Source organism: Arthrobacter sp. BL-252-APC-1A, assembly GCF_009696625.1.
Lineage (GTDB): Bacteria > Actinomycetota > Actinomycetes > Actinomycetales > Micrococcaceae > Arthrobacter_B.
Window position 1 is genome coordinate 228,449 of sequence record NZ_VULS01000004.1, and the last position, 84,655, is coordinate 313,103.

87 protein-coding genes (1 of these 87 only partly in view) are annotated in these 84,655 nt (G+C 65.6%); 67 read left to right on the forward strand and 20 right to left on the reverse strand.

Features of this window, described 5'->3' with window-relative positions; genetic code table 11:
- A protein-coding gene (locus tag FYJ28_RS08445; RefSeq protein WP_154578980.1) for an aminoglycoside phosphotransferase family protein crosses the window boundary here: on the reverse strand, positions 1–58 show its 5' end (the start). Its footprint begins 926 nt before the window's first position; the window shows 58 of its 984 coding nt (coding positions 1–58); its start codon is at positions 56–58; its stop codon lies beyond the left edge, outside the window.
- A 130-nt stretch (positions 59–188) separates the two neighbouring features.
- Complete coding sequence (locus FYJ28_RS08450) at positions 189–1,259, reverse strand: DUF4439 domain-containing protein (protein WP_154578981.1); 1,071 nt, start codon at positions 1,257–1,259, stop codon at positions 189–191.
- Positions 1,260–1,364: 105 nt separating this feature from the next.
- Between FYJ28_RS08450 and rimP the strand changes: the two genes are divergently transcribed.
- The 5 genes from rimP to rbfA all read left to right on the forward strand — a co-directional run bounded on the left by rimP (position 1,365) and on the right by rbfA (position 7,037).
- Positions 1,365–1,991 carry a ribosome maturation factor RimP gene (gene rimP, locus FYJ28_RS08455; protein WP_055240436.1) on the forward strand — a complete coding sequence of 209 codons (627 nt, stop codon included), beginning with the start codon at positions 1,365–1,367 and terminating at the stop codon, positions 1,989–1,991.
- Positions 1,992–2,963: a transcription termination factor NusA gene (gene nusA / locus FYJ28_RS08460; RefSeq protein WP_055240437.1), complete on the forward strand. Its 972-nt coding sequence runs from the start codon at positions 1,992–1,994 to the stop codon at positions 2,961–2,963. It abuts the gene before it with no gap.
- Between the two features lie 189 nt (positions 2,964–3,152).
- Positions 3,153–3,392 carry a YlxR family protein gene (locus FYJ28_RS17335; protein WP_229780366.1) on the forward strand — a complete coding sequence of 80 codons (240 nt, stop codon included), beginning with the start codon at positions 3,153–3,155 and terminating at the stop codon, positions 3,390–3,392.
- A 151-nt stretch (positions 3,393–3,543) separates the two neighbouring features.
- Positions 3,544–6,387, forward strand: a complete 2,844-nt coding sequence (infB, locus tag FYJ28_RS08470; RefSeq protein WP_326831603.1) for a translation initiation factor IF-2 — start codon at positions 3,544–3,546, stop codon at positions 6,385–6,387.
- Positions 6,388–6,560: 173 nt separating this feature from the next.
- Complete coding sequence (gene rbfA, locus FYJ28_RS08475) at positions 6,561–7,037, forward strand: 30S ribosome-binding factor RbfA (RefSeq protein ID WP_055240439.1); 477 nt, start codon at positions 6,561–6,563, stop codon at positions 7,035–7,037.
- Positions 7,038–7,123: 86 nt separating this feature from the next.
- On the opposite strand, the gene FYJ28_RS08480 is transcribed toward rbfA, so the two are convergent.
- Entirely contained in the window at positions 7,124–8,272 is a 1,149-nt protein-coding gene (locus FYJ28_RS08480; RefSeq protein WP_154578983.1) for a pyridoxal phosphate-dependent aminotransferase, read from the reverse strand.
- A gap of 107 nt (positions 8,273–8,379) precedes the next feature.
- On the opposite strand from FYJ28_RS08480, the gene truB reads away from it, so the two are divergent.
- The 8 genes from truB (at position 8,380) to FYJ28_RS08520 (ending at position 16,299) form a co-directional block, all read left to right on the forward strand.
- A complete protein-coding gene (gene truB, locus FYJ28_RS08485) occupies positions 8,380–9,300 on the forward strand; it encodes a tRNA pseudouridine(55) synthase TruB (RefSeq protein WP_082413436.1) in 921 nt (306 codons plus the stop codon).
- A 6-nt stretch (positions 9,301–9,306) separates the two neighbouring features.
- The gene (locus FYJ28_RS08490; RefSeq protein WP_404322180.1) at positions 9,307–9,675 is read left to right on the forward strand and encodes a hypothetical protein; all 369 of its coding nucleotides are present in this window, start codon (positions 9,307–9,309) and stop codon (positions 9,673–9,675) included.
- Positions 9,672–10,115 (forward strand): hypothetical protein, encoded by a 444-nt coding sequence (locus FYJ28_RS08495; protein WP_055240441.1) that lies wholly within the window; start codon positions 9,672–9,674, stop codon positions 10,113–10,115. The genes FYJ28_RS08490 and FYJ28_RS08495 overlap by 4 nt, the downstream gene beginning before the upstream one ends.
- A 94-nt stretch (positions 10,116–10,209) precedes the next feature.
- Positions 10,210–10,866 (forward strand): DUF4345 domain-containing protein, encoded by a 657-nt coding sequence (locus tag FYJ28_RS08500; RefSeq protein WP_055240442.1) that lies wholly within the window; start codon positions 10,210–10,212, stop codon positions 10,864–10,866.
- A gap of 97 nt (positions 10,867–10,963) precedes the next feature.
- On the forward strand, positions 10,964–11,953 hold the full coding sequence (locus FYJ28_RS08505) for a bifunctional riboflavin kinase/FAD synthetase (RefSeq protein ID WP_326831605.1): 990 nt from the start codon (positions 10,964–10,966) through the stop codon (positions 11,951–11,953).
- 133 nt (positions 11,954–12,086) lie between these two features.
- Positions 12,087–12,356 (forward strand): 30S ribosomal protein S15, encoded by a 270-nt coding sequence (gene rpsO, locus FYJ28_RS08510; RefSeq protein ID WP_055240444.1) that lies wholly within the window; start codon positions 12,087–12,089, stop codon positions 12,354–12,356.
- A 325-nt stretch (positions 12,357–12,681) separates the two neighbouring features.
- A complete protein-coding gene (locus FYJ28_RS08515; protein ID WP_154578985.1) occupies positions 12,682–14,904 on the forward strand; it encodes a polyribonucleotide nucleotidyltransferase in 2,223 nt (740 codons plus the stop codon).
- A complete protein-coding gene (locus tag FYJ28_RS08520) occupies positions 14,905–16,299 on the forward strand; it encodes a M16 family metallopeptidase (RefSeq protein WP_154578986.1) in 1,395 nt (464 codons plus the stop codon).
- A gap of 100 nt (positions 16,300–16,399) precedes the next feature.
- Here the strand turns inward: FYJ28_RS08520 and FYJ28_RS08525 are convergent, their stop codons facing one another.
- Together FYJ28_RS08525 and moaA are read right to left on the reverse strand one after the other, a co-directional pair.
- Positions 16,400–16,660, reverse strand: a complete 261-nt coding sequence (locus FYJ28_RS08525; protein WP_326831606.1) for a MoaD/ThiS family protein — start codon at positions 16,658–16,660, stop codon at positions 16,400–16,402.
- Positions 16,661–17,779, reverse strand: a complete 1,119-nt coding sequence (moaA, locus tag FYJ28_RS08530; RefSeq protein WP_229780340.1) for a GTP 3',8-cyclase MoaA — start codon at positions 17,777–17,779, stop codon at positions 16,661–16,663.
- A 144-nt stretch (positions 17,780–17,923) separates the two neighbouring features.
- Here moaA and FYJ28_RS08535 point away from each other — a divergent pair, with 144 nt between their 5' ends.
- Genes FYJ28_RS08535 through FYJ28_RS08570 form a run of 8 tightly spaced genes read left to right on the forward strand, consistent with a single transcriptional unit; the run spans position 17,924 to position 24,260 of the window.
- Complete coding sequence (locus FYJ28_RS08535) at positions 17,924–19,450, forward strand: molybdopterin-dependent oxidoreductase (protein WP_154578987.1); 1,527 nt, start codon at positions 17,924–17,926, stop codon at positions 19,448–19,450.
- A 7-nt stretch (positions 19,451–19,457) separates the two neighbouring features.
- A complete protein-coding gene (locus tag FYJ28_RS17340; protein ID WP_154578988.1) occupies positions 19,458–20,408 on the forward strand; it encodes a tyrosine-protein phosphatase in 951 nt (316 codons plus the stop codon).
- Entirely contained in the window at positions 20,299–21,546 is a 1,248-nt protein-coding gene (locus tag FYJ28_RS08545) for a molybdopterin molybdotransferase MoeA (RefSeq protein WP_326831607.1), read from the forward strand. The genes FYJ28_RS17340 and FYJ28_RS08545 overlap by 110 nt, the downstream gene beginning before the upstream one ends.
- Before the next feature lie 24 nt (positions 21,547–21,570).
- Positions 21,571–22,065 carry a cyclic pyranopterin monophosphate synthase MoaC gene (moaC, locus tag FYJ28_RS08550; protein WP_055240450.1) on the forward strand — a complete coding sequence of 165 codons (495 nt, stop codon included), beginning with the start codon at positions 21,571–21,573 and terminating at the stop codon, positions 22,063–22,065.
- A complete protein-coding gene (locus tag FYJ28_RS08555; protein ID WP_326831608.1) occupies positions 22,062–22,559 on the forward strand; it encodes a MogA/MoaB family molybdenum cofactor biosynthesis protein in 498 nt (165 codons plus the stop codon). The genes moaC and FYJ28_RS08555 overlap by 4 nt, the downstream gene beginning before the upstream one ends.
- A complete protein-coding gene (locus tag FYJ28_RS08560) occupies positions 22,549–22,989 on the forward strand; it encodes a molybdenum cofactor biosynthesis protein MoaE (protein WP_055240452.1) in 441 nt (146 codons plus the stop codon). Before FYJ28_RS08555 ends, FYJ28_RS08560 begins: the two co-directional genes overlap by 11 nt.
- 16 nt (positions 22,990–23,005) lie before the next feature.
- Positions 23,006–23,764, forward strand: coding sequence for a 4-hydroxy-tetrahydrodipicolinate reductase (gene dapB, locus FYJ28_RS08565; protein ID WP_154578991.1), 759 nt, complete (start codon positions 23,006–23,008; stop codon positions 23,762–23,764).
- Positions 23,765–23,774: 10 nt separating this feature from the next.
- A complete protein-coding gene (locus FYJ28_RS08570; RefSeq protein WP_055240454.1) occupies positions 23,775–24,260 on the forward strand; it encodes a hypothetical protein in 486 nt (161 codons plus the stop codon).
- Positions 24,261–24,273: 13 nt separating this feature from the next.
- Here FYJ28_RS08570 and FYJ28_RS08575 read toward each other — a convergent pair whose 3' ends face one another.
- Positions 24,274–25,446 carry a heparan-alpha-glucosaminide N-acetyltransferase domain-containing protein gene (locus FYJ28_RS08575; protein WP_154578992.1) on the reverse strand — a complete coding sequence of 391 codons (1,173 nt, stop codon included), beginning with the start codon at positions 25,444–25,446 and terminating at the stop codon, positions 24,274–24,276.
- An 89-nt stretch (positions 25,447–25,535) separates the two neighbouring features.
- Between FYJ28_RS08575 and dapA the strand changes: the two genes are divergently transcribed.
- The 6 genes from dapA (at position 25,536) to FYJ28_RS08605 (ending at position 32,798) form a co-directional block, all read left to right on the forward strand.
- A complete protein-coding gene (gene dapA, locus FYJ28_RS08580) occupies positions 25,536–26,456 on the forward strand; it encodes a 4-hydroxy-tetrahydrodipicolinate synthase (RefSeq protein ID WP_055240456.1) in 921 nt (306 codons plus the stop codon).
- A 6-nt stretch (positions 26,457–26,462) separates the two neighbouring features.
- On the forward strand, positions 26,463–28,154 hold the full coding sequence (locus FYJ28_RS08585) for a ribonuclease J (RefSeq protein WP_055240457.1): 1,692 nt from the start codon (positions 26,463–26,465) through the stop codon (positions 28,152–28,154).
- 111 nt (positions 28,155–28,265) lie between these two features.
- Positions 28,266–31,118: an FtsK/SpoIIIE family DNA translocase gene (locus FYJ28_RS08590; protein WP_154578993.1), complete on the forward strand. Its 2,853-nt coding sequence runs from the start codon at positions 28,266–28,268 to the stop codon at positions 31,116–31,118.
- A gap of 19 nt (positions 31,119–31,137) precedes the next feature.
- Positions 31,138–31,737 (forward strand): CDP-diacylglycerol--glycerol-3-phosphate 3-phosphatidyltransferase, encoded by a 600-nt coding sequence (gene pgsA, locus FYJ28_RS08595; protein ID WP_326831609.1) that lies wholly within the window; start codon positions 31,138–31,140, stop codon positions 31,735–31,737.
- Positions 31,734–32,207, forward strand: a complete 474-nt coding sequence (locus tag FYJ28_RS08600) for a CinA family protein (RefSeq protein ID WP_154578994.1) — start codon at positions 31,734–31,736, stop codon at positions 32,205–32,207. Before pgsA ends, FYJ28_RS08600 begins: the two co-directional genes overlap by 4 nt.
- A 165-nt stretch (positions 32,208–32,372) precedes the next feature.
- Positions 32,373–32,798, forward strand: coding sequence for a helix-turn-helix domain-containing protein (locus FYJ28_RS08605; protein ID WP_055240461.1), 426 nt, complete (start codon positions 32,373–32,375; stop codon positions 32,796–32,798).
- Positions 32,799–32,892: 94 nt separating this feature from the next.
- On the opposite strand, the gene FYJ28_RS08610 is transcribed toward FYJ28_RS08605, so the two are convergent.
- Complete coding sequence (locus tag FYJ28_RS08610; protein WP_055240462.1) at positions 32,893–33,375, reverse strand: MarR family winged helix-turn-helix transcriptional regulator; 483 nt, start codon at positions 33,373–33,375, stop codon at positions 32,893–32,895.
- Positions 33,376–33,477: 102 nt separating this feature from the next.
- Between FYJ28_RS08610 and FYJ28_RS08615 the strand changes: the two genes are divergently transcribed.
- From FYJ28_RS08615 to dapF, 8 genes are all read left to right on the forward strand, one after another.
- Positions 33,478–33,702 carry a DUF3046 domain-containing protein gene (locus FYJ28_RS08615; RefSeq protein WP_055240463.1) on the forward strand — a complete coding sequence of 75 codons (225 nt, stop codon included), beginning with the start codon at positions 33,478–33,480 and terminating at the stop codon, positions 33,700–33,702.
- Positions 33,703–33,913: 211 nt separating this feature from the next.
- Entirely contained in the window at positions 33,914–34,963 is a 1,050-nt protein-coding gene (gene recA, locus FYJ28_RS08620; RefSeq protein ID WP_055240464.1) for a recombinase RecA, read from the forward strand.
- Between the two features lie 8 nt (positions 34,964–34,971).
- Entirely contained in the window at positions 34,972–35,547 is a 576-nt protein-coding gene (locus tag FYJ28_RS08625) for a regulatory protein RecX (protein ID WP_154578995.1), read from the forward strand.
- Positions 35,548–35,637: 90 nt separating this feature from the next.
- On the forward strand, positions 35,638–36,960 hold the full coding sequence (locus FYJ28_RS08630) for a coiled-coil domain-containing protein (RefSeq protein WP_154578996.1): 1,323 nt from the start codon (positions 35,638–35,640) through the stop codon (positions 36,958–36,960).
- An 81-nt stretch (positions 36,961–37,041) separates the two neighbouring features.
- Positions 37,042–37,848 carry a hypothetical protein gene (locus FYJ28_RS08635; RefSeq protein WP_154578997.1) on the forward strand — a complete coding sequence of 269 codons (807 nt, stop codon included), beginning with the start codon at positions 37,042–37,044 and terminating at the stop codon, positions 37,846–37,848.
- A 118-nt stretch (positions 37,849–37,966) separates the two neighbouring features.
- Positions 37,967–39,496, forward strand: a complete 1,530-nt coding sequence (gene miaB / locus FYJ28_RS08640) for a tRNA (N6-isopentenyl adenosine(37)-C2)-methylthiotransferase MiaB (protein WP_268235004.1) — start codon at positions 37,967–37,969, stop codon at positions 39,494–39,496.
- A complete protein-coding gene (gene miaA / locus FYJ28_RS08645) occupies positions 39,493–40,401 on the forward strand; it encodes a tRNA (adenosine(37)-N6)-dimethylallyltransferase MiaA (protein WP_326831610.1) in 909 nt (302 codons plus the stop codon). The genes miaB and miaA overlap by 4 nt, the downstream gene beginning before the upstream one ends.
- Positions 40,398–41,348 carry a diaminopimelate epimerase gene (dapF, locus tag FYJ28_RS08650; RefSeq protein WP_326831611.1) on the forward strand — a complete coding sequence of 317 codons (951 nt, stop codon included), beginning with the start codon at positions 40,398–40,400 and terminating at the stop codon, positions 41,346–41,348. Before miaA ends, dapF begins: the two co-directional genes overlap by 4 nt.
- A 24-nt stretch (positions 41,349–41,372) precedes the next feature.
- Here dapF and FYJ28_RS08655 read toward each other — a convergent pair whose 3' ends face one another.
- Entirely contained in the window at positions 41,373–41,984 is a 612-nt protein-coding gene (locus tag FYJ28_RS08655) for a class I SAM-dependent methyltransferase (protein ID WP_055240469.1), read from the reverse strand.
- 146 nt (positions 41,985–42,130) lie between these two features.
- On the opposite strand from FYJ28_RS08655, the gene hflX reads away from it, so the two are divergent.
- Complete coding sequence (hflX, locus tag FYJ28_RS08660; RefSeq protein ID WP_154578999.1) at positions 42,131–43,699, forward strand: GTPase HflX; 1,569 nt, start codon at positions 42,131–42,133, stop codon at positions 43,697–43,699.
- Positions 43,692–45,728, forward strand: a complete 2,037-nt coding sequence (locus FYJ28_RS08665; protein ID WP_154579000.1) for an ATP-dependent DNA helicase — start codon at positions 43,692–43,694, stop codon at positions 45,726–45,728. Before hflX ends, FYJ28_RS08665 begins: the two co-directional genes overlap by 8 nt.
- A 56-nt stretch (positions 45,729–45,784) precedes the next feature.
- Here FYJ28_RS08665 and lexA read toward each other — a convergent pair whose 3' ends face one another.
- The gene (gene lexA / locus FYJ28_RS08670; RefSeq protein ID WP_152969985.1) at positions 45,785–46,453 is read right to left on the reverse strand and encodes a transcriptional repressor LexA; all 669 of its coding nucleotides are present in this window, start codon (positions 46,451–46,453) and stop codon (positions 45,785–45,787) included.
- A 431-nt stretch (positions 46,454–46,884) separates the two neighbouring features.
- Here lexA and FYJ28_RS08675 point away from each other — a divergent pair, with 431 nt between their 5' ends.
- The 8 genes from FYJ28_RS08675 to FYJ28_RS08705 all read left to right on the forward strand — a co-directional run bounded on the left by FYJ28_RS08675 (position 46,885) and on the right by FYJ28_RS08705 (position 52,979).
- Positions 46,885–47,328 carry a LysM peptidoglycan-binding domain-containing protein gene (locus FYJ28_RS08675; protein ID WP_082413440.1) on the forward strand — a complete coding sequence of 148 codons (444 nt, stop codon included), beginning with the start codon at positions 46,885–46,887 and terminating at the stop codon, positions 47,326–47,328.
- A 74-nt stretch (positions 47,329–47,402) separates the two neighbouring features.
- Positions 47,403–48,503, forward strand: coding sequence for a histidinol-phosphate transaminase (locus tag FYJ28_RS08680; protein WP_326831612.1), 1,101 nt, complete (start codon positions 47,403–47,405; stop codon positions 48,501–48,503).
- Positions 48,504–48,595: 92 nt separating this feature from the next.
- On the forward strand, positions 48,596–49,213 hold the full coding sequence (gene hisB / locus FYJ28_RS08685) for an imidazoleglycerol-phosphate dehydratase HisB (protein WP_055240474.1): 618 nt from the start codon (positions 48,596–48,598) through the stop codon (positions 49,211–49,213).
- The gene (gene hisH / locus FYJ28_RS08690; protein WP_055240475.1) at positions 49,210–49,845 is read left to right on the forward strand and encodes an imidazole glycerol phosphate synthase subunit HisH; all 636 of its coding nucleotides are present in this window, start codon (positions 49,210–49,212) and stop codon (positions 49,843–49,845) included. The genes hisB and hisH overlap by 4 nt, the downstream gene beginning before the upstream one ends.
- A 4-nt stretch (positions 49,846–49,849) precedes the next feature.
- Positions 49,850–50,005: a hypothetical protein gene (locus tag FYJ28_RS17115; protein ID WP_195840634.1), complete on the forward strand. Its 156-nt coding sequence runs from the start codon at positions 49,850–49,852 to the stop codon at positions 50,003–50,005.
- A gap of 26 nt (positions 50,006–50,031) precedes the next feature.
- Positions 50,032–50,781 (forward strand): bifunctional 1-(5-phosphoribosyl)-5-((5-phosphoribosylamino)methylideneamino)imidazole-4-carboxamide isomerase/phosphoribosylanthranilate isomerase PriA, encoded by a 750-nt coding sequence (gene priA / locus FYJ28_RS08695; protein WP_055240476.1) that lies wholly within the window; start codon positions 50,032–50,034, stop codon positions 50,779–50,781.
- Positions 50,782–50,786: 5 nt separating this feature from the next.
- On the forward strand, positions 50,787–51,635 hold the full coding sequence (locus tag FYJ28_RS08700; RefSeq protein ID WP_154579001.1) for an SseB family protein: 849 nt from the start codon (positions 50,787–50,789) through the stop codon (positions 51,633–51,635).
- A 30-nt stretch (positions 51,636–51,665) separates the two neighbouring features.
- A complete protein-coding gene (locus FYJ28_RS08705) occupies positions 51,666–52,979 on the forward strand; it encodes an MFS transporter (protein WP_326831613.1) in 1,314 nt (437 codons plus the stop codon).
- A gap of 59 nt (positions 52,980–53,038) precedes the next feature.
- Here FYJ28_RS08705 and FYJ28_RS08710 read toward each other — a convergent pair whose 3' ends face one another.
- Entirely contained in the window at positions 53,039–53,461 is a 423-nt protein-coding gene (locus FYJ28_RS08710) for a DUF1844 domain-containing protein (protein WP_152969920.1), read from the reverse strand.
- A gap of 382 nt (positions 53,462–53,843) precedes the next feature.
- Between FYJ28_RS08710 and infC the strand changes: the two genes are divergently transcribed.
- The 4 genes from infC (at position 53,844) to FYJ28_RS08730 (ending at position 56,847) form a co-directional block, all read left to right on the forward strand.
- The gene (infC, locus tag FYJ28_RS08715) at positions 53,844–54,839 is read left to right on the forward strand and encodes a translation initiation factor IF-3 (RefSeq protein ID WP_055240479.1); all 996 of its coding nucleotides are present in this window, start codon (positions 53,844–53,846) and stop codon (positions 54,837–54,839) included.
- A gap of 116 nt (positions 54,840–54,955) precedes the next feature.
- Positions 54,956–55,150, forward strand: coding sequence for a 50S ribosomal protein L35 (gene rpmI, locus FYJ28_RS08720; RefSeq protein ID WP_055240480.1), 195 nt, complete (start codon positions 54,956–54,958; stop codon positions 55,148–55,150).
- Positions 55,151–55,269: 119 nt separating this feature from the next.
- Positions 55,270–55,926 carry a 50S ribosomal protein L20, sunset domain variant gene (gene rplT, locus FYJ28_RS08725; protein ID WP_055240481.1) on the forward strand — a complete coding sequence of 219 codons (657 nt, stop codon included), beginning with the start codon at positions 55,270–55,272 and terminating at the stop codon, positions 55,924–55,926.
- A gap of 18 nt (positions 55,927–55,944) precedes the next feature.
- Positions 55,945–56,847 carry a TrmH family RNA methyltransferase gene (locus tag FYJ28_RS08730; protein ID WP_154579003.1) on the forward strand — a complete coding sequence of 301 codons (903 nt, stop codon included), beginning with the start codon at positions 55,945–55,947 and terminating at the stop codon, positions 56,845–56,847.
- 42 nt (positions 56,848–56,889) lie between these two features.
- On the opposite strand, the gene FYJ28_RS08735 is transcribed toward FYJ28_RS08730, so the two are convergent.
- Complete coding sequence (locus FYJ28_RS08735; RefSeq protein ID WP_154579004.1) at positions 56,890–58,131, reverse strand: MFS transporter; 1,242 nt, start codon at positions 58,129–58,131, stop codon at positions 56,890–56,892.
- Between the two features lie 173 nt (positions 58,132–58,304).
- Between FYJ28_RS08735 and FYJ28_RS08740 the strand changes: the two genes are divergently transcribed.
- Positions 58,305–58,751 (forward strand): (deoxy)nucleoside triphosphate pyrophosphohydrolase, encoded by a 447-nt coding sequence (locus FYJ28_RS08740; protein WP_326831614.1) that lies wholly within the window; start codon positions 58,305–58,307, stop codon positions 58,749–58,751.
- Between the two features lie 28 nt (positions 58,752–58,779).
- Here FYJ28_RS08740 and FYJ28_RS08745 read toward each other — a convergent pair whose 3' ends face one another.
- The 4 genes from FYJ28_RS08745 to FYJ28_RS08760 form a co-directional block, all read right to left on the reverse strand.
- Positions 58,780–59,265 (reverse strand): SRPBCC family protein, encoded by a 486-nt coding sequence (locus FYJ28_RS08745; RefSeq protein ID WP_154579005.1) that lies wholly within the window; start codon positions 59,263–59,265, stop codon positions 58,780–58,782.
- On the reverse strand, positions 59,234–59,632 hold the full coding sequence (locus FYJ28_RS08750) for an ArsR/SmtB family transcription factor (protein ID WP_154579006.1): 399 nt from the start codon (positions 59,630–59,632) through the stop codon (positions 59,234–59,236). The genes FYJ28_RS08745 and FYJ28_RS08750 overlap by 32 nt, the downstream gene beginning before the upstream one ends.
- Positions 59,633–59,684: 52 nt before the next feature.
- On the reverse strand, positions 59,685–60,716 hold the full coding sequence (locus FYJ28_RS08755) for an Rv2578c family radical SAM protein (RefSeq protein ID WP_154579007.1): 1,032 nt from the start codon (positions 60,714–60,716) through the stop codon (positions 59,685–59,687).
- Between the two features lie 71 nt (positions 60,717–60,787).
- Positions 60,788–61,225 carry a hypothetical protein gene (locus tag FYJ28_RS08760; RefSeq protein ID WP_229780343.1) on the reverse strand — a complete coding sequence of 146 codons (438 nt, stop codon included), beginning with the start codon at positions 61,223–61,225 and terminating at the stop codon, positions 60,788–60,790.
- A gap of 193 nt (positions 61,226–61,418) precedes the next feature.
- Here FYJ28_RS08760 and pheS point away from each other — a divergent pair, with 193 nt between their 5' ends.
- The 3 genes from pheS to FYJ28_RS08775 all read left to right on the forward strand — a co-directional run bounded on the left by pheS (position 61,419) and on the right by FYJ28_RS08775 (position 65,735).
- Positions 61,419–62,495, forward strand: a complete 1,077-nt coding sequence (pheS, locus tag FYJ28_RS08765; protein ID WP_154579008.1) for a phenylalanine--tRNA ligase subunit alpha — start codon at positions 61,419–61,421, stop codon at positions 62,493–62,495.
- Positions 62,496–65,039, forward strand: coding sequence for a phenylalanine--tRNA ligase subunit beta (gene pheT / locus FYJ28_RS08770; protein WP_326831615.1), 2,544 nt, complete (start codon positions 62,496–62,498; stop codon positions 65,037–65,039).
- Positions 65,040–65,114: 75 nt separating this feature from the next.
- Positions 65,115–65,735, forward strand: coding sequence for an HAD family hydrolase (locus FYJ28_RS08775; RefSeq protein ID WP_326831616.1), 621 nt, complete (start codon positions 65,115–65,117; stop codon positions 65,733–65,735).
- On the opposite strand, the gene FYJ28_RS08780 is transcribed toward FYJ28_RS08775, so the two are convergent.
- The 5 genes from FYJ28_RS08780 to FYJ28_RS08800 all read right to left on the reverse strand — a co-directional run bounded on the left by FYJ28_RS08780 (position 65,732) and on the right by FYJ28_RS08800 (position 68,583).
- On the reverse strand, positions 65,732–66,064 hold the full coding sequence (locus tag FYJ28_RS08780; protein WP_154579009.1) for a TfoX/Sxy family protein: 333 nt from the start codon (positions 66,062–66,064) through the stop codon (positions 65,732–65,734). The genes FYJ28_RS08775 and FYJ28_RS08780 overlap by 4 nt on opposite strands.
- Before the next feature lie 37 nt (positions 66,065–66,101).
- Positions 66,102–66,488, reverse strand: coding sequence for a hypothetical protein (locus tag FYJ28_RS08785; RefSeq protein WP_154579010.1), 387 nt, complete (start codon positions 66,486–66,488; stop codon positions 66,102–66,104).
- 35 nt (positions 66,489–66,523) lie between these two features.
- Positions 66,524–66,730, reverse strand: a complete 207-nt coding sequence (locus FYJ28_RS08790; RefSeq protein ID WP_326831621.1) for a helix-turn-helix domain-containing protein — start codon at positions 66,728–66,730, stop codon at positions 66,524–66,526.
- A gap of 46 nt (positions 66,731–66,776) precedes the next feature.
- On the reverse strand, positions 66,777–67,400 hold the full coding sequence (locus FYJ28_RS08795; RefSeq protein WP_195840635.1) for a DUF2975 domain-containing protein: 624 nt from the start codon (positions 67,398–67,400) through the stop codon (positions 66,777–66,779).
- Positions 67,401–67,617: 217 nt separating this feature from the next.
- Positions 67,618–68,583 (reverse strand): quinone oxidoreductase family protein, encoded by a 966-nt coding sequence (locus FYJ28_RS08800; protein ID WP_154579012.1) that lies wholly within the window; start codon positions 68,581–68,583, stop codon positions 67,618–67,620.
- Positions 68,584–68,741: 158 nt separating this feature from the next.
- On the opposite strand from FYJ28_RS08800, the gene argC reads away from it, so the two are divergent.
- The 14 genes from argC (at position 68,742) to tyrS (ending at position 84,058) form a co-directional block, all read left to right on the forward strand.
- Positions 68,742–69,773 carry an N-acetyl-gamma-glutamyl-phosphate reductase gene (argC, locus tag FYJ28_RS08805; RefSeq protein WP_154579013.1) on the forward strand — a complete coding sequence of 344 codons (1,032 nt, stop codon included), beginning with the start codon at positions 68,742–68,744 and terminating at the stop codon, positions 69,771–69,773.
- The gene (gene argJ, locus FYJ28_RS08810) at positions 69,773–70,942 is read left to right on the forward strand and encodes a bifunctional glutamate N-acetyltransferase/amino-acid acetyltransferase ArgJ (RefSeq protein WP_154579014.1); all 1,170 of its coding nucleotides are present in this window, start codon (positions 69,773–69,775) and stop codon (positions 70,940–70,942) included. The genes argC and argJ overlap by 1 nt, the downstream gene beginning before the upstream one ends.
- A gap of 16 nt (positions 70,943–70,958) precedes the next feature.
- Positions 70,959–71,882, forward strand: a complete 924-nt coding sequence (gene argB, locus FYJ28_RS08815) for an acetylglutamate kinase (protein WP_055240497.1) — start codon at positions 70,959–70,961, stop codon at positions 71,880–71,882.
- The gene (locus FYJ28_RS08820; RefSeq protein WP_154579015.1) at positions 71,879–73,135 is read left to right on the forward strand and encodes an acetylornithine transaminase; all 1,257 of its coding nucleotides are present in this window, start codon (positions 71,879–71,881) and stop codon (positions 73,133–73,135) included. Before argB ends, FYJ28_RS08820 begins: the two co-directional genes overlap by 4 nt.
- A complete protein-coding gene (argF, locus tag FYJ28_RS08825) occupies positions 73,132–74,097 on the forward strand; it encodes an ornithine carbamoyltransferase (protein WP_154579016.1) in 966 nt (321 codons plus the stop codon). The genes FYJ28_RS08820 and argF overlap by 4 nt, the downstream gene beginning before the upstream one ends.
- On the forward strand, positions 74,094–74,630 hold the full coding sequence (locus FYJ28_RS08830; RefSeq protein WP_055240500.1) for an arginine repressor: 537 nt from the start codon (positions 74,094–74,096) through the stop codon (positions 74,628–74,630). Before argF ends, FYJ28_RS08830 begins: the two co-directional genes overlap by 4 nt.
- A gap of 96 nt (positions 74,631–74,726) precedes the next feature.
- The gene (locus FYJ28_RS08835; RefSeq protein ID WP_055240501.1) at positions 74,727–75,935 is read left to right on the forward strand and encodes an argininosuccinate synthase; all 1,209 of its coding nucleotides are present in this window, start codon (positions 74,727–74,729) and stop codon (positions 75,933–75,935) included.
- A 5-nt stretch (positions 75,936–75,940) separates the two neighbouring features.
- On the forward strand, positions 75,941–77,404 hold the full coding sequence (argH, locus tag FYJ28_RS08840; protein ID WP_229780344.1) for an argininosuccinate lyase: 1,464 nt from the start codon (positions 75,941–75,943) through the stop codon (positions 77,402–77,404).
- Positions 77,405–77,501: 97 nt separating this feature from the next.
- Positions 77,502–78,023 (forward strand): pyridoxine/pyridoxamine 5'-phosphate oxidase, encoded by a 522-nt coding sequence (locus FYJ28_RS08845; RefSeq protein ID WP_154579017.1) that lies wholly within the window; start codon positions 77,502–77,504, stop codon positions 78,021–78,023.
- A gap of 105 nt (positions 78,024–78,128) precedes the next feature.
- Complete coding sequence (locus FYJ28_RS08850; protein WP_195840636.1) at positions 78,129–78,998, forward strand: SRPBCC domain-containing protein; 870 nt, start codon at positions 78,129–78,131, stop codon at positions 78,996–78,998.
- Positions 78,999–79,038: 40 nt separating this feature from the next.
- Complete coding sequence (locus tag FYJ28_RS08855; RefSeq protein ID WP_055240505.1) at positions 79,039–79,692, forward strand: DNA-3-methyladenine glycosylase; 654 nt, start codon at positions 79,039–79,041, stop codon at positions 79,690–79,692.
- A 91-nt stretch (positions 79,693–79,783) separates the two neighbouring features.
- The gene (locus FYJ28_RS08860; RefSeq protein ID WP_326831617.1) at positions 79,784–80,341 is read left to right on the forward strand and encodes an adenine phosphoribosyltransferase; all 558 of its coding nucleotides are present in this window, start codon (positions 79,784–79,786) and stop codon (positions 80,339–80,341) included.
- A gap of 110 nt (positions 80,342–80,451) precedes the next feature.
- Entirely contained in the window at positions 80,452–82,719 is a 2,268-nt protein-coding gene (locus FYJ28_RS08865) for a UvrD-helicase domain-containing protein (RefSeq protein WP_154579019.1), read from the forward strand.
- A 13-nt stretch (positions 82,720–82,732) separates the two neighbouring features.
- Entirely contained in the window at positions 82,733–84,058 is a 1,326-nt protein-coding gene (tyrS, locus tag FYJ28_RS08870; RefSeq protein ID WP_326831618.1) for a tyrosine--tRNA ligase, read from the forward strand.
- Positions 84,059–84,655 lie beyond the last annotated feature (597 nt).

Consider the following 84,655-nt stretch of genomic DNA (forward strand, 5'->3'; position numbering starts at 1 on the left):
CACGCGAGCGCCCGTAGCGCCGGCGCAGTGCCTCGGGTACAACGACGGTTGAAGCCATGGGGGCGCCTCCTGCAGGCTGGATTGCGTGGCCGCGGGTGTTGCCTGCGGGGCAGGCTCATGACTGGTGCGGCCACCAACCCAGCCTAGGGGGCCGTCCCCAACCGTGCCAGTGCAGGTCTGGGCGGCTCCTAGCCCTGGGCAGCCCAGGGAAGCGCAGCAGGTTCAGCATCCAGCCCGGGGGCCGGTGGTATCTCGGCTGCGCCGGCGTAGAGGAACAGTGAGCTGGCAACCAGCCGGTCGATCGCCCAGGCCCGCACAGCGCCGTCGCTCGTGCCGGTCAGCTCGGCATAGAGAGTGGGCATTGCTTCTTCCAGCTCCGCCAGGGAGGCAGCCGGATTCGCCAGGAAACCAGGGGACAGCGCATACGCCGGAACAGGCGTGATTTCCGGCAGGCACAGCGAGGGCAGGCGCTCTGCTCCCTCAAGCCCGGCTTCCAGATGGGCTTCCCTGAGTTTGGCGGGTGTGCTGCCCAGTACCGTAAAGGCGCTCCCGGCCTGGGCCTGCGCAACCTCGTAGGCGTACGCCGCGCCGAATTCAGCATCGAGGACCGCCTGCAGCGACTCTGCCGCACCGGGCCGTTCCCGGATTTCAGCGCGGTCGGACCCCGCGCCGTCGTTGGTGCATTTGGTTTGCCCGTCTTCGTTGAGCACGGGGGTCCATCCGCTTTCCTGGACGGGTTCCGGGGTTTCGCCCAGGGCCTCGGCGAGGTTCTGTGAGAGCAGCAGCTGCCCGGTCCCGGTCGAGGCAAGCAGCCGAGCCGTTCCATAGTCTGCCCGGCCAGCGGCGGCCAGGTTCGTCCGTGCCGAATCCTGAAGTGCCTTCGTGAAGGACTGCTCCTCCACACCCTCTGATTCCCGCAGCGCTGCAGCTCCGCCGGGACTGGTCAGCAGCAGCGACTGCCGGCTGAGCGTGTCCGCCGCATCCAGCAGTGCAGCAGCCCGGGGACCCTGGGCGGCGGCTGCCCGTGACTCCGCCTCGGCAGCTAAAACCCGGGAAGTGGCGAACGCCTCATTCAGCGCCTGCTCTGAAAAGCTGCGCGGACGTTCCGGCTCTGCTCCGGATCCTGCGGTCAGCCCCAATCCGGCAATCACGCAGGCCAGCAGGCCCAGCGCGAGGGTACGCCGCAGAAAGCCGGCAGCGGCGGCAGCCCGTGACGGGCGCGCAGCAGACGGCCGCGGGGCGGTACGGGGCTTGTTCACAACACTCGATCATGCCACGAACGCGTCCCCACCTGCGGCGGTGACCCGGCGGCCGCGGAAAGTCGGTAGGCTAGGAGCTACAACAACATCTAGTGGGAGGCAGTAATGGCGGGTCGCCCCAGCCCTAAAAAAGACACGTCGTCTAACTACCGCAAGAACGCACAGCGTGCAGAGGTCGCAGCAGAGACGCAAAGGCTGAAGGACTATCTGGCTCCCACAGTTGCCGGTGAGAACCTCTTCCTTGAGGACATCGAAATCAGGATCGCCGGTGCCCACCGCACCGTTCACGTCATTGTGGACCTTCCGGAGACGGAGAGCGGCGGTGTGAGCCTTGACCGCATCGCAGACGTTTCCCGCGTTCTTTCGGATGCCATGGACCAGGACCCGAACGATGACGGACGCCCCTACAGCCTGGAAGTCTCCTCGCCCGGCGTTTCCCGTCCCCTGACGGAGCCCCGGCACTGGAGGCGCAATGCCGGCCGCATGGTCTCGGTGACCCCTGTTCGCGGCGACGGCATTACCGGACGCCTGATTGAGGTCGACGACAAGGGAATCACGCTGATACCCGAAATCGCGGTCAAAAAGGGAATGAAGGCGAAGCAGGGCGAGAAGACGCACCTGGCATTTGACCAGATAGCCAAGGGACGGGTGGAGATTGAATTCGCCCACCTTGAGGACGAACCGGCTGGCGAGGACGCCGACGGAATGAAAAGCACAGCCGAGGAGGCCTAAATGGATATTGATATGAGTGCGCTGAGGCTGCTGGAAGCGGAACGCGAAATTCCGCTGGACAAGCTGATCCCCACGATTGAACAGGCACTGCTGGTCGCCTACCACAAGACCACCGGCTCACAGGAGAATGCCCGCGCCGAACTGGACCGCAAGTCCGGCCACGTGACCATCTGGGCCACAGAGCTCGACGACGACGGCGAGGCCGTGGGCGAGTTCGATGACACGCCTGCCGGATTTGGCCGAATCGCAGCGAGCACGGCCCGGCAGATCATCCTGCAGCGGCTGCGCGACGTCGAAGACGACAACATCCTTGGTGAGTTCAAGGGCCGTGAAGGAGAACTGGTTTCCGGTCAGATCCAGCAGGGCAACAACCCGCACATGGTCCAGGTAAACCTCGGTTCCGTTGAAGCGCTGCTGCCGCCGACCGAGCAGGTACCGGGGGAGAAGTACCTGCACGGATCGCGCGTGCGTGCTTTCGTCGTCGACGTTCGCCGCGGCTTCAAGGGGCCGTCGATCACGCTTTCCCGCTCCCACCCGGGCCTGGTACGGAAGCTCTTCGAGCTGGAAGTTCCGGAGATCGCGGACGGGTCCGTGGAAATCGTCGCCCTGGCACGCGAGGCGGGCCACCGCACCAAGATCGCTGTGAAGGCCAACGTTCCGGGCATCAACGCCAAGGGCGCCTGCATCGGTGAAATGGGTTCGCGTGTGCGTGCCGTCATGACGGAACTGCACGACGAGAAAATCGACATTGTTGACTTCAGCGAAGACCCGGCAACATTTATTGCCAACGCTCTCTCGCCTTCACGCGTGAACTCCGTGACGATCACCGATGCCGACACCCGTTCGGCGCGCGTGGTGGTCCCTGATTACCAGCTTTCGCTGGCGATCGGCAAGGAAGGGCAGAACGCACGTCTCGCTGCCAAGCTCACGGGCTGGCGCATCGACATCGTCTCCGACGCAAAGTCCGCCTAACTTCTTCCTTCCGCAGGCAGGATGAAGGCAAGAGAAAAGAAACGCGGTAGAATGTTCATGGCCGGGTCACCGTCCGCCTTCCAGCAACCGCAGGAGCCCGTGAATTCGGTGCGGCCTGCGGCAGGATCAGGGCACGTTCCGCAGAGAACGTGCATTGGCTGCAGGAAGAAGGATGACCAGGCTGCACTGATGCGGCTGGCACTGGATTCTGGGGATGGCATGAATGCCGTCCTTGTTGATGAGAGCCGCCGTATGTCTGGCCGGGGCGCCTGGTTGCACCCCGACGCAGCATGCTTTGCAACCGCTGTGAAACGCCGGGCCTTTGGCCGTGCCTTCCGGGCACAGGCTGATCCCTCGGCAGTGGCACAGTGGTTTGAAGCTCAAGAGGCGGGTCCGGCCCGGAACCCCCCTCGAAACCGTCCAACCTGAAAGCGGGTCAGAAATCTGATGGAAACCCGATGAGTACCCAGCGATGAGTACTTTGTTGTGCTCTGTGATGGGCCCTGCTGCATCCGCAGTGGAAGCCCGCAGCAAATAGACGGTTCGTGCCTGGCTCGGTGCGGACCGAGACAGGAGAAATGTGGCCAAGGTCCGCGTACACGAGCTCGCCAAAGAGCTCGGCATTACTTCGAAGGACGCAGTTGCAAAACTGCAGGAACTGGGCGAATTCGTCCGTTCCGCGTCCTCGACCATTGAAGCGCCCGTAGTCAAGAAGCTGCGCGGTGCATTCCCCGACGCAGCATCCAAGCCGGCATCCAAGCCGGCCAGCTCAGGCCCCCGTCCGGCAGCACCCGCTCCGGCCGCCCCTGCCGCTGAAGCACCGGCGGAAGCTTCGGCTCCCGCCGCTGAAAAGCCGGCTGCTCCCGCCCCTAAGGCAGAGAGCAAGCCTGCAGCACCGGCCCCCGCTCCGGCAGCACCGGCAGCTCCGGCTCCGAAGGCTGCAGAAAAGCCTGCTGCTCCGGCAGCACCGGCAGCGGATTCCTCTTCCGCACCCCGCCCGGGTGCCCCGCGGCCCGGAGCTTCCGGCCCGCGTCCGGGCAACAACCCGTTTGCACCTTCCCAGGGCATGCCCCGTCCCCGCGGACGCGGCGACGGCGAGCGTGGCCAGGGCGGTCCCCGTCCCGGCAACAACCCGTTTGCAACATCCCAGGGAATGCCCCGTCCCGGCCAGCGCCGCGATGATTCCGAGCGCACCGGCACTCCCGGCGCAGCAGGACCGCGTCCGGCAGCCGGCTCCGGCGGTCCCCGTCCGGGCGCTCCGCGTCCGGGTGCACCCCGTCCCGGCGCACCGCGTCCGGGTGCTCCGCGTCCCGGCGGTGCCGGTGGAAACCGTCCTACTCCGGGCATGATGCCCAACCGCACTGAGCGGCCCGCAGCCCCGGCACGTCCGGGTGCAGGCGGACCCCGCCGCGGACCCGGCGGAGCTCCGGGCACCGGCGGCGGTCCCGTTGGCGGCGGCTTCGGCAAGGGCGGCCGCGGACGCGGCGGCACTGCCGGTGCTTTCGGCAAGGGCGGCGCAGGACGCGGCAAGCAGCGCAAGTCGAAGCGGGCAAAGCGGCAGGAACTGGAGCAGATGTCAGCTCCGTCGCTGGGCGGCGTTTCGGTACCCCGCGGCGACGGCAACACGGTTGTCCGGCTGCGCCGCGGCGCGTCCATCACGGACTTCGCTGACAAGATTGAGGCAAACCCCGCAGCGCTGGTGACTGTGCTGTTCCACCTCGGTGAAATGGCCACGGCCACCCAGTCCCTGGACGAAGAGACGTTCGGCGTTCTCGGCGATGAACTGGGTTACAAGATCCAGGTTGTCTCACCCGAAGACGAAGAGCGCGAACTGCTTTCCAGCTTCGACATCGACTTCGAAGCAGAGCTGGAAGCCGAAGGCGACGACGAACTCGAGGCACGTCCTCCGGTAGTCACCGTCATGGGTCACGTTGACCACGGTAAGACCCGCCTGCTGGATGCCATCCGCAACACCAAGGTGGTTGAAGGCGAAGCCGGCGGCATTACCCAGCACATCGGTGCCTACCAGATCGCCTTCGACCACGAAGGCACTGAGCGGGCCATCACCTTCATCGATACCCCGGGCCACGAGGCGTTCACCGCCATGCGTGCCCGTGGTGCGAAGGTCACCGACATTGCTGTTCTGGTTGTGGCAGCGGACGACGGCGTTATGCCGCAGACCGTTGAAGCCCTCAACCACGCACAGGCAGCAAATGTGCCGATCGTGGTTGCCGTGAACAAGATCGATAAGGAAGGCGCCAACCCGGAGAAGGTCCGCGGCCAGCTGACCGAATACGGCCTGGTTCCGGAAGAATACGGTGGCGACACCATGTTCGTTGAGGTCTCGGCACGCCAGAACCTGAACATCGACGCCCTGCTCGAGGCCGTGCTGCTCACCGCAGATGCTGCCCTGGACATGCGTGCCAACCCGGACAAGGACGCTCGAGGCATTGCCATCGAAGCGAACCTGGACAAGGGCCGCGGCGCCGTCGCGACCGTCCTGGTCCAGTCCGGTACGCTGCGTGTCGGCGACACGATCGTGGCGGGCACCGCACACGGCCGCGTTCGTGCCATGTTCGATGAGAACGGCGACACCGTTACCGAAGCCGGGCCTTCGCGTCCGGTCCAGGTCCTCGGCCTGTCCAACGTTCCGCGTGCAGGCGACACCTTCTTCGTGACCGACGACGAGCGTACTGCCCGCCAGATCGCTGAGAAGCGTGAAGCTGCAGACCGCAACGCCGCACTGGCCAAGCGCCGCAAGCGCATCAGCCTTGAGGACTTCGACCAGGCCGTTGCTGACGGCAAGGTTGACACCCTTAACCTCATCCTCAAGGGTGACGTGTCCGGTGCCGTGGAAGCCCTGGAAGACTCCCTGCTCAAGATCGACGTTGGGGACGGCGTGCAGCTGCGCGTCATCCACCGCGGCGTCGGTGCCATCACGCAGAACGACGTCAACCTGGCGACCGTGGACAACGCGATCATCATCGGCTTCAACGTCAAGCCTGCCGAGCGTGTGGCCGACCTGGCCGAGCGCGAAGGCGTGGACATGCGCTTCTACTCCGTCATCTACGCAGCAATCGATGACATTGAGCTGGCCCTCAAGGGCATGCTCAAGCCGGAGTACGAGGAAGTGCAGCTCGGCACCGCCGAGGTCCGCGAAGTCTTCCGTTCCTCCAAGTTCGGCAACATTGCCGGCTCGATCGTGCGCTCCGGTGTTATCCGGCGCAACGCCAAGGCGCGGGTTACCCGCGACGGCAAGGTCATTGGCGAGAACCTCACCGTTGATTCGCTCAAGCGGTTCAAGGACGACGCAACCGAGGTCCGCACGGACTTCGAGTGTGGTATCGGTCTGGGGTCGTTCAACGACGTCAAGGAAGGCGACATCATCGAGACCTTCGAGATGCGCGAGAAGCCGCGGGTCTAGTATCCCGGCCAGGGGCCGCCGTTCGCGGCGGCCCCTGCCTGCGGGCCCTCCGGCCCGCGTCGCCCCGTCCGGCCACGGCAGTCACCTGCCGGGCCAAGGGGCATTTCAGCGCGCGACGGCGGCCCTACCGGTCCCCGTTGCCGCGAACCCACATCTTTATTGAAGGAGAGGTAATGGCAGATCCAGCACGCGCTGCGAAACTCGCTGACCGCATCAAGGTGGTAGTTGCCCAGGCGCTCGAGCGGCGGATCAAGGATCCCCGGCTGGGATTCGTGACCATCACCGATGCCCGCGTTACGAATGACCTGCAGCACGCGACCGTCTACTACACGGTTTTCGGTGACGAGGCCCAGCAGGCTGACACGAAGGCTGCCCTGGATTCCGCCCGCGGAGTCCTGCGTTCGGAGGTGGGCAAGAACATCACTGTCCGCCTCACTCCGACCCTGGAGTTCGTCGCTGACGAGATCCCGGTGAACGCCAGCCACCTGGAGGAACTGATCCGGGAAGCCAAGAAGCGCGACGAAGAACTCGCCGCGCTGAAGCAGGGTGCAGCTTACGCCGGCGACGCCGATCCCTACCGCAGGGACGAAGACGACGACGAAGAGGACCTGCAGGACGCACCGGCAGAGGACTCCGACGCGCGCAGCTAGCGCGAACAGGTTTCAGGAAAAGGAGCGGCACCCCGGATGGGGTTCCGCTCCTTTTGCATGCCGTATGAATCGTGGAAGAGCCGGGATCAGCCAACGCCGGGCAGCCGGGTGACCCCGGCGACCAGTTCATCCCGCCGGCCGCACAGGGCAATCCGGACCCACCCTTCGCCGATGGAACCGAATGCGGTTCCGGGAGCTACGGCAACTCCTTCTTCCGCCAGGAACTGTCTGGTCCATGTGCGGATGTCGCCTCCGGAAACGTGCGAGAGATCTGCCCAAAGGTAAAAGGCGCCCTGAGCGGCAAGGAACGGTATTCCCTTGGCTTCCAGGATTGCCGACGCCGCATCCCTGTTGCCTCGGTAATGCGCGGCAGCTTCGCGCACATAGTCCTGGGGGCCGGTCAGTGCCGCCAGCGCGGCGTACTGCGAGGGTGAGGCCACACAGGAGACGATCGACTCCATCACCGTGCTCAGCTGCGCTTCCAGTCCCGCAGGCGTCACAAGCGCCCCGACGCGCAGCCCGGTCAGCCCATAGGTCTTGGACAGCGTGTAGGAAGCTATGACACGTCCGCCGTTGGCTCCGTCGTAAGCCAGCGGGGAAACATGCGGCACATCGTAGGTGAATGCCTCGTAGCACTCGTCAGAGAGAATCCAGAGTCCCCGGCGGCGTGCCAGCTCAACCAGCTCGCGGGTCAGGTCCGGGCTGAAGACCGCGCCCAGCGGATTAGAGGGCGAATTCAGCAGCAGCACCCGGGTGCGGGGAGTGATTCTCGCCTCAATCTCCTCGATCTGCGGCTGGAAGCCATTGGCCGGATGAAGCGGGTACTCCACGGGCACGGCATGCAGCAGCCTGGCGGTCATGGCGAAGGTGGGGTAGCCGGGATTGGGGATGAGGATCTCATCCCCGGCATCCAGCAGCATGCTCATCGCCAGGTGCAGTCCCTGCTGCGCCCCCGAGGTGACGAAGATCCGGGACGGGTCAGTGTCCTGCCCGGTCTGCGCAGATACCCGTTCCGCGAACGCTGCCCGCAGCGGGGCAATGCCGGCATTCGGTGTGTATCCCGTCTCGTCCCGGGCGAGGGTTTCCTGTGCAGCCTGCAGCACATGCACCGGAGTGGGGAACCCCGGCTCTCCGATGCTGAGCACTACCGCGTTGGGGGTCGCCCATGCTGCCTGCGTTATTTCGCGGATCTGGTTCGGGTCAACGGAACGCACGTGGGCAGCGAGCTGAGACATAACCGCATGCTACAGCCGGCACGCTCCGCAGTCCCGGAGGCCGGGCCGCTGCCCGGAGCCAGGCCAGCAGGAGAACCAGTACCTGCGCCGCGCATATACTGAAAGGCGTGAATTCCGGGCAGGTCCGTTCAGGACTAATTATTGTGGACAAACCGCAGGGATGGACCAGCCATGACGTGGTGGGCCGTCTGCGCAGGCTCGCCGGGACCAGGAAAGTCGGCCATGCCGGAACCCTGGACCCCATGGCAACAGGTGTGCTGGTGGTGGGCATTAACAAGGCCACCCGGCTGCTGACCTACATTGTGGGAACCTCTAAGACCTACGACGCCACCATCCGGCTGGGCCAGTCCACCATCACTGACGACGCCGAGGGAGAGGTTATCGCCGAGACGATCGCCGCTGCCGTCACTGACGAGGAAATCCGCGCAGCGGTCGCCGACCTGACGGGGGATATCCAGCAGGTTCCCAGCAGCGTCAGCGCCATCAAAGTCGGCGGGGAACGCTCCTATGCCAAAGTCCGCGCCGGCGGAGAAGTGAATCTCCCGGCCAGGCCCGTTACCGTCTCGAGGTTCGAGATCCATGACATCCGCCGGGAGCACGGCGGAAAACTGCGCGACGTCGACGTCACGGTTGAGTGCTCCTCCGGAACCTATATCCGTGCATTGGCCAGGGACCTCGGAGCCGCCCTCGGCGTTGGGGGCCACCTGACCGCCCTGCGGCGAACCTCAGTCGGTCCCTACACGGAGGAGCGGGCCTCGACGCTGGAACAGCTGGCCGAGGACCTGTCCCTGCTTGAGCTCAACGACGCTGCCCGCGCGCTGTTCCCGGTGCGGGAACTGACTTCCGAGGAAGCCGACAACATTTCCCACGGCCGCCGCATCAGCGCCTCCGGTGTTCCCCTGGCGGACGGCGAACCGGTGCCGGTCGCAGCCTTCGCACCGGACGGCGAACTGATCGGCCTGCTGGCGGACAAAGCTGACACTGCCCGGGCGCTGCTGGTCTTCGCTCCGGGAAACGAAAGGTCCTAAGTGGTCATCGACCCCCTGTTCATTGTCGGGACGATTGTCTGTCTCGTATCCACCGTGCTGTGCGTGGGTGCTGCTGTGCTGCGCCACGGCCCCAATGACCTGACAATTCTCTCCGCGGCCGCCGTCGAGCTGTTCCTGATCGTCTACGCGATTGCCGCCGTCATCCGCCAGACCGGCGGAGAGACGCTGAACGGCCCCGCGTGGGAGTTCTGGGGATACCTGTTCACCGCCGCGGTGATTCCGATCGGAGCTGTCTGGTGGTCCCTCATGGACCGGTCACGGTGGAGCAACTTCGTGCTCGGTGCAGTGGGAATCACGGTGTTCGTAATGTTGTTCCGGATGGAACAGATTTGGGATGGAGTGCCGCTGGCATGAAGAAACTGATCAAGCCCAGGCCCGACGCCGATGCCGCCGCTCCGGCGGCACGCAACGCCGGACCGGGCAGGCTAATCGTGGCCGTCTACGGGGTTTTCGCGCTTGCCGCTACGGCACGTGCCGCCTTCCAGATTGCAACCAAGTTCGAAGAGGCGCCGCTGGCCTACCTGCTCTCCGCGTTTGCCGCCGTCGTCTACATTGTGGCAACGGTGTCCCTGGCCAAGTCGGGGGAGACCTCCTATAAGGTCTCCGTCGCTGCCGTCAGCATCGAAATGGCGGGCGTCGTGGCGGTAGGACTCTTCGGGCTCCTGGACGCGGCCGCACTGCCGGATGACACCGTCTGGTCCGGTTTCGGAATGGGCTACGGGTTTGTGCCGCTGGTCCTGCCGATCGTGGGCCTGCTCTGGCTTTACAAGCACCGGAACCGCCAACACGCCTAGCCGCACCGGGGTTCTTGTGGGCTTCCGGTCGTGAGACGATGTGGAAAACTGCGCTGTGACAGGCGCGCCGCGAATCCCGTCAGGGGGCAGGACAATGACAATCCCAGCATCGGGACCGGAAGAAAACCCGCGCAGGGCCGCAGCTACGCCGCGGCAGCAGACGGAACATTCCCGCCCGGACGCGGCAACAGCACCGGGCACCGGTCCGGCAGCTGACAGCCGGGGCGGAAAAGTGGGTGCGCGCCCGCCGAAAAGGGGACCGAAGGCTGCCGCAGCGGGCAGCAAGACCTGGAAGAGCAGCGACGACTGGGGTGTTTTCCGGGCCGTCGTAGTCGGCGTCGGCGTCGTGATCGCCGCGATCGGCGCTTATTACCTCATTACCGGCACCGCCGGCGTGGCCGAAACCAGCGGAGGAGCGGTCAACGCGTCCCTGGAGAGCCAGTTCCGTTTCTTCTCCGCGATGATGATTGGCGTCGGCGCCGCGTTCATAGCCATCGCCATCAAGTTCCAGTGGGCAAACATGCTGTGGCTGGTCTGCCTGATGGTCTTCCTGGGCGGTATAGGCCGGGTGCTGTCGTGGGCATTTTCGGGCACCCCGCACTTCACGTTGATCATCCTCATGATCGTGGAGCTGGCCTTTCCTCCGGCCCTGCTGGTCTGGCACCGGTTTATCGCCAAGACCAGTGAACTGCGGCGGGAAATCCACCACGGTTCAGAAGGCGGCAGCGCCCCGGCTGGAACCGGTGCGTAACCGGGAGCCCTTTTCCGCCATAATGGATGAAGCCTTCCGCGCAGCCAGCGCTGTCCGGAGGCATTCATGGATGACTGTCCGCTGGTAAGGAGCTCGGGTGTATTACTGGAATGACCTTGCGGAGGTGCCGTCCGACCTTGGTCCGACAGTAGTTACGATCGGCAATTTCGACGGCGTCCACCTCGGCCACCAGCACGTTCTTTCGCGCCTGGTTAAGACCGCACGCGACCGCGGTTCAGCCGCCGTCGCACTTTCCTTTGACCCGCACCCCGCCGCCGTCCACCGTCCGGAGAGCGCCCCGGTGCTCATTATGGGGCCGGCAGACCGGACCGAAGCCCTGGCGGAGACCGGGCTCGACGGCCTGCTGATGGTCCACTACGACTTGGACCTGGCAGCGCTGAGCGCTGAGGAGTTTGTCCGAAGGTTCCTTGCTGACGGGCTGCACGCCGTGGCCGTGGTGCTGGGCCATGACGCCAGGTTTGGACGCGGCAACACCGGAGACCTGGACACCATGCGCGAGCTCGGTGCCGAGCTGGGTTTTGATGTTGTGGCGGTCGACGACTTCGACGCCCTTCCGGAAGGACCCGGGGACATCCAGGGGCGCCGCTGCTCCTCAACGTGGATCCGTGAAGCACTGGCTGCCGGGGACGTGCGCACGGCAACACGCCTGCTGGGCCGCACCCACCGTATGCGGGGCACTGTGGTTCACGGCGCCGCCCGCGGACGCGAACTCGGCTTCCCCACGGCGAACCTGGCGCCGGAATCCACCGGGCTTATTCCGGCCGACGGCATTTACGCCGGCTGGCTCGTGGATTCTGCCGGAACCCGCTGGCCTGCGGCCATCTCAGTGGGTTCAAACCCCACCTTCGACGGCGTCAGCCGCCAGGTGGAGGCTCACGTCATCGACCGCCCGCAGGAAGCAGTGGAGGATTTCGACCTGTACGGCCAGACCGTGGGGGTTGAATTCGTGGACCGGCTTCGGGGGATGGTCGCGTACACGGGCCCGGAGGCACTAATCGAGCAGATGCGCCTTGACGTGGCGCGCACCCGCGAGGTCCTTTCGACAGAAGGCCCCGTCGCCGGGTAAACTGGAGCAAAATTCGGCTGCGGTCCGTGGCGGCTGAATTTCTTTGTGTCTGCCGCGTTTATGCGCTGCCGGCACAGGGTTCCCGGCAGCGAAGTGCTGATTCGGGCCTCACGGCACAACTGTAGGAGTTACATTGGCACTCGATCCCGCCGTCAAGCAGGCAATCATCAAGGAATTCGCTCTCACCGAAGGTGACACCGGATCCCCCGAGGTTCAGGTTGCTGTTCTGTCCCGTCGTATTTCGGACCTGACCGAGCACCTGAAGACCCACAAGCACGACCACCACACCCGCCGCGGCCTGATGGCCCTGGTTGGCCGTCGTCGCCGCATGCTGGGTTACCTGCGCGAGACCGACATCACGCGTTACCGTGCGCTCATCGAGCGTCTCGGCCTGCGCCGCTAGTTCTGCTTTGAGGGCGGTTCCTGCGTAACTGCGCAGGGCCGCCCTTTAGCGCAGGGTACAGCCAGGCAGACATGGACACCGGGTTAGTCCGGAAGCGCACCTGCCCCAAGCTGTACCGGCACTACCGAAGTAAAAGAAAAAACAAATACAGGAGTCAGCCAGCATCGCAGCATTCGCGGTCCTCGGTAGTGGTCTCCGGGAGCAACAGCCCGTGGACCTCGATCGAAGACCGGGTGTTGAATCCCCAGCCCCGCATCCGCGGAGGGAAGGGAATCATGGGACGGTGCTGGGTGCCTCCGCATCAAAGAAACGGAGGTGACTCTCTATGGAGGGTCCCGAAATCCAGTATTCAGAAGCCGTAATTGACAACGGCCGTTTCGGCAAGCGCGTTATCCGCTTCGAAACCGGCCGCCTCGCAGCCCAGGCCGCAGGTTCCGCGATGGTCTACATCGACGAAGACACCGCACTGCTCTCGGCAACCTCTGCCGGCAAGTCCCCGCGTGAAGGCTTTGACTTCTTCCCGCTGACCGTGGACGTCGAAGAGCGTATGTACGCCGCCGGCCGCATCCCGGGCTCGTTCTTCCGCCGTGAAGGACGCCCGTCCACCGAAGCCATCCTGGCCTGCCGCCTGATGGACCGCCCGCTGCGCCCGGCATTCGTCAAGGGCCTGCGCAACGAAGTCCAGGTTGTTGTCACCGTTATGGCGATCAACCCGGACGTGCTCTACGACGTGGTTGCCATCAACGCATCCTCCATGTCCACCCAGCTTTCCGGCCTGCCGTTCTCCGGCCCGATCGGCGGCGTCCGCGTTGCCCTGGTCGAAGGCCAGTGGGTCGCGTTCCCGAAGCACTCCGAGCTGGAGCGCGCTGTGTTCTCCATGGTGGTTGCCGGCCGCATTGCCGGTGACGACGTCGCCATCATGATGGTTGAAGCCGAAGCCACGGACAACGCCTGGAACCTCATCAAGGAAGAGGGCGCCACCGCCCCGACCGAAGAGGTTGTTGCTGAAGGCCTCGAAGCCGCCAAGCCGTTCATCAAGGTTCTGTGCGACGCACAGTCCGACCTGGCTGCACGCGCCGCCAAGCCGACTGTAGAGTTCCCGATCTTCCTGGATTACCAGGACGACGTTTACGAAGCTGTTGAAGCTGCTGCCGCCGCCAAGCTGGCAGAGGTCTTCACCATCGCTGACAAGCAGGAGCGCGACGCCGCTTCCGACGCCCTGAAGGACGAAGTCAAGACTTCCCTGGCCGAGCGCTTCGAAGGCCGTGAGAACGAAGTTTCCGCAGCGTTCCGCTCGGTCACCAAGCAGGTTGTCCGCCAGCGCATCCTCAAGGACCAGATCCGCATCGACGGCCGTGGCCTGACGGATATCCGCCAGCTCACCGCCGAGGTTGAGGTTCTGCCCCGCGTTCACGGTTCGGCAATCTTCGAGCGCGGCGAAACCCAGATCCTGGGCGTCACCACGCTGAACATGCTCAAGATGGAACAGCAGATTGACTCGCTGTCGCCGGTAACGCGCAAGCGCTACATGCACAACTACAACTTCCCGCCGTACTCGACCGGTGAGACCGGCCGCGTGGGCTCGCCCAAGCGCCGCGAAATCGGCCACGGTGCCCTGGCAGAGCGTGCGCTCATGCCGGTGCTGCCGTCGCGTGAAGAGTTCCCGTACGCCATCCGCCAGGTCTCCGAGGCACTGTCCTCCAACGGCTCCACCTCAATGGGTTCGGTCTGCGCCTCGACGCTGTCCATGCTCAACGCCGGTGTGCCGCTGAAGGCTCCGGTTGCCGGCATCGCCATGGGCCTGGTCTCCGACCAGGTTGACGGCGAGACCCGCTACGCAGCCCTGACCGATATCCTCGGCGCCGAAGATGCCTTCGGTGACATGGACTTCAAGGTTGCCGGTACCTCCGAGTTCGTTACCGCCATCCAGCTCGATACCAAGCTCGACGGCATCCCCGCCTCGGTCCTGGCCGCAGCCCTGAAGCAGGCCCGCGAAGCCCGCCTGCACATCCTCGGTGTCATGGACGCCGCGATCGATACCCCGGATGAGCTCTCCGAGTTCGCTCCGCGGATCATCTCGGTGAAGATCCCCGTGGACAAGATCGGCGAGGTCATTGGCCCGAAGGGCAAGATGATCAACCAGATCCAGGAAGACACCGGCGCTGACATCTCCATCGAAGATGACGGCACGGTCCTGATCGGCGCCACGGACGGCACGTCCGCCGAGGCTGCCCGGGCTGCGATCAACGCGATTGCCAACCCGATGGTTCCCGAACTGGGCGAGCGTTACCTGGGCACCGTTGTGAAGACCACCACCTTTGGTGCCTTCATCTCCCTGACCCCGGGCAAGGACGGCCTGCTGCACATCTCCGAGCTGCGCAAGCTCTCGGGCGGCAAGCGCGTTGACAACGTGGATGACGTTGTCTCCGTCGGCCAGAAGATCCAGGTTGAAATCACCAAGATTGACGACCGCGGCAAGCTGTCGCTCTCGCCGGTTGTTGCTGAAGACGACGCCGAGGGCGAAGCGGCTGCTGAGACAGCAGAGTAGATGCCTGAAAACACTGCAGACAGCCGTTCCGGCGCGGGTTTTTCCCGCACCGGGACGGTTGTCCCATTTCCCCTGACATCCCGGGCGGGCGATCCGGCACTGGAAATCGGTGACCCGGCCGGCGCCGTCGTGCGCCGTTCCGTCCTTCCCGGCGGCGTACGTGTGCTCACCGAGTCAATGCCCGGCCAGCGCAGCGCGACCATCGGCTTCTGGGTTGGCGTCGGTTCGCGTGACGAGGCCGAAGGCCGGCACGGTTCCACGCACTTCCTGGAACACCTGCTGTTCAAGGGCACTGCCCGGCGCAGCGCCATGGACATCGCCTCTGCGTTCGACGAGGTAGGAGGAGAATCCAACGCCGCGACGGCGAAGGAAACCACCTGCTACTACGCCCGCGTGCTGGACACCGACCTGCCAATGGCCATTGACGTCATTGCGGACATGGTGACCTCAGCCGTGCTCGATGCCGAGGAGCTGGAGCAGGAACGCGACGTCATCCTCGAGGAAATCGCGATGGACGCCGATGACCCCGCGGATCTCTGCCACGAGAAGTTCGCCGAAGCCGTGCTGGGCGACCACCCGCTGGGCCGGCCCATCGGCGGCACCCCGGAAGCGATCAAGGCGGTGCCGCGCGAGGCAGTGCTGGAGCACTACCGGCGCCACTACCGGCCCGAGACCCTGGTGGTCACGGCAGCCGGAGGACTTGAGCACGAGATTGTGGTGTCCCTGGTCCTGGACGCGCTTAAGCGTGCCGGCTGGGAACTGGACGAGACGGCCGAACCTGCCCCGCGCAGGGACACCACCCCGGCGCAGATCACCGGCGGGGGCGGCATCCATGTCATCAACCGCCCGGTGGAACAGGCCAACATTGTGCTCGGCTGCCCCTCGCTGACGGCCACGGACAGCCGCCGGTTCGCCATGAGCGTGCTGAACACCATCCTGGGCGGCGGCATGTCTTCCCGTCTGTTCCAGGAGATCCGCGAGAAGCGGGGACTGGTCTACTCGACGTACTCCTTCTCCGCGGCCTACACCGATGCCGGATACTTCGGCATGTATGCGGGCTGCTCTCCGGCCAAGACCCGGCAGGTCATCGACCTGCTGCAGTCAGAACTCGAGCGCCTGGCAGCGGACGGCGTCGAACCCGGGGAACTGGCCCGCGCACTGGGTCAGATTTCCGGCGGACTGGTGCTGGGCATGGAGGACACCGGTTCGCGGATGTCCCGCCTGGGCAGCGCCGAGCTTGTCCGCGGCGAATACGTGGACATCGAAGAATCCCTGGCACGGATCCGTGCCGTCACGGCCGAACAGGTCCAGGAGCTCGCCGCCGAACTTGCAGCAGCCCCGCGGACCATCACCGTGGTGGGTCCCTTCAACTCTCCGGCGGACCTGGGCTTCTAGCCTCTTCCCCTCATCGAGATGACAGAAACTGCCCGTATGAACGCTCATTCGGGCAGTTTCTGCTATCTCGATTGTTTTGTTGGGTGGAGGGGCTGAGGGTCTAACCGCCGGCAAAGGGCGGAAGGATGTCCACGGTGTCCCCGGGACCCAGCAGCAGAGTGCGGTTCCGGGCCGCAACCTCATTGACCAGAAACGTGCTGCGCCCGATCACGGTCTGCAGGACGGGAGTTCCTTCCGGGGCATCGGGATGCAGCGCGGCCAGCTTTTCCAGCAGTTCACCGAGCTGCAGGGGACCGGCCTCCAGGGTTTCCTCTTCGATTCCCGCGGCTGCCTTCGCAGCGCCAAAATAGCGGATCAGCACTTAGCCACCTATCGCACTCATAGTTCTTTCGGGCTGCACGTAATCCGGTGCGCCCAGTCCGGCATGGTCCATTCCATGCGCCTTTGGCTTGCCCCACATGGCTTCCTGCCAGCGGCGCGCGACGGCGGTGTCGTCACCGGTGCTCCTGAGCAGTTCCAGCAGGTCTGTCTCTTCGTGGGAGAACAGGCAGCTGCGCACCTTTCCCTCCGCGGTAATGCGCGTGCGGCGGCAGTCGGCGCAGAACGGTTCGGTCACCGAGGCAATGATCCCGACGACGCCGGCAACCTCAGCGGGGGAGGAACGGTGCCGCACTTCCCATCGTTCGGCCGGAGCGCCGTCGCGGTTGCGCGGGTCGGGGGTGAGGACAAAGCGTTCCTCCAGCAGGGCGCGGATTTCAGCAGCGGTGATCATTCCCTCGCGGGTCCAGCCATGGTCCGCGTCCAGGGGCATCTGTTCGATGAACCGCAGCTCGAATCCGTGCTGTACGGCCCAGTCCAGGAGCGCGGGTGCCTCAACGTCATTGATGCCGCGCATCAGTACGGCATTGATCTTGATGAGCCCCAGGCCCACGCGGGCTGCTTCCTCGACGCCCGTCAGGACCCGGTCCAGGAAGGGGCGCCGGGTGAGCTGGGCGAAGGTACCCGGATGCAGTGAGTCCAGGGAAACGTTGATGCGGGTCAGTCCCGCCTCTTTGAGCGCTGACGCCTTTTTGTCCAAACCCAGTCCGTTAGTGGTCAGGGAAACCGGAAGGTCCGGATGGTTGGCCCGGATTCCGCCGACTATTTCCACCAGGTCTGCCCGCACGAGCGGCTCCCCGCCTGTCAGCCGCAGCTCCCGGACGCCCAGGCCGTTGACGCCGATTCCCACCAGCCGGATGATTTCCGCGGCGGTCAGCACCTTGTCCTTGGGCAGCCAGTCAAGGCCTGAGGCGGGCATGCAGTAGGTGCAGCGCAGGTTGCACTTATCCGTCAGGGACAGCCGCATGTCCGTAGCCCGGCGTCCATAGCGGTCAACAAGTCCGTCCAGCTGCTCCGGAACGCCTGCGCCCGCCGGAGCGCCTGCTCCTCCCGCGGGGGGCCGCGGCGGTGTGAAGGCGGGCATGCCGAGCTCAATTCCCATCCCCCGAGTGTAGGCGGTTTCACATCACGTCTCTAGGACGGCACAGCGGCTCACACAAACTCATCAGGTACCGCTGCCATAATCGGGCGGGATAGGCGTGCCTGCGGTGCGCGGAACAGGCTGCGGCCGAAGGGAGAGCGGCACATGCCAGGGAAGCGGGGATGGGCAGCGGCAGCCGGTATAGTGGCGGCCGGGATTGCCGTGGCGGCGGGAGAGCTTGCTGCGGCTGCCCTCAGCCCGTCGCTCTCACCGGTTACCGCCGTCGGCTCGGTGGTCATCGACGCAGTTCCCGGCCCGGTCAAGGACTGGGCGATTGCGGTATTCGGGACCTCGGACAAGATTGCACTGCTGGCCTCAATGCTGGTCCTGATACTGCTGATCGGTGCCGCCTGCGGTGTCCTTGAGAAAGCCCGCCCGCCTGCGGGGTCTGCCGTCCTTGGCGCGTTTGGTGTCCTGGGCGCCGCTGCCGTGCTGTCCCGCGCGCAGTTCAGCCCGCTCGCGCTGCTGCCGCCGCTGGCCGCAGGGCTTGCGGGTGTGCTGGTGCTGCGGGCGCTGGCGGCAAGGATCCGCAGGTATGAGGCGGCACCGCCAGGCGATGCCGGTGCCAGTCGGCGGGACGTGCTGCGGGCAGTGGGCGGGGGAGCAGCGGTTGCGGCTGTCGGCGGCGGGCTGGCCGTAGCTTCACGCAGCTCCCAGGTGGCCGTGGAAGACCTGCGGGCCAACCTGCAGCTGCCGGCGCCGGTCCAGCCAGCTCAGGCGATTCCTGCCGGTGCGGACCTGGGGGTCCCGGGGGCGGAGCCGCTGGTGACCCCGAACGGGGATTTCTACCGCATAGATACCGCTCTGCGGGTGCCCCTGGTCAATCCGGATACGTGGACCCTGCGGGTCACCGGGATGGTGGACCGCGAGGTTGAGATCAGCTACGCGGAGCTGATGGCGAAGCCACTGCAGGAAAGCTGGATCACGCTTGCCTGCGTGTCCAACGAGGTGGGCGGCTCCCTGATTGGCAACGCAAAATGGCTGGGCTGGCCGGTGCGAACCCTCCTCGCTGAAGCGGGGGTGCAGCCGGGCGCGGACACAGTGCTTTCCAGAAGCGCGGACGGCTGGACGGCCACGACGCCCCTGGAAGCACTGACGGATGCACGGGACTCGCTGCTGGCCGTGGCAATGAACGGCGAGCCGCTGCCGCCCGAGCACGGCTTTCCGGTGCGAATGGTTGTGCCTGGTCTGTATGGCTACGTTTCCGCGACCAAATGGGTCACCGAGCTGAAAGTCTCACGCTTCGCCGACGAGGCTGCCTATTGGACGGACCGGGGATGGTCAGAACGCGGGCCGGTCAAGCTGTCCTCGCGGATCGATACACCCGGCCGGGGCGAAAACATCAACGCCGGGAAGACCACGGTTGCCGGGGTTGCCTGGGCCCAGCACACCGGGATCAGCGCTGTGCAGGTGAAGGTCGACGACGGCGAATGGCTGGACGCCCGCCTCGCCGCGGGCATTTCGGCAGATACCTGGCGCCAGTTCGCGGCCGAGGTAGATCTTCCGGAGGGAGAGCACACCCTGAGCGTCCGGGCGCTCGACGCCAACGGCAACGTCCAGGATGCAGCTGAACGCCCCGTAGTGCCCGACGGCGCCACCGGCCTGCATACGGTGCGCGTCCAGGCTGCCTAGGGCCTGCATGTCCGCTAGGGTCGACGGATGGCAGTCAGCAACCTCGAAGGTACCTACATACTTCCGGGACACGGGAGGAATGCCGCTGGCCGGCGGCGGCAGAACGAAGCCAGGCGTCCTCTACCGGTCGGATGCACTCAGTAACCTGACCCCGCAGGGACTCCAGCAGCTCTCCGGCTCTGGGATCAGCGTGATCGTCGACTACCGGACACCGGCGGAAGCGCAGATGGCACCGGACCGGCTGCCTGTCTCCGTGGAGTTCACCAAGGTCAATCTGCCGCTGCTTGAGGGGGCCTTCACCGGCACAGCACAGGAAGCAATGCAGCGGGCGGGTCTGCACCCTGAAGCCGCCGCCCGGGCAGTCCAGGCCGCGCTGGACCGGCTGCCGGACCTGGGCGAGGTTTACACCGGCATGCTCCAGCACGGAGCGCCCGAGTTCGCAGCCACAGCCCGGGCCATAACGTCCGCACAAGGTTCCACGCTGGTCCACTGCACCGCAGGCAAGGACCGCGCGGGAGTGTCCATTGCCCTGGTTCTTGACGCCGTAGGTGTTGAACAGGACGCCGTCATTGCCGACTATGAGCAGAGCGAACGCAGCCTGGCGGGGGAATGGTCCGAGCGGATGCTGGGCATGGTTGCCTCTATGGGTGTCCCCGTGAACGAGCAGATCGTGGCCCTGGTAACCCGGGCTCCGGCTGACGCTGTCCGCACCGCCCTGGCCTGGGTGCAGGAACACCACGGCTCTTCGGCCGGCTACCTCCGTTCCGGTGGGCTTACGGGCGCAGGATCATCCGGCGGCATAGACTTTTGCGCAGACCATGACGGGGACGAGGTTCCACAGGAGGAACGTGAGCAGCACAGGCAGCCGGGCACGTCCGGTGGAAGAACACCGCGAAGCCGTCCGCGCCCTGCTCTCGGATCACCTGAGGCGGCGGGCGGAGACGCTTTCCCTTGCTGAAGCCTCCGGCAGGATCCTGGCCGAAACAATCAGGGCCCCGCGCAGCCTCCCGCCGTTCGCAAACTCCCAGATGGACGGATACGCGGTCCGTTCCGCTGACCTGGCGCACGCCCCGGCAGTGGGCTTGGTTCAGCTGCCGGTCTCCCAGCCCATCCCGGCCGGCGTCCCCGCCCCGGAGCTGGATCCCGGCTCCGCCGCCCCGATCATGACGGGCGCAATGCTCCCGGCCGGAGCGGACGCCGTCGTGCCGATTGAAAAAGCGGTTCCGGACGCCTTCTATGCGCCCGGGGAGCGTGCCGGTGCCGTCGTCGGGCTGCCCTCAGGCGTCCCCGCCGGACAGTACGTCCGTGCCGCGGGCAGTGACATCCCCGCCGGTGCCGCAGCGCTGCAGGAAGGATCCCGCCTGGGGCCGGCGCAGCTGGGACTGCTGGCCGCGCTGGGCATCGCAGAAGTTCCGGTCTACGCGCCGGTCCGGGTGCTGCTGCTGAGCACCGGAGACGAGGTAGTGGAGCCGGGCATGGAACTGGCTCCCGGCCAGATCCATGACGCGAATACCACCCTGCTGGCTGCCAGCCTCGCCGGTGCCGGAGCGGAGGTTGTCCGGTCGAGGATCCTGGCGGACTCACCGGAGGACTTCCTCGCTGCCCTGCGCCAAGAGCTCGGCCGCGGCCAGGCGGATCTGGTGCTGACCTCCGGGGGCATCAGCAAGGGTGCCTATGAAGTGGTCCGGCTCGCGCTGGCCGCCGAAGGCGTGACGTTCTGCTCTGTTGCCATGCAGCCGGGCGGTCCGCAGGGAATCGGTTCCGTGGACGGCGTCCCGTTTCTGGGGTTCCCGGGAAATCCGGTCAGTGCCCTGGTTTCCTTTGAAGTTTTCCTGCGCCCGGCGCTCACGGCGGTGACGGGCATTCCGTCCCCCCGGAGAACGCTCAGCGCTGTCCTGGCCGGCGACGCCTCCAGTCCGAAGGGAAAGCTCCAGGTGCGGCGGGGAACCTACGCCGGCGGAAGAGTGGAACTCGTTGGCGGTCCCGGGTCCCACCTGGTGCATGCCCTGGCCGCTTCCAACGCGCTGGTCCTGATACCTGCCGACACCGAACAGGTGAAGGCCGGGTCAGAAGTGACAGTATGGCTGTTGGACTAACCGCTCCACTGAAAGGACCCGAGAATGTCCGGGGAAGAACTGTCCGGGGACTCACCGGCGCTCACGCACGTCCGTGCCGACGGAACCGCCCACATGGTGGATGTCTCGGCAAAGACTGAGACATCCCGCGAAGCCACCGCTCAGGCGGTGCTGAAGACCACTGCGGAGGTGGTCCGCCTGCTCACCGACGGCGGTCTGCCCAAGGGCGACGCCTTCGCGGTTTCCCGTGTGGCAGGCATCATGGCCGCCAAACAGACCTCAAACCTCATCCCGCTGTGCCATCCGCTGCCCATCACCAAGGTCACCGTCGACTTTGAACCGGGGGAGAGCGCCGTGGTCATGAAGGCAACTGTAAAGACCAAAGCCCTGACCGGCGTCGAAATGGAAGCACTGACCGCTGTGTCCGTTACGGCCCTGACGTTGTACGACATGGTCAAGGCAGCGGATAAGCATGCGGTGATTTCGGACATCATGGTGCTCGCCAAGTCCGGCGGCAAGAGCGGAGACTGGAGCCTGTGAGAAGAAATGAGACGGTTCCGCGGCGGACAGCGGCCATCCTGGTAGCTTCCACCCGTGCCGCAGCCGGTGTGTACGAAGACCAGGCAGGACCCCTGCTGCAGGACTGGCTCTACACACACGGCTACGATGTTGTGCTGGCAGAAGTCGTGCCCGACGGCGAAGAGGTGAGCAAGGCGCTGCAGCGCATGCTTGCCCTGCAACCGTCAGTACTCTTCACCAGCGGCGGGACCGGCGTCAGCCCTACTGATGCCACCCCGGAACAGACGCTGCCGCTGCTTGACCGGCAGATGCCCGGGGTCATGGAGGCCCTCCGCGCGGACGGGCTTACGAAGACGCCAATGGCGGCGCTGACCCGCGGCTACGCCGGAACGGCCGGAAAGACGTTCGTCCTGAACCTGCCCGGATCCCCGTCCGGCGTGACGGACGGACTTGCCGTTCTGGAACCAATTCTTGGACACATCTGCGGCCAGCTGGAGGGCATCAATGAGCACTAGCGAAGTAGTCGCAGCAGCGGTTGGGACAGAGGTCCTGGACACCGAGAGCGCGTATGCCCAGGCCTGGACACCACAGGCAGGTGCAGTCGTCACCTTCAGCGGGATTGTCCGCAACCACGACGGCGGACGGGACGTCCGTTCCCTTGGCTACAGTGCCCATCCCAGCGCCTCAGCAGTGATCGCGGATGTAGCAGCACGGATTGCGGCCAAATATGACGGAGTGCGCATTTGGGCGGCACACCGGACCGGGCCGCTTGAAATCGGCGACGCCGCGCTCGTGGCTGCTGTTGCCTCGGCGCACCGGGGAACCGCCTTCGCCGCCTGCTCCGAACTGGTGGACACCATCAAAGCCGAGGTGCCCATCTGGAAGGAACAGGTTTTCGCCGACGGAACGGTGGAATGGGTGGGCGTCAGCGACGCCCCGGCCTGACCGGTAATCTGGAACCATGAGCAATAAACTGCCCGTCGCGGTGCTTGGAGCCACCGGGCGCATGGGCTCCGAAGCCGTTAAAGCCGTCGAAGCGGCACCGGACATGGAATTAGTGGCTGCCCTGGGGCGCCGGGATTCCCTGCAGACCCTGGTCTCCGCCGGCGCCCAGTATGTGGTGGACCTGACCGTCCCGGACAGCACCGAAGCCAACGTCCGCTTCGCCGTGGAACACGGCATGCATGCGGTGGTCGGCACCACCGGCTGGAGCGCGGACCGGCTGCAGCGGCTGGAGGACCTGCTCTCTGAGCATCCCGAAACCGGTGTGCTGATTGCGCCGAACTTCGCACTCGGATCAGTGCTCGCCTCAGCATTCGCAGCGAAGGCAGCGCCCTACTTCCAATCTGTTGAGATCGTGGAGCTGCACCACCCCAACAAGGTGGATGCGCCGTCGGGCACCGCCGTGCGTACCGCCGAACTGATGGCAGCTTCGCGCGCCGAAGCCGGAACTCCCGCGTCTCCCGATGCAACCGCCAAGGAGCTCCCCGGAGCCCGGGGCGCCGACGTCGACGGCATCCGGGTGCATTCCGTCCGCCTGCGCGGCCTGGTTGCCCACCAGGAAGTCCTGCTGGGCGGTGAGGGCGAACAGCTCACGATCCGCCACGATTCCTACGACCGGGCGTCATTTATGCCCGGTGTCCTCCTGGGGCTGCGCGAAGTTGCCGCGCACCCGGGCCTTACCGTCGGACTCGACGGCTACCTCAACCTGAACGCCTAAGGAAACACTGTTGTCCACCTTCTTCTCCGGACTGTTCCATAACAAGGCCAAGATCGGCGTCCTGCTGGTCACCGTACTCCTGGTTTTCTACATCCTGGTGGTGGCCCAGCGGGGCTGGCTCCTCATGACCTCTGACGGACTGGTGGCCAAGGCCATGGGAACCGCCTACTTTGTGCTGCCCGCCGTTGGTGTCTGGGCGCTGGTTCGTGAACTGCTCTTTGGCGTACAGACCGAAAAGATGGCACGGATCCTCGCTGATGAGGGCGGCCTTCCCGTGGATGACCTCCCGCGCACTCCGGGAGGGCGGATCGTCCGTGAAGCAGCCGACGCCGAGTTCCCCAAGTACCAGGCCGAGGTCGAAGCCGCACCTGAACAGTGGCGCGCCTGGTTCCGCCTCTCCTGCGCCTATGACGCCGCCGGCGACCGCAAGCGCGCCCGCGCGTCCATGCGCCAGGCAGGCAAGCTCTTCAGCGGTTCGGGACAGCCCGCCGCCTGAGAAGCCGGCTTCCTCAGCGGCGGTTCTCCGCCAGCGTTCCGTCCCGGGCAAGCCGTGAAGCGCCCGAAGCGACGGTCTCCAGCGGACCGCGGGAGCCCAGTTTGGCAAAGGCGATGCCGATCAGGACTGCGGCCGCCGCCTGCGGCCAAAAGACCCAGACAGGTTCCGGAGCCGGCTCCTGGGCATCAACAAGCGCCATCACCCAGATATGCATGCTGTACAGAGTCAGCGTCATGGCTCCCGCAGCGGAGAGCGGCAGGAGCAGGTTCGGCCGCGCCCTGGTCAGCAGCAGACAGACCCCAACGACGGCGGCAGCCGTGCCGCACGTGTGGAGCAGGTCCAGTGTGGTGCCCGAATGCGGGGCGCTGACCGCCAGCCACCACCAGGACCCGGACTGGTCAACCCCGGTCAGGTTCACTTCCATCATGCGGCCGATGGGCCAGCGCTGGCCGGATTCGGTCCCCAGCAGTTCGGCGAAACCGCCGGCGTCGACGAGCAGGTACGCGCTCACGAACTTGGCAGCGACCGCTGCGAAGATTCCGCCGATGACCAGTCCCGCCTGTACTCCGAGGGCACCCAGGTTCAGCCGGCCGATCACCATTCCCACCAGCAGGTAGCTCAGCCACTGGACCGTTGGATACACCCCGGTGAAAAAGACGTCCGCAAAGAGCGTTGCCGGTTCCAGGAAATGCTCCCAGGTGATGTTCCCGCCAACCTCAGGCGGGCTGACATTCTCATTCAGCCAGGGCCGGACCAGATAGGCCAGGACGGGGGAGAGGCAGATCCATGCACCGGCCCAGGCTGCCAGCCTGCCCAGCGGCATTGAAGTGAACGGGAGCACCATCAGGAACAGCACCGCGTAATGGAAGAGGATGATGGCGATCGACGTGTCCATGCCACCCAGCAGCAGCCCGATCAGCGCGATCACCAGCGCACGGGCGGCAATGCCCCGGCGGTTCTGTCCGGGGGAACGGCCGGCGCCGGGGTTCTGGCCTCCGGTCAGGAGCGCGATCCCGATTCCTGCCACCACAGCAAAGAGCGCCGAGGCCCGTCCGGAGAAAACGAGCGCCACGAACGTGGGGGAGCCCGTTTCGGGGTCATACAGCGGGAAGATGTGGGTGGACATCATTCCCAGCAGTGCCACCCCGCGGGCCGCATCGATGCCCGTCAGACGCGTTCTGCTCATCGAAGAATCGTCTCACGCCCCGCAGCGCCGCCGGGCTCCGGAGGTGTCCGTTTGTCCCATTCGCTGCTCCAACAGGTAACGTTTTACCCATGGCAGACTCTGATATTCGTTCCCGTCCGTTTGGAACCCTGGTGACCGCCATGGTTACCCCTTTCACCGCCGATGGTGAAGTTGACTTTGACGCCACTGCGTTCCTTGCCAACAAGCTGGTCGAGGACGGCTGCGACGGTCTGGTTATCTCAGGTACCACCGGTGAAACCTCCACCCTGGAGGACAGCGAAAAGGAAGACCTTTTCCGGGTTGTAGCCCAGACGGTCGGCGGCCGCGCGAAGGTCATCGCCGGAACCGGCACCAACCACACCTCACACTCCGTGGAGATGGCACGGCGCGCCGAGCGCGCCGGAGCCGACGGCCAGCTGGTCGTGACGCCGTATTACAACAAGCCGACGCAGGCAGGCGTGATTGCGCACTTCGATGCCGTTTCCCAGGCCACGGATCTGCCCATCATGATTTACGACATCCCGGGCCGCGCCGGGATTCCCATCGCCACTGAGACGATGTTCCGTCTCGCGGAGAACCCCAAGGTCCTGGCTCTCAAGGATGCCAAGGCCGATTTTGCCGCCGTGACCCGGGTCCTGGCCAACACAAGCCTGGATGTCTACGCCGGCGACGACGGACTGACGCTGCCGTGGATGGTGGCCGGAGCGGTCGGCGTAGTGAGCGTCAGCGCCCACGTTGCCACCGGTGCGTTCCGTGCCCTCGTGGACGCGGCCGCCGCAGGAGATTTCGACAAGGCCCGCAGGATCCACTTTGAACTGGATCCGGTAGTGCGAGCCGTAATGACACACATACCAGGTGCCATTTCCGCCAAGCAGATCCTGAAGATGCAGGGAGTGATTCCCGACGCCGCAGTACGCCTGCCGCTGGTGGCTCCCGATGCCATTGAAATGGAAGCTGTCCTGGCGGACCTGGCCGAAGCAGGATGGGACTTTTCCCAGGACAAGGCGTAATAAAACATGATTGAAACTGCGGGCAACGCTCTGCAAACCCCTCCCCGCCTCAAAGACGGAACCCTACGAATTGTTCCGCTGGGAGGACTCGGAGAAATCGGCCGCAACATGGCCGTCTTCGAGATCGACGGCAAACTGCTCATCGTTGACTGCGGCGTGCTCTTCCCGGAAGAGACACAGCCCGGCGTCGACCTGATCCTGCCGGACTTCTCCTACATCGAGGACCGGCTGGACGACGTCGTGGGCGTTGTGCTCACCCACGGCCACGAGGACCACATCGGCGCGGTTCCCTACCTGCTGCGCCTGAAGAAGGACATTCCGCTGATCGGTTCGCAGCTGACGCTGGCACTGATCGAGGCGAAGCTGCAGGAACACCGCATCAAGCCGTTCACCCTCACGGTGAAGGAAGGACAGGTTGAGCAGTTCGGCCCGTTCGAATGCGAATTCGTGGCCGTCAACCACTCCATCCCGGATGCCCTGGCAGTCTTCATCCGCACCCGCGCAGGCAATGTGCTGCACACCGGCGACTTCAAGATGGACCAGCTGCCGCTGGACGGACGCATCACTGATCTGCGCGCCTTCGCCCGCCTGGGCGAAGAAGGCGTGGACCTGTACATGGCCGACTCCACCAACGCGGACGTTCCGGGCTTCACCTCCCCGGAAGGCGCGATTGGGCCGGTGCTCGAAGAGCTCTTCGGCAAGGTCAAGAAGCGCATCATCGTCGCGTCCTTCTCCTCCCACATCCACCGGGTGCAGCAGGTGCTCGACGCCGCTGCAGCCCACGGGCGCAAGGTCTGCTTCGTGGGGCGCTCCATGGTCCGCAACATGGCCATCGCGGAAAAGCTGGGTTACCTGCACGTCCCCGAGGGCATCCTGGTGGACCTGAAAAACGTGGACAACATGCCGGACCACAAGCTGGTCCTCATGTCCACCGGTTCGCAGGGCGAGCCAATGGCAGCCCTGTCCCGCATGGCCAACGGCGACCACCGGATCAGCATCGGCAAGGGTGACACCGTCATCCTGGCATCTTCGCTGATCCCGGGGAACGAGAACGCCGTGTTCCGCGTGATCAACGGCCTGATGAAGCTCGGCGCGGACGTGGTGCACAAGGGCACCGCCAAGATCCACGTTTCCGGCCACGCCTCGGCCGGCGAGCTGCTCTACACTTACAACATCCTCAAGCCGAAGAACGCGATGCCGGTGCACGGCGAGACCCGGCACCTGATTGCCAACGGCAAGCTGGCAGTCCAGACCGGCGTCCCGGAGCAGAACATCATCCTGGCCGACGACGGCACCGTGGTTGACCTGGTGGACGGCAAGGCGAAGGTTGTCGGCGCCATCGAGTGCGGCTTCGTCTACGTAGACGGCTCCAGCGTCGGCGAAATCACTGACACCGACCTCAAGGACCGCAGGATCCTGGGCGAGGAAGGCTTCATCTCCGTCATCACCGTGGTGAACCGGAGCACCGGCACCATCGTGTCCGGTCCGGAGATCCACGCCCGCGGCTTCGCCGAAGACGATGCAGTATTCGACGAGATCAAGCCCAAGATCAGCAAGGCCCTGGAAGAGGCTGTGACGTCCAACCGTGACCACACGGCCTACCAGCTGCAGCAGGTTGTCCGCCGCGTGGTGGGAACCTGGGTCAACCGCAGGCTGCGCCGCCGGCCGATGATCGTTCCGGTAGTCCTCGAAGCGTAGGCAGCCGGCGCCTTCCTTCCCCGTATTCCTCAGTGAATCCGGGGAAGGAAGAGCGCCCTCAAGGCGCGTATATTCGGCGGTTTGTCCCCGCCGTCCGGTAGCGTGGCAGGTATGGCGACTCGTACTTCCCCTGCCGCACGCGGCAGTTCCTCCAGCCGGACTCCAGCCCGCAGCAGCGGGAAGTCTCCGCAGCGCGGGAAGTCCTCCAGCCGCCCTTCCGCCGCCAAGGCCCAGCCCGAAGAGACACTCCCGCTTCCGCTGCGGGTGGTCCAGAGCGCCTGGATGGGCATTGCGCGCATTGTTGGTGCCGGCGTCCGCAAGCTGGGCACCGACGTCGTTCCGGACCGGGAAATCCGCCGCGACGGAACCGGCTTTTTCCTGATCCTCACCGCACTGCTCGTCGCCACCGTCGAATGGTGGGCCCTGCGCGGTCCGGTGGCGGACATCATCCACGCAGCCGCCGCCGGTACCTTTGGCTGGATGGCCGTGGTTCTTCCCTTTATGCTCCTGACGGCCTCCGTGCGCCTCTTCCGCTATCCGGAGCGGCACCGCGCCAACGGCCGGATCAGCATCGGACTGACCATCATGCTGTGCTCCGGTGCCGGCATCACCCACATCATTGGCGGGGCACCGGCCCTGTCCGACGGTTTCGACCGGCTGTGGGTATCCGGGGGAATCGTCGGATTCCTGGTAGCCGGCCCGCTCTCAACCGCCATTACCCAGTGGCCGGTCATCATCCTGCTTTCCCTGCTGGTCTTCATCTCGATCCTCATCGTCACGGCCACGCCCTTCCGGCACATTCCGCTGCGGCTGCGCGCCCTCTACGAACACCTCATGGGCCAGGACCTGGCGCAGGACGATCCCGAGGCCCACGACCAGAGCTACCTCTATGAGTCCGACCGGGCCGCCAAACCCAAGAAGGAACGCCGGTTCGGCCGGGGCCGAAAGGAAGCGGAACCGGAGCACAGCGACGGCTACGCCGGCGACGAAGCGTTCGAAGCAGCCCTGCTGCGGGACGAAGAGGAACGCAAGGAAGCGGAAGCCGCTGCCGAGCCGGCCGTTCCGCCGGGCGTGCGCCGGCCCACGAAGTCCGAGCTGGCCACCCAGAAGCTGCGCCGCCAGCAGGGACTCGAGGACACCGAGCCTCCCACTGAAGCCATTTCCCTGGTCCCGGAGGCGGCTGCCTCGCTCGTGGCAGCCCCGCCCGTTCCTCCGGTGCCGTCCCGTCCGGTGGCCCACGTGCCGCCGTCGACCCCCATTCCCCAGCGCACCGAGCAGCTGCAGCTCTCCGGGGACGTCACCTACACGCTGCCGCCCTCGGATTTCCTGCCCTCCGGCCCGCCCGCCAAGGAACGCTCGGAAGCCAACGACGCCGTCGTCGCGGCCCTGACCCGCACCCTCGAGCAGTTCAACGTGGACGCCAAGGTCACCGGCTTCTCCCGCGGACCGACGGTTACCCGCTACGAGATCGAACTCGGCGAAGGCACCAAGGTTGAGCGCGTGACGGCGCTGTCCAAGAACATTTCCTACGCTGTCGCCAGCTCTGACGTACGCATCCTCTCGCCCATCCCGGGCAAGTCCGCCATCGGCATCGAGATTCCCAACGCGGACAAGGAAGTTGTGGTCCTGGGCGATGTGCTGCGGTCAAACGCTGCCCGCAAGACCGAGCACCCGATGGTCATGGGCGTCGGCAAGGATGTTGAAGGCGGATTCGTCGTCGCCAACCTGGCCAAGATGCCGCACCTCCTGGTTGCCGGCGCCACCGGTGCAGGCAAGTCATCCTTCGTGAACTCGATGATTACGTCGATCCTGATGCGCTCCACCCCGGACGAGGTCCGCATGGTGATGGTGGACCCCAAGCGCGTGGAACTGACCGCCTATGAAGGCGTGCCGCACCTGATCACCCCGATCATCACCAACCCGAAGAAGGCCGCCGAAGCCCTGCAGTGGGTGGTCCGGGAAATGGACACCCGCTACGACGACCTCGCGAACTTCGGGTACAAGCACATCGACGACTTCAACAAGGCTGTCCGCAACGGCAAGGTTGTGCCGCCGGCCGGCTCGAAGCGCGTGCTGAAGCCCTACCCCTACCTGCTGGTAATCGTGGACGAGCTCGCCGACCTGATGATGGTCGCCCCGCGGGACGTCGAAGACTCGATCGTGCGCATCACCCAGCTGGCCCGTGCCGCCGGCATCCACCTGGTCCTCGCCACCCAGCGTCCCTCGGTGGACGTCGTCACCGGCCTGATCAAGGCCAACGTGCCGTCCCGGATGGCCTTCGCGACATCCTCCGTCACCGACTCGAGGGTGGTTCTGGACCAACCCGGTGCAGAGAAGCTCCTGGGACAGGGTGACGCCCTGTTCCTGCCCATGGGGTCCAACAAGCCGATCCGTGTGCAGGGCGCATGGGTCACTGAATCCGAGATCCACCGCGTAGTTGAACATGTGAAGTCCCAGCTGCAGGCAACCTACCGCGAGGACGTCACCGTCACTGCGCCGAAGAAGCAGATCGACGACGACATCGGAGACGACCTCGACGTGCTGCTGCAGGCCACCGAACTGGTCGTGACCACGCAGTTCGGGTCAACGTCCATGCTCCAGCGCAAGCTGCGCGTCGGCTTCGCCAAGGCCGGGCGCCTGATGGACCTGCTCGAATCACGCGGAGTCGTTGGCCCGTCCGAGGGCTCAAAGGCCCGCGACGTGCTGGTGAAGCCGGACGACCTCGCTGCCACCCTGGCTGCTATCCAGGGCGGCGAACCGCTGGGCGGTCCGGATGCCGCCGAGACCGCTGCCCTGGCGGAGAACGCCAACGTCAACCACGGTTTCGAGACCGACGGACCAGTGGACCTGGTGGCCCAGGACCTTGAATCGCGGCCGCAGGCCACGGAGTATTACGACGGCGCTGAGGAATCGGGCGAGGACGGCGAGGGTTCAGAGGACGCATGGAACCTCACCGGCCGGTGAATCCGGTTAGGCTGGTTCCGTGAGCAATTCTGGAACCGAACGGGTACCCACCCTCAACATCGCCAACGTCCTGACGGTCATCCGCATCGTCATGGTTCCCCTGTTTATCTGGTTCCTTGTGGCCGACGACGGCAGGGACGGCCTCTTCCGCTGGCTGGCGGTGGCAACCTTCGCCGTTGCCATCTACACGGACAAGCTGGACGGCGATCTTGCCCGAAGCCGCGGCCTCATCACGGACTTCGGAAAGATCGCCGATCCCATCGCGGACAAGCTGCTGATCGGTTCGGCGCTGGTGATGCTCTCGGTCCTCGGCGAGCTGTGGTGGTGGGTCACCATCCTGATCCTCGTGCGGGAAATCGGCATCACCGTGATGCGGTTCGTAGTCATCCGCTACGGCGTCATGGCGGCCTCCCGGGGCGGCAAGCTCAAGACCGTGATCCAGACCTTTGCCATCTTCCTGTTCCTGCTGCCGCTCACCACGTGGCTGGGGGACTGGGCCTGGTGGATCAGCGCGGCCGTCATGGCAGCCGCCGTGATCGTCACCGTCGTGACCGGAATCGACTACGTTGTGCAGGCGGTCAAGCTGCGTGCCGGCGCACGGGGGAAGACCGGGGCATGACGGCCGCCGCCGCGCAGGTGATCGCAGCAGCGGCTGCCGCCGGAAGCCGGATCGCTGCAGCGGAGTCGCTGACAGCCGGGATGGTGGCAGCTGAGCTCGGTTCCGTTGCGGGCGCTTCGGCAGTCCTGCAGGGCGGTGTTGTCGCCTACCAGAACTCGGTCAAGGCGGCAGTGCTGTCCGTCGACCGGAACCTGCTTGCGGAAGCCGGATCGGTGGATGCCCGGGTTGCCGAGGAAATGGCGGCCGGCGTGCGCGCCCTTCTCGGCGCGGACATCGGAGTCTCCACCACCGGCGCCGCAGGACCGGAACCGCATGACGGCAAGCCCGTGGGAACGGTCTTCATTGGCATCTCAGGCCCCTCAGGAACACGGTCCCGCGAGTACCTCTTTGCCGGAGACCGTTCTTCGATCCGCAGCCAGGCATGCTCTGCGGCGCTCGAACAGTTGGCTCAGGAGCTGGGTGCCGCGTAGACTCCGGCAGGTATCCGGCGCCGCAATGCCCCATCTGTACCCGGGAACAAATCCGGAAGCACGTCAGTTGTTAGTATCAGGAACCACCAAGGTTTCCGGTTTAGGATCGTAGACATTCCGCGGTTTCTACCGCGGACGGATCGATAAAGGGAGCAGGACATACACATGGTGAAGCAACCCGTGTCCGTGAACGGCGTCATTCGCTGGCGGGATGTAGGGTTGGCGGAAGATGCACACCGGGAGCCTAAGGAGCGCAAAATGGTAGTTCTACGCCACGAGATTGGTGATGTACTCCGCGACGTCCGTCAGCGCCAGGGCCGTACCCTGCGTGAGGTGTCGCACAGTGCCCGGGTCTCGCTCGGTTACCTGAGCGAAGTTGAACGGGGCCAGAAGGAAGCTTCTTCTGAACTCCTGTCTTCAATCTGCAGTGCTCTCGATGTACCTCTGTCCCTGATGCTTCGTGAGGTCAGTGACCGTGTGGCCAGCGCCGAAGGCGTTTCCATTCCCGATACGGTTCCAACGGAATTCTCGCGCGAATTTGCCCGTGATTTCCCGGAGGACCTGGCTCGGGACCTGGCCCGCACACCGTAACAACCTCGGGCAGCTTCTGCTGCCCGTCCCAAGACATACCGAAAGACCCTGCCTCCCGGCGGGGTCTTTTCGTTTGTCCTGCGGGAATCGATTGTCAGGAAGAGGGCACGGTGCCGGGCACCTCGGAGGCGTTGAGTTTGTGAAGCAGCACGCCAAGCGTCTGCAGTTCCTCCTCATCCCAGGAAGAAAGGAGGGCGCGGAAGTGCTTCTCGCGGGCGCGCTGGGCCTTCATCAGCTGCTCACTGCCGGAGTCAGTCAAACTGATCGTCTGTGCCCTGCCGTCCTCAGGGTCCGCCTGCTTGCGGACCAGCCCCAGGGACTCGAGCATCACGATCTGCCGGCTCACGGATGGTTTGCCGACGCCTATCGCTGCGGCAACATCAGTCAGCCGCAGCGGGCCCCGCCTCTGCAGCAGTACCAGCAGGCCGTAGGCTGCCGGCTCAAGATCCGGATGTACTGCCTTGGCGACCCGGTGCGAGACAGCACGGGCGCGGCGCCACAGGACACTGAGCTCCTGTTCAAGGGTCTCGACTGCCCTGCTCGGAGCGGACTGTATTGCCGGCGGCTTTTCGGTCATGGACCCTATTCTAGTTGGCGCCCGTCCCACACCAGCCGAGCACTCCGCTGCCTGCCGGGAAGACCGGGCCCGGGCGGCCGCACGGCGTGAGAGGATTAATTGATGCGTATCAGCGATTTCTGGCGGCTTATGGACGACGAATTCGGCCCAGCCTATTCACGAGTGCTGGCCGGGGACCTCGTTCTGACCGGTCTCGGCGGCATGACGGCGCAGCAGGCCCTGGAGAGGGGAACCGAGCCAAAACGCGTTTGGCTGGCGGTGTGCGACATGCAGGAAGTGCCGCAGGACCGCCGTCTTGGACGGGACATCAAGCCCAAGCAGGTCTAGACACGCGGGAGGATCTATTCGAATATCTGTTCGGATCCCGATATGCTCCTACACAGGGGCACGCCACTGGTCCGCCCCGCTCCGGCTGTCCACACCGGCACCTGCCAGCCACGGCAATGTCAGTGCCGTCGCATACGGTTTTCAGTGAGCAACCGACAGCAGGCCCACGGGCCGGGAACATCAGCAACAGCCACAACAACAGAGGTGAAGAATGGCCGCTCCAGACCGCGCCAAAGCACTCGAAGCAGCACTGGCCCAGATCGACAAGCAGTTCGGCAAGGGTTCGATCATGCGGCTGGGCGACGAGACCCGCGCCCCAATCGAAACAATCTCCACCAGCTCCATTGCGCTTGATATCGCGCTGGGCATTGGCGGACTGCCCCGCGGCCGTGTCGTAGAGATCTACGGTCCCGAGTCCTCGGGTAAGACCACCGTGGCGCTTCACGCCGTAGCCAACGCGCAGAAGAACGGCGGCATCGCCGCGTTCATCGACGCCGAGCACGCGCTGGACCCCGAGTACGCCAAGAAGCTGGGCGTGGACACAGACGCCCTGCTGGTTTCCCAGCCGGACACCGGTGAGCAGGCCCTGGAAATCATGGACATGCTGGTCGGTTCCGGCTCTCTGGACATCGTCGTTATCGACTCCGTTGCCGCACTGGTGCCCCGTGCCGAAATCGAAGGCGAAATGGGCGACAGCCACGTCGGCCTGCAGGCACGCCTCATGAGCCAGGCGCTGCGAAAGATCACCGGCCGCCTGAGCCAGACAAAAACCACCGCGATCTTCATCAACCAGCTCCGCGAGAAGATCGGTGTGTTCTTCGGCAGCCCTGAAACCACCACCGGTGGCAAGGCGCTCAAGTTCTACGCCTCCGTACGCATCGACGTACGCCGGATCGAGACGCTCAAGGAAGGTACCAACCCGGTTGGTAACCGCACCCGCGCCAAGATCGTCAAGAACAAGATGGCCCCGCCCTTCAAGCAGGCCGAGTTCGACATCATTTACGGCCAGGGTATTTCCCGTGAAGGCGGCCTGATCGACATGGGCGTTGAGCACGGAATCGTCAAGAAGTCGGGTGCCTGGTTCACCTACGACGGGGATCAGCTTGGCCAGGGCAAGGAAAATTCCCGGCGGTTCCTGCGGGATAACCCGGAGCTGGCAGATGAGATCGAACGGCGCCTGCGCGTGAAGCTCGGTGTTGATGCACAGCCCGAAGAGCAGGTTGCCGACGACAAGGCCAAAGCAGCAGCACCCGGAGCCTAGTCCCCGCAATGCAGCAGCACCGCCGACGCAAGCCGGGAGTGGACAGCCAGAAAGGGCCCACTCCCGGTTCACCGGCCGATTCAACTCCTGAGGTAGATCCCTACTCAGTTGCCAGGGCGATCGTTCTCCGCCAGCTGACCAGTTCCGCCAAGAGCCGGAAGCAGCTTGCCGACAAACTGGCCGAGAGGGATGTCCCGGAAGAAGTCGCCGAAGCTGTGCTGGACCGGTTCGAAGAGGTCCAGCTCATAGACGACGCAGAGTTTGCCCGCATGTGGGTTCGAAGCAGGTCCCAGACCCGTTCCCTGGCACGCTCCGCCATTCGGCGCGAGCTGTCGGAGAAGGGGATCGACCCGGAACTGGCTGAGGATGCACTGGAACAGATCAGCTCAGACGATGAGGCTGAGGCCGCCAGGGCCCTGGTCGAACGTAAGCTCAGCCGGGCCGCCGTGCCGCAGGATCCTAAGGAGAGGGATAAGCAGGTGCGCCGGCTGGTTTCAATGCTTGCCCGCAAGGGTTATTCGCCGGGTTTGGGATTCTCTGTGGTGAACGACATTCTCGCCGCGCAGGAAAGCGGCGAGTTGTAGGCCAGAGCAGGCTTGGCCCGCGCACATACGTCCGGCACACGCGCGCAAAGCGTGCCGTATGCTGTCATCACTATGTTTACCGTGAGGTTATTGGGGCCAGAGTTGCGCCGTCCTGCCCTGACCGCAGCTGCGCCTGCCCTGACCGCGGCAGCGGTGTCGTGTCTGATGGCAGCGGCCCTGCTTGTCGGTGCCACTCCGGCGGCGGCGGGGGAGTACCCGACGTGGGACGAGGTCGCCGCAGCGAGGGCAGACACCGCCGCTACCGAAGAACAGGTTCGCGAGCTTGAGGGGCATCTGGACCGGCTCCACGCCGAAGCCGGAAGCCTGGGCAACGCCGCAGTCACTGCGTCGAGCCATTATGAGAGCCTTCGGTCAGAGCTGGTAGCCAGCGATGCGAGGCTGGCCGATCTCGCTGCCCGGCGCAGCGCCGCTTCGGCGCGTGCATCCGAACTGCGCAGCCAGGTCGGTGCCCTGGCTGCCCAGACCTACAAGACCGGCGGAATGGACAGCACCGTCCTGTTTATTCTTGACGCCGACGAAGGTGCCGCGCACTTCGACCGGCTCAGCACGCTGTCCCTCGTCACCGAAAGGACTTCGCGTCTTTTCGAAGAAGCCGCAGCGGCAGAGCAGACGGCCGAGTCCCTGGAAGAGACTGAGCAGTCAGCCCGCGAGGCAAGGGAGAAGCTGACCGAATCCGCCGAGGCACAGTACCGGGACGCGGAAGCTGCGACGGCAGCGGCCGAGAAAGCCGTTCGCGAGCAGGAGGAACGCACCGCCGTTCTGGCTGCCCAGCTGGCCGAGCTGCGCAATACCACTGCCGAAGCAGAGATGAGCAGGCTGCAGGCGGCCCGGCTTGAAGAGTCTGTCCGCCAGCAGGCGGAGCAGGCAGGCAAGGAAGCCGGGAAAACTCCGCCGCGGGAAGCCGGGACAGTGATTAATCCCACACGTCCCACAAGCCCCGCAGTGCCGGAGAACCCCGTTGCTCCGGCTCCCGCGCCTGCGCCGGCGCCGTCGAACCCGCCTGTAGCGGCGCCCCAGCCCCCGGCTCCGGCGCCGGTTCCAGCACCCCAGCCTCCGCCGCCCCCACCTCCCGCTGCCCCGGTCAATGACCCGGCAGGCGCGCAGGCATACGCGTCGTCACTCATGCCGGGCTACGGGTGGAGCAGCGGCGAGTTCCGGTGCCTGGTCGATCTGTGGAACCGCGAATCAAACTGGCTGACCAGCGCCATGAATCCGTACAGCGGAGCCTATGGAATTCCGCAGTCCCTTCCCGGCGACAAAATGGCCGCCTCGGGCAGTGACTGGCGCACCAACTACCGTACCCAGATCCACTGGGGACTCAGCTACATCAGCTGGCGTTATTCCACCCCGTGCGTAGCATGGGCACACTCGGAGCGCGTGGGCTGGTATTAAAGCGGGTTCGTTACCATTCCGCAACACGGCCGTTACCGTTTCGCGATCTGTCCCAGAAACTGTGTGTACAGTCCCGGTCTTATGAATAACTCTCAGGGACGTCGTGAACAAAGACGCCGGCGCGTGGTCCAGCGCCGCCGGGACCGGATGAAGGCCGGGGCAGCAGTAGTGGCTCTGGGCGGTCTGGTTGTCCTGGGTACGGCCGGTGCTGCTGCAGGGGACGAGGATCTCCGCGCCACCGCCGGCATTCAGCTGGCCAGCATAGCCCTTCCGCTGTTTGCCGAGGACCGCGCATCAGAGCCAACACCGTCTGCCGTTCCTGACAGCGCCGAAAGTGACGCTTCTCCTGCCCCGGAGAGCACCCCCGCAGCCGGGGGCGGCGAGGAAGAGGCTAAGCAGGACGCCGCTGCCGCTGACGCCGCTGCCGCCGACGTCGTTGCCGCCGAGGAGGCTGCGCAGGCAGCTGCCGCCCGCCAGGCCGAGGAAGCCGCCGCATCAGCTGCAGCCGAACAGGCCCAGGCTGCCGAGCGGGCAGCCGCTGAGGAAGCCGCCCGGATCGCCGCCGCGTCTGTACCCGTGGATGACCCGGCCGGGGCGAAAGCCTACGCATCGTCCGTACTGGGATCCCACGGCTGGGATGCCTCGCAGATGACCTGCCTGGACACACTTTGGAACAAGGAATCGGAGTGGCTGACCAGCGCAACCAACGCAAGCTCTGGTGCCTACGGTATTCCCCAGGCGCTTCCGGGTATCAAGCTGGCCACGGCCGGCGGTGACTGGCAGACCAGCTACCGTACCCAGGTCGACTGGGGACTGACCTACATCGAATCCCGCTATGGCAGCCCCTGCTCGGCGCTGAACTTCCACTACGCCAACAACTGGTACTAGTCCCTTCCTCCGCCGAGGAGACCGAAGAAGGCCTTTCCACGCCGGGAAGGCCTTCTTTTTGTCCTCCCGGCCGGATTGGGGAGCCGGTTGCGCGGGGACGTACCCTTGTATGGTGAGCCTGTCAGTATCGCGCCCCGCCCCTGTTCAGCTAAACGGCCTGGACACCGAAGAGCATCCCCGTACCTATCAGGTGCGGACCTTCGGCTGCCAGATGAACGTCCATGATTCCGAGCGCATCTCCGGACTCCTCGAAGACGCCGGCTACGTCCCGGCAGAGGAGGGGGACGCCGACGTCGTTGTGTTCAATACCTGCGCCGTGCGCGAGAACGCCGACAACAAGCTCTACGGCAACCTGGGCCAGCTTGCCCACGTCAAGGAAACCCGTCCCGGCATGCAAATTGCGGTGGGCGGATGCCTGGCCCAGAAGGACAGGGACACCATCCTTGCCAAGGCCCCCTTTGTGGACGCAGTCTTCGGTACGCATAACATCGGCTCCCTGCCTGCACTGCTGGAGCGTGCCCGGCACAACGACGCAGCCCAGCTGGAGATCCTGGAATCCCTCGAAGTCTTCCCGTCCACGCTGCCCACCAAACGGGACTCGGTCTACTCCGGCTGGGTCTCCATCTCAGTCGGCTGCAACAACACCTGCACGTTCTGCATCGTGCCCTCTCTTCGCGGCAAGGAACGCGACCGGCGTCCCGGAGAAATCCTTGCCGAAGTCCAGGCTCTGGTAGACGACGGCGCCATTGAAGTCACGCTGCTTGGCCAGAACGTGAATTCCTACGGTGTGGAGTTCGGCGACCGGGGAGCGTTCGCGAAGCTGCTGCGCGCGTGCGGCTCAATCGAAGGACTTGAGCGGGTGCGCTTCACCAGCCCGCATCCGGCCGCATTCACTGATGACGTCATTGACGCCATGGCAGAAACCCACAACGTGATGCCGCAGCTGCACATGCCGCTGCAGTCAGGATCGGACAAGGTCCTCAAGGACATGCGCCGTTCCTACCGTTCCAAGAAGTTCCTCGGGATCCTGGAGAAGGTCCGCCGGCAGATGCCGCACGCGGCGATTTCCACTGACATCATCGTCGGTTTCCCGGGGGAGACGGAGGAAGACTTCCAGGCAACCCTCGACGTCGTCGAGCAGGCCCGGTTCGCCACCGCCTTTACCTTCCAGTACTCCAAGCGTCCCGGCACCCCGGCGGCTGATCTGCCGGACCAGCTGCCCAAGGCAGTGGTGCAGGAACGCTTCGAGCGGCTCACGGCACTGCAGGACCGCATCGCAGCGGAAGAAAACGCCAAGCAGGTCGGCACCACCGTCGAGGTCATGGTCACCGCAGCTGCCGGCCGCAAGTCGGAGGAAACCGGACGGCTCTCCGGACGTTCCCGCGACCAGCGCCTGGTGCACTTCTCCGTGCCCGAAGGAGCGCCTGTTCCCCGACCCGGAGACCTCGTAACGGTTCCGGTGACCTCCGCGGCTGCCTTCCACCTGGTCGCCGATCCGGCCTCCGCTGCCGACTACTCCGTGCGCCGGTCCCGCGCCGGTGATGCCTGGGACCGGTCCCAGGCAGAGTCCTGCGGCGTTCCGGCCGCCGACGGCGCCGCGCGCGCCGGTGTCTCACTCGGCATGCCTGCCCTGCCGCCGCGCCTGTGACGGCAGGCACGCTGCCGGTCATCGCCGTCGTCGGACCCACCGGCTCCGGCAAGTCCGATCTGGGTGTTGCGCTGGCTCAACGCCTCGGCGGGGAAATCATCAACGCCGATTCAATGCAGTTCTACCGCGGCATGGATATTGGCACAGCCAAGCTCCCGGAGGACGAACGCGGCGGCATACCGCACCATCTCCTGGACATCCTGGATGTCACCGAAGAGGCCAGCGTCTCCGATTTCCAGGCCCAGGCCAGGGAGACCATCGACCGGATCCGCTCGCGGGGCAACTACCCGATCCTGGTCGGCGGATCCGGGCTTTATGTCCGGGCAGCACTGGATGTGCTTGAATTCCCCGGAACCGATCCCCAGCTGCGGCGCAGGATCGAAGACGAGCTCGAATCCGTTGGATTTGAAGCACTGCGCGCAAAACTGCGGGACGTCGATCCGGTCTCCGCAGACCGTCTTGGTGATGCCCGGAGAGTAGTGCGTGCGCTGGAAGTGCACGCACTGACCGGCCGGCCCTTCAGCTCGTTTATGCCGGAGCGCACCTACTATCAGCCGGCCGTCCAGCTGGGCCTTGCCGTGGAACGTCCCGTGCTCCATGTTCGGCTGGCACGGCGCGTGGACCAGATGGTGCAGCAGGGGCTGCTTGACGAAGTCAGGGTACTGGACGCCGCAGGCCTGCGCAGCGGCAGGACAGCCTCGCGGGCACTGGGGTACGCACAGTTCCTGAAAGTTCTGGACGGCCACTGGAACACTGGGCAGGCGGTGGAGGACACCGTGATTGCCACCCGGAAGTTCGCCCGCCGCCAGCTGACCTGGTTCCGGGCAGACCCCCGGGTCACCTGGCTGGACTTCGATAATCCCGAACTGCTGAAGGCTGCGACCACCGCTATTCTTGAGGGGTGAGCACAACTTCCCCCGCCGCCCTGTCCGCTTCCGGCCTGCCGTCCGGCCTCGCCGGCCTCGCTTTGGCGAAAGGACACGGCACCGGCAACGACTTTGTCCTGGTCGCTGATCCCGACGGACTGCGGGACTACGACGCCGCCGACGTGGCCGCCGTCTGCGACCGCCACAACGGAATCGGCGCGGACGGATTCATCCGTGCTGTCCATTCCGTCCACGTACCGGAGGGCCAGGCGCTGCTGCAGTCCAACCCCGAAGCGCAGTGGTTTATGGACTACCGCAACGGCGACGGCAGCGTTTCTGAAATGTGCGGCAACGGGGTGCGGGTCTTCGTCCACTTCCTGATCGAAGAGGGACTTGCCGAGCTTGCTGAAGGTGAAGTGCTGGCAATCGGCACCCGGGCGGGGCTGAAGACTGTCACCCGCACCGGTACCGGCTATGCCGTGGACATGGGGCCGTGGGAGTTCATCTTCCCGGACCACGCTGCCGCCAAGGCGATGGATACCGTGGTTAACGCCGGGGGACTGGAAGTTCCGCGCCCCGGGCTCTCGGTGAGCATGGGCAACCCCCACACGGTCGTTGCGCTGGCTGAACTCTCCGAGCTGGCCGCAACGGACCTGGTGAATGCACCCAGTGTGGAACCGGTCCCTGAAGACGGAACCAACGTTGAATTCGTGGTCCCTGCCGAGCCGCTGGTGGTCGACGGCGTGGGCCAGCTGACCATGCGGGTGCACGAACGCGGCGTCGGGGAAACCCTTTCCTGCGGCACCGGGGCGTGCGCCGCCGCCGTCGCCACGCGTTTCTGGGCCGGAGCCGGCGCACCAAATGCCTGGAGCGTCGCAGTGCCCGGGGGAGTTCTGGGTATCCGCTTCCTCACCGGGCCGGACGGGCGCGAGCACGTGGAACTCAGCGGGCCCGCTGTGCTGGTGGCCCGCGGAACCCTGCTCTAGGAGGCGGGTCCGGGAAAGGGCCGGTCAGGCGCTGCGCTGGACCTTGATAATGCGGAAGGACTTCGCGGTGCTGTACCGGCTCACGCTGAAGTCCGCGCCCAGGTTCTCCGCCAGCCAGCGCTGAAGCGAATCCGACCCAAGGTTCTTCTGGACCACCAGCCAGGCGGTTCCGTCCGGTGCCAGCCGCGGCAGCCACAGCAGCAGCAGGGCATGCAGCTCATCCTTGCCGACCCGGATGGGCGGGTTGGACCAGATGGTCTCGAACCGAAGGGACGGGTCGACGTCGGCGGGCAGGCTGGCGTGGACATTGGAGAGTCCCAGCGTGGCGGCATTGTCACGTGTGAGGCCCAGGGAGCGCTCGTTCACGTCCACCGCGTACACCTGCGCTGCGGGCGATTTCAGGGCCATGGTCAGCGCGATCGGGCCCCAGCCGCAACCAATGTCCAGCAGGTTGCCTTCGGCAGCCGGATCGGGAATACCGGAGAGCAGTACCTGCGTTCCCTTATCAACACCGTCAGGAGAGAAGATCCCGCCGGAAGTGGCGAGGGTGACCTCGCGTCCTGCCAAGGTGACAGACAGCGGCCTGCGGACCTCCGGCGTCGCCGGCTGTGAACTGAAGTAATGCTCTGAACCCATAACTATCAAGGTTAGTGGCTGGACGGCCGCCGGATGCACGCAGAGGTCCTCCAGCCCTCCCTTACCTCTGTTGCACAACCTCGCGGACTCCCGCCACAATGTGGGTCCACTGGCCTACCATGGTTAACACCGCTTCTAAGGAGATTATGACCATCAACAATTCCCGTCCCGCCGCCGGCTCGACGCCCACGGACTTGAAGCCCGAAGAAATCCAGGGTGTCATCGACCGGATCCTGGCAAAGGACGACGCTGCTGCTGCCAAGCAGAGCGTTACGCCGGCCGGCGGATTCCGCGGCCAGGCACAGGCGCTGTCGGCCCAGGAAGCGGAGCACTCTGACTTCGACGGGGATCAGCAGGACCTTCAGGACCGCCGCGCCCTCAGGCGTGTTGCCGGTCTCTCCACAGAGCTTGAAGACGTCACCGAGGTTGAGTACCGGCAGCTTCGGCTGGAACGGGTTGTCCTGGCCGGACTGTGGACCGAGGGTACGGCCGCCGACGCCGAGAACTCGCTGCGTGAACTGGCCGCACTGGCCGAAACAGCCGGTTCCGAAGTGCTGGACGGGATGATCCAGCGCCGGCTGAAGCCGGACCCCGGAACCTTCCTGGGGTCAGGCAAGGCGCAGGAACTCAAGGACGTTGTGATGGCTACCGGCGCGGACACCGTCATTGTGGACAGCGAACTTTCGCCCTCCCAGCGACGCGGGCTGGAAGACATTGTCAAGGTGAAGGTCATTGACCGCACCGCGCTGATCCTGGACATCTTCGCCCAGCACGCCAAGTCCCGCGAGGGCAAGGCCCAGGTTGAGCTGGCCCAGCTTGAATACCTCCTTCCGCGTCTGCGCGGCTGGGGCGAATCGATGTCCCGCCAGGCCGGTGGACAGGTCGGCAGTGCCGGAGCAGGTATGGGATCGCGCGGCCCCGGTGAAACCAAGATCGAACTTGACCGCCGGAAGATCCGCACCCGCATGGCCAAGCTGCGCCGCGAGATTGCCGGCATGAAGCCCGCCCGGGAAACCAAGCGTGCAAACCGCCAGCGGAACCAGATCCCGTCCGTGGCGATTGCCGGCTACACGAACGCAGGAAAATCCTCGCTGCTGAACAGGCTCACGGATGCAGGGGTCCTGGTGGAGAACGCACTGTTCGCCACCCTGGATCCGACCATCCGCCGAGCCGAAACCCCGGACGGACTGGGTTACACGCTGGCTGACACCGTGGGATTTGTGCGCTCCCTGCCAACCCAGCTGGTGGAAGCCTTCCGGTCCACCCTGGAAGAAGTTGCCGACGCCGACCTGATCCTGCACGTAGTGGATGCCTCCCACCCGGATCCTGAAGGACAGATCGCGGCCGTGCGTTCCGTCCTGGCCGATGTTGACGCCCGCCGGATCCCCGAGATCATCGTGCTGAACAAGGCTGACGCCGCCGACCCGTTCGTCATCGAACGGCTGCGCCAGCGGGAACCGCGGACCGTGGTGGTCTCGGCCCGCACCGGAGAGGGCATTGAGGAACTCCTCCAGGCCATCTCCGAAGGAATTCCCCGGCCCGGCGTGGAACTGGACCTGATGGTTCCCTACGAACGCGGCGACGTCGTTTCCCGCCTGCACAGTCAGGACGCCGAAATTCTTTCGCTTGAACATGAGGAAAGCGGTACCCGGATGAGGGTCAAGGTCCGCGATTCGCTGGCTCCGGAGCTGGAGCCGTTCCTCAACCATGCCTAAGAAAGACATCGCTGCGGAGGTCCTGGACCTGCTGGAGACCGCCATTGCAGCCATGGGCGGACAGCAGCGTCCGGGACAGCAGCAAATGGCCCGGGAAGTTGCTGAATCGATTGAGTCGGGTCAGCACCTCCTGGTTCAGGCAGGAACCGGCACCGGCAAGTCACTTGCCTACCTGGTGCCCCTGATCCACCATGCGCTGCAAAGCAGTAAACCGGCTCTTGTCTCCACGGCTACCCTGGCGCTGCAGGCACAGATCGTCGGCCGCGACGTACCGCGCCTGCTGACTGCCCTGAAGCCCAAGCTGCCCCGGGATGTGGACGTTGCCCTGCTGAAGGGGCGCAGCAACTACGTCTGCGTGCATAAGACCGGAGGCGGCTTCCCCGACGACGACGACCCCGGAGCGCTGTTCTCCCTGAGTGAGGAAAAGGCCGTCCCGCATCCTGCCCCGGCGCCCGGAGCCACCTCGGCGCTCGGGCGTGAGGTTGTCCGGCTGCGTGAATGGGCAGAGGAAACCGAGACGGGCGACCGCGACGAACTCCTCCCTGGAGTCAGCGACCGCGCCTGGCGGCAGGTCTCCGTCACCGCCATGGAATGCCTGGGCGCCCAGCGCTGCCCCGTCGCAGAACACTGCTTCAGCGAACAGGCCAGGGCGAAGGCTGCCGTCGCCGACCTGGTGATCACCAACCACGCAATGCTCGCCATCAGCGCCTTCGAAGGACTTGCCGTCCTGCCGGATTACGACGTTGTGGTGATTGACGAGGCCCATGAGCTCCAGGACCGGGTCACGGGCGCAGTCACCGGTCAGCTCTCCGGCACGGTCATCAGCGCAGCCGTGACGGCCGCCCGCAAGCACACATCGGCGTCGGTCGAGGAGCTGGCCGCCGCGGGCCGGGCGTTCGATCTTTCGGTTGAGGGCATTCCCGCCGGCCTGCTGCCCACCGGGCTCAACGAGGAACAGCAGCTGGCAGTGGCCCGGGTACGCGAGGCGTGCCGGGTTGCATTATCGGACTCCAAGCCGGAAGGCGGCGACGCCGGCGACGGCGGGCGCCAGATGGCGCGGTCCCGCCTCCTCGCGGTACTTGAACTCTGTGAGCGCGTGCTCGAAGCTCCGGAATCCGGTGAGGTCCTGTGGGCTTCACGTCCCAGCACTTTCTCGCCGGGGGAGGGCTATTCGCCGCCGGACGAGTCGGCACCTGCAACGCTCAACGTGGCACCGATTTCGGTGGCCGGCCGGCTGAGGGACGGACTGTTTGACGGGCACACTGTTGTGCTCACCTCGGCCACGCTCGCTATTGGCTCGGAGTTTGGGCCCGTGGCCGGCGGGCTGGGCCTGAGCGGTGCCGGCGCTCCCGCTTGGACGGGCACCGACGTCGGAAGTCCGTTCGACTACCCGCGCCAGGGTGTGCTGTACGTCGCGCGTGACCTGCCCAAGCCCGACCGCGGCACGTCGCCGGCACAGCTGGCCGAACTTGAAGCGCTGCTGAAGGCTTCCGGAGGCGCGGCACTGGGACTCTTCTCCTCGCGCCGTGCGGCGGAGGATGCTGCTGCTGCGCTCCGGGACAAAGTGGATTTCCCGATTCTCTGCCAGGGTGAGTCCTCAATGTCCGCCCTCGTGAAGCAGTTCGCGGAGGAGGATTCGACGTGTCTGTTTGGAACAATGTCCCTCTGGCAGGGAGTCGACGTGCCCGGTGACGCCTGCCGGCTGGTGGTCATTGACCGGATCCCGTTCCCCCGGCCGGATGACCCGCTGATGACAGCCCGCACCCGTGCGGTGGCCAAGGCAGGCGGAAACGGGTTTATGACCGTCTCTGCGACCCATGCCGCAGTCCGGCTTGCCCAGGGCGCCGGCCGGCTTATCCGCGCCGCGGGGGACCGGGGCATGGTCGCTGTGCTTGATTCACGGCTGGCAACGGCCAGGTATGGAGGGTTCCTGCGTGCGGCTCTGCCGCCGTTCTGGTCCACTACCGACAGGACCGTCGCCCTGGGCATTCTGGAGCGGCTGAACACCGGACAGCGCGCGGACGCCTAGCCGCGCCGGGGCCGGCTTGTGCCGCCGCCCTGAACCCCCGGAGGAACCTGGAATCCCTAGAGGGACCGCATCACTGAAACGACCTTGCCCATGATGGTCGCGTGGTCGCCCATGATCGGCTCGTAGCGGGTGTTCTGCGGCAGGAGCCAGGTGTGGCCGTTGCGCTGCCGGAAGGTCTTGACCGTGGCTTCGTCGTCCAGGAGAGCGGCAACAATGTCCCCGTTTTCCGCCGTCTGCTGCCTGCGCACCACTACCCAGTCCCCGTCGCAGATGGCGGCGTCGACCATGGAGTCTCCGGAGACACGGAGCATAAACAGTTCGCCGTGCCCGACCAGCTGGCGGGGAAGCGGAACCATTTCCTCCACCACCTGCTCGGCCAGGATGGGCCCGCCGGCGGCGATCCGCCCAACAAGCGGGACCATTGCCGTGTCCACGGCTGTAGTGAGCTCAGTGACAGACGCAGCGGCGGTGCCGTCCGGTGCCGATGATTCGGTGCCCTGCGGCTCTTTGTGCATCAGCAGCGGGACCAGGATTTCCATGGCGCGGGGGCGCTTGGGATCGCGGCGGATGTAACCCATCTTCTCCAGCTGGCTCAGCTGATGCGTCACGCTGGAGAGGCTCGCCAGTCCCACGGTGTCGCCGATTTCGCGCATCGACGGCGGGTAGCCGTTGGTGCTTACCGACGCCTGGATGGTTTCGAGGATCTTCTTCTGCCGCGGGGTCAGCGCCCGGGGGCGCGAAGAATCAGCCGCAGCAGCGGCAGCCGGGCTGCCATCGGAGTTAGTCCTACGGGGCACTTCGGCTTCCCTTCGAGCGTTCCGGGCTAACCGGATTGGCGGCAATGTCAGTGGCGGGTGTTTCTCTTTACTCCGAACGGAACTGCCGGACTGGACACAAACACCCGCGGGCGGATGCAACTGTCCTGACCGGCAGCCAAACCGAAGGTTTCCTGCCGATACCCACGCTAGGGGAGCGGCAGGTCATTTTCAAACATTTGTTCGAGTGAGTCTCGACATCGTTCGTAGATAGATGCTAGAAAAGGAAACAGCAGGAATCGAATACATGTTCGATTCACGTACGCCAACTGTTCGAATCCAGTTTCGAAGCCGCGAGAATGCCGGCCGGGGGAACGGACTCGAGCCGGAAAGGTTTTGCCATGTCAGTTCAGTTCGCGGCACCCCGTGCTTCCCTGGGCCACATCCGCTCCGCCCGCTCCACCCCCGCGTCCTCCAACGCTGTCCGTCACCAGGATTCCACCAGGACTGCAGCGCCGCGCCGCGCAGCTGACTCCGGTCCGCTGCGGCTCACCCGCCGCGGCCGGCTCCTGCTCATCGGTGCTCCCGTCCTGCTGGGTGGGGCCGCGCTGCTCACCTTTATTGGCTTCTTCACCGCGCCTGCCCTGGCAGCGAGCGGCAGCGGGGAACTGACCCGGACCCAGCAGGTCAGCGTCAGCACCGGGGACAGCCTGTGGAGCCTCGCCACGGAATACGCTCCCGAACGGGACCCCCGGGCAGTGGTGGCAGACATCATGGAACTGAATAACCTCTCCGACGCGGTGGTTCCGGCCGGCGTGCAGCTCTACATCCCCGTCGCCGGCTAGTTTTCGGGGACAATACCGGCCGTCACGTTACTGCGGATTCTGCAGCCCGCCGGGCAGCGCCTTAAGCTGTACGGGTGACTGAACAGCTGGAAAAACTGAACCGACTTCCCCTGCGCGACGACCTGAGGGGCCAGACCCCCTACGGTGCGCCGCAGCTGGAAGTGCCGATCCTGCTGAACGTCAACGAGAACACCCACGGGCTGCCGCAGGAGGTCGCTGAGGCTATTGCGGACTCGGTACGCGACGCCGTAGCCGGGCTCAACCGCTACCCCGACCGGGAGTTCACCGAACTGCGCAAACGCCTCGCCGCCTATCTTGGCCACGGCCTGGCGATCGAAAACATCTGGGCAGGCAACGGGTCCAACGAAGTCCTCCAGCACATTCTGCAGGCATTCGGCGGGCCGGGCCGGACAGCAATGAGCTTTCCGCCCACCTACTCCATGTATCCGCTGCTTTCCAGCGGAACCGGCACCGCCTACCTGACCGGCGTCCGGGCAGTAGATTTCACCCTCAGCCCTGAATCAGCGGCAGAGCAGGTGCGGGTAGCCAAGCCGAACATTGTCTTCCTCTGCACCCCGAACAACCCCACGGGCACGGCCCTGGGCCTCGATGTGGTGGAAGCCGTCTATGAGGCAGGGAAGGCCAGCAATGCGATTGTCATCGTTGACGAGGCCTACGCCGAGTTCTCGCATGCCGGAACGCCCAGTGCCCTGCAGCTCCTGCCGGGCCGGGAACGACTGATCGTCTCCCGGACCATGAGCAAGGCGTTCGCGCTGGCAGGTGCACGCCTTGGCTACATGGCCGCGGCGCCGGAAGTTACCGATGCGCTCCGGCTGGTCCGCCTCCCGTACCACCTGTCCGCAGTCACCCAGGCAACAGCCAACGCTGCGCTGGCCCACGCCGGCTCGTTGCTTGCCAACGTTGAAGACATCAAGGGCCAGCGTGACCGGATCGTCGCAGAGCTGACCGAAATGGGCCTGCAGCCGGCGGAGTCGGATGCCAACTTCGTGCTCTTCGGCGGACTGGAGAACCCCCGGAAGGTCTGGCAGGGACTGCTCGACGCCGGTGTCCTCATCCGCGACGTAGGCATCCCCGGACACCTGCGCGTCACTGCCGGCACCGAAGCGGAAACCACTGCCTTCCTCTCCGCCCTGCGCAGCCTGCTCTCTGCGTAGCACCATGACGGCCCGGGCCAGGTGCGGCGTGAGTTCCCGGCGCCGCAAACACTAGACTGGTAACCAGACCGACTTCTTCCTAAGGAACCTTTATGACCGTGGAGACCGCCACCGGCCGCACGGCCCGCCTCGAGCGGACCACCAGCGAATCATCCGTGCTTGTAGAACTGGATCTGGACGGCACCGGCCGTTCGGATATCAGCACCTCGGTGCCGTTCTACGACCACATGCTGACGGCACTCTCGAAGCACTCCCTGATTGACCTGACCGTCAAGGCCACCGGGGACACCCACATCGACGCCCACCACACCGTGGAGGACGTCGCGATCAGCATCGGTGAGGCGCTGAAAACCGCGCTGGGCAACAAGGCCGGCATCCGCCGGTTCGGCGAAGCTACCGTGCCGCTGGATGAAGCCCTTGCCAACGCCGTCGTGGACATTTCCGGACGCCCCTACCTGGTGCACTCCGGTGAACCGGCCGGCCAGGAATACCACCTGATCGGCGGGCACTTCACTGGCTCCCTGACCCGCCACGTTTTCGAAGCGATCACGCTGCACGCCCAGATCTGCCTGCACATGAACGTGCTGGGCGGGCGCGATCCGCACCACATCGTCGAGGCACAGTTCAAGGCGTTTGCCCGTGCCCTCCGCGCCGCCGTCGAACCCGATCCCCGCGTCGAGGGCATCCCCTCCACGAAGGGCGCGCTGTGAGCCGCAACGTCACCGTCCTGGACTATGGCTCCGGGAACATCCACTCGGCCGTCCGGGCACTGGAGCGGGCAGGCGCCAGCGTCACGCTCAGTTCCAAGTCTGCTGACGTGCTCGAGGCCGACGGACTGGTCGTCCCGGGAGTCGGTGCCTTCGCAGCGGTGATGAAGGGACTCAGGGACGTAGACGCCCTGCGGATGATCGGACGCCGCGTCGCCGGCGGCCGGCCCGTGCTGGGCATTTGCGTTGGCCTGCAGGTCCTCTTTGATGAGGGAGTCGAGCACGGTGTGCGGACTCAGGGCATGGGCGAGTGGCCGGGCGTCGTGGAGCGCCTGGCAGCAGACGTCGTTCCGCACATGGGATGGAACACTGTCCAGGCTCCCGAAGGGTCCCGCCTGTTCGCCGGCATAGAGGATGAGCGGTTCTACTTTGTACACAGCTACGGCGTGCAGAAATGGGACTTCGACGTCACCCAGCCGGCCATGCAGCCGCCGCTGGTGACCTGGTCCAACCATGGCGGACCTTTTGTCGCCGCAGTGGAGAACGGTCCGCTCAGCGCCACTCAGTTCCACCCGGAAAAATCCGGTGACGCCGGCGCTGCCCTCCTCGAAAACTGGTTGAAGGGTCTGGGCTAAAGCCATGTGGAGTGTTGTTCTTATGGGCCTGGCCGGTCTGCTCATCGGCGGAGCCATCTCCTTCCGCCGGCAGGGCCTGCCGCGTTTCGTCACCATCAGTTTTTGGGTGCTCGCAGGAATGTCCCTGCTCGGCGCCTATGTCCTTACCCTCGGCCTCTGAGCCGGTACGTCACCGAAAGCAGGACCATGTCCCTCACAGAAACGCCCATCCTCGAACTGCTCCCCGCCGTGGACGTTGCCGACGGCCAGGCCGTCCGCCTGGTCCAGGGCGAGGCAGGTTCGGAGACCAGCTACGGCGACCCGCTGGACGCCGCCATGGCATGGCAGAACGACGGCGCGGAGTGGGTGCACCTGGTGGACCTGGACGCAGCCTTCGGCCGCGGCAGCAACCTGCCCCTGCTCAAGCGTGTTGTCGAAGCACTGGACATCAAGGTGGAGCTCTCCGGCGGCATCCGTGACGACGAGTCGCTGGACAAGGCCCTGGAGCTCGGTGCCCGCCGCGTCAACCTCGGCACCGCGGCCCTTGAAAATCCGGAGTGGACCGCCAGCGCCATTGCCCGCTACGGAGACGCGATCGCCGTCGGGCTTGATGTCCGCGGCACCACCCTGGCAGCCCGCGGCTGGACCAAGGAAGGCGGCGATCTCTGGGAGGTCCTGGCCCGCCTCGAAGATGCCGGCTGCCCCCGCTACGTAGTCACCGACGTCACGAAGGACGGCACCCTGCGCGGGCCGAACGTGGACCTGCTCCGCGACGTGCTCGCCCGGACCGACCGCCCGGTTGTTGCCTCCGGCGGCATCTCCAGCCTCGACGACCTGGCTGCCCTGCGTGAACTCGTGCCGCTGGGCCTGGAGGGAACGATCGTGGGCAAGGCGCTGTATGCCGGTGCCTTCACGCTTCCCCAGGCGTTCGACGTCGCGGGCCACCCGGAACGCTAGAAGCCATGGCCAAGCGCGAACTGCCCGGGCATATTGCGGCCGCCCTGGCTGCGGCCGGGGGACCGGCGGATTCAGCCGGTGTCCCCTGGGCCGGCCGAAGCCTCGAGGGCGAAGGCAACCCGCTGCACCGGTTCGACAAGGACGACGGCCAGCCCGACGCCGGCTACACCAGTGCTGTAGCGGCTCTCACGGCAGGAACCGGTTCGGAAGCCGACGTGGTCAGGTCGCTGGCCACGGCGCGGGTGTATGTGGCGATTATCGCGACGCTGGGGGAGGACGCCGAGTCCGCACACGGGCTGGCGGCGGACAAGGAAGCCGACCTTGCCCTTGTGACCCTTACCGCACCGGACGGACGCAAGGCACTGCCGGTTTTTTCCTCCGTTGATGCGCTGGCTCACTGGCACCCCGAGGCACGCCCGGTGGCGGTCTATGCGCCCCGGGCAGCGCTTTCGGCTGTCTCCGAGGAAGCCCAGCTGCTGGTGATTGATCCGGGCGGCGACATCACCTTCGTGGTGCGCCGGCCGGCCATGTGGGCACTGGCGCAGCAGCGCGAATGGGTGCCGTCCTATGAGGACGGGTCCCTGGCCGGAATAGTGTCCGATGCAGCGGCGCAGGAGTCGGCGGTACGCCAGGTCCGGCTCAGTGCCGGCACCGGCGTAACCTCCCGTACCGCAGGAGGTACGCTGGTTTCCGGCGGCGGCGCCGGGCCGGAACTGAGGATCACCCTCCAGTTGGCCCCAGGGCTTGACGCGGCTGGCGTCCAGTCCCTTGCAGCAGCCCTGCAGCAGCGCCTAGCCAGCCATCCAGAATTCGTTGAGCGCGTCGACTCCCTTGAAATGAAGATCACGCGCTGACCGGCCCAGGCGGGCCAGAAGAGAAGTGCAGTGAACTTTAGTGTTTACCGGGACCTGCTGGCCATTGTCCCGGTCCGCAGGGTGCTCCTTGTTGGTATGCTCGCCCGCTTCCCGCACGCAGCAGCGGGTGTGCTGCTGACCCTCCATGTGGTGCTGACCCTGGAGAAGGGCTACGCCGCAGCAGGTGCCGTGGCCGCACTTGTGACAATCGGCATTGCTGTTGGCGCACCGTGGCGCGGACGCCGCGTGGACAACGTTGGCTTGCGCAAGGCCCTGATTCCCTCCGTGATTTCCGAAGCTGTCATCTGGTCGGTTGCGCCGCACGTGAGCTACGAATGGCTGCTTGTCCTGGCGCTGATCGGCGGCCTGTTTACGCTGCCCGTCTTCAGCGTGGTCCGCCAGTCGCTCGGCGTTCTCGCCAAAGGAGACAAGCGGCGGACGGCGTTCACCCTGGACTCGATCGCCACGGAAGTCGTGTATATGGGCGGTCCCGCCGTTGGTGCCGTCCTGGCGACCTCCGTCTCCACCGCCGTCGGCCTTACCCTGGTGGGAATCTGTACGGCAGGCGCCGGCTTGTTCCTTATGTGGTTCAACCCGCCCACCCGTTCCGAGACGCTGGAGCTGCCGGACCACGACGTCGAAGCGGCCGCTGCCGCAGTGGTCAGTTCGGCCCCGGCGCACCTAAGCGAGCCGGCTGCCGAACTTACCCAGGCGGCCGGTGCAGCCGCTGAGGAAGAGGATCCAAACCTGCGCCGAGGCCTGCTGGCCCGGGTCGCCGCCGGCTTCTCCTGGATGACCCTCAGCGTTGCAGTGGTGTTCGCGGTAGCCGCCGGTGCCGGCCTGCTGCTGGCGGGCAGCGACGTCGGCATCGTGGCATCGGTGGAAGCCTCCGGAAATCCCGGACAGCTGGGGATCGTCTTCGCCGTGTGGTGCTTCGCCTCGCTGATTGGAGGCCTCGTTTACGGAGCGATGAAGCGGCGTATTTCGCCGATGCTCCTGCTGCTGGCCATGGCAGTGCTGACCCTGCCCATGTCCCTGGCCACGGATACGATCAGCCTTGCCCTGCTCTCAATTCCCGGCGGCCTGCTGTGTGCACCGGTGCTGTCCGCGGCCTCGGAACGCGTGGCTGACCTGGTCCCGGAGGAGCGCCGCGGAGAAGCCATGGGCTGGTACGGCTCGGCCCTCACCACGGGCACCGCGATTGGTGCGCCGCTGGTGGGTATGGCGATCGACTTTGTGGGCCCGTGGGCCGGATTCGCCTTCGCGGGCACGGCCGCTGCCCTCCTGGTACTGATTACCCTTGGGACCCGTGCCGTGGTGAACTCGCGGCGCGTCCGCGTCTAGCTGCCGCAGACACAAAAGAGCCCGAAGAGCATGCTCTTCGGGCTCTTTGGGTATCTGAATCAGTTGACGGGGCCGGTGAACTTCTCGCCCGGTCCCTGGCCCGGGGCGTCCGGAACCATGGAAGCCTCACGGAAGGCCAGCTGCAGGGAGCGCAGGCCGTCGCGCAACGGACCGGCGTGCTGGCTGCCGATCTCCGGTGCGGCAGCGGTGACGAACCCTGCGAGTGCGGTGATCAGCTTGCGGGCCTCGTCCAGGTCCTTCAGGTCTTCAGCGTCGGCGCCTTCGGCCAGCCCGCACTTAACGGCAGCTGCGCTCATCAGGTGGACGGCTGCGGTGGTGATAACTTCCACGGCGGGCACCTCGGCGATGTCACGGACCTGCGCGGAGACGGGTGCCTCTGCGTGGCTGTGTGCTTCTTCGGTGGTTCCGGGGAAGGAATGGCGGGCAGAATCGCCAGCCGGATTGCTCTGTGGGGTACTCATACTGGTAAGCTTGTCACAGACCGACCGGTAGACGTTATTTACGGCAGCTCGCGGCAGCTGGGGAAACTCAGCAAAGTGGGCTGCTTTTGTAAGTAACAGGACCGGTATGCAAGCGGAGACTCTCCCACCCGCGTCAGCCTGATTAATCCAGCCTAACGGCAGGATCAGAGTTGCCGGGTTCTGGTCGGCCCTTCCAGGGCAGCACCTTCGGGTGGCTGCGAAGGAAAGTGCGCAGCGAAAGCCGTGCCGGCCGATCCCCGAGGCCTCCGATTGCGCGTGCAATTGGGGGCCTTCTTCAGTTGCAGGCGGTAGCCGTTTTGAGTCAAACAGGAGCTGCAACATTAGCGAGCCAAGAATCAATGATCGGATCCGTGTCCCTGAGGTGCGGTTGGTAGGACCTGCCGGGGAACAGGTAGGTGTGGTCCGGATCGAGGACGCCCTGCGACTGGCTGCGGAGTCCGACCTGGATCTTGTTGAGGTAGCACCGCAGGCGAAGCCCCCGGTGTGCAAACTAATGGACTTCGGCAAGTACAAGTACGAAGCCGCAGTCAAGGCACGTGAGGCACGCAAGAACCAGACCAACACGGTCCTCAAGGAAATCCGTTTCCGCCTCAAGATCGACACCCACGACTACGAGACCAAGCGCGGGCACGCCCTCCGCTTCCTCGGCGCGGGTGACAAGGTCAAGGCCATGATCCAGTTCCGCGGACGTGAGCAGCAGCGCCCTGAAATGGGCATCCGCCTGCTGCAGAAGTTCGCCGAAGACGTCGCCGAGGTCGGTGTGGTTGAATCCAGCCCCCGCATCGACGGCCGGAACATGGTCATGGTGATCGGCCCCCTGAAGAACAAGGCAGAAGCCAAGGCTGAAGCCCGCCGCGCCTCACAGCGCGCCGAGGCAAAGGCCGCCAACGAAGCCGCCAAGAAGGGCGAAGCCCCGGCACGGGTTGATACCAGTGCCGAAAAGGCCCCGATGACGCAGAGCCTGGCAGACCTCCTGCCGGACGGCCTGCGTCTTGGCTCCTCCGCAGCAGAGGCCGACAAGGCCCGTGCTGAGAAGGAAAAGGCCGAGAAGGAAAAGGCAGCCCAGGCAGCCAAGGCTGCAGCAGACAAGTCTGCCGCAGATGCCCGCCGTGCGGAGGAAGCAGCCAAGGCTGCAGCCGCCAAGCCGGCACAGGCTGCCAAGCCGGCAGCAGCAGCTCCTGCTGCAGCCAAGCCGGCTGAAGCGCCGAAGCCGATGGCAGTGCCCAAGCCGACGGCCGTCAAGCCGTCCGCGCCGAAGCCTGCTGCCCGGCCGAAGCCGGCCGCCGCGCCCAAGCCTGCTGGCAAGGCACCCTCACAGGGAGCCTCCGGCCAGAAGAAGCCTGGTACTGCGGAGTAAGCCACCGCGCAAACCGCTAAGAACGCCCAGGCGTCCCTAGGAAACCCTGGCACCCGTTACAGGTGCCCATATCCCCGCGGGTTCGTACCGCGGAAACTATAAGGAGATCGGTTCCCATGCCGAAGATGAAGACCCACAGTGGCGCCAAGAAGCGCTTCAAGCTGACCGGCACCGGCAAGCTCAAGCGCCAGCAGGCCAACCGCCGCCACTACCTGGAGCACAAGTCCTCCCGCCTGACCCGCCGTCTCGCCGGTGACAAGATCGTCACCCCGGGCGAGGCCAAGGTCATCAAGAAGATGCTCGGCAAGTAACCATCTTTTTCGGGCGGTCCGGCATAGGGACTGCTCCACCAATCAACTAACTTTCCCGCGGCCCAGGACGGGCCGCAGCACCGGTAGTGTGCGCGGGACTATTTCTAAGGAGTACGCACGTGGCACGTGTGAAGCGGGCGATTAACGCCCATAAGAAGCGTCGGGTAATCCTCGAGCGCGCAAAGGGCTACCGCGGACAGCGTTCGCGCCTGGTCCGCAAGGCCAAAGAGCAGCTGCTGCACTCGTATGTGTACAGCTACGGCGACCGCCGCAAGCGCAAGGGTGACTTCCGCCGCCTGTGGATCCAGCGCATCAACGCTGCTTCCCGCGCCAACGGCCTCACCTACAACCGCCTGATCCAGGGCCTGAAGGCTGCTGAGATCGAGGTTGACCGCCGTATGCTCGCCGAGCTGGCCGTGAACGACGCCAACGCGTTCGCCACCCTGGTTCAGGTTGCCAAGGATGCCCTGCCGTCCGACACCTCCGCTCCGGCTGCCGCTGCAGCTCCGGTTGCGAAGAAGCCTGCTGCCAAGGCTGCTGCAAAGAGCGCTCCGGCTGCGACTGCCACTGTTGTTGACGGCGGCTTCAAGGCCTCCGAAGGCGAAGCTCCTGAGGGCTACGTCATCAAGGGTGCCGCAACCGGCAAGTACCACGTTCCGGGTTCCACCTGGTACGAGCAGACCGAAGCTGAGTACTGGTTCAACTCCGTGGAAGCAGCCAAGGCTGCCGGCCTGGAGCCTGCTGGCGGCGAAAACCGCCAGAAGTTCCAGGGCTAATTTCGGTACCTGCTGAATATGTTTGACGCCGGACGCTCCCCAGCGCCGCTGATGTCCAATCCCCGAGCTGATCGGGTGAAGGAAGCAGCGAAGCTGGCGGGGCGTCCGGCGCGTTTAAAGACCGGCCGTTTCCTGGCCGAAGGTCCGCAGGCCGTCCGTGAGGCGCTCGTTGCCCACCGCGACGCGCTGGCAGCAGGCCGTCCCGGCGTCGTCGTCGAGGCCTACGCGACCCAGGCGTGTCTCGAGCGTCTCCCGGAGCTTGAAGAACTCGCTGAGGGCGCGGCACTGCGCCTGGCCACGGATGAAGTGCTGGCGGCCATGGCGGATACGGTCTCACCGCAGGGAATTGTGGCCGTCTGCCGCATCCCGTCGCCTACCCTGCAGGATGTCCTTGGCACCCGGCCGAAGCTGCTGGCGGTTATGTGCGAGGTGCGTGATCCGGGCAACGCGGGGACCATCCTGCGTGCCGCAGACTCTGCCGGAGCGGATGCCGTTGTGCTGACTGCCTCCAGCGTGGATATCTACAACCCCAAAGCCGTGCGCTCCACCGTAGGCTCCCTGTTCCATTTGCCGGTTGTCACCGGCGTCGAGTTCGAGGAACTGGCTGAAGCCGTGAAGGAAGCCGGGATTACCGTTCTTGCTGCCGACGGCTATGGCAGCGAGGACCTCGACGCGCTGCAGGACGCCTCTGCGCTGCGTCGCCTGGCGCCGGAGGCCGCGGACCCTGCGGCTGCCGGACCCCGCCTCGAAAACCCGACAGCCTGGCTGTTCGGCAACGAAGCCCAGGGACTCTCCGATACTGAACTCTCGTCCGCTGATTTCCGTGTGGCGGTCCCCGTCTACGGGCAGGCCGAAAGCCTCAACGTGGGCACGGCAGCCACCGTCTGCCTTTACGCCTCAGCCCGGGCCCAGAACCGCTGACACGAACCTGCAGGCACCCGCGGCCAGCACGGGCGGAGCCCGCTAGTGCGACGTAGACGGTGCGGGCTCAGCAGGCTCATCCTGGAGCGGTGCGGTCACCGAACGGCGACGGTCCAGGGCCCCGCTGAGCAGCGCCACTCCGAGTCCCAGCAGGGCCAGAACGGCCCCAACGATTGCAGGGGAGCGGAAGCCCCAGCCCCAGGCGATAACCAGGCCGCCGGCCATGGCGCCCAGCGCGTTGGCCATGTTCAGGGCGGCGTGATTCAGTGACGACGCCAGCGATGCCGCTCCGGGCGAAACGTCCAGAAGCCGGGTCTGCAGGGCCGGTGTCAGTGCGGAACCAATAGCGCCCACCAGGAAGACCAGCACGATCGCTCCTGCCTTGTACTGCACACCCCAGGCGTACAAGGCCAGGATCAGGACGGTGCCGGCCAGGACGGCGTAGATGCTGCCCATCACGGAGCGGTCGGCGATCCGGCCGCCCACAATGTTGCCCACTACCTGGCCCACACCGTAAAGCCCAACGATTAGCGGCAGCACTCCCATGGAGAAACCCGCAACTTCGGTCATGGTGGGGGAGATGTAGGTGTAGACCGCGAAGAATCCGCCGAAACCGACGGTGCCCACAAGGAGGGCCAGCCACATCTGCATGCGGCGCAGGGCGCTCAGCTCACGTTTGATGCTGGCATCCGGGTGCGCGGCCTGGAACGGCACGAACCATGCCACCAGAGCGACAGTCAGCAGGGCAATGGCGCCCACCAGGACGAACATCCAGCGCCAGCCGGCCAGTTGTCCCAGCCAGGTGGCGAAGGGCACTCCGATCACGTTGGCGATGCTCAGCCCGAGCATGACCATCGAGATTGCCCAGCCGCGTTTTGTGGGTGCCACCAGGGAGGCCGCGATGACGGCCGCGACGCCGAAGAAGGCACCGTGCGGCAGCCCCGAGAGGAACCGGGTGACCAGCAGCCACCCGTAGTCCGGGGCAATGAAGGAAGAGAGATTGGCTACGGCGAAGAATGCCATCAGTCCCAGGGCCAGCCACTTGCGGGGCATCTTGGCACCGGCGGCTGCAAGAAGAGGCGCACCAACAACGACGCCGAGGGCGTAAGCGGAGATGACGTGCCCGCCTTCGGGGACGGAGACACCCAGTTCGGCGACCATCTCCTGGAGCAGTCCCATAATGGCGAACTCGGTGGTGCCGATGGCAAAGCCGCCGGCGGCAAGGGCGGTGATGGCCAGGGAAACGTTGCGGGTTTTGGGCGTCGCTACGCGCAGGGAAGGCATAAGTGCGGGGGGGCTTTCAGATCAGCGGTTGCCGCGGAGCCGTGAAAAGGCACGGTCGCGTTTGGCGGGCCCGTGGCCAGGGCGAAGACTGAACGCTGCCGTGGACCGGGGGCCAAACGGCCACGATGCCGTTCCTTCCAATTCTAGGACAGCGGGCACCGTAGACTCGATCTGTGTCGAATTCAGAACTGAAGCAGGTAGTCGGAGCCGCCATCGTCGATGATCTGGCGCAGCCACGGAGCCTGCTGGCCGCCCGCCGGACCGCGCCCGAAGCCTATGCCGGGATGTGGGAGTTTCCCGGGGGCAAGGTTGAGCCGGGGGAGTCCTGCGAAGCTGCCCTGCACCGTGAGCTCACCGAAGAACTGGGCATTGAGGTGGTTCTGGGCGCCGAGGTAGCCGGACCGCTGCACCAGGGCTGGCCCCTGAACGCCAAAGCCGCGATGCGGGTATGGCTGGTTGAGGTTTCCGCCGGAAAGCCTGAGCCGCTCGAGGACCATGATGAGCTGCGCTGGGTCCGCCTTGATTCCCCGGAACTGGCGCACCTGGCCTGGATTCCCGCTGACCTTCCCATCGTTTCCGCGGTGCTCCGGGCGGCCGGAGTAGAGAACCCTTCCCTGTAGCTGAGGCGTCCGGCGGGAACCGCCTGCGTCATCCTGCCAGGACGCTGTCCATTTGCGCCATGGCCGATGCCGCGCCTTCCACGGCACCCATGCTGATCTGTTCCTCCATCTGGTTCCGGTCCGCAAAGGACGTCACCATCTCCATCACGGTGCCTGCGCCGCTGCCGGAGAACGTGACCGAGGCCGTGGAAACCGGCATGTCCAGCCGCCGCGTTCCGTCTTTGTCCGCAAAACCGTCCCGGAACTGCAGATGTGTCACCGGGTCTACAGACGTCATGTCCCACCAGCCGTGATATGTCTCGCCGTCGGGGCCTGTCATGAAATACGTGACTGCTCCGCCCGGAAAGAAATCGTGCTGCTGGACCGTGGCGGGGTGGGTTGGCGGACCCCACCAGCGTTCGAGCTTCCGGGGATCCGCCCACAGCTCCCAGACCTGTTCAGGCGAGGCGTCAAAGTCTGCCAGTGCAGTGATGGTCAGCGCGTCATAGTCCTTGTCGATGCTTCTCAGGCTCATGATGGTTCGTCCCTTCAGGGTTTTTCCTGGCGCCGGAGTGCTGTGCCAGCAGTTCCGACATCCGGTTCAGCCGTCCTTCCCAGGCTTCTGCCAGCGCATCCAGTGCCAGGCGGGCCTGCTCAACGGCATCCGGCGTGGTGCACACGAGCTGTTCCCGCCCGCGGCGCTCCTTGGTGACCAGGCCCGCCGCCTCAAGGACCGCAACGTGTTTCTGCACTGCCGCGAAACTCATGGGGTAGGCCTCGGCCAGCCGGGAAACCGACAACTCCCCGGCTACAGCACGCCGCAGTATGTCGCGGCGGGTGCTGTCGGCCAAAGCGTGGAACAGTCGGTCCACGGCTTCTTCAGGCAACGTATCTACAACCATTTGGTTGTAACTTAGGACTCGCCGCGGCACCGGGTCAAGACCTCCGGAGAAATTAGAAGAGAGTGCCGGCTGCCACGGGCAGGCCCGCCGCAGTTTTCGGGGCTGGCCGGGCTGCACCCCGTGTGGCGAGGAACTGGTTCTTGCCGGCGAACCCGTGACGCTTTTTGAAATGGGTGATTCGTCCCGCGAGCCACTGGCGGTATTCCTTCGATGCGTACGTGCCGCCGTCGTACAGCTGGTCGTAGCGTGCCGAAAGCTGGGGATAGTCGCGCGCGAGCCATTCCCTGTACCATTCGCGCGCTCCCGGGCGAAGGTGCAGGGCGCCGGCCGTGACCGACGTGGCGCCGGCGTCCGCCAGTGCGGAAAAGAGTGCGTCCAGCGACTCGTCCCCGTCGGTCAGCCACGGCAGGATCGGCATGGCCATCACATTGCAGTCCATGCCGGCATCCCGGATGCGCCGGATCAGGTCCAGCCGCGCTTTGGGTGACGGGGTTCCGGGCTCTACCTGGTGGGCCAGGTCCGGATCCAGCAGGGCGAGGGAGATTCCCATGCTGATGCTGGTCTGTTGTGCCGCCTCCGCCAGGAGCGGCAGATCGCGGGCGAGGAGGGTTCCCTTGGTCAAGATGGAGAAGGGAGTTCCGCTGTCCGCCAGCGCCCGGATGATGTCCGGCATGAGCTTGTAGCGGCCCTCGGCCCGCTGGTACGGATCGGTGTTGGTGCCCATGGCCACGTGTTCGTACTGCCAGGACGGCTTGGCGAGTTCCTTCCGCAGAACCTCGCCGGCGTTGGTTTTGACTACGAGCTGGCTGTCAAAGTCGGCACCGGTATCCAGGTCCAGGTAGCTGTGTGTCTTCCGGGCGAAGCAGTAAACGCAGGCGTGGCTGCAGCCCCGGTAGGGATTCACCGTCCAGCCGAACGGCATGGAGGAAGTCTTCGGAACCTTGTTCAGGACGGATTTCGCGAGGACCTCGTGAAAAGTCACGCCCGCGAATCCCGGTGTCTGTACTGACCGGACCAGCCCCTGCAGGGGGAGCAGCGCGTCAGCGGACGGCGCTGCTTTTGGTTCCTGTTCCTGCCATCTCATGCGACCAATTAGAACATACGTTCGAATTATGGCCTACCCCTCACCCTCATCGAGATAGCAGAAACTGCACGTTAGGCACCCCTATTCGGGCACTTTCTGCCATCTCGATGAGGGGAAGAAGGAGGGGGCCGGTAGCCGCCGTCGGCCAGCCCGGCCAGGACTTCAAAAATGTTCGACGACGCCGGGTCCCCGGTCCGCAGCCGGGAGTAGCCCGCAGCAGCAAAGTAGAGCGGCAGGAACGCGAGTCCAAGCACGGCGTACTGGGAGCTGTGCCCGGCCTCGTGGCGCAGCAGCGTGGAGGCGGGCGCGGCGTCGAACGCCTGGGCAACGCGGGAACGGTAGAGGATCACGTTCCCGACGGTGAACGCCGCTGCGTGCGGAAGGCCCAGCTTCCAGCCCCCGGCCAGCAGCAGCCCGCCAGGGCCGCGATGCACCGGCACCCCGCCGATTCGGGCAACCAGGAGGCCGGCCGCCGTCGTGCCGTTGACCAGATTCAGTGCGCGGCGCATTGCCTGTCTACGGGACAAACACTGCCGGGCAAGGCTCATGCTGCCCATGGTAAGTGAGCGGACGGTCTTCACACTGCCCGGGCGGACGGCGTTAGTTGGTTAGACTGGTAGCCGCAGGCTGCGTACCTTTGCCTGCAGCATCCCTTTTGCTTTCACCCACATCAACACGGCCGGAAACAGGTAAGAACGGTACATGTCGAATTCCATACCGGGGACGGACTCCCCAGACAACGCGGCACCCAATCCGCTTGATGAGACAGCGATAGCCGCTGCCGTTGAATCAGCGCTCGCCGCGATCAGCTCCGCAGCCGACCTGGATGCCCTCAAGGACGTCCGCATCGCCGTGACCGGCGAGAAGTCCCCGCTGTCCCTGGCCAACCGCCAGATCGGATCGCTGCCCAAGGACCAGAAAGCCGCCGCCGGCAAGGTTGTTGGCCCGGCCCGCGGACGAATCAACCAGGCGCTCGCCGCCCGCACCGTTGAGCTTGAAGCTGAGCGTGATGCCCGGATCCTCGTCGAGGAAGCCGTAGACGTCACCGCAGCTCCGCGCCGCCGCCGCATGGGCGGACGCCACCCGCTCTCCACCCTGCAGGACCGCGTCAGCGACATCTTCGTGGGCATGGGCTGGGAAATCGCCGAGGGTCCCGAGGTTGAATCCGAATGGTTCAACTTCGACGCCCTGAACTTCAAGCCGGACCACCCTGCCCGCGAAATGCAGGACACCTTCTTTGTGGAGCCCCCCGAAGCGCACCTGGTGATGCGCACGCACACCTCCCCGGTGCAGGTCCGTTCAATGCTCGAGCGCGACCTGCCGATCTACGTGCTGTGTCCCGGCAAGGTGTTCCGCACCGATGAACTCGACGCCACGCACACCCCGGTGTTTCACCAGTTCGAGGGCCTCGCGATCGACAAGGGCCTCACCATGGCAGACCTGGTCGGCACCCTGGAGCACTTCACCCGTGTGCTCTTCGGCGACGAAGCCAAGGTACGGCTGCGCCCGAACTACTTCCCGTTCACCGAGCCCAGCGCCGAGCTGGACATCTGGCACCCCGGCGCCAAGGGCGGTCCGCGCTGGATCGAGTGGGGCGGCTGCGGCATGGTCAACCCCAACGTGCTGCGCGCCGCGGGAATCGACCCCGAGGTCTATTCAGGTTTTGCCTTTGGCATGGGCATTGAGCGTGCCCTCATGTTCCGCAACGAAGTATCCGACATGCGGGACATGATCGAAGGCGACGTACGTTTCAGCGAACACTTCGGGATGGAGATCTAAGTGAGAATCCCACTTTCCTGGCTGCGCGAGTACGCCCAGGTGCCGGCGGATGCAACCGCCGAAGACGTGATGGCAGAGCTGGTCAAGGTTGGCCTGGAGGAAGAGGACGTCCACCGTCCCACCGACGAACTGCAGGGCCCGATCGTGGTCGGCCAGGTGCTCTCCAAGGAGCCCGAGCCGCAGAAGAACGGCAAGACCATCAACTGGTGCTCCGTCCGGGTGGTGCCGGAGGGCGCTGAGCAGACGCTGACCGGTGACGGCATTGACCCGTCCGGCGTGCAGGGCATCGTCTGCGGCGCGCACAACTTCGAGGTGGGGGACAAGGTTGTTGTCACCCTGCCCGGCGCCGTGCTGCCCGGTGATTTCCGGATCAGCCCGCGCAAGACCTACGGCCACGTTTCCGCCGGCATGATCGCCTCCGTGCGTGAACTCGGCATCGGCGAAGACCACGACGGCATCCTGGTGCTCTCCACCCTGGGACTTGATCCCGAGGTCGGCACCGACGCGATGGAGCTGCTGGGCCTCTACGACCAGGCGGCGGAAATCAACGTCACCCCGGACCGCGGCTACGTCTTCTCCATCCGCGGCGCTGCCCGCGAGTACGCCCACGCCACCGGCACCAAGTTCACCGACCCCGCCGCCACGGTGGAGGTTCCGGAAGCCGACGGCGCCGGGTACCCGGTGCGCCTGGCCGACGAAGCCCCGATCTACGGCAAGGCCGGCTGCGACCGCTTCGTGGCCCGCACCGTCCGCGGCGTCGACCCGTCCCGCCCGACCCCTCCGTGGATGTCATCGCGCCTGCGCCTGGCTGGAATGCGCTCCATTTCGCTGGTGGTGGACATCTCCAACTACGTGATGCTCGAGCTCGGCCAGCCGCTGCACTTCTACGACCTGGACAAGCTCACGGGCGAGATCGTGGTCCGCCGCGCCAACCCGGGCGAGACCCTGAAGACCCTCGATGACAAGGTCCGCACGCTGGACCCCGAGGACCTGCTGATCACTGACGGCTCCGGTGCCATTGGCATCGCCGGCGTGATGGGCGGCAATGCCACCGAGGTCTCCGACGCCACACAGAACGTCCTGATTGAGGCCGCCCACTTCGAGGAAGTCTCGATTGGCCGTTCGCGCCGCCGCCACAAGCTCCCGTCCGAGGCGTCCAAGCGCTTCGAGCGCGGCGTTGACTGGTACGTCGCGGACATCGCTGCCCAGCGCGCCGTCGACCTCCTGGTGGAACTGGCCGGCGGCACCGCCGACGAATCCATCACCGACGCCGGAACCGCACCGGAAACCCGCAGCATCTTCCTGCCGGCGGACTTCCCGGCCAGGCTGATCGGCCTGGAGTTCACCGAGGACCAGATCACCGGCACGCTCACCGATTTGGGCGCAGACGTTGAAAAGGCCGACGGCGGCTTCCGGGTAGTTCCCCCGAGCTGGCGGACCGACCTGGAAACCTGTGAGGACCTCACCGAGGAAATCATCCGGCTGGTGGGCTACGACAAGATTCCCTCCACCCTTCCGGTTGCTCCTCCCGGCCGCGGCTTGACCCGCGTCCAGCAGCAGCGCCGCCGGCTGCAGCAGTCCCTCGCGGCGTCGGGCCTCACCGAAGTGCTGTCCTACCCCTTCGTCACCGAAGCGGACAACAACACCTTCGGCACCCCGGTGACCGGCGAAGAACGCCCGGCCGTGAAGCTTGCCAACCCGCTCTCCGCCGAGTTCGGCTACCTGCGCACCTCGGTGCTGCCGGGCCTGTTCGACGTCGCCAAGCGGAACCTCTCGCGCGGCTTCCGGGACCTGGCGCTCTTCGAATCCGCACTGGTGTTCCTTCCCGGTGAGCAGAACGGCACCGAGTCGATTCCGCCGCTGGGTGTCAAGCCCTCCGAAGAGGTCCTCGACGGCCTCTACAACGGAATCCCGGACCAGCCGCTGCATATCGGCGTGCTTTTCACCGGCCACGAATCACCCGCCAGCGCCGGCCACACCCCGCGTGCCTGGGACTGGGCCGACGCCGTCGACACCGCCCGGCTCATGGGCGACGTGCTCGGCGTCGAACTGGTGATCAGCCAGGGTGAACACCAGGCCTTCCACCCGGGACGCACCGCCAAGATCTCGCTGCGCAGCGGCGAAACCGTGGGCTACGCGGGCGAACTGCACCCGAAGCTGCTCGCGGCCCGGGACATGCCGGCCCGCACCGTGGCGCTGGAGCTCGACGCCGATGCACTGTTCGATGCTGCTCCGGACGTCATCGTGGCGAAGGAAATCTCCACATACCCGGCCACCACGCAGGATGTCGCGCTCATTGTGGGCGAAGACATCCCAGCAGAGTACGTGCTGGAAACCCTGCGTGAAGGTGCCGGCGACCTGCTGGAAGACATCGCGCTGTTCGACGTCTACACCGGCAAGGGCATCGAGCCGGGGCACAAGTCCCTCGCCTTTGCCCTGCGGTTCCGCGCCGATGACCGCACGCTGACCGCCGACGAGGCCTCCGAATCCCGGGCCGCCGCCGTCGCGCTGGCTGCCGAGCGTTTTGGTGCCGTGCAGCGGTAGTTCCACCTGAAAAAGCGCAGAGCCCCGCCGGAATCTTCCGGCGGGGCTCTGCGTTTTTTTGCTAGCTTGTAGGGGGTGAATACTCTTTCCCGCCCCGGCACCTGGTACCTCTTCGACTACGGCATGGTGATCTCTGCCGCGCCGCTCCCGGAAGACTGGGATGCGCTCCGGAACGCCACCGGCATGGATCTGCAGCCTGCGTCGAGTCCTTATTGGGCCACCCGGCTGGAGTACGACGGCGGTGAGCTAAGTCCCGCGGATTACTGGGCTTCGGTGCTCGGCCGGCGTGTGGACGAAGAGGAGCTGGCGCGGCTCGAAGAATTGGACGCCCGGCAGTGGTCCCGGCTCAATCCGCACACCCTGAAAGTGCTGGAGTTCCTGGCGGGGGAGGGCGCGCAGCTGGCGCTGCTCTCAAACATGCCGGCGGAGATGTCTTACCGGTACGAGTCGGAGTCGTCCTGGCCGGCGTTCTTTGCTGCCCGCTACTTCAGCGGCCGGCTGGGCATGGTCAAACCGGATGAGCGGATCTACCGGCACGTCCTTGACGGCCTGGGTGCAGCCCCCGAAGACGTGGTCTTCATTGACGACAATCCGGCGAATATCGAAGCTGCCAAGGCGTTGGGCATGCAAGTGGTGCTGCACACGGAGGGCACGGACCTGCGTCAGGAACTGGCTCTGCTCGCCGATCCGGCCTAGCCGCTCCTCGAAGTGCACCCGACGGCGAGCCACCAGGCCAGCGCTTCGTCGTCAGCGATGACGTTCATGGGTACGTTCATCCATCCTTCGCCCATCGGCCGGCCCACGCCCATGTAGGCGGGCTGTCCGCCTGCGCTCAGCAGTTTCCGGTACTGGGACGGGTCAACGCGCACCAGCAGGTCTCCGTCCCTGCCCGCCGAGACAGCCAGCTGCCCGTCCACCATAAAAGCCACGCCGCCGAACATTCGTTTCTCCCGGACGTCTGGGAGAGAGGACAGGTTATGCCGGATGCGCTGTGCCAGCGCGTCTCGTGCGGTGTCCGTCTCCATGGCAGGCAGCCTCTCCGTGCGGGGTGTCCTAGCGGGGCTAGCGGGGCAGCTTCCTGTCCGCTACCAGGAACTGGGCGCTTGCCCCAGATCCGACCAGCAAAAGCCCGGCTGCTATCCAACCGTGCCCCGGAATCAGGCTGACGTAAACAGCCATGGCCACGATAAATGCCATAAACGCGCAGGCAGCTGCCATGTGCCGGCGCGCGGGCTGAAGGGTACGAACCTTGTCCTGCCTGCTGGTGGCACGCCTGTCCCGGAGAACCAGGATTACCGTGTTCAGTCCGAAAACGATCAACACCAGCTGGGCGAACTGGGCGTCCGGCGGGAGACCGATGAGGTTGCCGCACAGAACACCCGCAACGGCGAGTGTGATGCTGCCGACGTCCAGCATCGTGACGCTGTCCCGGTCCTCAGCGCTCATCATGGGGCCAAGTCTCGCACATTCCAGCAGGGCTCGCGCTACGGGGCCTCCGGCGGGTCGATGCTGAAGAGTTCACCCGGTGTAGTCCGGAGCGCATCGCAGACAGCCGTCAGGGTGGTGAAGCGAATGGCCTTGGCCTTGTTCGTTTTGAGGATGGACAGGTTTGCCAAGGTTATGCCGGTGAGCCTGGAAAGTTCAGTCAGGGTCATTCCCCGCTGGAGCAGTACGCGGTCCAAATGGCACACGACCCTGTGTTCGCTGCCTGGCGCGGGATCGGATGGGGTCTGAGTCTCAGACAAGTCCGTCGTTCTCTTCCTGCAGTCTGCCGCCGGCTTTGAAAGCGCTGGAAAGCGCCAGTCCAACGACCCCGCTCGTGATAATGAAATACGGCCACCGGGGAGCGTCGGTGCTGATCACGGCGTAGTCTGCGCCGAGGGGGAAATCTCCGGTGCTGAAGTCGCTCGCTACCTCAAAGACGGCCCGGTTTGCCGTAGCGTCGAGCGTGCCGTACAGAAGCCCAGCTCCAATCAGGAGAAAGCTAAGGGCCAGTAGATTCTTCCGTGCCCGTGCTGTGAACGGCCGTCCGGCAGAGATTTCCCGCAGGACTCTCGCTATGAGGAACGCGGCCACCAGTGCCAGGACAATGTAAAGCAGCGCAGGGGTCGCACACAGCACGCGCAGCCACAGCGGAATATCCACCAGATAGCCAACTGCACCCTCACGGAGTTCCGCCTGATTGATTTGGGGGAGCATAACGAGCTGCACCCGCGGATCAGCACCCCCGAAGGCCAACGGAGTCCGGCCGGAGAGCGTAACGAATGACTCAACAGCACTCCCGAGTACTGCGAGCCCGGCAACGAGCCAAACCGAGATCACCGCCAACTGGACGGACTTCGGTTTTCTGGTGTGCGTCACGTTCGCCATCATTCCCCATATCGATTGTCAATAATATTGATAAACGATATGACGGGTTCGTGCGGATGGCAACACTGTCAACAGAATCGGGATCGCTCCGGTTTGTGCAGATCCCTCCGCCGCGAACCGGAGCGTTTGGGACAAAGCGGAGCGAAACCAAGAAAACGGCCAGCGGGGACGCTGACGAAGCCTGCCCACCAACAAAGGGTCGGCCGGCCTACGGAACCAGCAGCACCTTGCCGGTCGTCTTCCGGCCCTCAAGGTCCTCATGCGCACGGGCAGCGTCGGCCAGAGGATAGGTGGCACCAATCCGGACATCCAGGGTTCCGGCCTCCACCATTTCGAACAGCTCGCGCGCACGCCACTGCCGCTCCTCGGCGCTGAGCAGGTAATCCCTTATGGTCGGCCGGGTCAGGTAGAGCGAGCCCAGGGCGTTCAGCCGCTGGATGTCGAACGGAGGCACCTGGCCCGACGCTCCGCCGAACAGCACCATCATTCCGCGCGGACGAAGGCTGGCCAGGGAACCGTCGAACGTGGCCTCGCCGACGCCGTCGAACACCACGTCCACGCCGCGCCCGTCCGTCAGCTCGCGGACCCGGTCAGCGAAACCGTCGTAGCGCAGAACGTGGTCCGCGCCGGCCGCCGAGGCCAGCGCTTCCTTCTCGTCCGTGGAAACCGTGGTGATTACCGTGGCGCCCTTAGCCTTCAGGAGCTGGGTCAGCAGAAGGCCGACTCCGCCGGCACCGGCATGGGTCAGGACGGTTTCCCCGGACTGGACCGGATAGGTGGAGTTGCACAGGTAATGCGCCGTCATACCCTGCAGCGGAAGAGCGGCAGCCACTTCGCTGCTCACGTTGCGGGGCACGGGCAGTGCCTTGGAAGCATCCAGCAGCATGTATTCCGAATAGGCGCCGCCGCCTTCCGCCGTCGCCACCCTGTCTCCATCGCTGAAAGCGGCGACGTCCATACCCGTCTGGACCACGGTTCCCGCAGCCTCCGAACCGGGGATGAAGGGGTAGTTCATCTTGTAGACGCCGCTGCGCTGGTACGTGTCGATGAAGTTCACGCCGGCGGCAGCGACCTTCACCAGCAGTTCGTTGGGGCCGGGAACCGGAAGATCCACGTCTTCATAGCGCAGGATTTCGGGTCCGCCCGCTTTCGGGACGACAATGGCCTTATGCATGGAATGCCTCTTCCGATGGTTTGGCGGCTGTAACCGGGTTCACGACCTTCGAACCCATCGTAGGGCGGCAGCCGCCGGGAGGCACGGATCCAGGCCCGCCGGAGTCACATTGCATAATTATGAAGCCTCATGCATAAAACTGCTGTAGGGTGGATGCCATGACGATTTCCGTAGCTGTTTCAGGTGCCAGCGGCTATGCCGGCGGCGAGGTCCTGCGCCTGCTCGCCGGCCACCCCGGCGTCAAAATTGGAGCCATCACCGCCCACAGCAACGCCGGTTCCCGGCTTGGCGAACTCCAGCCGCACCTGCACGCCCTGGCTGACCGTGTGCTCGTGGACACCACGGTGGAAAACCTGGCCGGCCACGACGTCGTTTTCCTGGCCCTGCCGCACGGAGCCAGTGCAGAGATCGCCGCCCAGCTGTCCGAAGACACCCTGGTGATCGACGCCGGCGCTGACCACCGGCTTACCGATCCCGCAGCCTGGCAGAAGTTCTACGGCTCCCCGCACGCCGGGTCCTGGCCGTACGGCCTGCCCGAGCTGCCCGGCCACCGCGAAATGCTGCGCGGCGCACGCCGGATTGCCGTTCCCGGCTGCTACCCCACCTCCTCGCTGCTGGCGCTCACCCCCGGTTTCGCAGCAGGACTGCTGGAGCCCGACGACGTCGTTATCGTCGCTGCCTCCGGCACCTCCGGCGCGGGCAAGGCAGCGAAGCCGCACCTGCTCGGCTCCGAAGTGATGGGCGGCATGAGCCCTTACGGCGTAGGCGGCGGGCACCGGCATACCCCGGAAATCGAACAGGGCCTCTCCGCCGCAGCGGGGGAGCAGGTCTCCATTTCCTTCACCCCGACGCTGGCCCCCATGGCCCGCGGCATCCTCACCACCGCAACGGCGAAGGTCCGCCCCGGAATCGACGCGGCCGCTCTGCGGAACGCCTGGGAAAAGGCCTACGCCGACGAACCATTCGTCCGGGTACTGCCCGAAGGCCAGTGGCCGGCAACCAAGATGGTCGTTGGGTCCAACTACGCGGCACTGCAGCTCGCCTTCGATCCGCACGCAGGCCGAGTGATTGTCTCCGCCGTGATCGATAACCTCACCAAGGGCACTGCCGGCGGAGCCGTTCAATCCATGAATATCGCCCTGGGCCTCAATGAGGACACCGGGCTTACCTTGCAGGGAGTAGCACCGTAATGACCACCACCGCAGCAACCGGCATCACCGCGCCGGCCGGATTCCGTGCCGCAGGCGTCACCGCCGGACTCAAAGCTTCCGGCGGACGCGACGTCGCACTGGTGGTCAACGACGGTCCCGCCAAGGCAGCAGCCGCAGTGTTCACCCGCAACCGGGTGGCTGCAGCTCCCGTGCATTGGTCCCGCCAGGTGATGTCCGACGGCCGGGCCGACGCCGTGTTCCTGAACTCCGGCGGCGCCAACGCCTGCACCGGCCCGCAGGGTTTCCAGAACACCCACGCCACCGCCGAAAAAGTCGCCGACCTGCTCGGCATCTCCGCCGGCGATGTGCTGGTCTGCTCCACCGGCCTGATCGGCGAGCAGCTGCCCATGGACAAGATCCTCCCGGGTGCCGAAGCTGCCGCAGCGGCGCTGGATGCCGACGGCGGTGCCCTGGCAGCCGAAGCGATCATGACCACGGACTCCGTCTCCAAACAGGCAGTCTTTACCGGCAGCGGCTACAGCATCGGCGGCATGGCCAAGGGCGCCGGCATGCTGGCACCGGGCCTGGCCACCATGCTGGTGGTCCTGACCACGGACGCGGACCTCGACGCCGCTGCCCTGGATGCGGCCCTGCGCGCCGCCACCGCCGTCACCTTCGACCGCACCGACTCCGACGGCTGCATGTCCACTAACGACACCGTGATCCTCATGGCCTCCGGCGCATCCGGCACCACCCCGGACACTGATGAGTTCACCCGCGGACTCACCGAGGTGTGCCACTCCCTGGCCCAGCAACTCATCACCGACGCCGAAGGCGCCAGCCACGACATCGCGATCACTACGGTCCACGCGGCCACGGTGGCCGACGCCGAGAACGCCTCCCGCGCCGTCGCCCGTTCCAACCTCTTCAAGACCGCCATCTTCGGCAACGACCCGAACTGGGGCCGGGTGCTCTCAGCCGTCGGCACCACCGACGCCGCGTTCGAACCTGACCAGATCAACGTCACCATCAACGGCGTTCAGGTCTGCCGCAACGGAGGCATCGGGGAACCGCGCGACGGTGTGGACCTCACCGGACGGGCCGTCAGCGTTGAAATCGACCTCGCTGCCGGCACCGAGTCCGCGACCATCTGGACGAACGACCTGACCACGGACTACGTCCACGAAAACTCGGCGTACAGCAGCTAGGCGGGAAAAGAACAGCATGAGTACAGCCACCCAGCAGGACCAGGCAGCGGCACAGGACAAGGCCGCCACCCTGATTGAAGCCCTGCCCTGGATCCAGCGCTTCGCGGGCAGCACCATCGTGATCAAGTACGGCGGCAACGCCATGATCAACGACGAACTGCGCCAGGCCTTCGCCGAAGACATCGTCTTCCTCCACCACGTGGGCGTGCACCCCGTAGTGGTCCACGGCGGCGGGCCGCAGATCAGTGCTCTGCTGGACCGGCTCGGCATCGAATCCGAGTTCAAGGGCGGGCTGCGCGTCACCACCCCCGAAGCCATGGACGCCGTCCGCATGGTGCTCACCGGGCAGGTCGGCCGCGAACTGGTTGGCCTCGTGAACTCCCACGGCCCCTACGCCGTTGGCCTCTCCGGAGAAGACGGTGGACTCCTGCAGGCCGTCCGCACCGGAACCGTCATCGACGGGGAAGAAGTGGACCTGGGCCTGGTGGGCGAAGTCGTGGGCGTGAACCCCGGCGCCATCCTGGACCTCATCGAAGCCGGCCGCATCCCGGTCATCTCCACGGTCGCCCCGGAGATCGGCGCCGACGGCAGCCCCACGGGTCAGGTGCTCAACGTCAACGCCGACACCGCCGCCGCTGCCCTTGCCGTGGCACTGGGCGCCTGCCGCCTGGTGGTCCTGACCGACGTCGAAGGCCTCTACGCCAACTGGCCGGACAAATCCTCGCTGATTTCTGCCCTCACTGCCGGCGAACTGCGGGATATGCTGCCCACCCTTGAATCCGGCATGATCCCCAAGATGGAAGCCTGCCTGGCTGCCGTGGACGGGGGAGTGGACCGCGCCGCAGTCGTCGACGGGCGCATGGCCCACTCGATGCTGCTGGAAGTCTTCACCACCGCCGGCATCGGCACCCAGATCATTCCGGACGGAGCAGAAGCATGAGCAACCCCACTACTTCCGCTGTGCAGCCCTCCGCGTCCGCGGTGGTCGACCCTGCCGGTTCCGGCAGCGAATGGCTGGCACGCTACACCGATTCGCTGATGGGTGTCTTTGGCACCCCGCAGCGCGTGCTGGTCCGCGGCCACGGGTGCACGGTCTGGGACGCGGACGGCAAGGAATACCTGGACCTGCTCGGTGGAATCGCCGTGAACGCCCTGGGTCATGCCCATCCGTTCGTCACTTCCGTGATTGCCAGCCAGCTGAACACCCTGGGACACATCTCCAACTTCTTCACCAGTCCTACCCAGGTGGCGCTGGCCGAGAAGCTGCTGCAGCTCGCCCAGGCCCCGGCGGGATCCAAGGTCTTCTTCGCCAACTCCGGCACCGAAGCCATTGAGGCCGCTTTCAAGCTCGCCCGGCGCAACTCCACGCCGGAACGCACCCGGATCATCGCCATGGACCGTGCCTTCCACGGCCGGACCATGGGTGCCCTGGCGCTGACCGCCAAGCCCGCCTACCGTGAGCCTTTCGAACCGCTTCCCGCCGGCGTCGAGCACATCCCGTACGGGGACGTCGAGGCGCTGCGTGCCGCCGTGGACGAGACCGTTGCCGCAGTGTTCATCGAACCCATCCAGGGTGAAGCCGGTGTGCGGGTGCCGCCTGCCGGGTACCTGGAAGCAGCACGGCAGATCACGCGCGACGCCGGTGCGCTGCTGGTCTTCGACGAGGTCCAGACAGGCATCGGCCGCACCGGACGCTGGTTCGCCTCCGAAGGTGTGCTTCCAGATGCCATGACCGTGGCCAAGGGACTGGGCAGCGGCTTCCCAATCGGCGGGCTGATCGCCTTCGGGCCGGACGTTTCGTCCCTGCTGAGCCCCGGCCAGCACGGAACCACCTTCGGCGGAAACCCCGTGGCAACCGCTGCCGCACTGGCCACGCTCTCCGCAATTGAATCCGGAGACATCCTGGCGAACGTCCAGGCCACAGGGGAGTACCTGCGGAACGGATTGCGCGGCACCGCCGGCGTTACCGAAGTCCGCGGTGAGGGGCTGCTGATCGGCGTTGACCTGGAGCAGGAGATTGCTCCAGCAGTGGTCACGGCGGCCCTGGACTCCGGATTCATCATCAACGCCACTGGGCCTGCGACGCTTCGCCTGGCACCGCCGCTCATCCTGACCACTGACCAGGCGCAGAGTTTCCTGGACAAGCTCCCCGCCCTTCTGCAGGCCGCCGCGGCCACGATTGGACAGCCATGACCCGCCACTTCCTCGTTGATACCGATCTGACCCAGGCCGAACAGGCTGAGGTCCTGGACCTTGCGGACGCCCTGAAGAAGGACCGCTGGAAGTACCAGCCCTACGCCGGTGAGGGCTCCGGCCGGCAGACCGTCGCGGTCATCTTCGACAAGACCTCCACGCGCACCCGGGTCTCCTTCGCCGCCGGCATCTCCGATCTGGGCGGCGTCCCGCTGATCATTGGCGCGGGGGAGTCCCAGCTGGGCCACAAGGAATCCATCACGGATACGGCCAAGGTTATGGAACGCATGGTCTCAACCATCGTCTGGCGCACCTACGCCCAGTCCGGACTGGAAGAGATGGCCGCGAACTCCTCCGTTCCGGTCATCAACGCGCTCTCCGACGACTACCACCCCTGCCAGCTCCTGGCGGACCTGATGACCATCCGCGAGCACAAGGGCACCCTGGCCGGCCTGACCCTGACCTACCTGGGGGACTGCGCCAACAACATGGCCAACTCCTATCTGCTGGCCGGGGTCACCGCAGGCATGCACGTCCGGGTCGCCGGACCAGTTGGCTACCTGCCGGATCCGAAGATCGTCGACGCCGCGGCAGCCCGTGCCGAGGAAACCGGGGGATCGGTAACGATCACCACGGACGCCGCCGAAGCCCTTGCCGGAGCCGACGTCGTCGCCACTGACACCTGGGTCTCAATGGGCCAGGAAGACGAGAAAGCTGCCCGGCAGGAGCTGTTCCGGAACTACGCCGTGGACTCCGCAGCCATGGCACAGGCCGCGGAAGACGCCGTCGTACTCCACTGTCTGCCCGCCTACCGCGGCTACGAGATTTCCGCCGACGTGATCGACGGCCCGCAGTCCGTGGTCTGGGATGAGGCCGAGAACCGGCTGCACGCCCAGAAGGCACTGATGGTCTGGCTGATGGCGAGGTCCGGCCTCACCGGGAGCCCGGAGGAAGCGGTATGACCATGCCCACCACCAAGACAGCCCGGCAGGCCCGCATCCGTGCGCTGCTGACCGGACTGTCCGTGCGGTCGCAGGCAGAACTGGCCGCGCTGCTGGCCGATGACGGAGTGCAGGTCAATCAGGCCACGCTTTCCCGCGACCTGGTGGAACTCGGCGCCGTGCGCATGCGCGGCAAGGACGGGGTGCTCGTGTACGCCGTTCCCTCCGAGGGAGGCGAACGCACCCCGCAGTCCGGGATTAGCCCGGAAGTGCTCGATGCGCGGCTCGCCCGCCTGTGCGGCGAACTGCTGGTCACCGCCGAGGCCTCCGGGAACATCGTGGTGCTGCGCACCCCGCCCGGCGCCGCGAACTTCCTCGCCCTGGCAATCGACCATTCCATCATGCCGTCCATCCTGGGCACCCTGGCCGGGGACGACACCGTGCTGCTGGTCACCCGGGAGCCCGACGGCGGTGCGGAGCTGGCGGCACGCTTTTTGTCCATCGCGGACGAGGCAACTGCCAGCGGGCAGGCACCTGACAATCGCATACTGTAGAACCTGGACGGGCAGGCACCCCGGAACAGGTTTTCCCCCACTTTTACAACCAAACCGCAGCGTGCGCGCTGCACCAATCGCAAGAGGAGCACATTCGTGAGCGAACGTATTGTTCTGGCCTACTCCGGTGGCCTGGATACGTCTGTAGCCATCGGCTGGATTGCCGAGGCAACCGGCGCCGAGGTCATCGCCGTGGCGGTCGACGTCGGACAGGGCGGAGAATCCCTGGAGACCATCCGCCAGCGTGCCCTCGACTGCGGCGCGGTGGAAGCCTACGTGGCTGATGCCCGCGACGAGTTCGCCGCCGAGTACGCCATGCCGGCCCTGAAGGCCAACTCCCTGTACATGGATTCCTACCCCCTGGTTTCCGCCCTGTCCCGTCCGGTGATCGTCAAGCACCTGGTCGCCGCTGCCCGTGAATTCGGTGCCACCACCGTTTCCCACGGCTGCACCGGCAAAGGCAACGACCAGGTCCGCTTCGAGGTCGGCATCCAGACCCTGGGCCCGGACCTGAAGTGCATCGCCCCGGTCCGCGACCTGGCCCTGACCCGCGACAAGGCAATTGCCTTCGCCGAGGAAAAGAACCTGCCGATCGTCACCACCAAGAAGAACCCGTTCTCCATTGACGCCAACGTCTGGGGACGCGCCGTGGAAACCGGCTTCCTGGAAGACATCTGGAACGGCCCCACCCCGGACGTGTACGAGTACACCTCCGATCCCGCCTCCGGCATTGCCGCTGACGAAGTTGTCATCACTTTCAAGGAAGGCGTTCCGGTAGCGATCGACGGCAAGCCGGTCACCCCGCTGCAGGCCATCGAGGAAATGAACCGCCGTGCCGGCGCGCAGGGCATCGGCCGGATCGACATCGTCGAAGACCGCCTGGTAGGCATCAAGAGCCGCGAAATCTACGAAGCTCCCGGTGCCATGGCCCTGATCGCCGCACACAAGGAACTCGAGAACGTCACCATCGAGCGCGAGCAGGCCCGCTTCAAGAAGACCGTGGGCCAGCGCTGGACCGAACTGGTCTATGACGGCCAGTGGTTCTCCCCGCTGAAGAACTCCCTGGATGCCTTCATCGAAGACACCCAGAAGTACGTCTCCGGCGACATCCGCATGAACCTGCACGCCGGCCGCGCCACGGTCACCGGCCGCCGGTCGGAGTCCTCGCTGTACGACTTCAACCTGGCCACCTACGACACCGGTGACACATTCGACCAGTCGATGGCCCGCGGGTTCATCGAGCTGTTCGGCATGTCCTCGAAGGTCGCCTCGGCCCGCGACCTGCGCCTGGCAGAAGGAAAGTAAGGAACATGGTCAACGGCAAGCCGTCAATCGAAACAGGGACCAACCTTCCAGGAGCCGGCGGCTCCACGGTCCAGGGTGCACTCTGGGGCGGGCGCTTCGCCGGCGGTCCGGCCGACGCACTGGCAGCCCTGAGCAAGTCCACCCACTTCGACTGGCGGCTTGCCGGCTATGACATTGCCGGCTCCCGGGCGCACGCCCGGGTGCTGCACAAAGCCGGGCTGCTCTCCGACGAAGAACTCGCCGGGATGCTCAAGGCACTGGATGAGCTCGACGCCGATGTGCGCTCGGGCGCCTACCTCCCGGCCGAGTCGGATGAGGACGTCCACGGCTCCCTGGAACGCGGCCTGATCGAACGCGCCGGACCGCAGCTGGGCGGCAAGCTCCGCGCCGGCCGGTCCCGCAACGACCAGATCGCCACCCTGGGCCGGATGTACCTGCGCGACCACGCCCGGATCATCGCCGCCGGTGTGCTGGCCACGGTCGACTCCCTGGTGGAGCAGGCCGAGAAGCACCTCGGTGTGGCCATGCCCGGCCGCACCCACCTGCAGCACGCCCAGCCGGTGCTGCTCAGCCACCATCTGCTGGCCCACGCCTGGGCCCTGCTGCGCGACGTGCAGCGCCTGGCCGACTGGGACAAGCGTGCAGCGGTTTCCCCGTACGGTTCCGGTGCACTGGCCGGGTCCTCGCTGGGGCTCGACCCCAACGCCGTCGCCGCAGACCTGGGCTTCGACTCCGCGGCCTGGAACTCGATCGACGGCACCGCCTCCCGCGACGTCTACGCAGAATTCGCCTGGGTTGCCGCCATGATCGGCGTCGACCTGTCCCGGATCAGCGAGGAAATCATCCTCTGGGCGACCAAGGAATTCTCTTTCGTCACGCTCGATGACGCCTTCTCCACCGGCTCCTCGATCATGCCGCAGAAGAAGAACCCGGACGTCGCCGAGCTGGCCCGTGGCAAGGCCGGCCGCCTCATCGGCGACCTGACCGGACTGCTGGCCACGCTCAAGGGCCTGCCGCTGGCGTATAACCGGGACCTGCAGGAGGACAAGGAACCTGTCTTCGACGCAACGGACACACTGGAGCTGCTGCTCCCGGCCGTCTCCGGCATGATCGCGACCCTGGTCTTCAACACCGAGCGCATGCAGTCCCTGGCTCCGCAGGGCTTTGCGCTGGCAACGGACATCGCCGAATGGCTGGTCCGCCAGGGCGTGCCGTTCCGCGAGGCGCACGAGCTCTCCGGTGCCGCCGTGAAGCTCGCCGAAACCCGCGGCGTCGAACTCTGGGACCTGACTGACGAGGAATACGCCGGCATCTCGGAGCACCTGACTCCGGAAGTCCGCACCGTGCTCTCCACCGAGGGTTCGCTGGACAGCCGCAGCAGCCAGGGCGGCACTGCGCGTTCAGCAGTGGAGTCGCAGCTGGCCGAGCTGAAGCAGCAGCTCGACGCGGCCCGCGCCTTCGAGGCCTAAGCCTTCCCCCACCATCGAGATGGCAGAAACTGCCCGTTTGACGCGTCATACGGGCAGTTTCTGCCATCTCGATTTGGGGAGGGGATAGCGTGGAGCCATGTCCAACTCGAACCTCCGCCGCAAGCTGCGGGCGCTGCCCGACTTCGCCGAGAACCTCCCCGGCTTCGATCCGGAGCAGGCACCGGAGGACCCCGCCGAGCTGTTCCTGGCCTGGCTGGATGAGGCGCTGGCCGCCGGAGCGCCCCAGCCGCACGCGTTCTCACTCGCCACGGCGGACGCTGCCGGAAACCTGTCCTCCCGCATGCTGATCCTGAAGAACCTCGACGGCGACGGCTGGCACTTCGCGACGTCCCGTGCCTCCCGCAAGGGGCGGGAGCTGGAGGAGAATCCGCGTGCGGCCATGAACTTCTACTGGCACGGCCTCGGCCGACAGGTGCGGGTGGCCGGAAACGTGGTGCTGCTCAGCGCCGAAGCATCAGCCCGGGACTGGGCGGAGCGGCCGGCCGCCGATGGTTCCGAGAACCCGGACTGGCAGCTTTACGCGCTGACTCCGCGGGAAGTCGAGTTCTGGCAGGCAGACCCGGGCCGGCGGCATATCCGGCACAGGTACGTGCTCTAGGCGCTCTTCCGCACGCCCGGTGCAAGCTGCCCGCACCCCCTCCCGAACGACGGCTGCCGCCGCTAGCCTGAAATGGTCAGCATCCACGTCCAGGAAGGCCGGGGCATGTCCGAATCCCCAGCAGGGTCCAGCAACTCCGAATCCAGACCGGTTCCCGAGGGCCGCATCGAAAAAGTCAGTGACGGCTGGGTACTGGCGTTCGACAAGCAGCTCGATTACCCCGCCGCCCACATTTGGGATGTCCTCACCAACCCGCAGAAGGTGGAGAACTGGCTGGGCCAGGTCAGCCCTGGATGGGAACTCGGCAAGGCATACACGCTGGAGATGGATGGAAGCGGCGTTTCCGGGACCGTTCTCCAGCTCAGTCCCCGCTCAAACCTCCAGATCACCTGGGATGACCAGCTCGGTGAAGAAGCAGTTCTTGACTGGCAGGTACTGGAGTCCGACGGCGGTGCGCTGCTGGCTTTCCGGGCGCACACGGACACCGCTGATTTCCTGGCCGAGGGCAGTGCAGGCTGGCAGGGCATCATGGCCGCCTTTGCCGCCGTCGCCGCCGGAGAATCGCCGTCCCAGGAGGAATCCGGATCCCGCGAGGCGCTGCGCGATGCGTACTCCCGCGAGTTCGGTGTCAGTCCCACGATGGGGACGGTGAGGGACGCTGCGGACGGCAGGACCCTCGAGTTCGAACGCTGGTACCGGGCCCCCGCCGAGGACGTGGGCTCCGCCGTCGAAAGTTCCAGCGGCAACCTCGGCATGGGGCAGGAAGCGGAGATTGAAATCAGCGAAGACGGAGGAGTGGCCAAGCTTCACGTCCGGCAGTACATCCCGGGCGGTACGCCGGAAGACACTGCCGCGCTGATGGCAGCCTGGCACCTGGCCCTGGATTCAGCGGCTATCAGGCTTCAGGGCGGCACCCCGAACCCGAACTCCCACCGGCTGCGTGCGCTGGAGGCGCTCTACCGCACTGCGCTCTGAGATTTCGGAAGCTCCCGGGCTGCCTTGCTACGGTGAGTCAATGGATCCTTCCGACCCGCGCAGTGCCCTCGCCGTTCCCGCAACAGAAGCAGCCCCATGGCTGCTGGGCGCAGTGCTCCGCCGCGAATCTCCGGACGGGGACGTGGCCGTCCGGATCACCGAGGTCGAGGCTTACCTGGGGGAGGCCGACCCCGGATCACATGCCTTCCGCGGCCGCTCTGCGCGCAACGCGACCATGTTTGGGCCCGCCGGCCATCTCTATGTCTACTTCACCTACGGCATGCACTACTGCGCCAACGTGGTCTGCGGTGAAGCAGGGCAGGCCACCGGGCTCCTGCTGCGGGCAGGGGAGATCGTGGAAGGACACGGCACGGCCCGCCGCCGCAGGAAGGAACCCAAAACGGACCTGGACCTGGCCCGCGGTCCGGCCCGGCTGGCACAGGCGCTGGGGATCGACCGCGAACTGAACGGTGCCGACGTTTTTAGCGGGCCGCTGCGCCTCGAGCTGCCCCCGCAGCCGGCAGATCCGGCCCGAATCTCCGTTGGGCCGCGCGTGGGGGTCAGCGGTGAAGGCGGTGGCGCTGCCTTTCCCTGGCGTTTCTGGCTCACCGGCGAGCCCACGGTCTCCAAGTACCGGCCCGCCGTCGTACGCCGGCGGCCGGCGGGAGCAACTTCAAGGGCAACGGGCCGCTAGCGCCGGTGCAGCGCCTCAGTGTGACAAGCGGCGCAGGCCGAATCCGGCGATGGACCGCTGAGTCCGGTTGCCGGACCGGTAAGGTGGATGGGTGAAAGACGAAGCTTCAGCTCCTGTAGTACCTGCCGAATCCATTCTTGAGACCATCGACCGCCTGTGCGCGGTCGTTCCGGATTACCCAACTCCCGGAGTCGTTTTCCGGGACCTGACTCCGGTCTTCGCAGACGGACCTGCCCTGCGCGGCATGGTCGATGCCCTGCTGGCCGGGTTCGAGGGGACCTTCGACTACGTAGCGGGCGTCGAAGCCCGTGGTTTCCTGCTGGCAGCGGCCGCAGCATACGCATCGGGCCACGGCGTCATCACGGTCCGCAAGCCGGGCAAGCTTCCCCGTCCCACCTACAACGAGACGTATTCGATGGAGTACGGCACCAACAGCCTGGAAGTACACATCGGTGACATTCCGGCCGGTTCCCGGGTCCTGGTCCTCGACGATGTACTGGCCACCGGCGGCACCCTTGGCGCCACCGCCCGGCTGATTGAACGAGCAGGTTCCACAGTTGCCGGAATCGGCGTCGTACTGGAACTCGACGGCTTGGGCGGACGCGAAAACCTGGCGGGCTACAAGGTCCTTTCGCTGCGAACGTACTAGCCTTTTGCCCTCGGGCAGGCCGCGGCTCGGCCGCACTCTGGACAGGGCATACAAAATGTGCCGAAGCACGGTAAACTTGACGGTCTGCCTTTGCGAGAGGGAACGCGAACATGCCTGAAGAGTCTTCGGCCCACACGGAGCTGGAAAACGAGCGCCAATACGTGGCCGGCTTGTACCACCGGCTCGATGAGCTGCGCGAGGAAAAACGAGAGCAGCTGGCCCAGGTGCGGCGCAGCCACTCTGCCGGTTCACACCAGAACCGGTCCGAGCGCGACGCGTTTGCCACCATGTATGAGGACCGGCTGGCGCAGCTGATGGCCGTCGATGACCGCCTGGTTTTCGGCCGGCTGGACCTCGACGACGGCGAAACCCGCTACATCGGCCGCATCGGCTTGTCCACGGCGGACCTGCAGCGGCTGATGGTCGACTGGCGTGCCCCGGAAGCAGGCACTTTCTACCAGGCAACGGCATTTGAACGGCAGGGCGTGCGCCGCCGCCGGCACCTGATGCTCAAGGGCCGTGACGTCCAGGGACTGGAAGATGATGTCCTGGACTATTCCATGCTCGAAGAGGGGCAGGACCTGCAGGGCGAGGGCGCACTGCTTGCCGCCCTGAATTCCAAGCGCACGGGGCAGATGTCGGACATCGTCGGCACCATCCAGGCCGAACAGGACCGGATTATCCGTGCGCCGCTGCCCGGAACCCTCGTGGTCCAGGGCGGACCGGGCACCGGCAAGACCGCCGTTGCCCTGCACCGCGCCGCCTATCTGCTCTACACCCACCGCGAACGGCTGAAGTCCGCCGGCGTGCTGCTGGTCGGCCCGTCCAACGCGTTCATCCGCTATATCGAGCGTGTGCTGCCTTCCCTGGGCGAGACCGGCGTCGTTATGTCCAGTCTTGGCCAGCTGATGCCCGGCGTCACTGCCTCCGGAGAAGAGACTCCCGCGGCAGCGGAGATCAAGGGCCGACTGTCGATGGCCGACGTCGTTGCACGCGCGGTGGCGAACCGGCAGCGGAACTTCACCGAACCGAGGCGGCTGAACATTGAAGGCACCTGGGTCACGCTGACCCCGAAGCAGGTGGCACGTGCCCGTGACCGTGCACGTGCCACCGGCAAGCCGCACAACGAAGCGCGTGTGACCTTCGTGAAGATCCTCCTGCGCGAGCTGACCGATCAGATGACGGAGATCCTGGAGGAATCGGCCGGCGCGGGCAACAGCACCGACCGCGCCTATCTCGCCGAGGACGTCCGAAGCTCCCGCGATGTCCGCGTGGCACTGAACCTGTGCTGGATGCCGCTGACGCCGGAGAAGCTCATCAGCGAACTCTTCAGCAAGCCCGGGCAGCTTGAAGCGGCGGCCCCGGAACTCACGGAGGCCGAGCGCGCAGCACTGCGGCGCAGCCCGGACGCACCGTGGACCGAGTCCGACGTTCCGCTGCTGGACGAAGCCGCCGAGCTGCTGGGTGAACTCGATGCCTCCGCCGGACGGGACAGCGCAGCGCTGGAAGAAGCGCGCAAGCGCGACCTGGCCAACGCCGAGCGTGCCATCGAAAACACTGAAGGTTTCCTGGAAGACTCCGGAGCTCACGGCATTCTTTCCGCCGAGGACCTGGCGAACCACAATATGGCCACCGAGCAGCGGCTCACCGCTGCCGACCGCGCCGCCGTCGACCGCACCTGGGCCTTTGGCCACGTGGTGGTGGACGAGGCACAGGAGCTCTCGGCCATGCAGTGGCGGCTGCTGATGCGCCGCTGCCCGCTGAAATCCTTCACGGTGGTGGGCGACATTGCACAGACGTCCTCTGCCGCCGGCGCAACATCCTGGCAGCAGGCGCTTGAGCCCTTCGTGGGGGAGCGGTGGACCCTGGAAGAACTTACCGTCAACTACCGCACCCCTGCGCAGATCGCCGAAGCAGCCGTCCGGATGGCCAATGCGGCCGGACTGGTGGTTTCCGCTCCCAAGGCCGTCCGTGAAGGCCAGTGGGCGCCTTTCCTGGATACCGTGCCCGAAGGCAGCCTCCTGACCCGGCTCCTTGAGACGCTGCCGGAAGACCTCGCAGCAATTGAAGGCGGGCTGCTGGCCGTCATCACCGAGGACCACCGGCTGGAAACAGTCCGCAGGGAAGTCACGGCGCTGTACGGAGACAGGGTCGGCACCGGCGCGGGGGGACTGAGCCAGGACATCGTGGTGATTTCCCCGCGGGAGGCCAAGGGACTGGAGTTCGACGGCGTCGTCATCCTTGAACCGTCTGAACTGCTTACGGCAGCGGCCGGGAAGGTGGGGGATCTGTACGTTGCGATGACCCGTCCCACCCAGCGGCTGCGTCTTATTGCGGAGCACGGCATCCCGGCGGGCATCGACGCCGCCGAATCCTGATAATTTAGAAGGCGTGCCACAGAATACCCAGACCTCCGAGGGCCTTGCTGCCCAGCAGAACGATCCGAGCTTTGCCAACATCTGGCAGGAACTGAAATGGCGTGGGCTGATCAAGCTCTCCACCGATGAGGCGGAACTTGAGAAACTCCTCGCCGGGGATCCGGTCACGTATTACTGCGGCTTCGATCCCACGGCGCCCAGCCTGCACCTGGGCAACCTTGTCCAGCTGCTCACCATGCGGCGTCTGCAGCTTGCCGGACACCGTCCGCTCGCGCTCGTCGGCGGATCCACCGGACTCGTAGGTGACCCGCGTCCGACGGCGGAACGCACCATGAACACCAAAGAGACGGTGAACGAGTGGGTCGGCTACCTGCAGGGACAGGTGCAGCGCTTCCTCAGCTTCGAGGGCGAGAACGCCGCCCGGATGGTGAACAACCTGGACTGGACGGCGCCCATGAGCGCCATCGACTTCCTGCGTGACATTGGCAAGCACTTCCGGGTGGGCACCATGATCAAGAAGGAAATCGTTGCCTCCCGCCTGAACTCCGACGAAGGCATCAGCTACGCGGAATTCAGCTACCAGGTGCTGCAGGGCATGGACTACCTCCAGCTCTTCCGCGATTACAACTGCGTGCTGGAAACCGGCGGATCGGACCAGTGGGGCAACCTGACTTCCGGCACCGAGCTGGTGCGCAAGGTTGAAGGCGCCACGGTGCATGCACTGGGCACTCCGCTGATCACCAACTCCGACGGCACCAAGTTCGGCAAGAGCGAAGGCAATGCCGTCTGGCTGGACGGTTCCATGACCAGCCCGTACGCCATGTTCCAGTTCTGGCTCAACACTGCCGACGCCGATGTCATCGACCGGCTCAAGGTCTTCACGTTCCGTTCCAAGGCGGAGATCGAGGAACTTGAGCGTTCGGTTCAGGAAGCGCCGCACAAGCGCGAAGCGCAGCGGGCCCTGGCTTACGACGTGACCTCCCTGGTTCACGGAACCGATGCCACGGACAAGGTCATCGCTGCATCGGCCGCACTGTTCGGTCAGGGGTCGCTCGAAGAACTGGATGAGGCAACGCTGACCGCGGCCACCGCCGAACTGCCCCGGGCAGAGGTCGGAACTGACGCCCTCGGCATCATCGACCTGCTGGTGGCTACGGGTCTCTCGAAGACCAACTCCGAAGCCCGGCGGACCGTCACCGAAGGCGGAGCCTACGTGAACAACCGCAAAGTAACCGAGATCGACGCCGTCATCGGCGAGACCGAACTGATGCACGGCAAGTACCTGCTGCTTCGCCGAGGCAAGAGAAACCTCGCTACCGCGGTGGTCTCCGCCAAGTAACCGGCGGTTACACCTCTCAGCACTGGAAGGCCGGCTCCCTCGGGGCCCGGCCTTCCTGCTTGTCTGGATCTCCTTGGGGACGGGAGGCATTCCAGCCCGGTTTGTGTGCCGCGGGGCCCCGCTTCGGGCTGCATGCAGGGCTACAGGCGGGGGTGCAGGAGGTCACACCCGGTCCGGCTTGCACGGGTGCCCGGGGGTGTGTAAAGTAATTGGAGTCGCCGCGGTTGGGGCGCCGGAAGCCAAGGCTTACGGAGACCCCCGGACGGAGACCAATCCACAAAAAACAGAGGCTGGTTCACGGCTTTGCCGCGAAAAAGCTTCGTTTTCGTGTGGGATCATCTGGTTGTTTCGAGCAGATTTCGGGAATTCACCGAATTGCTAAAACGGCCTGGATGGAATATGCTGGTAAAACACCACAGCGGTGCGAAAAGAAAAGAAAGTTTCCGGTTGGGAATGGTTTTTCTGAGTAGGCCGGATGTGCCTGTTGTTTGAGAACTCAATAGTGTGCCAAGTATATTGATACCGATTATTTATTGATTGGTTGAATTGGCTGTCCTGCCCACCCTGTGGGTGTGGATGGTTTTTTTAGCTGGTTTC

Coding starts and splice junctions, on each gene's coding strand:
- FYJ28_RS08700 (WP_154579001.1), top strand. CDS start 50,787: ATGGCCAAGCGCGAACTGCCCGGGCATATTGCGGCCGCCCTGGCTGCG.
- FYJ28_RS08785 (WP_154579010.1), bottom strand. CDS start 66,488: ATGATGAGCGCTGAGGACCGGGACAGCGTCACGATGCTGGACGTCGGC.
- FYJ28_RS08850 (WP_195840636.1), top strand. CDS start 78,129: ATGTCCGAATCCCCAGCAGGGTCCAGCAACTCCGAATCCAGACCGGTT.
- dapA (WP_055240456.1), top strand. CDS start 25,536: ATGGCAGACTCTGATATTCGTTCCCGTCCGTTTGGAACCCTGGTGACC.
- FYJ28_RS08610 (WP_055240462.1), bottom strand. CDS start 33,375: ATGACCGAAAAGCCGCCGGCAATACAGTCCGCTCCGAGCAGGGCAGTC.
- FYJ28_RS08515 (WP_154578985.1), top strand. CDS start 12,682: ATGGAGGGTCCCGAAATCCAGTATTCAGAAGCCGTAATTGACAACGGC.
- FYJ28_RS08635 (WP_154578997.1), top strand. CDS start 37,042: ATGAATAACTCTCAGGGACGTCGTGAACAAAGACGCCGGCGCGTGGTC.
- hisB (WP_055240474.1), top strand. CDS start 48,596: ATGACCGTGGAGACCGCCACCGGCCGCACGGCCCGCCTCGAGCGGACC.
- FYJ28_RS17335 (WP_229780366.1), top strand. CDS start 3,153: ATGCGGCTGGCACTGGATTCTGGGGATGGCATGAATGCCGTCCTTGTT.
- FYJ28_RS08600 (WP_154578994.1), top strand. CDS start 31,734: ATGACGGCCGCCGCCGCGCAGGTGATCGCAGCAGCGGCTGCCGCCGGA.
- pheS (WP_154579008.1), top strand. CDS start 61,419: ATGTCGAATTCCATACCGGGGACGGACTCCCCAGACAACGCGGCACCC.
- FYJ28_RS08480 (WP_154578983.1), bottom strand. CDS start 8,272: ATGTCTCAGCTCGCTGCCCACGTGCGTTCCGTTGACCCGAACCAGATC.
- FYJ28_RS08760 (WP_229780343.1), bottom strand. CDS start 61,225: ATGCGCCGCGCACTGAATCTGGTCAACGGCACGACGGCGGCCGGCCTC.
- argJ (WP_154579014.1), top strand. CDS start 69,773: ATGACCACCACCGCAGCAACCGGCATCACCGCGCCGGCCGGATTCCGT.
- FYJ28_RS08495 (WP_055240441.1), top strand. CDS start 9,672: ATGAAGAAACTGATCAAGCCCAGGCCCGACGCCGATGCCGCCGCTCCG.
- FYJ28_RS08575 (WP_154578992.1), bottom strand. CDS start 25,446: ATGAGCAGAACGCGTCTGACGGGCATCGATGCGGCCCGCGGGGTGGCA.
- FYJ28_RS08560 (WP_055240452.1), top strand. CDS start 22,549: ATGAGCACTAGCGAAGTAGTCGCAGCAGCGGTTGGGACAGAGGTCCTG.
- dapB (WP_154578991.1), top strand. CDS start 23,006: ATGAGCAATAAACTGCCCGTCGCGGTGCTTGGAGCCACCGGGCGCATG.
- FYJ28_RS08710 (WP_152969920.1), bottom strand. CDS start 53,461: ATGAGTACCCCACAGAGCAATCCGGCTGGCGATTCTGCCCGCCATTCC.
- FYJ28_RS08780 (WP_154579009.1), bottom strand. CDS start 66,064: ATGGAGACGGACACCGCACGAGACGCGCTGGCACAGCGCATCCGGCAT.
- FYJ28_RS08520 (WP_154578986.1), top strand. CDS start 14,905: ATGCCTGAAAACACTGCAGACAGCCGTTCCGGCGCGGGTTTTTCCCGC.
- FYJ28_RS08755 (WP_154579007.1), bottom strand. CDS start 60,716: ATGAGATGGCAGGAACAGGAACCAAAAGCAGCGCCGTCCGCTGACGCG.
- nusA (WP_055240437.1), top strand. CDS start 1,992: ATGGATATTGATATGAGTGCGCTGAGGCTGCTGGAAGCGGAACGCGAA.
- FYJ28_RS08585 (WP_055240457.1), top strand. CDS start 26,463: ATGATTGAAACTGCGGGCAACGCTCTGCAAACCCCTCCCCGCCTCAAA.
- FYJ28_RS08800 (WP_154579012.1), bottom strand. CDS start 68,583: ATGCATAAGGCCATTGTCGTCCCGAAAGCGGGCGGACCCGAAATCCTG.
- FYJ28_RS08605 (WP_055240461.1), top strand. CDS start 32,373: ATGGTGAAGCAACCCGTGTCCGTGAACGGCGTCATTCGCTGGCGGGAT.
- FYJ28_RS17115 (WP_195840634.1), top strand. CDS start 49,850: ATGTGGAGTGTTGTTCTTATGGGCCTGGCCGGTCTGCTCATCGGCGGA.
- FYJ28_RS08735 (WP_154579004.1), bottom strand. CDS start 58,131: ATGCCTTCCCTGCGCGTAGCGACGCCCAAAACCCGCAACGTTTCCCTG.
- FYJ28_RS08830 (WP_055240500.1), top strand. CDS start 74,094: ATGACCATGCCCACCACCAAGACAGCCCGGCAGGCCCGCATCCGTGCG.
- FYJ28_RS08750 (WP_154579006.1), bottom strand. CDS start 59,632: ATGGTTGTAGATACGTTGCCTGAAGAAGCCGTGGACCGACTGTTCCAC.
- FYJ28_RS08855 (WP_055240505.1), top strand. CDS start 79,039: ATGGATCCTTCCGACCCGCGCAGTGCCCTCGCCGTTCCCGCAACAGAA.
- moaA (WP_229780340.1), bottom strand. CDS start 17,779: ATGGGAATTGAGCTCGGCATGCCCGCCTTCACACCGCCGCGGCCCCCC.
- FYJ28_RS08820 (WP_154579015.1), top strand. CDS start 71,879: ATGAGCAACCCCACTACTTCCGCTGTGCAGCCCTCCGCGTCCGCGGTG.
- argF (WP_154579016.1), top strand. CDS start 73,132: ATGACCCGCCACTTCCTCGTTGATACCGATCTGACCCAGGCCGAACAG.
- rbfA (WP_055240439.1), top strand. CDS start 6,561: ATGGCAGATCCAGCACGCGCTGCGAAACTCGCTGACCGCATCAAGGTG.
- FYJ28_RS08675 (WP_082413440.1), top strand. CDS start 46,885: ATGTCAGTTCAGTTCGCGGCACCCCGTGCTTCCCTGGGCCACATCCGC.
- FYJ28_RS17340 (WP_154578988.1), top strand. CDS start 19,458: ATGTCCGCTAGGGTCGACGGATGGCAGTCAGCAACCTCGAAGGTACCT.
- moaC (WP_055240450.1), top strand. CDS start 21,571: ATGTCCGGGGAAGAACTGTCCGGGGACTCACCGGCGCTCACGCACGTC.
- FYJ28_RS08655 (WP_055240469.1), bottom strand. CDS start 41,984: ATGGGTTCAGAGCATTACTTCAGTTCACAGCCGGCGACGCCGGAGGTC.
- rimP (WP_055240436.1), top strand. CDS start 1,365: ATGGCGGGTCGCCCCAGCCCTAAAAAAGACACGTCGTCTAACTACCGC.
- FYJ28_RS08590 (WP_154578993.1), top strand. CDS start 28,266: ATGGCGACTCGTACTTCCCCTGCCGCACGCGGCAGTTCCTCCAGCCGG.
- FYJ28_RS08625 (WP_154578995.1), top strand. CDS start 34,972: ATGCAGCAGCACCGCCGACGCAAGCCGGGAGTGGACAGCCAGAAAGGG.
- argB (WP_055240497.1), top strand. CDS start 70,959: ATGAGTACAGCCACCCAGCAGGACCAGGCAGCGGCACAGGACAAGGCC.
- FYJ28_RS08665 (WP_154579000.1), top strand. CDS start 43,692: ATGCCTAAGAAAGACATCGCTGCGGAGGTCCTGGACCTGCTGGAGACC.
- FYJ28_RS08745 (WP_154579005.1), bottom strand. CDS start 59,265: ATGAGCCTGAGAAGCATCGACAAGGACTATGACGCGCTGACCATCACT.
- argC (WP_154579013.1), top strand. CDS start 68,742: ATGACGATTTCCGTAGCTGTTTCAGGTGCCAGCGGCTATGCCGGCGGC.
- rpmI (WP_055240480.1), top strand. CDS start 54,956: ATGCCGAAGATGAAGACCCACAGTGGCGCCAAGAAGCGCTTCAAGCTG.
- FYJ28_RS08865 (WP_154579019.1), top strand. CDS start 80,452: ATGCCTGAAGAGTCTTCGGCCCACACGGAGCTGGAAAACGAGCGCCAA.
- recA (WP_055240464.1), top strand. CDS start 33,914: ATGGCCGCTCCAGACCGCGCCAAAGCACTCGAAGCAGCACTGGCCCAG.
- FYJ28_RS08730 (WP_154579003.1), top strand. CDS start 55,945: ATGTTTGACGCCGGACGCTCCCCAGCGCCGCTGATGTCCAATCCCCGA.
- FYJ28_RS08535 (WP_154578987.1), top strand. CDS start 17,924: ATGCCAGGGAAGCGGGGATGGGCAGCGGCAGCCGGTATAGTGGCGGCC.
- FYJ28_RS08500 (WP_055240442.1), top strand. CDS start 10,210: ATGACAATCCCAGCATCGGGACCGGAAGAAAACCCGCGCAGGGCCGCA.
- FYJ28_RS08615 (WP_055240463.1), top strand. CDS start 33,478: ATGCGTATCAGCGATTTCTGGCGGCTTATGGACGACGAATTCGGCCCA.
- argH (WP_229780344.1), top strand. CDS start 75,941: ATGGTCAACGGCAAGCCGTCAATCGAAACAGGGACCAACCTTCCAGGA.
- priA (WP_055240476.1), top strand. CDS start 50,032: ATGTCCCTCACAGAAACGCCCATCCTCGAACTGCTCCCCGCCGTGGAC.
- FYJ28_RS08845 (WP_154579017.1), top strand. CDS start 77,502: ATGTCCAACTCGAACCTCCGCCGCAAGCTGCGGGCGCTGCCCGACTTC.
- hflX (WP_154578999.1), top strand. CDS start 42,131: ATGACCATCAACAATTCCCGTCCCGCCGCCGGCTCGACGCCCACGGAC.